This window comes from Streptomyces sp. NPDC031466, assembly GCF_055581265.1.
The window spans coordinates 343,942-459,284 of record NZ_JBVIJT010000001.1; the positions used below are offsets into that span (position 1 = coordinate 343,942).

85 protein-coding genes and 3 pseudogenes (2 of these 88 only partly in view) are annotated in these 115,343 nt (G+C 70.7%); 45 read left to right on the plus strand and 43 right to left on the minus strand.

Going from position 1 to position 115,343, the window contains the following annotated elements:
- From ACZ5GP_RS01200 to ACZ5GP_RS01235, 8 genes are all read left to right on the plus strand, one after another.
- A protein-coding gene (locus ACZ5GP_RS01200; RefSeq protein ID WP_468748765.1) for an AMP-binding protein crosses the window boundary here: on the plus strand, nucleotides 1-59 show its 3' end. Its footprint begins 2,659 nt before the window's first position; 59 of the gene's 2,718 nt are visible here — the last part of the coding sequence; its start codon lies beyond the left edge, outside the window; the stop codon is at nucleotides 57-59.
- Nucleotides 60-74: 15 nt separating this feature from the next.
- The gene (locus tag ACZ5GP_RS01205; RefSeq protein ID WP_468748766.1) at nucleotides 75-1,073 is read left to right on the plus strand and encodes a class I SAM-dependent methyltransferase; all 999 of its coding nucleotides are present in this window, start codon (nucleotides 75-77) and stop codon (nucleotides 1,071-1,073) included.
- Between the two features lies 1 nt (nucleotide 1,074).
- The gene (locus tag ACZ5GP_RS01210; protein ID WP_468748767.1) at nucleotides 1,075-2,685 is read left to right on the plus strand and encodes an MBL fold metallo-hydrolase; all 1,611 of its coding nucleotides are present in this window, start codon (nucleotides 1,075-1,077) and stop codon (nucleotides 2,683-2,685) included.
- The gene (locus ACZ5GP_RS01215; protein WP_468748768.1) at nucleotides 2,682-3,953 is read left to right on the plus strand and encodes an ATP-grasp domain-containing protein; all 1,272 of its coding nucleotides are present in this window, start codon (nucleotides 2,682-2,684) and stop codon (nucleotides 3,951-3,953) included. The genes ACZ5GP_RS01210 and ACZ5GP_RS01215 overlap by 4 nt, the downstream gene beginning before the upstream one ends.
- On the plus strand, nucleotides 3,953-4,804 hold the full coding sequence (locus ACZ5GP_RS01220) for a TauD/TfdA dioxygenase family protein (RefSeq protein ID WP_468748769.1): 852 nt from the start codon (nucleotides 3,953-3,955) through the stop codon (nucleotides 4,802-4,804). Before ACZ5GP_RS01215 ends, ACZ5GP_RS01220 begins: the two co-directional genes overlap by 1 nt.
- Entirely contained in the window at nucleotides 4,801-5,334 is a 534-nt protein-coding gene (gene cpt / locus ACZ5GP_RS01225; protein WP_468748770.1) for a chloramphenicol phosphotransferase CPT, read from the plus strand. The genes ACZ5GP_RS01220 and cpt overlap by 4 nt, the downstream gene beginning before the upstream one ends.
- A gap of 78 nt (nucleotides 5,335-5,412) precedes the next feature.
- Nucleotides 5,413-6,681 carry an MFS transporter gene (locus ACZ5GP_RS01230; RefSeq protein ID WP_468748771.1) on the plus strand — a complete coding sequence of 423 codons (1,269 nt, stop codon included), beginning with the start codon at nucleotides 5,413-5,415 and terminating at the stop codon, nucleotides 6,679-6,681.
- A 41-nt stretch (nucleotides 6,682-6,722) separates the two neighbouring features.
- Nucleotides 6,723-7,286, plus strand: coding sequence for a hypothetical protein (locus ACZ5GP_RS01235; RefSeq protein WP_358696731.1), 564 nt, complete (start codon nucleotides 6,723-6,725; stop codon nucleotides 7,284-7,286).
- A 50-nt stretch (nucleotides 7,287-7,336) separates the two neighbouring features.
- Here the strand turns inward: ACZ5GP_RS01235 and ACZ5GP_RS01240 are convergent, their stop codons facing one another.
- Nucleotides 7,337-8,254, minus strand: coding sequence for a 2-hydroxyacid dehydrogenase (locus ACZ5GP_RS01240; protein WP_468748772.1), 918 nt, complete (start codon nucleotides 8,252-8,254; stop codon nucleotides 7,337-7,339).
- Nucleotides 8,255-8,807: 553 nt separating this feature from the next.
- Here ACZ5GP_RS01240 and ACZ5GP_RS01245 point away from each other — a divergent pair.
- The 3 genes from ACZ5GP_RS01245 to ACZ5GP_RS01255 all read left to right on the plus strand — a co-directional run bounded on the left by ACZ5GP_RS01245 (nucleotide 8,808) and on the right by ACZ5GP_RS01255 (nucleotide 13,191).
- Entirely contained in the window at nucleotides 8,808-10,076 is a 1,269-nt protein-coding gene (locus tag ACZ5GP_RS01245) for an ATP-grasp domain-containing protein (RefSeq protein WP_468748773.1), read from the plus strand.
- A 92-nt stretch (nucleotides 10,077-10,168) separates the two neighbouring features.
- On the plus strand, nucleotides 10,169-11,512 hold the full coding sequence (locus ACZ5GP_RS01250) for an aminotransferase-like domain-containing protein (RefSeq protein ID WP_468748774.1): 1,344 nt from the start codon (nucleotides 10,169-10,171) through the stop codon (nucleotides 11,510-11,512).
- Nucleotides 11,513-11,625: 113 nt separating this feature from the next.
- On the plus strand, nucleotides 11,626-13,191 hold the full coding sequence (locus ACZ5GP_RS01255) for an APC family permease (protein ID WP_468748775.1): 1,566 nt from the start codon (nucleotides 11,626-11,628) through the stop codon (nucleotides 13,189-13,191).
- Nucleotides 13,192-13,202: 11 nt separating this feature from the next.
- Here the strand turns inward: ACZ5GP_RS01255 and ACZ5GP_RS01260 are convergent, their stop codons facing one another.
- The 3 genes from ACZ5GP_RS01260 to ACZ5GP_RS01270 form a co-directional block, all read right to left on the minus strand.
- Complete coding sequence (locus tag ACZ5GP_RS01260; RefSeq protein WP_468748776.1) at nucleotides 13,203-14,087, minus strand: oxygenase MpaB family protein; 885 nt, start codon at nucleotides 14,085-14,087, stop codon at nucleotides 13,203-13,205.
- A 187-nt stretch (nucleotides 14,088-14,274) separates the two neighbouring features.
- The gene (locus ACZ5GP_RS01265) at nucleotides 14,275-14,901 is read right to left on the minus strand and encodes an SAM-dependent methyltransferase (protein WP_468748777.1); all 627 of its coding nucleotides are present in this window, start codon (nucleotides 14,899-14,901) and stop codon (nucleotides 14,275-14,277) included.
- Nucleotides 14,902-14,997: 96 nt separating this feature from the next.
- On the minus strand, nucleotides 14,998-16,014 hold the full coding sequence (locus ACZ5GP_RS01270) for a helix-turn-helix domain-containing protein (protein ID WP_468748778.1): 1,017 nt from the start codon (nucleotides 16,012-16,014) through the stop codon (nucleotides 14,998-15,000).
- A gap of 782 nt (nucleotides 16,015-16,796) precedes the next feature.
- On the opposite strand from ACZ5GP_RS01270, the gene ACZ5GP_RS01275 reads away from it, so the two are divergent.
- The 12 genes from ACZ5GP_RS01275 (at nucleotide 16,797) to ACZ5GP_RS01330 (ending at nucleotide 40,754) form a co-directional block, all read left to right on the plus strand.
- On the plus strand, nucleotides 16,797-16,973 hold the full coding sequence (locus tag ACZ5GP_RS01275) for a hypothetical protein (protein ID WP_468748779.1): 177 nt from the start codon (nucleotides 16,797-16,799) through the stop codon (nucleotides 16,971-16,973).
- Nucleotides 16,974-17,052: 79 nt separating this feature from the next.
- Nucleotides 17,053-17,511, plus strand: coding sequence for a cobalamin B12-binding domain-containing protein (locus tag ACZ5GP_RS01280; protein ID WP_468748780.1), 459 nt, complete (start codon nucleotides 17,053-17,055; stop codon nucleotides 17,509-17,511).
- Nucleotides 17,508-18,815 (plus strand): methylaspartate mutase, encoded by a 1,308-nt coding sequence (locus ACZ5GP_RS01285; RefSeq protein ID WP_468748781.1) that lies wholly within the window; start codon nucleotides 17,508-17,510, stop codon nucleotides 18,813-18,815. Before ACZ5GP_RS01280 ends, ACZ5GP_RS01285 begins: the two co-directional genes overlap by 4 nt.
- Nucleotides 18,816-18,877: 62 nt before the next feature.
- Entirely contained in the window at nucleotides 18,878-19,879 is a 1,002-nt protein-coding gene (locus ACZ5GP_RS01290) for an asparagine synthetase A (RefSeq protein ID WP_468748782.1), read from the plus strand.
- The gene (locus ACZ5GP_RS01295) at nucleotides 19,876-21,162 is read left to right on the plus strand and encodes a glutamate synthase-related protein (RefSeq protein WP_468748783.1); all 1,287 of its coding nucleotides are present in this window, start codon (nucleotides 19,876-19,878) and stop codon (nucleotides 21,160-21,162) included. The genes ACZ5GP_RS01290 and ACZ5GP_RS01295 overlap by 4 nt, the downstream gene beginning before the upstream one ends.
- Nucleotides 21,162-22,412 carry an MFS transporter gene (locus ACZ5GP_RS01300; RefSeq protein ID WP_468748784.1) on the plus strand — a complete coding sequence of 417 codons (1,251 nt, stop codon included), beginning with the start codon at nucleotides 21,162-21,164 and terminating at the stop codon, nucleotides 22,410-22,412. The genes ACZ5GP_RS01295 and ACZ5GP_RS01300 overlap by 1 nt, the downstream gene beginning before the upstream one ends.
- Nucleotides 22,405-23,877 (plus strand): amidase family protein, encoded by a 1,473-nt coding sequence (locus ACZ5GP_RS01305; RefSeq protein WP_468748785.1) that lies wholly within the window; start codon nucleotides 22,405-22,407, stop codon nucleotides 23,875-23,877. Before ACZ5GP_RS01300 ends, ACZ5GP_RS01305 begins: the two co-directional genes overlap by 8 nt.
- Entirely contained in the window at nucleotides 23,874-24,080 is a 207-nt protein-coding gene (locus tag ACZ5GP_RS01310) for an MbtH family protein (protein WP_468748786.1), read from the plus strand. Before ACZ5GP_RS01305 ends, ACZ5GP_RS01310 begins: the two co-directional genes overlap by 4 nt.
- A 53-nt stretch (nucleotides 24,081-24,133) precedes the next feature.
- Nucleotides 24,134-35,347 (plus strand): amino acid adenylation domain-containing protein, encoded by an 11,214-nt coding sequence (locus ACZ5GP_RS01315; protein WP_468748787.1) that lies wholly within the window; start codon nucleotides 24,134-24,136, stop codon nucleotides 35,345-35,347.
- Entirely contained in the window at nucleotides 35,344-39,294 is a 3,951-nt protein-coding gene (locus ACZ5GP_RS01320; protein WP_468748788.1) for a non-ribosomal peptide synthetase, read from the plus strand. Before ACZ5GP_RS01315 ends, ACZ5GP_RS01320 begins: the two co-directional genes overlap by 4 nt.
- Complete coding sequence (locus ACZ5GP_RS01325) at nucleotides 39,291-39,641, plus strand: nuclear transport factor 2 family protein (protein WP_468748789.1); 351 nt, start codon at nucleotides 39,291-39,293, stop codon at nucleotides 39,639-39,641. Before ACZ5GP_RS01320 ends, ACZ5GP_RS01325 begins: the two co-directional genes overlap by 4 nt.
- A gap of 48 nt (nucleotides 39,642-39,689) precedes the next feature.
- On the plus strand, nucleotides 39,690-40,754 hold the full coding sequence (locus ACZ5GP_RS01330) for a branched-chain amino acid aminotransferase (protein ID WP_468748790.1): 1,065 nt from the start codon (nucleotides 39,690-39,692) through the stop codon (nucleotides 40,752-40,754).
- A gap of 230 nt (nucleotides 40,755-40,984) precedes the next feature.
- Here the strand turns inward: ACZ5GP_RS01330 and ACZ5GP_RS01335 are convergent, their stop codons facing one another.
- From ACZ5GP_RS01335 to ACZ5GP_RS01370, 8 genes are all read right to left on the minus strand, one after another.
- Nucleotides 40,985-42,550, minus strand: coding sequence for a phosphatidylinositol-specific phospholipase C domain-containing protein (locus tag ACZ5GP_RS01335; protein ID WP_468748791.1), 1,566 nt, complete (start codon nucleotides 42,548-42,550; stop codon nucleotides 40,985-40,987).
- Nucleotides 42,551-42,709: 159 nt separating this feature from the next.
- The gene (locus ACZ5GP_RS01340; RefSeq protein ID WP_468748792.1) at nucleotides 42,710-43,933 is read right to left on the minus strand and encodes a S8 family serine peptidase; all 1,224 of its coding nucleotides are present in this window, start codon (nucleotides 43,931-43,933) and stop codon (nucleotides 42,710-42,712) included.
- 16 nt (nucleotides 43,934-43,949) lie between these two features.
- Entirely contained in the window at nucleotides 43,950-44,801 is an 852-nt protein-coding gene (locus ACZ5GP_RS01345) for a radical SAM/SPASM domain-containing protein (protein WP_468748793.1), read from the minus strand.
- 54 nt (nucleotides 44,802-44,855) lie between these two features.
- On the minus strand, nucleotides 44,856-45,311 hold the full coding sequence (locus tag ACZ5GP_RS01350) for a hypothetical protein (RefSeq protein ID WP_468748794.1): 456 nt from the start codon (nucleotides 45,309-45,311) through the stop codon (nucleotides 44,856-44,858).
- On the minus strand, nucleotides 45,304-46,746 hold the full coding sequence (locus tag ACZ5GP_RS01355) for a radical SAM protein (RefSeq protein WP_468748795.1): 1,443 nt from the start codon (nucleotides 46,744-46,746) through the stop codon (nucleotides 45,304-45,306). Before ACZ5GP_RS01355 ends, ACZ5GP_RS01350 begins: the two co-directional genes overlap by 8 nt.
- A 10-nt stretch (nucleotides 46,747-46,756) precedes the next feature.
- Nucleotides 46,757-47,023 carry a hypothetical protein gene (locus tag ACZ5GP_RS01360; protein ID WP_468748796.1) on the minus strand — a complete coding sequence of 89 codons (267 nt, stop codon included), beginning with the start codon at nucleotides 47,021-47,023 and terminating at the stop codon, nucleotides 46,757-46,759.
- Nucleotides 47,013-47,768, minus strand: coding sequence for a hypothetical protein (locus tag ACZ5GP_RS01365; protein WP_468748797.1), 756 nt, complete (start codon nucleotides 47,766-47,768; stop codon nucleotides 47,013-47,015). The genes ACZ5GP_RS01360 and ACZ5GP_RS01365 overlap by 11 nt, the downstream gene beginning before the upstream one ends.
- Before the next feature lie 14 nt (nucleotides 47,769-47,782).
- Nucleotides 47,783-48,748 (minus strand): zinc-binding dehydrogenase, encoded by a 966-nt coding sequence (locus tag ACZ5GP_RS01370; protein WP_468748798.1) that lies wholly within the window; start codon nucleotides 48,746-48,748, stop codon nucleotides 47,783-47,785.
- Between the two features lie 413 nt (nucleotides 48,749-49,161).
- Between ACZ5GP_RS01370 and ACZ5GP_RS01375 the strand changes: the two genes are divergently transcribed.
- Nucleotides 49,162-49,977 (plus strand): Rossmann-fold NAD(P)-binding domain-containing protein, encoded by an 816-nt coding sequence (locus ACZ5GP_RS01375; protein ID WP_468748799.1) that lies wholly within the window; start codon nucleotides 49,162-49,164, stop codon nucleotides 49,975-49,977.
- A gap of 123 nt (nucleotides 49,978-50,100) precedes the next feature.
- Here ACZ5GP_RS01375 and ACZ5GP_RS01380 read toward each other — a convergent pair whose 3' ends face one another.
- The 4 genes from ACZ5GP_RS01380 to ACZ5GP_RS01395 all read right to left on the minus strand — a co-directional run bounded on the left by ACZ5GP_RS01380 (nucleotide 50,101) and on the right by ACZ5GP_RS01395 (nucleotide 54,777).
- Complete coding sequence (locus ACZ5GP_RS01380) at nucleotides 50,101-51,300, minus strand: acyl-CoA dehydrogenase family protein (RefSeq protein ID WP_468748800.1); 1,200 nt, start codon at nucleotides 51,298-51,300, stop codon at nucleotides 50,101-50,103.
- 105 nt (nucleotides 51,301-51,405) lie between these two features.
- Nucleotides 51,406-51,867: a four-helix bundle copper-binding protein gene (locus ACZ5GP_RS01385; RefSeq protein ID WP_468748801.1), complete on the minus strand. Its 462-nt coding sequence runs from the start codon at nucleotides 51,865-51,867 to the stop codon at nucleotides 51,406-51,408.
- A 239-nt stretch (nucleotides 51,868-52,106) separates the two neighbouring features.
- On the minus strand, nucleotides 52,107-53,570 hold the full coding sequence (locus ACZ5GP_RS01390; protein ID WP_468748802.1) for a PepSY-associated TM helix domain-containing protein: 1,464 nt from the start codon (nucleotides 53,568-53,570) through the stop codon (nucleotides 52,107-52,109).
- Nucleotides 53,571-53,688: 118 nt separating this feature from the next.
- The gene (locus ACZ5GP_RS01395; RefSeq protein WP_468748803.1) at nucleotides 53,689-54,777 is read right to left on the minus strand and encodes a cation diffusion facilitator family transporter; all 1,089 of its coding nucleotides are present in this window, start codon (nucleotides 54,775-54,777) and stop codon (nucleotides 53,689-53,691) included.
- Nucleotides 54,778-54,881: 104 nt separating this feature from the next.
- Between ACZ5GP_RS01395 and ACZ5GP_RS01400 the strand changes: the two genes are divergently transcribed.
- Nucleotides 54,882-55,343, plus strand: a complete 462-nt coding sequence (locus ACZ5GP_RS01400; RefSeq protein WP_468748804.1) for an ArsR/SmtB family transcription factor — start codon at nucleotides 54,882-54,884, stop codon at nucleotides 55,341-55,343.
- On the opposite strand, the gene pstS is transcribed toward ACZ5GP_RS01400, so the two are convergent.
- A complete protein-coding gene (pstS, locus tag ACZ5GP_RS01405; protein ID WP_468748805.1) occupies nucleotides 55,310-56,410 on the minus strand; it encodes a phosphate ABC transporter substrate-binding protein PstS in 1,101 nt (366 codons plus the stop codon). The two genes, ACZ5GP_RS01400 and pstS, sit on opposite strands and share 34 nt — an antisense overlap.
- Nucleotides 56,411-56,620: 210 nt before the next feature.
- On the opposite strand from pstS, the gene argG reads away from it, so the two are divergent.
- From argG to ACZ5GP_RS01420, 3 genes are all read left to right on the plus strand, one after another.
- Entirely contained in the window at nucleotides 56,621-58,069 is a 1,449-nt protein-coding gene (gene argG, locus ACZ5GP_RS01410) for an argininosuccinate synthase (protein ID WP_468748806.1), read from the plus strand.
- 152 nt (nucleotides 58,070-58,221) lie between these two features.
- Entirely contained in the window at nucleotides 58,222-59,211 is a 990-nt protein-coding gene (locus tag ACZ5GP_RS01415; protein WP_468748807.1) for a GlxA family transcriptional regulator, read from the plus strand.
- 109 nt (nucleotides 59,212-59,320) lie between these two features.
- Complete coding sequence (locus ACZ5GP_RS01420; RefSeq protein ID WP_468748808.1) at nucleotides 59,321-59,950, plus strand: isochorismatase family protein; 630 nt, start codon at nucleotides 59,321-59,323, stop codon at nucleotides 59,948-59,950.
- 81 nt (nucleotides 59,951-60,031) lie between these two features.
- Here ACZ5GP_RS01420 and ACZ5GP_RS01425 read toward each other — a convergent pair whose 3' ends face one another.
- Entirely contained in the window at nucleotides 60,032-61,252 is a 1,221-nt protein-coding gene (locus tag ACZ5GP_RS01425) for an acyl-CoA dehydrogenase family protein (RefSeq protein WP_468748809.1), read from the minus strand.
- Nucleotides 61,253-61,395: 143 nt separating this feature from the next.
- Between ACZ5GP_RS01425 and ACZ5GP_RS01430 the strand changes: the two genes are divergently transcribed.
- Together ACZ5GP_RS01430 and ACZ5GP_RS01435 are read left to right on the plus strand one after the other, a co-directional pair.
- On the plus strand, nucleotides 61,396-62,337 hold the full coding sequence (locus ACZ5GP_RS01430) for an alpha/beta fold hydrolase (protein WP_468748810.1): 942 nt from the start codon (nucleotides 61,396-61,398) through the stop codon (nucleotides 62,335-62,337).
- A 56-nt stretch (nucleotides 62,338-62,393) separates the two neighbouring features.
- On the plus strand, nucleotides 62,394-63,050 hold the full coding sequence (locus tag ACZ5GP_RS01435; RefSeq protein WP_468748811.1) for a TetR/AcrR family transcriptional regulator: 657 nt from the start codon (nucleotides 62,394-62,396) through the stop codon (nucleotides 63,048-63,050).
- Between the two features lie 85 nt (nucleotides 63,051-63,135).
- On the opposite strand, the gene ACZ5GP_RS01440 is transcribed toward ACZ5GP_RS01435, so the two are convergent.
- The 4 genes and pseudogenes from ACZ5GP_RS01440 to ACZ5GP_RS01455 all read right to left on the minus strand — a co-directional run bounded on the left by ACZ5GP_RS01440 (nucleotide 63,136) and on the right by ACZ5GP_RS01455 (nucleotide 66,990).
- Nucleotides 63,136-63,639, minus strand: a complete 504-nt coding sequence (locus tag ACZ5GP_RS01440; protein WP_468748812.1) for a nucleoside deaminase — start codon at nucleotides 63,637-63,639, stop codon at nucleotides 63,136-63,138.
- Nucleotides 63,640-63,834: 195 nt separating this feature from the next.
- A complete protein-coding gene (locus ACZ5GP_RS01445; protein ID WP_468748813.1) occupies nucleotides 63,835-64,803 on the minus strand; it encodes a LysR family transcriptional regulator in 969 nt (322 codons plus the stop codon).
- 69 nt (nucleotides 64,804-64,872) lie between these two features.
- A pseudogene (locus ACZ5GP_RS01450) lies at nucleotides 64,873-66,273 on the minus strand (alpha-amylase); the annotation flags it as partial.
- Between the two features lie 195 nt (nucleotides 66,274-66,468).
- Nucleotides 66,469-66,990: a CGNR zinc finger domain-containing protein gene (locus tag ACZ5GP_RS01455; protein ID WP_468748814.1), complete on the minus strand. Its 522-nt coding sequence runs from the start codon at nucleotides 66,988-66,990 to the stop codon at nucleotides 66,469-66,471.
- A gap of 25 nt (nucleotides 66,991-67,015) precedes the next feature.
- On the opposite strand from ACZ5GP_RS01455, the gene ACZ5GP_RS01460 reads away from it, so the two are divergent.
- From ACZ5GP_RS01460 to ACZ5GP_RS01470, 3 genes are all read left to right on the plus strand, one after another.
- Nucleotides 67,016-67,579, plus strand: a complete 564-nt coding sequence (locus ACZ5GP_RS01460; protein WP_468748815.1) for a GNAT family N-acetyltransferase — start codon at nucleotides 67,016-67,018, stop codon at nucleotides 67,577-67,579.
- 113 nt (nucleotides 67,580-67,692) lie between these two features.
- On the plus strand, nucleotides 67,693-68,835 hold the full coding sequence (locus ACZ5GP_RS01465; RefSeq protein WP_468748816.1) for a M20 family metallopeptidase: 1,143 nt from the start codon (nucleotides 67,693-67,695) through the stop codon (nucleotides 68,833-68,835).
- A gap of 292 nt (nucleotides 68,836-69,127) precedes the next feature.
- Nucleotides 69,128-70,417: a GDSL-type esterase/lipase family protein gene (locus tag ACZ5GP_RS01470; RefSeq protein ID WP_468748817.1), complete on the plus strand. Its 1,290-nt coding sequence runs from the start codon at nucleotides 69,128-69,130 to the stop codon at nucleotides 70,415-70,417.
- Here the strand turns inward: ACZ5GP_RS01470 and ACZ5GP_RS01475 are convergent.
- Nucleotides 70,401-71,411, minus strand: a complete 1,011-nt coding sequence (locus ACZ5GP_RS01475; RefSeq protein WP_468748818.1) for an RICIN domain-containing protein — start codon at nucleotides 71,409-71,411, stop codon at nucleotides 70,401-70,403. The two genes, ACZ5GP_RS01470 and ACZ5GP_RS01475, sit on opposite strands and share 17 nt — an antisense overlap.
- A gap of 253 nt (nucleotides 71,412-71,664) precedes the next feature.
- On the opposite strand from ACZ5GP_RS01475, the gene ACZ5GP_RS01480 reads away from it, so the two are divergent.
- Nucleotides 71,665-73,989: an FG-GAP repeat domain-containing protein gene (locus tag ACZ5GP_RS01480; RefSeq protein ID WP_468748819.1), complete on the plus strand. Its 2,325-nt coding sequence runs from the start codon at nucleotides 71,665-71,667 to the stop codon at nucleotides 73,987-73,989.
- A gap of 63 nt (nucleotides 73,990-74,052) precedes the next feature.
- Here ACZ5GP_RS01480 and ACZ5GP_RS01485 read toward each other — a convergent pair whose 3' ends face one another.
- Together ACZ5GP_RS01485 and ACZ5GP_RS01490 are read right to left on the minus strand one after the other, a co-directional pair.
- Entirely contained in the window at nucleotides 74,053-74,295 is a 243-nt protein-coding gene (locus ACZ5GP_RS01485; protein WP_358700786.1) for a chaplin, read from the minus strand.
- Between the two features lie 159 nt (nucleotides 74,296-74,454).
- Nucleotides 74,455-75,759 (minus strand): NAD(P)-binding domain-containing protein, encoded by a 1,305-nt coding sequence (locus ACZ5GP_RS01490; protein ID WP_468749066.1) that lies wholly within the window; start codon nucleotides 75,757-75,759, stop codon nucleotides 74,455-74,457.
- 189 nt (nucleotides 75,760-75,948) lie between these two features.
- Here ACZ5GP_RS01490 and ACZ5GP_RS01495 point away from each other — a divergent pair, with 189 nt between their 5' ends.
- The 3 genes from ACZ5GP_RS01495 to ACZ5GP_RS01505 all read left to right on the plus strand — a co-directional run bounded on the left by ACZ5GP_RS01495 (nucleotide 75,949) and on the right by ACZ5GP_RS01505 (nucleotide 78,163).
- Entirely contained in the window at nucleotides 75,949-76,308 is a 360-nt protein-coding gene (locus ACZ5GP_RS01495; protein ID WP_468748820.1) for an ArsR/SmtB family transcription factor, read from the plus strand.
- 57 nt (nucleotides 76,309-76,365) lie between these two features.
- Complete coding sequence (locus tag ACZ5GP_RS01500) at nucleotides 76,366-76,779, plus strand: arsenate reductase ArsC (RefSeq protein WP_468748821.1); 414 nt, start codon at nucleotides 76,366-76,368, stop codon at nucleotides 76,777-76,779.
- A 502-nt stretch (nucleotides 76,780-77,281) separates the two neighbouring features.
- Nucleotides 77,282-78,163, plus strand: a complete 882-nt coding sequence (locus ACZ5GP_RS01505) for a patatin-like phospholipase family protein (protein ID WP_468748822.1) — start codon at nucleotides 77,282-77,284, stop codon at nucleotides 78,161-78,163.
- A gap of 201 nt (nucleotides 78,164-78,364) precedes the next feature.
- On the opposite strand, the gene ACZ5GP_RS01510 is transcribed toward ACZ5GP_RS01505, so the two are convergent.
- From ACZ5GP_RS01510 to ACZ5GP_RS01540, 7 genes are all read right to left on the minus strand, one after another.
- A complete protein-coding gene (locus tag ACZ5GP_RS01510) occupies nucleotides 78,365-80,650 on the minus strand; it encodes a TIGR03617 family F420-dependent LLM class oxidoreductase (protein WP_468748823.1) in 2,286 nt (761 codons plus the stop codon).
- Nucleotides 80,647-87,285: a beta-ketoacyl synthase N-terminal-like domain-containing protein gene (locus tag ACZ5GP_RS01515; protein ID WP_468748824.1), complete on the minus strand. Its 6,639-nt coding sequence runs from the start codon at nucleotides 87,283-87,285 to the stop codon at nucleotides 80,647-80,649. The genes ACZ5GP_RS01510 and ACZ5GP_RS01515 overlap by 4 nt, the downstream gene beginning before the upstream one ends.
- Before the next feature lie 99 nt (nucleotides 87,286-87,384).
- A complete protein-coding gene (locus ACZ5GP_RS01520) occupies nucleotides 87,385-87,603 on the minus strand; it encodes a DUF5988 family protein (RefSeq protein ID WP_468748825.1) in 219 nt (72 codons plus the stop codon).
- A gap of 134 nt (nucleotides 87,604-87,737) precedes the next feature.
- Nucleotides 87,738-89,018, minus strand: coding sequence for a wax ester/triacylglycerol synthase domain-containing protein (locus ACZ5GP_RS01525; protein WP_468748826.1), 1,281 nt, complete (start codon nucleotides 89,016-89,018; stop codon nucleotides 87,738-87,740).
- Between the two features lie 825 nt (nucleotides 89,019-89,843).
- Nucleotides 89,844-91,070 carry a beta-ketoacyl-[acyl-carrier-protein] synthase family protein gene (locus ACZ5GP_RS01530; protein WP_468748827.1) on the minus strand — a complete coding sequence of 409 codons (1,227 nt, stop codon included), beginning with the start codon at nucleotides 91,068-91,070 and terminating at the stop codon, nucleotides 89,844-89,846.
- A gap of 67 nt (nucleotides 91,071-91,137) precedes the next feature.
- Nucleotides 91,138-91,374 (minus strand): acyl carrier protein, encoded by a 237-nt coding sequence (locus ACZ5GP_RS01535; RefSeq protein WP_468748828.1) that lies wholly within the window; start codon nucleotides 91,372-91,374, stop codon nucleotides 91,138-91,140.
- Between the two features lie 50 nt (nucleotides 91,375-91,424).
- Entirely contained in the window at nucleotides 91,425-92,561 is a 1,137-nt protein-coding gene (locus tag ACZ5GP_RS01540; RefSeq protein ID WP_468748829.1) for a beta-ketoacyl-ACP synthase III, read from the minus strand.
- Nucleotides 92,562-94,281: 1,720 nt separating this feature from the next.
- On the opposite strand from ACZ5GP_RS01540, the pseudogene ACZ5GP_RS01545 reads away from it, so the two are divergent.
- Nucleotides 94,282-94,520: pseudogene (locus ACZ5GP_RS01545) on the plus strand (IS630 family transposase); the annotation flags it as partial.
- A 153-nt stretch (nucleotides 94,521-94,673) separates the two neighbouring features.
- Here the strand turns inward: ACZ5GP_RS01545 and ACZ5GP_RS01550 are convergent.
- Complete coding sequence (locus ACZ5GP_RS01550; RefSeq protein ID WP_468748830.1) at nucleotides 94,674-95,849, minus strand: carboxylate-amine ligase; 1,176 nt, start codon at nucleotides 95,847-95,849, stop codon at nucleotides 94,674-94,676.
- A gap of 111 nt (nucleotides 95,850-95,960) precedes the next feature.
- The gene (locus ACZ5GP_RS01555) at nucleotides 95,961-97,199 is read right to left on the minus strand and encodes a metal-dependent hydrolase family protein (RefSeq protein WP_468748831.1); all 1,239 of its coding nucleotides are present in this window, start codon (nucleotides 97,197-97,199) and stop codon (nucleotides 95,961-95,963) included.
- A 306-nt stretch (nucleotides 97,200-97,505) separates the two neighbouring features.
- Between ACZ5GP_RS01555 and ACZ5GP_RS01560 the strand changes: the two genes are divergently transcribed.
- Nucleotides 97,506-97,841, plus strand: coding sequence for a chorismate mutase family protein (locus ACZ5GP_RS01560; RefSeq protein WP_468748832.1), 336 nt, complete (start codon nucleotides 97,506-97,508; stop codon nucleotides 97,839-97,841).
- 259 nt (nucleotides 97,842-98,100) lie between these two features.
- Complete coding sequence (locus tag ACZ5GP_RS01565; RefSeq protein ID WP_468748833.1) at nucleotides 98,101-99,690, plus strand: HAL/PAL/TAL family ammonia-lyase; 1,590 nt, start codon at nucleotides 98,101-98,103, stop codon at nucleotides 99,688-99,690.
- Nucleotides 99,691-100,521: 831 nt separating this feature from the next.
- Here ACZ5GP_RS01565 and ACZ5GP_RS01570 read toward each other — a convergent pair.
- The gene (locus ACZ5GP_RS01570; RefSeq protein ID WP_468748834.1) at nucleotides 100,522-100,779 is read right to left on the minus strand and encodes a hypothetical protein; all 258 of its coding nucleotides are present in this window, start codon (nucleotides 100,777-100,779) and stop codon (nucleotides 100,522-100,524) included.
- A 674-nt stretch (nucleotides 100,780-101,453) separates the two neighbouring features.
- Between ACZ5GP_RS01570 and ACZ5GP_RS01575 the strand changes: the two genes are divergently transcribed.
- The 5 genes from ACZ5GP_RS01575 (at nucleotide 101,454) to ACZ5GP_RS01595 (ending at nucleotide 106,752) form a co-directional block, all read left to right on the plus strand.
- Nucleotides 101,454-101,777, plus strand: a complete 324-nt coding sequence (locus ACZ5GP_RS01575) for a hypothetical protein (RefSeq protein WP_468748835.1) — start codon at nucleotides 101,454-101,456, stop codon at nucleotides 101,775-101,777.
- Nucleotides 101,778-102,214: 437 nt separating this feature from the next.
- Nucleotides 102,215-103,672, plus strand: a complete 1,458-nt coding sequence (locus tag ACZ5GP_RS01580; RefSeq protein ID WP_468748836.1) for an ABC1 kinase family protein — start codon at nucleotides 102,215-102,217, stop codon at nucleotides 103,670-103,672.
- A 170-nt stretch (nucleotides 103,673-103,842) separates the two neighbouring features.
- A complete protein-coding gene (locus tag ACZ5GP_RS01585) occupies nucleotides 103,843-104,016 on the plus strand; it encodes a hypothetical protein (RefSeq protein WP_468748837.1) in 174 nt (57 codons plus the stop codon).
- A 1,046-nt stretch (nucleotides 104,017-105,062) separates the two neighbouring features.
- Entirely contained in the window at nucleotides 105,063-106,151 is a 1,089-nt protein-coding gene (locus ACZ5GP_RS01590; protein ID WP_468748838.1) for a hypothetical protein, read from the plus strand.
- A gap of 418 nt (nucleotides 106,152-106,569) precedes the next feature.
- Nucleotides 106,570-106,752, plus strand: a complete 183-nt coding sequence (locus ACZ5GP_RS01595) for a hypothetical protein (protein ID WP_468748839.1) — start codon at nucleotides 106,570-106,572, stop codon at nucleotides 106,750-106,752.
- Nucleotides 106,753-107,065: 313 nt separating this feature from the next.
- On the opposite strand, the gene ACZ5GP_RS01600 is transcribed toward ACZ5GP_RS01595, so the two are convergent.
- The 8 genes and pseudogenes from ACZ5GP_RS01600 to ACZ5GP_RS01635 all read right to left on the minus strand — a co-directional run.
- Entirely contained in the window at nucleotides 107,066-107,365 is a 300-nt protein-coding gene (locus tag ACZ5GP_RS01600; protein WP_468749079.1) for a hypothetical protein, read from the minus strand.
- A gap of 289 nt (nucleotides 107,366-107,654) precedes the next feature.
- Nucleotides 107,655-107,828, minus strand: a pseudogene (locus ACZ5GP_RS01605) (transporter); the annotation flags it as partial.
- A 109-nt stretch (nucleotides 107,829-107,937) separates the two neighbouring features.
- A complete protein-coding gene (locus ACZ5GP_RS01610) occupies nucleotides 107,938-109,419 on the minus strand; it encodes an ABC1 kinase family protein (RefSeq protein WP_468748840.1) in 1,482 nt (493 codons plus the stop codon).
- A 170-nt stretch (nucleotides 109,420-109,589) separates the two neighbouring features.
- Nucleotides 109,590-109,838, minus strand: coding sequence for a hypothetical protein (locus ACZ5GP_RS01615; protein ID WP_361080500.1), 249 nt, complete (start codon nucleotides 109,836-109,838; stop codon nucleotides 109,590-109,592).
- Between the two features lie 11 nt (nucleotides 109,839-109,849).
- Entirely contained in the window at nucleotides 109,850-111,271 is a 1,422-nt protein-coding gene (locus ACZ5GP_RS01620; protein ID WP_468748841.1) for a hypothetical protein, read from the minus strand.
- Nucleotides 111,272-111,510: 239 nt separating this feature from the next.
- Entirely contained in the window at nucleotides 111,511-113,160 is a 1,650-nt protein-coding gene (locus ACZ5GP_RS01625; RefSeq protein WP_468748842.1) for a CocE/NonD family hydrolase, read from the minus strand.
- Nucleotides 113,161-113,194: 34 nt separating this feature from the next.
- Nucleotides 113,195-114,529: a wax ester/triacylglycerol synthase domain-containing protein gene (locus ACZ5GP_RS01630; protein WP_468748843.1), complete on the minus strand. Its 1,335-nt coding sequence runs from the start codon at nucleotides 114,527-114,529 to the stop codon at nucleotides 113,195-113,197.
- Nucleotides 114,530-114,600: 71 nt separating this feature from the next.
- Nucleotides 114,601-115,343, minus strand: the 3' portion of a protein-coding gene (locus ACZ5GP_RS01635; RefSeq protein WP_468748844.1) for an SDR family NAD(P)-dependent oxidoreductase. Its footprint extends 103 nt past the window's final position; the window shows 743 of its 846 coding nt (coding positions 104-846); the start codon falls outside the window, past its right edge; it ends in the stop codon at nucleotides 114,601-114,603.

The following is a 115,343-nucleotide window of genomic DNA, read 5'->3' on the forward strand; positions in this document are numbered from 1 at the left end:
CGGTGCACGGTACGTGCCGGCCGATCATCCGGGAACTCACCAAGACCTTGGAGATCTGACGCATGAGCCCTGATGTGGCTACCACCACCGCCCCCGAGCAGCGCTGGGACCCGGGTGCCCCCCTGGACACGGCGTTCGTCCAGGACGAGATCAGCATCCGTGAGGAACTGCGCCGCGGCGACTTCGCGCGCTGGCGGCGCCCCGGCGGCCACGAGTTGCGCGAACGGCTCACGGACCGCCCCGAGCGGCTGTTCCTCTTCCGTACCGGCGAGCGCTGGTACGCCGGCTGCAAGACGATCTCCGACTACGTGCTCGACCAGGGCATGCCGGGAGTGTTCTGCAGCCAGGTGTACTGGTACAACGTGGTCGGCACGGTGGCCAATGTGCGCACGTCCGACGCCGACGCCCGGATCGTGTTCGAGCCGCTGGACGAGGCCGGGCGCCGCGCCGCCTTCGACGCGATCACTCCGCTCACCGAGATCGTCCATCCCTTCGCCAAGCAGCGCGAGCCGGGCCGGGAGAAGACCAGCCCGCCCGACGGCTGGCTGGTCACCGAGGAACGCGCCGCCTTCCTCGGCCTCGGGGAGGAGCACATCCGCACCTACACGCGGGAGCGTTTCGCGCCGTGGCTCGACGCCGCGGCGGGCGAGGTCCTCGCGTACGACCCCGCGTGCTCCACGGGCCAGTTCCTCTCCGAGTTCGCCGCCCTGGACCCGGCCAGGATCCGCACGGTGGGCCAGGACCTGAGCCGGCAGATGGCCGACTTCGCCGCCTCCCGCCTGGAGAAGGTGGTCTGCGGCGACGCGGCGGACCCCGCCGTCGAACCGGGCACCGCCGACATCGTGTTCAGCCGGTTCCTCAACTCCGAGGTCGTCTCCACCGCCCAGGCCAGGGAAATCCTGCCCGGCCTGGTCCGCACGCTGCGGCCGGGCGGCATCATGGTGCTGCTCGGTCACAGCCCCGTCCTGCTGGACACCGTGGACCTGCTCGACTGCGGGCTGCGCGTCCAGCAGACCGTCGCACGCCACGACGACGCCCTCTTCCAGTACTACGTGTGCGAACGCGGAGCCTGATGTGACCCAGTCGCTGTCCCTCAAGAAGAACGTCATCGCGGAGCCGGCCGTCGCCGGGTGGTACGCGTGGTCGTACCTGATCCCTCCGCACACCCTGGCGAAGTACCTGAAGAACCACTACCGGAACATCGTCGAGTCCTACCTCGCCGATCCCGAGACCCACCGCACGGCACTGCGGCAGGCCCGCTTCCTCGGCGGTCCTTTCGTGCACGAGCGCGACGGCTCGTACGACCGGGTCCGGGAGTGGTACGACGCCGCGCGGGAACAGCACGCCCCGCTGCTCGAACTCGCGGACGCCATCGATGAGTTGGAGCAGAAGATCCTGCCCGGCCAGACCGGTGCGTCGATGGACCAGGTGTACGGGCAGCTGCCCGGGCCGCTGGCCGGCCGCGTGGAGCTGTTCTACGACCGGGACAACCGCACGCCCGACTACCGGTTCATCGAGCCGCTCCTGTACCGCTCCCCGTACTTCGACCCCTCTCTGCAGCAGGTCAGGTTCTCCGAGATCCACCAGGACGCGCGTGAGTTCGCGCTGACCACCCCGGTGCTCGAGTACACGAGCGAGCAGGTACTGGTCACCGTGCCGCTGGACTCCGAGCTGCTGGACACGGTCTTCCGCGGCGGCCTCACCCCGCAGGAGCTGGACCGGGTGACCGCGGACCTCGGCCTGGACGCGGAGCGCGCCGCGACCTTCCGGGGGTTCTTCGAGGAGAGCCCGGCCCCCGAGGCGGCCCCCGGGCCGGTGGACACCGGCGAGGACGTCATCGAATACGTCGGCCACGCCTGCGTGTTCGTCCGGCACCGGGGCACCACCTTCCTGGTCGACCCCGTGATCAGCTACAGCGGGTACTCGTGCGAGAGCGACGGCAGGTTCACCTTCGACGACCTGCCCGAGCGCGTCGACTACGTGATGATCACCCACAATCACCAGGACCACATGCTCCTGGAGACCCTGATCAAGATCCGCCACCGGGTCGGCAGGGTCGTCATCGCCAAGTCCGCCAACTCCAGCCTGGTGGACCCCGGCCTCAAGCAGACGCTGACCCGGCTCGGCTTCCGTGACGTGGTCGAACTCGACGACCTGGACGTGCTCGACACCCCCGGCGGCACCATCACGGCGGTGCCGTTCCTCGGGGAGCACGGTGACATCCGGATCCGTACCAAGTGCGGCTGGATGCTGGATCTGGACGGCACCCGGGTGCTGTTCGCCGCGGACTCCACCAACGTCTCCCCCGAGCTGTACCCGCAGGTGACGGCCGCGCTCGGCCAGGTGCACACGGTGTTCATCGGGATGGAGAGCGTGGGCGCGCCGGTCAGCTGGCTCTACGGTCCGCTCTTCCCGGAGAAGCTGGAGCGCCGCGTCGACGCGGGCCGGCGCCTGAAGGGCAGCAACTTCGAGCAGGCGGCCGCGATCGTCGACGCGCTCGGGGCCGACTCCGTCTACGTGTACGCGATGGGCCAGGAGCCCTGGCTCGGCGCGGTGATGTGCGTCGAGTACGACGAGAGGCATCCGGCGATGATCGACAGCGACAAGCTGGTCGCGTACGTGAAGGAGCGGGGCGGCACGTCGAAGCGGCTGTTCCTGCACGAGACGATGGCAGTGCGGCCGTGAGCGCCGGCAAGCGGCATGTCGTGCACATCGGGTTCCACGCCTCGGAGGCGCACACCGCGGACTTCGACGCCGACCGGGTGACCGTCGTGATGCCCCGGGCGAGCGCCGCGCGGCTGCCCGACACGCTGGCGTCGCGGTTCGCCCGGATCGCGGTCCTCGACCTGCCGGACTCGGACGACCTGGACACCTATGACCGGGCCGTGGACCGCATGCGCGAACTCGTCGCCGAACTCATCGCCGAGTTCGGCCCGCCCGCGGGGATCGTCGGCCTCTACGAGCACACCACGCTGCCCGCGGCCCGGTTGCGCGAGCACTTCGGGGTGCCGGGCACGAGCGTGGAGACCGCGCTGCGGTGCCGGGACAAGGTGCCGATGAAACAGGCCCTGTCCGGCACGGGTATCCGCGTCCCGCGGTTCCTCGCGGTGGGGCCGGACACCGGGCACGCGGAGCTGGCCGAGTTCGCCGGCCGGATGCCCGGCCGGATCGTGCTCAAGCCGCGGAGCCAGGGGGCGAGCATCGGTGTCCGGATCCTCGACGGGGCGGCGGAACTCCTCGCGCTCGCCGAGGCGGGCGACATCGAGGAGGGGTACGAGGTCGAGGAGTTCGTGGACGGCTCCATCTACCACATCGACGGTGTCGTCCGGGACGCGAAGACGCACTGGTTCTGCGCCTCGCGCTACCTCGACAGCTGCTTCGACTTCCAGCACGGCACCGCCCCGCTGGCGGCGGTGACCCCGGACGACCCCGAACTCGTGGACAGGATACGGCGGTTCACCGAGACGGTGCTGCGCGCCCTGGATCTCACGGACAGCACCTTCCACATGGAGCTGTTCCACACTCCCGAGGACGAGCTGGTCTTCCTGGAGATCGGCAACCGCTTCGGCGGCGCCGGCATCAGTTGGCACCAGCGCACCGTCTACGGCGTGGACCTCGCCAAGGAGGCGGCGCTGGCCTGCCTGGGCCGGCCCTCGGACCTGGCGACGCCCACGACCATGCTGGACCACCGGGAGGTGGGGGCCTCCGGCTGGCTGTACATGCCCGCCGTCGCCGGGGCCGTGCGGGTCGTCGCCGTCACCGGACTCGACGAACTCCCCTCCTCCGTGGTGGCCGTCGACACCCCGGCGGTCGGTGAGGTCCTCGACGCGGACGGCCGGATCTGGCCGACCGCCGGGGGGTTTTTGGTCAGTGGGGAGTCCACGGCCGCGGTGGAGCAGGACATCACCCGGATCATCCACACGTACACACTCGAAACGAAGGCAGGGGACTAGTGGCCCGCACGAAGCTCGGCACGCACATCGGAGTGGTCGTCGACGACTACCGCCTGGACCCGGCCGATCCCGGACTCCGCGACTTCGTCACCGAACTGCTGCTGCAGCACAAGGTGGTGTTCTTCAAGAGCCAGCACCTCGACCGCCACACCTTCATGAAGGTCGCGAAGCGGCTCGGCAGGACCGAGGTGCACCCGTTCATCTCCGAGGACGAGCCCGTGGTGCACGGCATCTCGCCGTTCCAGCCCTACCACGAGTACCCGGAGATCACCGGGATCTACCACGACGAGAAGCACACCGGGAACCTCAACGCCTGGCACAGCGACCTCAACTGGCGCGAGGTCCCGACCTTCGGCTCGATGCTGCGGGCCGTGCAGATCCCGCCGCGGGGCGGCGACACCTGCTGGGCGAACATGGCGGCGGCGTACGCCTCGCTCAGCGACGAGGTCAAGGAGCAGTTGGAGGGCCTGCGGATCGTGCACGACTGGATGCAGATCTACTTCCCCGCGTTCGACGGCAACGACGAGGCGCTGAGCCGCATGCGGGAGAAGTACCCCGCGCAGTCGCATCCCCTCGTGCTCACGCACCCTTTCACCGGCGAGAAGTCCCTCTTCTCCAACAAGGTCTCGGGGGTCCGCATCGAAGGTCTCGACGAGGCGGAGAGCAAGCGAATTCTGGATATGGTGCACCTCTTGGCATGGCGTCCGGAATTCCAGTGCCGTTTCTCGTGGGAGGAGGGTGACGTGGCGATCTGGGACAACCTGGCCAGCCAGCATTACGCGGTCTCCGACTACTGGCCGCACGCCCGCAAAATGGAACGCATCACTCTCGAAGGGGAGCCGATCAAGTGAGTACCCAAGTCATTGTCCTCAACGGTGGATCCAGCTCCGGCAAGAGCGGAATCACCCGCTGTCTGAAGGCGATCCTGCCCGACCCGTGGATCAACCTCGGCGTCGACGACCTCATCGACCGCCTGCCGCCGTCCCTGATCGAGTCCGGCTCCGGCGTGGAGTTCGGCCAGCAGGGCGAGGTCGTGCTGGGCGAGGGTTTCCGTGAGATGGAAGAGGCCTGGACGAAGGGCGTCGCCGCCATGGCGCGGGCCGGGGCCCGGATCATCATCGACGACGTGTTTCTCAGCGGAGCGGCCTCCCAGGACCGTCTGCGCGCCCACCTGGAGGGCCTGGAGGTGCTCTGGGTCGGTGTCCACTGCGACCCCGAGGTGGCGGCCGGCCGTGAGATCGCCCGTGGCGACCGGGTGATCGGCATGGCCGTCTCGCAGGCGGAGGCCGTGCACAAGGGCGTGACCTACGACGTCGAGGTGGACACCAGTCACACCGAGGCCCTGGCCTGCGCGCGGACCATCGCCGCGCGCGTGAACTGACATACCCCAGGTGAGCACGCCCCCGGCGAGCGGGCGTGCTCACCGCCGCGGTCCCGGACGGAGTGAAGGAGACGGAGCATGGACAGTGCCGAAGGCAACGGGGCGGGCGCGGCACCGGCCACGTCGCGCCCGCCGGGGCGGCCGCCCGCGCAGGAGACGTGGCACAAGTTCTGGCTGCTGACCTCCGCGGCGTCGATCTCCGAACTGGGCAACACCTTCCTGCACCTGGCGATGCCGTGGACCATCCTGGCCAGTACGGGTTCTCCCCTGATGGCCGCGCTCAGCCTCGGTGTGCAGTACCTGCCGTTCGTCGCCTCGCCCCTGCTGGGCACCCTGATCGACGGCTATGAGCGCCGTGCGGTCTTCATGGTCTCCGAGCTGGTGCAGGGCCTGCTCGTCGCGCTCACGCCGTTCCTGCTCATGGTGGACCAGGTCGAACTGGTCCTCGTGGTCCTCCTGGTCGCCGGATGCGGCACCGTGACCTCCAACCTGACCAGCGACTTCAGTCTGCTGCCCATGCTCGCGCCACAGGACCGGCTGACCGAGGCGTACAGCCGGTTCGGGGCCGCGACGGAACTGGCCCGCTGCGCCGGGCCCGCCGTCGCCGGTGTCATCCTCGCGGGGGTCGGGGGGTATTGGGCGCTGTGGATCGACGCCGCCACCTTCCTGGTCACCGCCGCCGTCGCGGCCGTGCTCCCGCGCGGGGAGAAACCGGTCGTCGAGCGCGGCTTCCTGCGCATGCAGAAGGAGGGCTTCCGCAGTTTCCGCAGGATACCGGGCGTACCACGGCTCACCGCGGTCCTCGCGGTGTACAACCTGGGCGCGGGCGCGGTGCCGACCGTTCTGCTGGTTCTCGCCGCCGACACCTGGGGCTGGTCCAGCGGCTGGGCGGGGGCGGTGCTGGCCGTCGGGGCCGCCGGCAGCGCGCTCGGGTCCTGGCTGGGCGGCCGGCTGTGGCGGGGGGCGCCCGCCGAGCGGCGTGTCCGGCTGTGGTTCCTGGTGTGCGCCGCCGCCTCCGCCGCGCTCCTCGTACCGTGGGAGGGCGTCGTGGTGCTGGGCTTCTGCGCCCTGATGGCGGGTGAGGGAGGCATGAACGTCACCACGAACGAGTACCGCTTCCGGGCGATACCCGAGGAGGTGTCGGGCCGGGTCAACGCGGTGATGCGGGCCTTCATCCTGGGCGGCGCGGCCCTGTCCTCCGTCCTGCTCGGCTGGTCGGTGACGCTGTCGGAACACGTGCTGCGGTTCGCCCCGGCCCTGATCACCTCGCTCCTGGCGGTCCTGCTGTGGCGGGCCTCGCGGAGCCTGCGCGCCGTCCGGCCGGCCGAACCGGAGAAGACGCTCTAGGGCGCGCCACCGTCACAACAGCACTCGCGAAAGGAATGCGCATGCTCTACATGTTCGCCTTCGACAAGGTCGGCGTCGTGGTCGGGGATCTGTACTTCGTCGACCCCGAGCCGCTCAAGGGCCAGGAGAGCCCCGAGCACGGGGTCCGGCTGGAGTTGCGGCTGGTCGAGCAGGGTGAGCTGGTGGACTCCGTCTACGCCGCCTACCCGGTCTCGGTGGGCCGGCCGGTGTGGCGCGCCGACTTCCTGGAGTCGGTCGACGGCAGGCCGGGAAGCTTCGACCGGACCCACCACCACCCGGTGTTCACCGGCTGGGATCCGGGTGAGCGGGTCTTCGTCCGGGAGCTGTCCGCGGACCCCATGGGCTGGCTCGGGGACCGGCTGGCGGACCTCGACGGCCTGCTGGAAGCGGCCCGGTTCCCCGCCGACACGGCCGGTCCGACGGATGCCGCTCAGCTGCGCGGGGCGGCGCCCGAGATCGTGGACGCGACCCGCAGGCTGCTCGAGCGGGTCCGGGCGGGCGAGCTGGGGAACCGGCCGGAGGGCGAGACGCCCGCCCCTCTCCCCGGGCAGCAGCAGGCTCTGGTCCGCTCCGGCTGGTTGTGAGCCGCGTGGGGGCCGGTCCGCGGGTCGCGGGGACCGGCCCCCGGGGGACGTCAGTAGCCTGCGGGGCCGATCACGTTGGCGAGCGGCTCGCCGGCCGCGTAGCGGACCAGCTGGGCCTTCGCCAGGGCCATGGCCCTGCCCGGCGGTGTCCCGTTGGACCCGGCGGTGTGCGGTGTCAGCAGCAGCCCGGGGGCGGACCACAGCGGGTGGCCGGCCGGCAGCGGCTCCGGGTCGGTCACGTCGAGCGCCGCCAGCAGTCGGCGGCCGCGCAGCTCGGTGACCAGCGCGTCGGTGTCGACCAGGCGGCCGCGACCGGCGTTCACCAGCAGGGTGCCGTCCCGCATCCGGTCCAGGAACGCGGCGTCCACCAGGCCGGTGGTGGCCGGGGTCAGCGGCAGCAGGAGGATCACGATGTCCGCCTCGGGCAGCAGTGCGGGCAGCTCGTCCACCGTGTGCACGCCCGGGCGCGCCCGCCGGGCCACCGCCGTGATGTCGGCGCCGAACGCGGCCAGGGCCGGGGCGAGCGCCGAGCCGAGGGAGCCGTACCCCACGAGCAGCACCCGCTTGCCCTCGAGCGTGTCCGTGTGGGTGTAGTCCCAGCGTTCCTCGCGGCGGGCCTGCTCGAAGCGGGGCAGCCGCAGCAGGTGGGCCAGGACGGCGCCGGTGACCCATTCGACGACCGCCCGGTCGTAGGCGCCACTGGCGTTGCACAGGACGACGCCTTCGGGCACGTGGGGCCGGATCCACTCCACGCCGGCGGACTCCAGCTGCACGAGCCGCAGCCGGGGCAGCTCGGCGAGCCGGGAGAGCCGGGCGTCGCCGACGCCGTAGGGCGGCACGACCACCTCCACCGTGTCCGCCGAGGCGGGGAGTTGGTCCTCCCCCGTCCACACATCGGCCCGAAATCCCTTCGGGAGCCCGCCCATGAGAGCCTCCGATTCCGGGGTCGGCAGCCATACGGTGATCACGACCGGCCTCCCCGAAGGGGTGCCGCCGCTATGTCCACCGGAAGCGGGCCGCGGGTTCCGGGAAAGGGGGACGGAGAATTCTCCGGATTGTTCCGTGCACGAAGATCCATGCGCCGCACATTAGCGTCCCCGGTGTGCACGCGGCCACGTCACGGGAGCGGACCGCGTCCGTGAATGTCCGTTTGCGCCCGGTGATTTCGGACTGCGGGGGAATTGCGATGGGCCGGGGTTTCCGGGCGATCCCGTAATCCGTTGACATCCGTTCAGAACACGGGCAAGAATCCGGCTGGCACAAAAATCGTCCGGGCGGTCGGCAGACATTCTCAGCGCATCCGCAGCACCATCCGCCCAGTTTCCGAAATCGGCCCCTTCCGTCCGGCCGGCCCCGGCAGCCGACTCCGTGAACGGCGCGGCTGTTCCTCCCCGGCACCTCCGGGCCCCGTTGGCCGCCGCGTCCGGCGGCTGTCGCACGGCATCCGGTCGCGCGCCGGGCCCGCGCACACGGCGCGTCCCGCGTTCACAGCTCGTCCCCGCACAGACCGAAGGAACCGTCATGACCGATCAGGCCGTTCAGACCCCGGACCCCGCCGCGCCCGAGGCGCCGGTCCTGTTGCTGGTGGGCAGCGGGTACCGCCCCTACCGCGAATACATCCTGGCCGCGGTCTCCCGGCACTACCGGCTGTGGCTGCTGGACTCGTCCGAGGCGACCTGGCAGCTGGCGTACTGCGCGGGCGCCACCCGGGTCGACACGCGGAACGCGGACGCGGTGCGCGAGGCGGCGCTGGCCGTCGTCGACAAGCTCCCGGTCGTGGGCGTCTTCACCTACGACGAGACGCAGGTCGTCTTCTGCGCACGGCTCGCGCAGGACCTCGGACTGCCGGGCAGCCCGCCCGAAGCCATCATCAACTGCCGTGACAAGGCCGCCACTCGCGCCGCACTCACCGGCGCCGGCGTGCCCCAGCCGGCCTCCTTCACCGTGACCACCGCCGAGGAGGCCCTGGACGCGGCCGAGAAGATCGGCTACCCGGTCATCGTCAAGGCACGGGCCATGGCGGCCAGTTTCGGTGTCGTCCGCGCCGACGGTCCCGCGGACATCGCCGCCGCCTTCGCCGCGGCCGACGGCGCCGACTTCATGAACCTGCCGCGCTACCCGGCGAACGTCCTGGTGGAGGAGTTCCTGACCGGCCCGGAGATCAGCGTCGACGCCGTCATCCACGACGGCGAGGTCCATCCGACCGTCATCGCCCGCAAGCGCCTCGGCCTCGAACCGTACTTCGAGGAGACCGGCCACGACGTCGACGCGGGCGATCCGCTCTTCCGCGACGAGGCACTCCTCGGCCAGCTCCGCGACATCCACCGCGCCCTGGGCTTCCAATACGGCGCCACCCACTCCGAGTTCAAGCTGACCCCCGCGGGTCCGCGCCTGGTGGAGGTCAACGCCCGGCTCGGCGGGGACCTCATCCCCTACCTGGGCCTGCTGGCGACGGGCGTCGACCCCACGGTCGCGGCGGCCCACGCGGCGGCCGGCCGCAGAAGCGACCTCACGCCCAAGCACCGCAAGGCGGCGGCCGTCCGGTTCCTGCTGCCCCAGGGGCACTGCCGGACCGAGGAGGTCGTCGTCCGGGAAGACCGGTTCGGGCCGACCATCCACGAGACGGGTATCACCGCCGAGCCCGGCGACGAACTCGACCTGCCGCCCGCCGCGTTCCTCACCCGCTACGCCCATGTCGTGGCCGTGGGGGACGACTTGGACCAGGTCCTTGCGGACCTGCGGGAGCCCGAGCGCCTCGTGGAGCTTCGCGCCGAAGTGCTGCCCGGCTGAACCCGGCGCACCGCCGATCCCTGATCCGCTGATCTGCCTCCCGGGTCCGCGGTGCCCGCGCCCCGGACCCGGCGACGAGAACAGGACTCCCCATGACCAGTGTTTCCGAGCGGCTCGGCAGCGCTCCGGTGCCGCCCGCGGTGCTCGGCGGTGTCCGGCTGGACGCCGCCGATCTGCACGCCTCGGTGAGCGACCCGTGCCTGACGTCGATGACGCTGCTCAACGACATCGCGGGCCGGCACCCGGACGCCGTCTCCTTCGCCGCGGGGCGCCCGTACGAGGGCTTCTACGAGGTCTCCGCGCTCGGCGACCACCTGGGCGCCTTCGAGCGGCACCTGGCGGACGATCTCGGCCTGAGCCCCGAGGCCGTGCGGCGCACCCTCTTCCAGTACGGGCGCACCAAGGGGTTCATCCACCACCTGATCGCACGCCATCTGGCGAACGACGAGCGGATGACGGTGGACCCCGAGTCCGTGCTGGTGACCACGGGCTGCCAGGAGGCGATGGTCCTGGTGCTGCGGGCGCTGCGCCGCGACCACCGTGACGTCGTCCTCACCGCGTACCCCTCGTACGTCGGCTTCCTCGGAGCGACCCGGCTCGTCGACATGCCGGTACGGCCGGTCGCGGAGGGGCCCGGCGGCATCGATCTGGACGACCTGGCCGAACAGATCCGCCGCGCCCGCGCCGAGGGGCTGCGCCCGCGCGCGTGCTACGTGGTGCCCGACTTCGCCAACCCCAGCGGTGTCAGCATGTCGCAGGCCGACCGCCGAAGGCTCCTGGAGCTGGCCGACCAGGAGGACTTCCTGGTCCTCGAGGACAACCCGTACTCGATGTTCCACGGGGGCGGGGGCCGGCTGCCCACCCTGAAGTCCCTGGACACCGGGCACCGTGTGGTCTACTTCGGGTCGTTCGCGAAGACGGCTTTCGCGGGGGCGCGCGTGGGGTACGTGGTCGCGGACCAGCCGATGACCGGCGGCGGTCTCTTCGCCGACGAGCTCGCGAAGCTCAAGAGCATGCTCACGCTCAACACCTCCACGGTCGCCCAGGCCGTCGTGGGCGGATTCCTGCTGCGCAACGGCTGCAGCGTGGAGCGGGCCACCGTGCGCGAGGCCCGGGTCTACCGCGACAACCTGCGGGCCGTGGTCAGCGGCTTGCGCGGGCACTTCGGCGACGACGGTCCGCTGCGCGCGTCCGGGGTCTCGTGGAACGTTCCGGCGGGCGGCATGTTCATCGTCGTCACCCTGCCCTTCCGTGCGGACGACGCGCTGCTGGAGTACTCCGCCGAGCGCTTCGGCGTGCTGTGGACACCCATGTACCACTTCTACGCGGGGGACGGCGGAGCGCATCAGATCCGGCTGTCCTTCAGCGTCCTCTCGCCCGAGCGGATCGACGTGGGGATCGGCCGGCTGGCCGCGCTCGTCGCCGACCGCGCCTGAATCCGACGCGCGCAACCACCCGATCGCCGCACTGTGGGGGAAGACATCGTGGAACCGAGAGCACACCGATCCGTCATGCCCGACGCCGTGAGCACGAGCCCGGGAGGGGCGGCATGACGGCCACCGCGACGGGCCCGGGAACCCGGCCGAAGCCGGGCCAGGACGGCAACCTGCGGCGCGAGCTCGGTTTCTGGAGTCTGACGGGGGTGGCTTTCGGCGGCATCATCGGCTCGGGCTGGCTCTTCGCCTCGTTCGCCGGGGCTCAGGCCGCGGGCCCCGCGGCCGTGGTCTCCTGGGTGATCGGCGGGGCCTCGTTGACACTGATCGCCCTGGTGCTCATCGAGTTGGGCGCCGGCACTCCGGAGGCCGGCGGCATGGTGCGGTGGCCGCGCCTGGCGAACGGACCGCTCGCGGGCACGCTCATCGGCTGGACGATGCTCCTCGCGGTCGCCAGCACGATGGCCGCACAGGCCTCCGCCATCGTGCAGTACGCCAACCGGTACCTGCCGGGGATGTACGAGGGCGACGCGCTGACCGTCAAGGGACGGCTCGCCGGAGCGTCGCTGCTGCTGCTCCTCGTGATCCTGAACTGGTTCGGGGTGAAACTCTTCGCCCGGCTGAACCTGCTGGTCACCGTGGTCAAGATATGCGTCCCGCTGCTCACGGTCGTGGCGCTGCTGGTGTCGAGCTTCCATCCCGGGAACGTCTCGGCGGGCGGCGGGTTCGCCCCGTACGGGTGGTCGGCCGCGCTGACCGCGATCGCGAGCGCGGGGATCGTCTACGCCATCGACGGCTTCGCCTCCCCCATCGAACTGTCCGCCGAGGCCAAGAACCCCCGGCGGGACATACCCCGGGCGGTGCTGACCGCCATCGGACTGTCGGTGCTGCTGCACATCGTCCTCCAGCTGACCTTCATCTTCGCCGTCCCGCCGGACGCCCTCGGCTCGGGCTGGCGCGGGCTGACCTTCGCCTCTCCCTTCGGCGAGCTGGCGCTGCTGCTCAACCTCAGCTGGCTGGCCGCGGTCATCTACGCCGACGCCGTGTTCTCGCCGGGCGGCTCGACGTATGTGACGGTGGCGGCGGGCAGCCGCGAGACCTACGCGGTGGCCAAGAACGAGGCACTGCCGCGGCGCTTCGCGGTCGTGTCGCAGCGGGTGGGCGTGCCGCGCAACGCCATGGCCCTGAACTACGTCCTGAGCGTCGTCGTCCTGCTGCCGTCCAGCGGGTGGCGCGACATCATCACCGTCGTCGGCGCGCTGGCCCTCCTGAGTTATTCGCTGTGTTCCGTGGCGGCGGGCACCTTCCGGGCCGCCGCCCCCGAGCGGCTGGCGGGCTGGGTCCGCGGCCTGGGCTGGATCGCACCGGCCGGTTTCGTCGTCGCCTCGGAGCTGGTGTACTGGTCCGCCTGGGAGAACCTGCGGATCGCGCTGCCCGAACTGCTGGCCGCGGTGCTGCTGTTCGCCGTCCTGCGCCGCCACCGGCTGAACCTCGGGGCCGAACTGCGCACCGGTGCCTGGCTCCTCGGCTACCTCGCGTGGCTGCTGCTGCTCTCGGCGCTCGGCAGCTTCGGCGGCACGGGCCTGATCCCGGCCCCCTGGGACACGGTGGCGGTGGCCCTGTGCGCCCTGAGCACCTACCGGTGGGGCGTGCGCTCGGGCACGGCGTACCTGCGGCGCTGAGAACGCCCTGGCTACTCCGGTAGGGCGTCCCGCCTGTGGAGTCGGCGCGGGGCCGGGCGGCTGCCGGGGCCCAGACGGGCCATGGCGCGCAGGATGTGCCGGGGCGGGAGTTGCCAGCGTACGCGGGCGGGGACGGCGCGCAGGACGGTGCCCGTACGGACGAGGCGGCGCGTCACCACGGGGGGCGAGGGGGCGGGTCTGCCGTACAGCTCGTGGGCGTAGGGCGGCAGGGAGGAGTACGCCAGCGCGGCCACGCGCCGCCACAGCAGGGCGCGTGCCGGGGCGAGCAGCGCGGGCGTCGGCGGGTTCCGCAGGAAGTCGTCGACGGCCCGGGCGTCGGGGCCCGCGGCCAGTTCGGGGCGCAGCTGGTCGAAGTAGGCGGCGAGTTCGGCCGTCGTGCCGGGTACGTCGGCGGGGTCGAGGCCCACCAGCCGGGCGCTCTGCCGGTGTTCGTGGACGTAGCGGTCGGCGAGGTCGTCCGGCATCCGGATTCCCGACCGGCGTGCGACGTGGAGGTAGGAGTCGATCTCCGCGCAGTGCACCCAGCGCAGCAGTTCGGGCTCGTCGACGCCGTACCGCTCCCCCGTTTCGGGGTCGGTGGCGGTGAGCATCGCGTGGATCTTGCGGACGCGGGCGCCTGCCTTCTCGGCGGCCTCGGTGGTGCCGTACGTGGTGGTGCCGACGAAGGCGGCGGTGCGCATCAGGCGGCCCCAGGCGTCCTTGCGGAAGTCACTGTTGTGCATGACGCCGCGCACCGCGCGGGGGTGCAGGGCCTGGAGGTAGAGGGCGCGGATCCCGGCGATCCACATCATGGGGTCGGAGTGGACCTGCCAGGTCACCGACGCGGGCCCGAAGAGGCCGGGGTCGGGGGCGGCCGCGGGTATGTGTGCGGGCATGGGGTCCGTCCTGACTCCCGGGTCTCGTCCTGGGTCTCCGTTCTGGGCCGTACACCTCAAGTGTGCCCGCCCGGAAGTAAACCGGGGAGGGGAACCGGGGAGGGGAACCGGGGAGGGGAACCGGGAGGGAAAGGGAGCGGCTCAGACAGACCACGCCGGTCAGACCACGCCGGTCAGGCCGCGCCGGTCAGGCCGCCCGGCGGATGAGCAGGATGTGGTCGGTGACCTCGGCGGTGCGGCCCTGGGGCCCGGTGGCGGTCCGGCGGGCCGCTTCGGCCCGTTCGACGGTCCACCCCGCCGGGTCCAGGCCGACGTCCTCGGCGACCTCCCGCGCGGTGGGGTAGCGGAGGCCGGGGTCCTGGTCCCATGACCAGGGGGCGGTCGAGCCGTGGTCGACGACCAGCAGCCGTCCGCCGGCCCGCAGCGCGTGCGCGGCCGTGCGCAGGACGGTCGCCCTGTCCAGTGCCAGCGGCGTCTGCAAGTAGTGGGCGCTGATGAGGTCGAACGCGCCCTGCGGGAACGTCTCCTGCAGGTCATGCCGTTCGGCGACGACCCGGTCCGCGAGGCCGTGGGCGTCGGCGAGGGCTTCGAGGCGCTGGACCGCCACGGCCGACACGTCGACGGCGGTGACGTGCCACCCCTGACGGGCGAGCCACACCGTGTCGCCGCCCCCGCCGCATCCGAGGTCGAGCGCGTCGCCGGGCGCCAGGTCCGCGGCCGTCTCGGTAAGTCGTGTGTTCGGCCGGGGCTCGGTGTCCGCCGGGCGGGCCGCGTGGACGCCGTCCCAGAACGTGACCGCATCGGTGGTGCTCATCGGGGCTCCTTCGGTAGGGGAACGGGCCCCAGCCTTGCCGCCGCACGACGATTCGGCACGGGAACTTGCCGGTTCGGCAAGGCGCGCGCGGCTCCGTCACTCGTCCCCGCTCAGCCAGCCCTTCGCGACCGCCCGCGCCCCGGCCTGGAAGCGACTGCGGGCCCCCAGCTCCTCCATCAGGTCGGCCGCGATGCGGCGTGCGGTGCGGGGCGACACACCCAGACGCTTGGCGACGGCCTCGTCGGTGAGACCCTGGGCCAGCATTTTGAGGACCTCGACCTCCTGCGGGGCCAGACCGTCCTCGTCCCGGTCGCGGGCGACGGCGCCGAGCGGGGCGGCCTTCTCCCACAAGGAGTCGAACAGGGCGCACAGGGCGGTGAGCGTGCCGTCGGCGCCGAGGACGAGGGCGCCCGCGGCGCTGTTCTCCCCGTCGGTGGGCACGATGGCCACCTCACGGTCCAGGATCATGAGGCGTACCGGGAGGGAGGGAGTGGTGCGCACCTCGCCGCCCAGCTCCGTGAGCCACTTGGCGTAGGCGACGGTGGCGGGGCTGTTGCGGACGCTGTCCAGGTACAGGGTGCGCATGCGCACGCCCTGGCTCAGAAGTTCCTCGTCCTGCGGCTTGGCCGCGTCCATGCTGGCGGCGCTCTGCGCACCACCGGTGGCGAAGGTCATCACCTCGGCCTTGACCTCCCGCACCAGCACCTGGATGCGGTCCCGGATCTCCTCGATCCCCTCCAGCTGTTCGACGTCGGCCACGCCCTTGCGGGGTCGGCTGGCGGCGAAGTCGGCGGCGAGGCGGGTGGCGGCGGCGCGCAGCCGCTCGACCTGCTGCTGTTCGGCGGCGAGTCGTTCCTGCTGTTCGGCGATGAGGACCTGGATGCCCAGCTCCGGGTCGACGGCGCGGAAGACGTGAGGTTCCTCCAGGCAGGGGCGGATCAGCGCCAGCTCGCTCAACCTGTCGAGTGAGTCGCCCAGTTGGGTGTCGGAGAGGCCGAGCAGGGCCTGGAGTTCGTCGAGGTCCGCCTGTGGCTGGGCCAGGAGGGTCTTGTAGACGTTCGCGCAGGTGTCGTCCAGGCCGAGCGCGTCGAGCACTCCTGTCCCCCGCGTCACTCCAACCCCCTGAGTCGAGCTGTTGGGCCTCATCACACCAGTGCTATCAAGCGAGAGGGGTCCAGGGGGAGATACCCGCCACCTCTGGCCAAAACTCGTCGGGGGTGCTGGCCGCTTCGGGACCTGGCATAGACCGGCCGCGACCCCGCCTTGTTGGCTCCGTGTCGCCTTGCGCAAGCTCGGAAGATGCAGCTTGTTCACGCACGGGTTCAGTTGGCGGTCGATCCCCCCGCGCCCGAGCGCCTCAGGGCGATCTTCCGGTCCCACGCACTCCGTCACGAAGGGATACAGCACGTCAGCATCCATCCGGACACGGACCGGAGCCTGACCGTCGGGGTCTTCGTGACCGCCGCTTCACTGGTCGGGGCGGAGGCCACGGCGCGCGCGTTCGTCATACGGGCCGTGGCGGGCGAGCACACGCTTCGGGGCGCCCGGGTCGTTTCGTGCGCGGCGGCCCTGGTACCCCAGTTCTACGACGAACTCTGGGACGCCGGGGACACCGGGGATGCCGGTGGACGGTCTATGCGAGGGCCGGATCAGGACAGCGGTCAGCCCTAGCGGCGCACCACGGCGGCACGCAAACCTGGTTTCACCGGCGCAAGGACGCCCCGCCACCGCGGGGAGGCAGCCGGATCGTCAGTGTCGATCGCGGAGCGCTCCGGCTCCGGCGCAGGACCTGAATTCGCCGCCGACCCCGCGCCCCCCATTCCGAGGCATTCCTGCATACCCAGTCCTTCACCGACGTTCCTGAACAGACAGTCCTTCACAAGAGGAGTGATCACATGTCCACCGGTGCCCGCTTCACCCAGTTCCTCGCGGTTCTCGTCCTGCTCGCCGTCGCGGCCCTCGGGGCCCTCTCGCTCGCCGGCGGTTCGGCGGGCACCACCGACGCGCACGGGGCAGCGGCGGCGGGGGCGGGCGGTGTCGCGCAGGTCCAGGACACCACGGGCTGGGACTAGCAGCCGGTGCACGCCGTCTCCCCCCGCCCCTCCCCCCTCGCCGGATCCGTTCCTTCCCGTGAGAGAGACCGCAAGAGAGATGAGCACCGCCTTGAACCAGAGAAAGCCGGGCGACATACGAGGGCTCCGCATCGTGGTCACCAGTCTCGCCTCCGACGCGCACACCTGGAATCTCGTCTATCTCCAGCTCCTGTTGGAGGAGTGGGGGCACGAGGTGGTCAACCTCGGTGCCTGCGTCCCCGATGAGCTGCTGCTCGACACCTGCTCCCGCCTCACCCCCGATCTGGTCGTGATCAGCAGCGTCAACGGCCACGGCTTCCACGAGGGCAAGCGGGTCATCGGAAAGCTGCGGGCCCGTGCGGAGCTGGCGCCCCTGTCGGTCGTCATCGGCGGCAAGCTCGGCATCGGCGGACCCGGTGGGCGCGAGCGCGCCTCGATACTCTCCGCGGCCGGTTTCGACGGCGTGTTCGAGGACGGCAGCGGGATGGGTGCGTTCCGCTCCTTCCTGGCCCGGCTGCCGCAGGGAGTGTCGTCATGACGGCGGGGTCCGGATCCGCCCTGTCCTTCGGGGACTTCGTCGCCCGGGCCGCCGCGGCGGGCCGGCTCGTCGTCCAGCCGCGCATGGGCATCGGTGACCCGGCGGGGATGCGCGCCGGTCTGCGCGCCGTGCGGGAGGCCGGGGTCCGCGCGGCCGGCACGATCACCCTGGACAGCTTCACCCGGGTCGGCGACCACGCCGCCGTCCACACGGCGCTGGCCGCGGGCGACCCCCTCAACGGCTACCCGATCGTGGCCTATCCGCCCGAGTTCACCCGCGAGGTCCTCAACGGACTGCACGACGACACCTTCCCGGTGCAGGTGCGGCACGGCTCGCCGCGGCCGCAGGACATCTTCGCCGCGCTCGGCGCGTGCGGCCTCCACGCCAGCGAGGGCGGCCCCCTCTCCTACTGCCTGCCCTACAGCCGTGTCCCCGTCGCCGACGCGGTGCGCCACTGGGCCGAGTCCTGCGAGCTCCTCGCGGGATCGCCCGGGACCGGCGTACGGCCGCACCTGGAGTCCTTCGGCGGGTGCATGATGGGCCAGCTCTGCCCGCCCAGCCTGCTCGTGGCGATCAGCGTGCTGGAGGCGATGTTCTTCCGCCGGCACGGCGTGGAGAGCGTCTCCCTGAGTTACGCGCAGCAGACGCACCCGGAGCAGGACGCCGAGGCGCTGGGCGCCCTGCGCCGACTGGCGGCCGAGCTGCTGGAGGGAGCCGACTGGCACGTCGTGCTCTACACCTACATGGGCGTCTTCCCGCGCACCGAGGGCGGAGCGGGTGAACTCCTCGCCCAGGCGGCCCGGTTGGCGGTGCGCACCGGCACGGAGCGGCTGATCGTTAAGACGGTCGCGGAGGCCCACCGCATCCCCACCGTCGAGGAGAACGTGGCCGCGCTGCGGGTCGCGGACGCGGCGGCCGAGGCCGAGCGCCCGCTCGTGCGGCCCGACCCGCCGGACACCGGCATCCTCGCGGAGGCCAGAGCGCTGATCGAGGCCGTCCTTGACCTCGACGCCGATCTGGACAGGGCCTTGGTGCGGGCGGTCCGGCGCGGCTACCTCGACGTGCCGTACTGCCTGCACCCCGACAACGCGGGCCGCACCCGCGCGACCGTCGACGCGACCGGCCGGCTTCGGTGGTCGCGCACCGGGTCCCTCCCGTTCGGCTCCCTCGTCGAGACGGACGACCGGCACGAGGCCGACGCCGCGCAGCTCCTGCGCTCCCTGTCCTACGTGGAGCAGAGCTTCGACGGCGCCGCCCTGGAGCGAGCCGTGAGCGCCGACGGCACGACACTCGGCGTCGGCTGAGCACCGCAGGGCCGACCCCGCCACCCCACGCCCTCCCCACTTCACGAAGGAGAGAGTCCGGCATGGACATCACCCAGCAAGAGACCACCTCGCCCGGCGACCCCCGTGCCCACCTGACGTCGCCGGTCACCAGGGCCGTGCTGAAGACGCAGCACACCATGCTGAACGCGGCCCGCGAGCACCTGTCCGGGCAGGAGTTCACCGAGCTGCTGCCGCCGGTGATAGGCCCGGTGACCGACCCCGGCGCCCGGGGCGCCAAGCAGGTCGACGTGGACTACTACGGTCACCGCTACAAACTGATGACCAGCGCCATCCTGTACAAGCAGGCGTCGCTGACCGCCTTCGACCGCATCTTCTGCGTGGCCCCGAACGTCCGCCTGGAGCCGTTGGAGACCAGTTCCACCAGTCGGCACCTCGCCGAGTTCCACCAGATCGACGTGGAGATCGCCGGCGCCTCCCGCGACGACGCGATGGCGGTCGCGGAGGGACTGGTCAAGCACATCGTGCGCCGGGTCGTGGAGCTGGCCCCGGACGAACTGGCCGTACTGGGCCGGGACACCGACGCGTTCACCGGGCTGCTGTCGCAGGCGCCCTTCGGCCGCCGCACCCACGCGTCCGCCGTCGCCGACCTGCACTCCATGGGCCACGACCAGAATCCGGACGCGGAGATCGACTGGGCCGGTGAGGCGCTGCTGTCGTCCAAGTCCGACCAGCCGTTCTTCGTGACCGACTACCCCAAGGGCTCACGCGGGTTCTACGACAAGGAGAACGCGGAACGGCCCGGTTTCCTGCGCAACTTCGACCTGCTGGCCGCCGAGGGCTACGGCGAGCTGTGCAGCGGCGGCGAGCGCGAGCACGACTACGGCACGATCATCGCCCGGATGCGGGAGACCGGCGAGAACCCGGCCAAGTACGCCTGGTACCTGAAGATGGTCCGCGAGGGCATCCCCGCCAGCGCCGGTTTCGGGATCGGCCTGGAGCGGCTGACCCGCTACATCGCCGGTCTGCACTCGGTGTGGCAGGCGAGCGCCTACCCCAAGGTCCCCGGGGTGATGGCCCCGTGAGTGTCCTGCGAGCCGATCACTTCCCCGACGCGGAGGTACGCGAACGCGCCCGCCGTGGCCCCGCGGCGGCCTTCCCCGACGTGCACGACTACGGCCACGCGCTGTTCGGCGCCGGGGAGGAGCGCGACCGGCCCCACGGCGACACCCTGGACGACGCCCGGCTCGTACCGCCGGTCTTCATGCCGCAGCGGCTGGAGAAGCTCATCGACCTGGGGCGCGAACCGCTGCACAACGACGTCGACCTGACCACCGAGATCGGCGGGTTCGCTGCCGCGCTGCCGCTGTATCTGTCGGCGTTCGGATCGACTCAGGTGGCCGGCGCCGGGCTCGGGCAGGCCGCCAGCCGACAGGCGGGCGAGCTGGGCATCCCCATGGTGATCGGCGAGAACGTCGCCCCGGTCAACGGCTCCGGGCAGCTCACCGGTGCCGAGGACGTGACCCTGCTCGGCCGGGTACGGGCCTACGCGGACGCCGTGCCGGACGGGCTCGGCGGGGTCGTCGTCCAGCAGAGCACCGAGGACGCCGACGCCGAGGTGTGGAACCTCCTCTACAGCGCGCCGGCCGCCCTGCCCCTGCTGGACAGCGGCAGGCTCGCGCTGGAGCTGAAGGTCGGCCAGGGCGCCAAACCGGGCCTCGGCGGGATGACCGTCGTCGACGACACCCGGGCCGCCGCACTGGCCGGGCAGTTCGCCGTGGAGCGGGTCTTCGACGAGGCGAGCGGACGGCAGTTGCGCTGCGCGAGCCCCGGCACGTTCACCGAGGAGGTGCTGCGCCAGCAGATCCGGCTGATGCGCAACAACTACCCCCGGGCCCGGGTGTGGGTGAAGCTGCCGCCCGGCCGGGACGTGGGCGAGGCCGCCAAGGTGGCCTGGGCCGCCGGCGCCGACTCCGTCACCGTCGACGGCGCCGAGGGGGGCTCCGGCTGGGCGCCCAAGGCCTTCCTGTCCGGCGTCGGACTGCCGCTCGCCGAGTGCCTGCGCCGCATCGGTGATCCGGCCGGCTGCCTGCTGGTGTCCGGGCGGATGTGGGAGGGGACGCGCGCGGTGAAGTCCCTCGCCCTCGGCGCCCGCGCGGTGGGCCTCGGCCGGGCGGCGCTGCTGGCCGTGGACGAGGACCCGCGGGCCGGTCTGCGGCGCCTGACCGAGTGCCTGGCCCTGGAGATGCGGCTGTTGATCAGCGCGCTCGGCAAGTACCGCCCGCGGGCCCTGGCCGCCGAGGACGTCTGGACGCCGTCGGCCGCGGCGGGCAGACCAGCGGCACCGCTCCCCGCGGAAGTGCGCTGATGCCCCCCGGCACCGCGGAGGCCGCCCCCGCGCACACCGGTCCCGTCTCCCCCCGCTACCTGTCGTTCGTCGGCGCCACCGGCCTGTCGAGCGTGGGCGACGCGGCGTGGACCATCGCCCTCGCGTCGACGGTGGTCGCGGCGACCAGCGCGGCGAGCGCGGGTACGGTGCTCGCGCTGGCCGGGGTGCCGCGGCTCGCCGCGCTGCTCGGCGCGGGCGCGGTGGCCGACCGGTACGGGCCGGCCCGGGTGATGGTGTGGTCGGACCTGGCCCGGGGCGCGCTGATGGCCGTCGCGGCGGTCGCCGTGGTGCTCACCGGCCCTTCGGTGCCGGTCCTGTTCGCCGTCGCCGCGGTGCTGGGGCTGCTCGGCGCGTTCTTCCTGCCCGCGAGCGGCGCCCTGCGCCCTCTGCTGTTGCCGCCGGAGCATCTGGTGCGGGGCAACGCCCTGTATCTGATCGGTCTGCGCGCCGGTCAGGCGGCGGGCGGGCCGGTCGGCGCGTGGCTGCTGGGCCTCGGCGGGATGGTGGCGGTGGCCGGCGCGAACGCGGCGAGCTTCCTGGTCTCGGCGGCGGCGGTGGCGCTCTGCCGGCCCCGCGAGGCGCGGCGGGACGTGGGCGGCGCCGATGACGAGCGGGACCGTACCCGGCTGATCACGCGCGTCGCCGAGGGGATGCGGTACGCCGCCCGGCACCGCCGTCTGCGCCTGCTGCTGTGCGTGGTCGGACTCGTGGAGCTGGCGGGCGCCGGGCCGATCAACGTGGGCCTGGTGCTGCTCGCCGACTCCCTGGACGCGGGGACGACGGGCGCGGGCGTACTGCTGTCCGCGTTCACGGTGGGTGCCGCGGCCGCGTTCCTGATGAGCCTCGCGCTGCCGGTCCGCCGGTGGGCCGCCGCCGTCCTGGTGGGGTGCGTGACCGGGCAGGCCCTGGTGCTCGTCGTCCTCGGGCAGGTCCACTCGGTGGGCGCGGCGGCCGCCGGGTACGGCCTGATGGGCGCGGCCACCGCGCAGGCGAGCCTGGTGCTGATGTCGCTCATCCAGCGCGCTTCGGCGACGGAGATGCGGGGCCGGGTGATGGCGTTGATGTCCCTGCTGTCGTTCACCGCCCCGCTGGTCGGCAACCTCGTCATGGGCGTGGCCGTCGACTCCTTCGGTTTCGCGGTGACGCTGGGCCTGCACGGACTCGTCGCGGCAGCGGCCGTCACCGTTTTCCTCGCTTCGCGCACACTGCGGGAGGCACGCCTTGACTGAGTTCACGTCGCCCGGGTTCGCGGGCCCGTGGCCCTCTCTGGCCGAGCTGGGCGAGCGGCTGCGGCGGCGCGACGTACGGGCCGTCGATCTGGTGGAGAGATGTCTGGAGCGGATCTCCGCCGTCGACGGCCGGCTCAACGCGGTGTTCGCCCTCGATCCGACCGCCCGTGCCCAGGCCGAGGCCGCCGACCGGCGCCTGGCCGCCGATGCTGCGCGGGCCGGCGCCGGGCGCCCCCTTGAAGGGGTGCCGGTCTTGGTGAAGGACAACATCGACACCCGGGACCTCGCCACGGCGGCCGGCTCGCCCCTGCTGACGCGGTGTCCTCCGGCGACGGACGCCGCCGTGGTGCAGCTGCTGCGGGCCGCGGGCGCCGTGCTGGTCGGCAAGACGAATCTGTCCGAGTGGGGCAACTTCCGTTCCGTGGACGGCGTCGAGGGATGGTCGGGGGCCGGCGGTCAGACGTTCAATCCGCACGCGCTCGACCACAGCCCCGCCGGGTCGTCCTCCGGTTCGGCCGTCGCGGTGGCCGCGGGCCTCGCACCCCTGGCCATCGGTACGGAGACCGACGGGTCGGTGGTGTGCCCCGCCTCCGTCACCGGTGTCGTCGGCGTGAAGCCCGAACCGGGGCTGCTCCCGGTGGACGGCATCGTGCCGATCTCACCGGCCCTGGACACGCCGGGTCTCCTCGCGGGCAGCTGCGCCGACGCGGCGGCCTGCCTGGCGGCGCTGACGGGCACCGTGCGGCCCGAACCCGTGGGCGTGGCCGGGCTGCGCCTCGGGGTCTGGCCCGGGCGGCGGATGGCCCCGGCCGCCCTGGCGGCCCTGGACCGGACCGTCACCGCGCTCACCGCGGCGGGCGCCGTCGTCGTACCCGTCGAACTTGCCCTCGACGCGCGCATGTTGGACGACGCCCTGGACGCCCTGGTGGCGGAGTTCCGGCCGGGCATCGAGCGGTACCTGGCCGCTCGGGCGGGCGCGCCGCCCACCCTGGCCGCGCTCGCCGAGGCCACCGCGGAGCTGGCGGCCCCGTTCGGCCAGGACCTGTTCGAACGCGCCCTCGCGGTGAGCGACGAGGACCGCGCCGAGGCCCCGGCCAAGCGCGCCCGCTCCCGGCAGTGGGCCCGCACGCTGCTGCGCGACGCGATGCGCCGGCACGGCGTGGCCGCCGTCGTCGCGCCGACCAGCGATCCGGCGTGGCCGGTGGACCACGTGGGCGGCGACCGGCGCACCCGCAACACCTCGACGCTGCCCGCCCTGGCCGGCCGGCCGCACATCTCCGTGCCCGCCGGTCTGTCCGGTGCGCTCCCCGTGGGCGTGTCCGTGTTCGGGCCGCCCCGTACCAGTGACGCCCTGGAGATCGCCGCCGCCGTCGAAACGGTCTGCGGCCCCCGCCCGATCCCCCGGCCCGGCACCCGCCCGGCCCCCCACGCATCAGCCGATGAACCAGAAGGAGCCCTGCGATGACCAACCCCTTCGACGCCACCGACACCGACTTCCTGGTGCTGGTGAACGACGAGAACCAGCACTCCCTGTGGCCTGCCGCCATCGACGTCCCCTCCGGGTGGGCCACGGTGCACGGTCCCGCCGACCGGGCCGCGTGCCTGACGTACGTCGAGACCCACTGGACGGACCTGCGGCCCGCGAGCCTCGCCGCGCTGCGCGGCTGAACGTCCGCGCGGCGGACACCACCGATACACGAGACGGGTAGGAGTGAGGTGCGGTGATCAGCGCACAGCAAGCCGGCGGGACACGCGTCCCGCACGAGGTCGGCGCGGCCGCCGACGTCGTGCACGAACTGTTCGAGCGCCGGGCCGCGGCCACCCCCGACGCGACCGCCCTGGTCTGCGGGGACGCCCGGGTCGGTTACCGGGACCTGGACGAGCGCGCCAACCGCCTCGCCCATCACCTGGTCGCCGGCGGTGTGCGCCCGGGGGACGTGGTCGGCGTGTGCCTGCCCCGGGGCGTGCCCCTGGTCGTCGCGGTGCTCGCCGTGCTCAAGGCGGGCGCCGCGTACACCATGCTGGACCCCCGCTTCCCGGCCAGGCGCCTGGTGTCGGTGTGCGAGGAGGCCGGTGTCGGGACGGTCGTCACGGAGCCGGGCGGAGTGTTCGCCGGGCCGCGCTGGTCGACGGCGGACCCGGCCGCCCCGCGGGTCGCCGCCCGTCCGCCCTCCCCGCCCCGTGTCGCCGTGTCCCCCGAGGACGTGGCGTGCGTGATGTTCACCTCCGGCTCGACCGGCAGGCCCAAGGGCGTGGTCACCGCGCACCGGGCGCTGACGGTGACGCTGTGCGGGCAGACGTACACGGACTTCGGCGCGGACCGCGTGTGGCTGCAGTGCTCCCCGGTCTCCTGGGATGCCTTCGCGCTGGAGCTGTTCGGACCGCTGCTGCACGGCGCGACCTGCGTGTTGCAGCCCGGCGACACCACGGACCCCTCCGCCATCACGGAGCTGATCGCGGAGCACGGCGTCACCACCGTGCACGTGTCGGCGAGCCTCCTCAACCACCTGATCGACACCTACCCGCACGCCTTCGACGGCGTGACGCACGTGATGACGGGCGGTGAGGCGGCCTCGCCCCGGCACGTCCGGGCGTTGCTGGAGCGCAGGCCCGGGCTGGAGCTGACCAACGGCTACTCCCCCGTCGAGAACACCGTCTTCACCCTGACCCACCGCATACGGCCGACCGACACCACCATTCCTGTCGGGCGGCCCCTGAACGCCAAGTCCGTGCGGATCCTCGGCCCCGACCTGCGGCCGGTCGCGGCAGGGGAGACCGGTGAGATCTACATGGCGGGCGCGGGTCTGGCCCACGGCTACCTCGGTCAGCCCGGGCTCACCGCGCAGCGGTTCGTGGCCGGGCCGGACGGCGGCCGCATGTACCGCACCGGTGACCTGGGGCGGCTGCGCGACGGCTCCGTGGAGTTCCTGGGCCGCGCCGACGACCAGATCAAGATACGCGGCTTCCGCGTCGAACCCGCCGAGATCCAGGCGGTTTTGACGGCCCATCACTTGGTGCGGCAGGCGGCCGTCACCGTCTGGCAAGCTCCTGCGGGCGACCGCCGCCTGGTGGCCTACGTCGTCGCGGACCGGCCGGTGGCGGCGGCGGACCTGCGCGCGCATACCGCCGACCTGCTGCCCGAGCACCTCGTGCCGTCCCTGTACGTCCAGCTGGACGCGCTGCCGCTGACCGCGAACGGCAAGCTCGACCGGGCCGCGCTGCCCGCGCCGGAGGTGGCCACGGGCGCGGGCGGCGCCGCCAGAACCGCGACCGAGAAGGTGCTGACCGGCCTGTTCGCCGAACTCCTCGGGGTCCAGTCGGTGGGTGTGGACGACGACTTCCTGGCGCTCGGCGGCCACTCGCTGCTGGTCGCGACGCTGATCGCCCGGGTCCGCTCGGCACTCGGCGTGCGCCTGCGCGTCACCGAGGTGTTCACCGCCCGCACCCCGCGGGAACTGGCGCGGTGCGTCGCCGACGCGGCCGCCGCCGGCCCCGCCCTGGTGGCCGGGCGCGAGCGGCCGAACCCGAGCCCGCTGTCCTTCGCCCAGGCGCGCTTGTGGTTCCTGGACCAGGTCGAGGGCGGCTCGACGTACACCATCCCGCTCACCGTGCGGCTGCGCGGACCGCTGGAGGCCGGGGTACTGCGGGCCGCGCTGGACGACGTGGTGGCGCGGCACGAGACGCTGCGGACGGTGTTCCCCGTCGTCGGGGACGAGCCGGTGCAGCAGGTCCTCGACCGCGCCGACGTGCCGTGGACGGCCGCTGACGTCACCGGGGACGCCCTCGACTCCCTGGTGCGCGAGCTGGCTTCGGAGCCGTTCGACCTCGCGCACGACATTCCGCTGCGCGCACACCTGCTGCGGCAGGCGGACGACGATCACCTCCTGCTGTTGGTGCTGCACCACATCGCCGGCGACGGCTGGTCGACGGCGCCGCTGCTGCGCGACCTCTCCCTGGCCTACAGCGCGCGGGTGCGCGGCACCGACCCGGCCAGGCCCGCGCCGCCGGTGCAGTACGCGGATTACGCCGTGTGGGCGCGCGAGGCACTCGGGTCGCCGGCGGACCCGGCGAGCGCTCTGGCCGGGCAGGCCGCGTACTGGCGGTCCGTCCTGGCGGATCTGCCGGCGGAGTCGACCCTGCCGACCGACCGCGCCCGGCCCGCGGTGCGCGGCCCGCACGGGGACACGGTGCCGTTCTCGGTGGACGCGCGGACGCACGAGCGCCTGCGGGCCCTGGCCCGGGACACCGGCACCACCCTGTTCATGGTGCTGCACGCGGCGGTGGCCGCCGTGCTGACCCGGCTCGGCGCGGGCACCGACATCTGCCTCGGCTCTCCCGTCGCCGGGCGGAGCGACGAGGCGCTGGACGACCTCGTCGGCTTCTTCGTCAACACCCTGGTGCTGCGCACGGACACCGGGGGCGACCCCGCCTTCACCGAGCTGCTGCGCCGGGTGCGCGACACCGACCTGGCCGCGTACGACCACCAGGACCTGCCGTTCGACCAGCTCGTCCAGGACCTCAACCCCGAACGTTCGCTGTCCCGGCACCCGCTCTTCCAGATCATGCTGGTCCTGCAGAACACCCCCGCGAACCCGGCGGAGTTCGCCGGTCTGCGGGCCGAGCACGAGGTCGTCGACCTGGATGTGGCGAAGTTCGACCTCACCCTGGACCTCGCCGAGTCGGCCGACGGCATCACCGGCACCCTCAAGTACGCCACCGAGCTGTTCGACCGCGCCACCATCGAGCGTGTCGCACGGTCGCTGGCCCGCGCCCTGGCCGTGTTCGCCGCAGCTCCGCACACCCCCATCGGCCGCGCGGAGCTGCTGACACCGGCCGAGCGGGAACTGCTCCTCGACCGGTGGAGCGGCCGCACCGACGGCATCAGCCGCACCCTGCACGAGGTCATCGCGGAACAGGCCGGGCGCACGCCCACGGCGACCGCGCTGCTGTCCGGCGACACACGACTCTCGTACGCCGAACTGGACGCGTCGGCGAACCAGTTGGCGCACCACCTCATAGACGAGGGCGTCCGGCCCGGCGATGTGGTCGGCGTACTGCTCGACCGCGACCGCGACCTCGTGGTGGCGGTCCTCGCCGTGCTCAAGACGGGCGCGGCGTACACCATGCTGGACCCCCGCTTCCCCCGGGCGAGACTCGAAGGCCTGGCCGAAGCGGGTGGGATCGCGCAGGTCCTCTCCACTGACGCCCTGGGCCTCCCCGGGATCGTGCGCGTCGACGAGGAGTCGATCGGGCGGCGGCCCACGACGGCGCCGGACGTGCGGGTGTCGGCGCGGGACGTCGCCTGCGTGATGTTCACCTCCGGCTCCACCGGCAGGCCCAAGGGGGTCGTGACCCCGCACGGCGCGTTGACGTCGACACTGCTGGGGCAGACGTACGCCGACTTCGGCGCCGACCAGGTGTGGCTCCAGTGCTCCCCGGTCTCCTGGGACGCCTTCGCCCTGGAGCTCTTCGGCCCGCTGCTGCACGGCGCCGCGTGCGTCCTGCACCCCGGGCACGACACCGACCCGGCCGTGATCGCCGGCCTCGTCACCCGGCACGCCGTCACCACCGTGCACTTCTCGGCCGGTCTGCTCAACCATCTGATCGACGAACACCCCGAGGCGTTCCACGGCGTCACGACCGTGATGACGGGCGGCGAGCCGGCGTCGGTGGCCCATGTGACGCGCCTGCTCACCCGGCACCCCGGTCTGCGCCTGGTCAACGGCTACTCACCGGTCGAGAACACCGTCTTCACGCTCACCCACCCGATCACGCCTGCGGACACCACCGGCCCGATCCCGGTCGGGCGGCCCGTCGCGGCCAAGGGCGTGTACATCCTCGACGAGCACCTCCAGCCGGTCCCGGCCGGCGTGCCGGGCGAGATCCACATGTCCGGTCTCGGGCTCGCCCACGGCTATCTGCGCGCGCCGCGGCTGACCGCCGAGCGGTTCGTGGCCTGCCCGTTCGAGCCAGGACGGCGCATGTACCGCACCGGTGACCTGGGCCGCTGGCGCGCCGACGGCACCGTGGAGTACCTGGGCCGCTCCGACGACCAGGTGAAGATCCGCGGCTTTCGCATCGAGCCCGGCGAAGTGCGCGCGGTGGTCGAGGCACACCCCGCCGTCCGGCAGAGCGCCGTGGTGGTCCGCGAGGACCGGCCCGGGGACAAGGCGCTCGTCGCGTATGTCGTCACGGACGGCGCGGCGGACGTGACCTCGCTGCGCCGGCACGTCGCCGAGCACCTGCCCGAGCATCTGCGGCCTGCCGCGTACGTGGTGCTCGACCGGCTGCCGCTGTCGCCCACCGGCAAGCTCGACCGCGGCGCCCTCCCGGCGCCCGAGCACGCGCCGGCCGCCGGCGAGCGGGCGCGCACCGCGCGCGAGGAGATCCTGTGCGGCCTGTTCGCGCAGGTGCTGGGGCTGCCCGGGGTCGGGCCCGAGGACGACTTCTTCGAGCTGGGCGGCCATTCGCTGCTCGCCGCGAAGCTGATCAACCGCGTCCGGGCGGCGCTGGGCCGCGAGGTCGGCGTCCGTGCGGTGTTCGCCCATCGGACGCCCGCCGCGCTCGACGCGGTGCTCGGCGCCGCCACCGGACGGGACCGGCCGGCGCTGGTCGCGGCCCCGCGGCCGGAGCGGGTGCCGCTCTCCCCCGCGCAGGCGCGGCTCTGGCTGCTGGACCAGGTCGAGGGCGGGTCGAGCACGTACAACGTGCAGTACGCGGTGGAGGTCACCGGGCCCGTGGACCGGGCCGCCCTGCGGGCCGCCGTCACCGACACGGTCCTGCGGCACGAGGCGCTGCGCACCGTGTACCCGGCCGTGGACGGGGTGCCCCACCAGCGCGTCCTGGCCGAGACCGAACTGGCCGGCGTCTTCGAGGCGTCGCAGATCGCGGCCCGCGACGTGGCGCAGGCCGTCACCGAGGCGGCCCGGCACGTGTTCGACCTGGCCGGACGGGCGCCGCTGCGCGTCACGCTGCTGAGCACCGGCGAGGAGCGGCACAACCTGCTCGTGACGCTGCATCACATCGCGGGCGACGGCTGGTCGCTGCGGCCGCTGTTCGACGACGTGGCACGCGCCTACGCCGCCCGCGTCGCCGGCGCGGCCCCCGACTGGCGCCCGTTGCCGGTGCAGTACGCCGACTACACGCTCTGGCAGCGCCGGCTCCTGGGCGATCCGGCCGACCCGGACTCCATGGCCCATCGGCACCTCGCGTATTGGCGCGATCAGTTGGCTGGGCTTCCGGAGCAGCTGGACCTGCCGGTGGACCGGCCGCGTCCGGCCCGCCCCAGCCACCGGGGCGAGTCCCTTCCGGTCCGGATCGACAGTGCGGTGCACACCGCGCTGTCGGCGCTGGCCCGGGCGCACGGCGTGACGTCGTTCATGGCGGTCCAGGCGGCGTTCGCGGCACTGCTCACCCGGCTCGGCGCCGGCTGCGACATCCCCTTCGGCACCCCGGTCGCGGGCCGCTCCGACGAGGCCCTCGGCGACCTGGTCGGCTTCTTCGTCAACACCCTGGTGCTGCGCACGGACACCGGCGGCGACCCCGCCTTCACCGAGCTGCTGCGCCGGGTGCGCGACACCGACCTGGCCGCGTACGACCACCAGGACCTGCCGTTCGACCAGCTCGTCCAGGACCTGAATCCGACCCGGGCCACCGACCGGCACCCCTTGTTCCAGGTCATGCTCGTCCTGCAGAACAACGCCTCGCCGGCCGCCGCCCTCGCGGGCACCGCGTGTGCTCCCGCCGAGGTGCCCAACCTGGCGGCCAAGTTCGACCTGACGCTGTCCCTGCACGAGAGCCCCAGCGGTCTGTCCGGCTATCTGGAGTTCGCCACCGACCTGTTCGACCGGGCGACGGCCGAGCTGATGGTGGCGCGGTTCACCCGCCTGCTGGGCGCCGTGGCCCGCGATCCCCGGCTGCCGATCAGCGCCCTCGACGTCATGGACGCGGAGGAACGCCTCGCGGTGACCGAGCGGTGGACCGGCTCGGCGCGCGCGTGCGACCCCCGTCCCGTGCACTCGGTCGTCGCCGAGCACGCCGTACACAGCCCTGGGGCGACGGCCCTGATCTGCGAGGGGCGGCGGGTCACGTATGCCGGACTGCTGGAGCGTGCCCACCAGTTGGCGCACCACCTGATCGGGCGCGGAGTGCGGCCGGGCGAGGTGGTCGGCGTACTCCTCGAACGCGACGAGGAACTGGTCGTCGCCGTCCTGGCCGCCCTGGCGGCCGGAGCCGGCTACACGATGCTCGACCCGCGGTTCCCCGCGGCGCGGCTCACCGACGCCCTGGAGCGGACGGCCGCCCCGCTGGTGGTGACCACCCGCGACCTGGCCGATCTGGTGCCGGCCACGGCGCCGGTCCTGCTGGACGCCGAGGCCGCGACGATCGCCGGCGCCCCCCGGCGGGCGCCCGACGTCCCGGTCGCCCCGGACGACGTGGCGTGCGTGATGTTCACGTCCGGTTCGACCGGCACGCCCAAGGGTGTGATCACCTCGCACCGGGCGCTGACGGCCACCCTGCTCGGCCAGGAGTTCACGGACTTCGGCGCGGACGCGGTGTGGCTCCAGTGCTCGCCGGTGTCCTGGGACGCCTTCGCCCTGGAACTGTTCGGGCCGCTGCTGCACGGCGCCGCGTGCGTCCTGCAACCGGGCCACTCCACCGACCCCCCTCTCATCGCCCGGCTGCTGACCGAGCACGGCGTCAGCACCGCGCACTTCTCGGCGAGCCTGCTCAACCACCTGGTCGACGAGCACCCGGTCGCGCTGGCCGGCGTGCGCCACCTCATGACCGGCGGCGAGGCGGCGTCCGTGCCGCACGTGCGCGCCCTGCTGGCGCGCCACCCGCGCCTGCGGCTGGTCAACGGCTACTCGCCGGTGGAGAACACCATCTTCACCCTGACCCACGACATCAGCGCCGACGACTCCCCCGTGCCCGTCGGCAGGCCGATCGCGGGCAAGCGGGCCTGGGTGCTCGGACCGGATCTGCGTCCGGTGCCCGTGGGGGTGCCGGGTGAGATCTACATGAGCGGGCCGGGCCTCGCCCACGGCTACGTGGGGCAGCCCGCGCTCACCGCCCAGCGGTTCGTGGCCGCGCCGGACGGCGGCCGCATGTACCGCACCGGCGACCTGGGGCGCTGGCGCGCCGACGGCGCCATCGAATATCTGGGGCGCACGGACGACCAGGTCAAGGTCCGCGGCTTCCGCGTCGAACCGGCCGCCGTGCAGAGCTATGTGACGGCCCATCCGCAGGTGCGGCGATGTGCGGTCGTCGTGCGGGACGAGCGGCTGGTCGCGTATGTGGTGCCCGAGGGTGAACTCGACCTGGCGCGGTTGCGCGCGTTCGTCGCCGAGCGGCAGCCGGAGCATCTGCGGCCCGCCGTGTATGTGCGCGTGGACGAGATCCCGCTGACGCCGAACGGGAAACTCGACGCCGCCGCGCTGCCCGCGCCGGGGTCGCCGGTGGGCGAGGAGGGTGCGGGGCGGGCCGCCCGCACGGTGCGCGAGCAGATCCTGTGCGCTCTGTTCGCCGAGGTGCTCGGCGTCGGCGAAGCCGGCCCGGACCAGGACTTCTTCGCCCTCGGCGGGCATTCCCTGCTCGGTGCCCGGCTCGTCAACCGGGTGCGTTCGGCGCTGGGCGCGGAGGTCGGGCTGCGGGAGCTGTTCGCCCGTCCGACACCGGCCGCGCTGGCCGCCGCCGTGGACACCGCCGCCGCGGCACGCCCGGCCCTGACGGCGGTGGAGCGCCCCGCCGAGCTGCCGCTGTCCGCGGCGCAGCACCGCCTGTGGTTCCTCGACCGGATGCACGGCGCGAACGCCGCGTACAACGTGAGCCACACCGTGGAGCTCGAAGGCGCTCTGGACCTGGCGGCACTGCGGTCGGCCCTCATGGATGTCGTGGTCCGGCACGAGGCGCTGCGCACGACGTTCCGCTCGGTCGACGGGGTACCCGTCTGCGTGGTCGCGCAGGCGGAGGAGGTGCGGTTCGAGGTGCCGTGCCGGGAGGTCGGCGGCCGGGAGGTCGAGGAGGAGGTTGCGCGGGCCGCACGGTACGCCTTCGACCTCGGTGTCGACCTCCCCGTCCGGGCGACGGTGCTGCGGACCGGCCCGCGCTCCCATGTACTCGTACTGACGTTGCATCACATCGCGGCGGACGGCTGGTCGATGCGGCCCCTGCTGGAGGATCTCGCGACGGCGTACACGGCCCGGTCGAACGGGGCCGCCCCGCAGTGGCCGCTCTTGTCGGTGCAGTACGCGGACTACAGCCTCTGGCACCAACGGTTGCTGGGCGACGGCGACGATCCGCATTCCCCGCTGTCCCGCCAACTGGCCTATTGGGAAAAGGCGCTGGCCGGGCTGCCGGACGAGGTGGCGCTGCCCGTCGACCGGCCGCGCCCGGCACAGCCCACGGGGCGCGCCGACACCGTCGACATCGCGATCGACGCCCCGACGCACGAGGCGCTGCTGGCTCTGGCGCGCACGCATGGCGTGACGCTGTTCATGGTGGTGCAGGCCGCGCTGGCGGCGCTGCTCACCCGGCTCGGCGCCGGCCCGGACGTCCCGGTCGGCACACCCGTGGCGGGGCGGACCGACGCCGCCCTGGACGACCTCGTGGGGTTCTTCGTCAATACGTTGGTGCTGCGTACGGACACCGGTGGCGACCCCACGTTCGGGGAGCTGCTGGCCCGGGTGCGCGAGAGCGACCTGGCGGCGTTCGACCACCAGGACGTGCCCTTCGAGCGGATCGTGGAGCACCTCAACCCGGGCCGCACGGCTCACCAGCACCCCTTCTTCCGGACCGTGTTGGCGCTCCAGAACAACGCCGCCGCCGACCTGCGGCTGCCGGGGCTGCGGACCGCTGTCGCCCCGGTGAGCACCGGGAGCGCCAAGTTCGACCTCGTGGTGTCACTCGACGAGCGCCTTGACGAGGGCGCCCGGCCCGCGGGCATCGGCGGCCGCGTGGAGTTCGCCACCGACCTGTTCGACCGGACGACGGCGCGGGCGCTCGTGGACCGCTTGGCCGGTGTGCTGCGGCAGGTCGCCGCCGACCCTCAGGTGCGGGTCGACGAGCTCGACGTCCTGACGCCTGACGAGCACGAGGTGCTGGTCGGGCGGTGGGCCACGGGCGGGGCGGGGGTGGAGGACCGCTGCGTGCACGCGGCCGTCGCCGGACAAGCCGCCGCCACCCCCGGGGCGACCGCCCTCGTGTTCGGGGAACAGCGGGTCACCTACGCGGAGTTGGAGAGTCGGGCGAGCCGGCTCGCGCACCGCCTGGCCGCGCGGGGCGTGGGGCCCGGCCGGTTCGCGGCCGTACTCCTGGACCGGGGCGTCGATCTGGTGGTGGGCGTCCTCGCGGTGCTCAAGACCGGGGCGGGCTACTCACTGCTCGACCCGCGATTCCCCGAGGAGCGGGTGACGGCGATCCTGGAGGCGGCCGACGCGGCGCTGGTCCTCACCGACACTGCCGGCGCCGCCCGCCTCGACACCCGCCGGCCCGTGCTCAACATCGGCACCGACCTCGACCCCGAGCCGGGCGCCCTGCCGGACGGTCCCTTGGACGTGGCCGTCGGCGCGGACGCCCCGGCGTGCCTGATGTTCACCTCCGGCTCCACGGGCCGGCCCAAGGGCGTCGTCGCCCCGCACCGGGCGATCACCGGCACGCTGCTGGGCCAGACGTACGTCGGCTTCGACGCCGCGCAGGTGTGGTTGCAGTGCGCGCCGATGCCGTGGGACGCGTTCGCGCTGGAGCTGTTCGCCCCGCTCCTGCACGGCGCGACCTGCGTCCTGCAGCCCGGACCGACGCCCGAGCCGGAGCAGATCGCCCGCCTGGTGCGGCGCCACGCGGTGACCACCGTGTTCCTGTCGACGAGCCTGTTCAACTTCCTCCTCGACGAGTACCCCGACCTCTTCGGCCGGCTGCGGCAGGTGATGACGGGCGGCGAGGCGGTCTCGCCGGACCACATGGCGCGGCTGCTGCGGGACCATCCGCACATCCGGCTCGTGCACGCGTACGGCCCGGTCGAGCACATGATCTTCACCAGCTGCCATGACGTGCGCGCCGACGACATGTCCTCGGGCACCGTGCCCATCGGCACCTCGCTCGCGGGCAAGCAGTCCTACGTCCTGGACGCCCGGCTGCGGCCGGTGCCGCCGAACGTGCCCGGCGAGCTGTACGTCGCCGGAGTCGGCTCGGCCCACGGCTATCTCGGCGAACCGGCCCTGACGGCGGAGCGGTTCGTGGCCTGCCCGTACGGGGCGCCGGGGACCCGCATGTACCGCACCGGCGACCTGGTGCGCCGAAGGGCCGACGGGGCGCTGGAGTTCGTGGGGCGCACCGACGACCAGGTGAAGGTCCGGGGCTTTCGCATCGAGCCGGGCGAGGTGCGGGCGGCGGTCACCGCGCATCCGGGGGTGCGCACGGGTGCCGTCGTCGTCCGGGAGGACAAGCCGGGTGACAAGCGGCTCGTCGCGTACGTCGTGCCCGAGCCGGGCAGCGGCCTGGACGACGCCTCGCTGCGCGAACACGCCCGGCGGCGCCTGCCCGAGCATCTGCGCCCCGGCGCGTACGTCCTGCTGGAGCGGCTGCCGCTCAATCCCAACGGCAAGCTCGACCGGGCGGCGCTCCCCGCGCCGGACCTGGGCGAGCGGCCCGGCGGCCGGGCTCCCCGGACGCGCGAGGAGACGGTGCTCTGTGAAATGTTCGCCGAGCTGCTCGGCCTGGACTCGGTCGGCGTGGACGAGGACTTCTTCGTCCTCGGCGGACATTCGCTGCTGGTCGGCAGGCTGATCAGCCGGGTGCGGGCGGCGCTCGACGCCGAGGTGTCCCTCAAGACGGTGTTCGAGGCGCGGACGGTGGCCGCTCTGGCCGGCCGGCTGGACCGGGCGGCCCCGGCGCGGCCCGCGCTGCGGCGGCGCCCCAGGCAGGAGGAGGTGCGATGACCATGTCCATCGAGACGGCCCCGCTGTCGTACAACCAGCAGCGGCTGTGGTTTCTCGGCCGGGCCGAGCCGGGGCCCGCGTACAACATCCCGGTCGTGCTGCGGCTGCGCGGCGAGCTGGACGTGCGCGCGTTGCGGGCGGCGCTGGGCGATGTGGCGGCCCGGCACGAGGTGCTGCGCACCGTCTACCCCGAGGTCGACGGCGCGCCCCGGCAGCGGATCATGCCGCCCGGCGCGCTCCCCCTGGAGGTCGTGGACACGGACGATCCGGCGGCCGCGCTCGATCAGGCGGCCCGGCACGTGTTCGACCTCCTGGGCGACCCGCCGGTGCGGGCGACCCTGTTCCGGTCGCCGGGCACCGACCTTCACGTACTGCTGCTGCTCGTGCACCACATCGCGGGGGACGGCTGGTCCATCGCTCCACTGACGCGTGACCTGGCGGCCGCGTATGCCGCCCGGGTGGCGGGCGGCGCCCCGGAGTTCCCCGAACTTCCGGTGCAGTACGCGGACTTCGCGTACTGGCAGCAGGACATGCTGGGCGAGGCGGACGACCCCGGCAGCCTGTTGTCCCGTCAGCTCGCTTACTGGCATGCGGCGTTGGCCGGGGCTCCGGAGGAGGTGGGGTTCCCGGCGGACCGGCCCCGGCCGGCGCTGCCGGACCGGCGCGGCGGCAGCGTGACGGTACGGATCGGGGCGGGGAGACACCGGGCGCTGCTCGATCTCGCGGCACGCTCGGAGACGACGCTGTTCATGGTCGTGCACGCGGCCGTCGCCGCGCTGCTGACCCGGCTGACCGGCGGGAGTGACCTGCCGCTGGGCACGGTCGTCGCCGGACGGTCGGACGAGGCACTGAACGACCTGGTCGGGTTCTTCGTGAACACGGTGGTGCTGCGCACCGACACCTGCGGTGATCCGTCGTTCACCGAGCTGCTCGACCGGGTGCGCGCCACCGATCTGGACGCGTTCGCCCACCAGGACGTGCCGTTCGAGCGGGTGGTGGAGGAGGTCAACCCGGCCCGGGTCTTCGGCCGGCACCCGCTGTTCCAGGTGATGCTGGTGCTCACCACCCAGGCCGGTGGGCCCGCCGCGTGGCCCGGGCTGCGCGTCGAGCCGGTGCACCAGGGCACGGGCACGGCCAAGTTCGACACGACGATCGGGGTGCGCGAGTCCCGCTCCGCCACCGGGGCACCCCTAGGCCTGGAGATCACCTGGGAGTACGCGGCGAGCCGCTACGAGCACGCTTCGGCGCGGCTGCTCGCGCACCGCCTGGAGCGGCTGCTGACGCAGGTCGCGGCGGATCCGTCGCCGAGGCTGAGCGAGCTGGCGGTCCTCGACGAGGCGGAACGGTCGCAGCTCACCTCGCCGGCCGCGGCCGACGGCGTGCAGGAGCGCTGCCTGCACGAACTGTTCGCCGAGCAGTGCGCCCGTACGCCGACGGCGACCGCCCTGGTGCACGAGGGCCGTCACGTCTCGTACGCGGAACTGGCGGACCACGCCCGCCGGGTGGCCGCCCAACTGCCCACCGGTCCCGGTGACGTGGTGGGCGTACATCTCGACCGGAGTCCCGAGATGGTGGCCGCGCTGCTCGGCACCTTGCGGACCGGCGCCTGCTACACGCTGCTGGACACCGCGTTCCCCGCGGAGCGGCTGCGCTCGGCGCTGGACCTCGCCGGTATCCGCACGGTGATCGGCTCGTCCTCCTCGGCGCGGGTCCTCGGCCGCGCCTGCCTCGACATCGCCGACGTCCCACCCGGCCACGAACGAGGGCCCTCGCCGGCCACGGAAGCATCTCCGGTCGCCGAAACGCCCTTGGTCACGGTGCGTCCCGAGGACCCGGCGGTGGTGATGTTCACCTCCGGCTCGACGGGTGTGCCCAAGGGCGTCATGGCCTCCCACCGCGCGGTCAGCGCGACCCTCACCGGCCAGACGTACGCCGGCTTCGGCCCCGGCGAGGTGTGGCTGCAGAGCGCGCCGGTGTCCTGGGACGCGTTCGGCACCCAGCTGTTCGGGCCCCTGCTGCACGGCGGTACGTCGGTCCTGCTGCCCGGCGCGCGGGTCGACCCCGCCGTCGTCGCCGAACTGGTCGTCGCGCACGGTGTGACCGTCTTCGACGCGTCGGCGAGCCTGTTCAACCACGTCCTCGACGAGCATCCGGAGGTCTTCGCGACCGTCCGGCACGCGCTGACCGGGGGCGAGCCGGCGTCCGCGCACCACTTGGCGCTGGCGCGGGCGAAGTTCCCGCACGTCCGGCTCGTCAACGGCTACGGGCCCGCCGAGAGCACCGGTTTCACCACGACCCACCTCCTCACGGACCCGCCGGACGCCCGGGTGCCGATCGGCCGCCCCCTGCCCGGCAAGCACGGCTACGTCCTCGACGGCCGCCTGCGGCTCGTGCCCCTGGGCGGCGTCGGCGAGCTGTATCTGACCGGGGCGGGCCTGGCCCTCGGCTATCTGGGCGCCCCGGGCGCCACCGCGGAGCGCTTCGTCGCCGACCCGTACGGGCCCCCGGGGACCCGCATGTACCGCACGGGCGACATCGTGCGGTGGCGGCCCGACCGCACCCTCGACTACCTGGGCCGCGCCGACGGCCAGGTCAAGGTGCGGGGCTTTCGCATCGAGCCGGCCGAGATCGAGGCCGCGCTCACCGCGCACCCCTCGGTCGCCAGGGCCGCGGTCGTCGTACGGGAGGACCGGCCGGGCGACAGGCGGCTCGTCGCGTACGCCGCGCCGGTCACCGGTGCCGCGCCGCGAGCGGCGGCGCTGCGCGAGCACCTCGCGGCGAGGCTGCCGGGGCACATGGTGCCGGCCGCCGTCGTCCTCCTGGACGCCCTGCCGTACACCGCCAACGGCAAGCTGGACCGGCGTGCCCTGCCCGCCCCCGCGTACACGCCGACCGGCGGCCGGGGGCCCGTCACGCCGACGGAGCGCGCCCTGTGCGAGCTGTTCGCCGAGGTCCTCGGCCTCGCCGCCCCGGCGGGCGTCGAGGACGGCTTCTTCGACCTCGGCGGACACTCGCTGCTCGCCACCCGCCTGACGGCACGTATCGAGGCGCGCCTCGGGGCACGGGTGGGCATCCAGACCCTGTTCGAGGCGCCGACGCCCGCCACCCTGGCCACGCGTCTCGGCTCCCGCGAGGCGGACGACGGCCTGGCCGTCCTGCTCCCACTGCGCGCCGAGGGTTCGAGACCACCGCTGTTCTGCGTCCATCCCGCGGCCGGCATCAGCTGGGTCTACTCGGGCCTGCTGCGCCATCTGCCGGACCGGCCCGTCCACGGCCTCCAGGCGCACGGCCTGGCCGAGCCCGGCGCCGCGCCGGACTCGATCGCCGCCATGGCCGACGACTACCTCGCCCGGATCCGCGGCGTCCAGCCCCGGGGGCCCTACCACCTGCTGGGCTGGTCGTTCGGCGCGGGCGTCGCCCACGCGATGGCGGTCGCGCTGCGGGCGGCCGGTGAGGAGGTCGCGCTCCTCGCGATGCTGGACGGCTATCCCGCCGACGGCACCGGCGCGTCCTTCAGCGCCGAGGACCCCCAGGTCCAAGGCGCCCTGCGGGAGTCGCTGGGGCTCGCCGACTTGACGCCGGCGGCGTTCCGCGAGCACCTCGGCGCCCCCGCGACCCTCGACGCCGTCTTCGCGCACCATCTGACGCTCGGCCACGCCGGTCCACCCGCCCACTACCCCGGGCGCGCCCTGTTCTTCCACGCCACCGCGGGCAAGACGCACGAGGCGCCCTCGCCCGACGCGTGGCTGCCGTACGTCGCCGCTCTGGAGGTCCACCCTCTCGACTGCCGGCACGCGGATCTGACCGCTCCCGGGCCGATCGCCCGGATCGCCGCCGTGCTCGACGCCCGCCTGCGCCACGACCGCCCTGACTGCTCCGCCCTCTCCGACCCTTCCGATAACTCCGACCACTGCGACCACTGCGACCACGTAGGAGATTCACGATGACCGCCGCTGTGCTGCACCGGTTCTACCGACTCGTCGACGCCGGAGACGTGTCCGGGCTCGTCGCGATGTTCACGCCGGACGCCACCTACCACCGCCCCGGCTATCCCCCGGTCCTCGGCCGGTCGGGCGTCGAGCACTTCTACACCCACGAGCGGGTCATCCGCGAAGGGCGCCACCAGCTCGACTCCGTGGTGGTGAACGGCGACGAGGTCGCCGTGAAGGGCTCGTTCGAGGGAGTGCTGCGCGACGGCACGCCGGCCAAGCACCGCTTCGCCGAGTTCTTCTCCCTCACGCCGGACCACCTGATCGACCGCCGGGAGACGTTCTTCTCCGCCCCGCTCGTCTGACCACCGCCACGCCCACCCCGAGCCACACTCACACGCAGGGAGATCACCATGACCTCGATCCTGGAGCAGCCCGCCGCACAGCCCGCCTCACCCGGCCACGGCGACGCCTTCACGCGGCACCTCTACACCATGCGGTACTCCCCCGAGCGCGGGTGGTACGACGGCTCGCTGCAGCCGATGGAGAACCTCTCGCTGCACCCGGCGACCATAGGTCTGCACTACGGCCAGGTGATCTTCGAGGGCATGAAGGCGTTCCGTCAGACGGACGGCTCGGTCGCGGTGTTCCGGCCGCTGGAGAACGCCCGCCGCTTCCGCCGTTCCGCGGCGCGCCTGGCCATGCCCGAGCTGCCCGAGCACCTGTACATGGCGGGCGTGGACCAGGTCGTCGCCGCCGACCAGGGCGAACTGTCCGACCACCCGGAGCACAGCCTGTATCTGCGGCCGCTGATGTTCGCCACCGACGTCAACCTCATGCTGCGGCCCTCGGAGGAGTACCAGTTCCTGGTCCTCGCGTTCGTGGCCGGCGGCTTCTTCGGCGACGAGGTGCGTCCCGTGTCGGTGCTGATCTGCCGTACGCAGAGCCGGGCGATGCCCGACGGCACGGGCGACGTCAAGTGCGCCGCGAACTACGCCCCGTCGTTCGTCGCCCAGCGCCAGGCGCAGGAGGCCGGCTGCCAGCAGGTGGTGTGGCTGGACTCCGTTGAGCGGCGCTGGGTGGAGGAGATGGGCGGCATGAACCTCTTCTTCGTCCGGGGCAACGGCCCCGACGCCGAGGTGTGCACCACCCCGCTGACCGGCACGCTGCTGCCGGGCGTCACCCGTGACTCGCTGCTGCGCCTGGCCGCGCGCCTCGGCCACCGGGTGAGCGAACGCCCCATCTCGGTCGACGAGTGGCGGGCCGGCTGCGCCAGTGGCGAGATCACCGAGGTGTTCGCCTGCGGGACGGCCGCGGTGCTCACCCCGGTCGGCACCGTCCGCGACGGCGAGGGCGGTGACTGGACCGTGGGGGACGGCGAGATGGGCCCGGTCACGCGGAAGCTCCGCCAGTCACTGGTCGACCTCCAGCACGGCCGGGCCGCCGACCCCGACGGCTGGCTGCACCGCGTGCGGTGACGACACGCCACCGCCCCGGGCCGATGCCACCGGCGCGACCAGGGTGCGGGCGGCTGCCCGTGCAGGACACGGCTGGAAGGAAACGGCCTAGTACCGCAACGGTGTCTACCGTGGCTGCCGCCGGCCCGGCGGGTGCTGCGGGGGCGGTGGCCGGTGCGGTTCAGGTAGACGCGAACAGGCCGCCCTCCGGGAAGGAAGGGCGGCCTGGAAGCGGGAAGCGTGCTGCGGGGTCACTTGCTCGGGCAGGTCTCCTGGGTCACCTTGCCACCCGACTTGTCGGCGGTGGCCGGGTCCATCGACAGGCACAGGCCCGTCCAGTTGTTGACGAACTTGTAGGCCTGCTGTTCACCGTTCGGGGTGGTGACCTTGACCGGGACGATGTTCCACATCTGGCTGCCGGAGAACCAGCGGGTCTCGCAGTCCCACCAGAACATCTGGGTGCCGGAGCCGGGCGGGGTGCCGTTGTTGTAGGGCACGGTCAGGCACTTGCCGTTGCTCGCCTTGATCCAGAAGTGGCCCTTGTTGTCGAACGAGGAGGGCTTCTCGGCCCCCCACTGGTGGCTGCTGGGCGGGCTCGACTGGCATTCGCGCTGGGTGACCAGACCGCCGGACTTGGAGTCTTCGAACTCGGGGCCCCGCACCATGCAACGGCCGTACAGCGTGTTCACGTAGGTCTTGTCGCCCTTGACCTGCCAGAGCATCCGGTTGCCGCTGCTGCGGGCATCGTCCTTGTTGTGGTCGATGATCGCGTTCACCAGGCCCCAGCCGGGAAAGTCCATCATGACGATGCCGACGCGGCCCTGCGTCTTGTTGAGGTACTTCATCAGGTGGTAGTTCACACCCGGGACCTCGGTGCTGACGCCGCTCTGGACCTTCGTGTAACCGCCGGCGTAGTAACGCGGCGACCCCCCGCTGGGGACCTTGCTCGCGGACGCGTACGTCACGTACATGTTGGAGGCGGCGGACATGGCCTCGTCGACGTTCTTCTTGACGTAGTTCCACTTCTCCGTGATGTCCGAAGCGCTGTAGTGGTCCTCGGTGCGGTCGTTGAAGCCCGCGAGCCCGTAGCCCGAGTCCTCGACGCTGTCGAAGCTGCCCAGGACCAGCTTGCCGCGGACCTCCCCGAGCTTGGGGATCGTCGCCGGGCCGTCGCCCGTGATCGAGGGCGCCCAGAACAGGTCGGAGTATTCCCTCTTCTTCGCGTAGAAGCCGAAGATGTCCCTGACGTTCTTCGCGGTCATCGTGTCCGGGTCGTGCTTGCACTCGAACAACGAGGCACCCGAGTAGGGGCACTCGGACTTCAGTCGCATCACGACCGTCTCGGTCGGATGCGTGTCGAGGAAGGACCGCGTCTTTTTCAGGACGTCGTCGAAGTTGGCGTTCTGGTAGAACGCGGCGTGGTGGATCGCGAAGTCCTGGCCGTGGTTGACGACGCGGACCCGGATGTCGAGGGCACGGATCCCGCGTTCGTACTGCGCCGCCAGCGTCTCCGCGCTGTCGCCGTAGTCCTCCTGCGTCTGCACGGCCGCCCCGCCGTGGAGGGAGAGCGTGTCATGGGTGCCGGGGATGGACATCGCCGACAGCCTGGTCTCGCTGGCGACGCCCGACATCCAATCGGCCCGGTCCGGCTGCCCGAGGTTGTCGAAGGCGTCCTTGTTGCTCGACCCGGCCGCCCCTGCGGCCGTGGGCGTCAGAAGGGCCGCGCCCAGCGCGACACTGACCGTCATCAAACCTGCCAGCGTGCGGGACCATCTGCGCGATCCCGCGCCGACGGCGCGGGGGGTGGGGCTGGGCATGGGACTCCTGTCCAGAGCGGGGCAATGTGCCCAGCTTCCACCCTGCCGCTCACGTTTCTCTCACGTTTCTCTTACGTCCGCCTCAGAGGTCCTGACAAAGACGTAACCAGGGCAAACGTCCCTCCATGACTCCGGCTACGAGTTGGAGTGCACCCCAAGTCACCCCATGGTCTGCCAGGTCTGGGCCGCTGTCACCGCGTGGAGGGCGTCTACTTTGCCGTGACCGAACCATGGGCTCCACCCGGTTTCGTCGAAGGAACCACGCCTGCACCGCGGGACAAGGGGGTGGTCCCAGGCGGCGTCGGGCGACGTCGGCGGGGGCAGGTCGTATCCCGTGTGGCTCAGGTCCTTCGAGGCCGAAGATTGCAGGATCCGGCAGACCTCCGAGGCGGAGAGGCCGGGATTTGCGCTCAAGACCAAAGCGGCTGCTCCGGCTACCAGAGCCGCCGCGCCCGACGTGCCCTTGAATCGGTTGGTCGGCTTCTCCGGGTCCCCCGTCGACGTGGTGAGACCCAAGCCGCTCAGGGCATCGCCACGGAAGGCGCGCGAATTGCTCGACGGCGCACAGAGATCGATTCCCGGACCGTAACAGGAGTAGTGACATCGCTGCGCCAGGCTGGAAATCGCGCTCACGTGCAAGACGCCGGGCAGAGATGCGAGAACGTTTCGAAACGTCTTGGAGAATTTGATGAGCGGCTCGGCCTGGGCACCGCCGCCGAACACGACTTCATAGGGCACGGCAATGTCGGCGTCGATGTCGATGGGACAGTTGGAATTTCCTGCAGCACAAACGAATACCAGCCCGCTGCCGCGCCGCCCGCCGCTCGAGGTCAACTCCTCGACTCGGTCGACGACGGATTTCGACAGCATGAAGTGCGGCAGTTTCGACCACGGAACCAACAGCACGTCCGCCCGTTCCGACACATAGTCGAGGATGCGGTGCATTGCGTACTCGGAAATGCGCGCGCGATTCGCTACGGTCTGCAGCCTGATCGGAAGCAGCCGGCAGCCGGGCGCGACCCCGAGCGGGTGACTGTGCCCGACCGCCCCCGAGATCAACGCGCACATCGACGTTCCGTGATGCGCGCCCGGCAGATACATCTTGGCGGCGGCGCTGCCCGGCATGCCCCTCGTCCGCAGTTCCCCGCCGTCGAAGTATCCCCACCCGGCGAACTTGCCCATCCCGCCGAAGGCGGGGTGGTCGAGGTTGCACCCGCTGTCGGTGGCGGCGACCACTATCCGGGGGTCGCCGAAGCCTGCCAACCTCGACCAGGCCTCGTCGCAGCGCATGGAGGAGCGTACATCCACCTCGACGTGCTCGAACCCGGTGTGCAGATGCCATTGCCGCGCGTAGTACGGGTTGTCGATACCGATATCTTGCACCGCGCCTCCACGACAATCACGAATTACCGACGCGATAGACGCCGGGAAGTCCGTACTCGCACCGGCGGCAGAGAACGGTCGAGTCCGGATCTGCGAGCATGGCCATGATGCGCTGGAAGCCAGGCCCTGCCACGATCTCCCGATAGGTCTGCGAGCCCAGATTGCCGAGCTTATGCTCCAGGCCGTAATCCATGCTGCAGAGCTGAACATCGCCGTTGGGCAGGAGAACGTTGGCAAAGATGCGGTCCTTGCGGCAAATCAGACTGGTGTGGCCGTTCCGCTCGGCGATCTCTGCGGCGCTGAACGCCGTGCCGACCGTCGTGGCGGACAGATCGACATTGCCCGCGCGGCTGTGGACGCGGCGGGTTGACGGCATTCTGCTGAGCTCGGCGGCGATCGCCGGATGCGGAATGCCGATGGTGTAGAACTGCAGGTTAGAAATCCCGCTCGACGTCAGCAGTGTCAGCAGCGAGAGATATTCCTCGGTCACTTCCTTTCGCATCTCACCGCCATTGTCGGGCAGATGCACCAGGAATCTCTTGAACGGGATGTCCGCAAGCGGCGTCACCTGGTCGTGCGTCATCCGGTCCGCCGTCGTGAAAACGGCTATCGGATGACCGCGCCGGTGCGCGATCCGAATCATGTCCACGCAGTCGCCTGCGTGGAAGGGTTCGCTGAAGCCGGAGAAGTGGATGTGCACGGACGACGGAACCGTCTCGATGTAGGCCGCGAACAACTCCCGCGTCATGGTGCGGACCGACGCTCCCGCAGCAGTTCTCCCGACCGCTGCCGCTTCGTGGTAGGCACCGGTGACCGTCGACTGCGGACAGTAGGAGCACTGCAGTCGACAGCCGATGTTGGTCGTCACCTCGAGGACACGTTCGGGGGGCATCCGATCTCCCGTCGCTGCGCCACCAGCCCGCTACTGTTCGGCCAGTCTTGCCAAGCGCCTCGCGACGTAAGCGTGTGCCAACACCTCGGCCTTCTCGACGGAGTACTTTTCGGCGATCCACTCGAGCGCACCTTCGAAGGTGAGCTCGCGCAACCCCATCAGCAACTCGAACGCCTTTTTCCCGGAGTGCATCACGTCATCACCTCGAATGATCGCGAAATCTCCACCGAGCACCTTGATCTCGACCCTGGTCTCGGAGTCGTAGTCGAAGGTGATGATGTCGCCGACCACCCGGCCCGGGTTCCCCGTCAAGTCGTAGACCAGCTCGGCCGCCGTCAGATACTCGTCCGTCGAGCCCCCGCCGCCGAAACTCCCGCCGCCGGACGGGCCGCAGCACAACAGCTGGTAGTCGCTGTCGTCCACGTAGACCTGACGGCTCAGATCGACCGGATCCGAGATGTACACCCGGTCCGCTTCCTCATCCATGTGCACCCCCTACTTTCTGCTCGATGGAGAACTTCAACAAGTCCCTGGTGAGATCGCACAACGGGCCGCTCTGTGAAATCCCTTGGCGGCTTACCCGTGCGGACAGACAGCCGCCCGCGCAGTTCCACCGCGCCATGCACGAGGTGCACTCGGAGAATGAATGAACGTCAATGGCCCGCAGGGCGTTCACTCGATCGATATCGAACTGGAAGCGACTGCCGTCGTATCGCCCGATGCGGAACAGATCGTATCCGTCATGCTCCTCCTTGCTGTAGCGGTGGCACCCGGAAACGATCCCTTCGGGTGTCACGGAAAACTCTGCGTTGCAGAACCGGGAGCTTCGCCTCAGCGTGTTCTGGAACATCTTGCAGGTGACGTCGATACCCAGCTCGCGGCCGAGTTTGTAGGCCGCCTTGAACGACTCGACGAACTCCTGCTGCAGCGGCTTGGCCATACCCTGCGTCACCGAACGCCCAATTTCGGACATCGGCTCGAAGCGCACGCTTGCGGCGCCGGTGTTGTCGTGGACGAACTGCACCATGTCGACCAATCGGGCCGCGCCCTGCGCGGATACCGTCGTCCGCAGGTGGAAGTCGACGCCCCGTTCCACCAACTCCCTGATGACCTTTACCAGCTTGCCGTGGGTACTTCGGCCATCGGCGTAGGACCGTTGCGCCTGCAGCTCGGGCAGGATGTCGAAGGACAGCGTCACGAACTGGATGTTGTCGCGAATCCATGCCACCCGGTCCGGCGTCAGCAGGGTGCCGTTGGTGATGAGCCGAATGCGATATCGAACGCCCATGGCCTGCGATGCCGACCGGATGTAGTCGGTCACGGACTGCAGGAGCTTCCATTCCATGGTGGGTTCGCCGCCGCCGATGTAGCGGATGAGCGCCAGGTTCTCATCTGTCTCGCTCGCGTTCTGGAGAACGAGATCGACTGCTGCCCGGGCGACCTCCTCGCTCATCGGCGGAGACTTCTGCGGCGACGCGCTGGCGTAGCAGTAGGTGCACCCGAGATTGCAGCTCTCGGTGAAGATGAGAGTGGCCTCGGTGGGGCGGAACTCCTGCAGCGGCCGCGTCGTCGGCTCCGGCGCCAGTTCGCCGCCGATGATTCCCATCTCGTCGAGTGCGGCAAGAACTCTCGCACTGACGTCGCCCTCCGGAAGCGCTTGTCCTGCGACAATTTTCTCGATGATCCGCCCGGTGCGGTCGTCGACGCGGAAGGCCCGGCCCTTCAGCGGGAGGTGAACTATGGCGCCTCCATCGGACGCATCGAAGATCGACACTTCGGTGTTGACCGCGCCTTGGCCGGCCGCTCGAGCAACTCCTTGAGCCACGCCGTGGACTGCGTCTGCGCCGCGCGTGGGCGGCGACATGGCAGGCCAAGGCAGGTCGACGCGCGGGCCGCCTCCGCTGCTGGTGTTCACGTCCATATTCCAGCTCCTAGTCGTCTTGATCGACACTGCTGTCGCGCTGGGCACGTATCCCCAAGCGCCTGGCGACGTAAGCGTGGGCCAACACCTCGGCCCTCTCGACGGAGTACTTATCGGCGATCCACTCGAGCGCACCTTCAAAGGTGAGTTCCCGCAACCTCCCGCCGCCGGACGGGCCGCAGCACAACAGCTGATGGTCGCTGTCGTCCACGGAGACCTGACGGCTCAGATCGACCGGATCCGAGATGTACACCCGGTCCGCACCCTCATCCGCCATGCAAATCCTTCCATCGTGCCAACTCTTTGATGCATTTCGACAGCTGCGGCGGGACAGGTCTGCCGAGCTCCCGGCTCGCCGTACGAGCCGCAGCGTGGCGCTTGCTCAGCAGACAGTGGAGATGGAAGTGGAACGGCTCGTCCAAGGCTTGGAAGTGCCAGTGCGGATGGCCGCGGAATGCGACGCCGCAGTGTCGGGTGACGTTGGCGTACCGCTGCGATGCGATCGGACAGAGTTCGAACCTCTTGGCCAGGTGACTGCGCCATATTCTGGTGTGCGGATCGAGGAGTCGCCTGCCACCGACGTCCCTTTCCAGGCGCGGCTCGTACCAGTAGCTCGTCTCGGAGGTCAGCGTGTAACACGAACAACTCACGACGTCGAATCTCTCGTCGAGTTGCGCGATTGCGGTGATGACATCGGGGTTGTAGTAGTCATCCGCATCGAACTGGAACACCCACTCCACGCCGAGATCTTCGAGCAGGTCCAAGGCGAAATTTCGGGCGGAGAGCTGATCGTAGCCGCCGTCGGCGAGGCTTCTGGAATAACCCTCGCCGAAATTCCGGTGAACCTCCCGAACGTTGGCGTAGCGAGCGGCGAGAGCGCCGTAGTCGGGCGGGCGGCGAAGTCCGGTGTGGACTACGAGGGCGACGCCGACCCCGTCGTGCTCCAGCAGATTCCGCATGGTGAGGCCGAGCAATGGATAATCCGCTTCCGAGACTACGCACCAGATCCCCACCAACGACATTCCGGGACCATCCTCTAGGCTATATTCCAGTCGATTACAGCGCCAATGCATTCACTCTTGTCCACGCGGAGCATCCGGTATGTCTGGGCCAGTTCACCGGGTGCGACGTAATGGGTGATGAGGCCCGTGATCTCGAGCGAGCCTTCCTGTATCAGACGCACCGGCAAGTCGAGCAGACTTTCCCATTCGGTAGGGTTGCCGGCACCTTGCACGGCACCGATTTCGTGTGCGCCGATCATTCGGATGTTTCGCCGGAACACACGGTCGTGGATATCGAGGCTCATCGCTCCCGTGCCTGCGCCGACCAGCACCAGGGCACCGCCGCTCGCCACGATCTCAAGCCCTTCGGCCAGGGCGGAGGCACTGCCACAGGCGAGCAGTACCGCGTCCGCCTCCTGCGGCCGAGGCTCGCCGGACTGTCGGATCTGCACGACTCGCAGACCCTCCGCCGCGCATCGGCGGTTTTTGTGGTGGTCTGCGGCCGTCACCGGGCGCGCTCCGGCTATGACTGCAAGGCGTGCGATCAACTGCCCCACTATTCCGAGCCCGATGACATGCGCAGAGACGCCGAGCCTGAGGCCTGCCCGCTTGACCGCGTGGATTCCGACGATCGCCTGGCGCGCGAGGAGCACGGCTTCATCGCTGAGATCGATTGGAATGACATAGACGCAGTCGCGCAAGACATTGCATCGCACATAAGCGCGATGGCTCTGCCTTACGAATACTCGACTGCCCGGCATCAACTCGGGGCGCACTGCTGTCACGGCATCGCCGACCTGCACAATTTCGCCGACTATCCCCGGCCCCGGCCGGATCGCATACTTTGTATCGAAGAATGCCGTTTCGGTGCCTGCGCTCACCATTGACAGCCGCGCACGAACGATGAGGTCGTAGGGCGACGGCGCGGGGAGCGTATCTCCTGATCTTATCGAGACTCTGCCATCGCCTTCGAAGACGACCTCGCGCTGCTGGTAGGTCACGGCTCAAGTCCCATCCGACAGAGTCGCAAACATGAACACCACCTGGCGATGATGGTTCCACAGGCGCCGAGTTCCAGCAAAAGATCACCGGCGCCGACGGATCCTGGCCGCCGTCCCGGACAGACGCCGACCAGGCAATTGGCGGAGCGAGTTGGGCGGACAGAACTTGGCCGGGTTCGATACGCTGGGCAGCGGTCATCCCGTGAAAACTCTTGTTGACTTGGTCGTCTTGGAGGCTCACGCGGTGACCGTCATCGTTCCGGAATCGACACACCGGACTTCAGTCAGGTGTCCAGCTCGTCCACCACACTATTGGACGCAACCCGACGAAATTGTCACGCGAGAGCTGACAGGGCGCGAGGTTCCTTGCGACAGTTCGTGGTGGCGCGACCTCGACTCCAGGAAGGCGTTCCATGTCCGGCAAGGCAACAGTGGGGGTTGTCGGTCTGGGGCATGTCGGCAGCATGACCGCAGACCTGCTCGCCCGCCACATGGATCTGGTGACCTACGACATCATCAGTGCGCGGCCGTACCCCGGGGCGGAACTGGCGAAGTGCGATTTCGTGGTCGTCTGCGTGAATACCCCCGCATCGGCCTGCGGGACGGTGGATCTCAGCCAGGTCGAGAGAGCGTTCGAGTCGCTCCCACCGCGCGTTCCGGTCATCCTGCGGTCCACTGTGCCCCCCGGGACGACGGACGCGCTCGCGAAACGGTATGGGCGCGAGGTGATCTTCTGGCCGGAGTACGTGGGCGAGACCAAGTTCGCCACGCCGACCTGGCGCGTGCTTGCCGAGACCCGGCCGTTCCAGCTCGTAGGAGCAGAGAAATCGAGCGTGACGACCTGCTGGCTGGACCTGATGGCCGAGACGTTCGGGCCGCTCGTGCGAGTCCATCGAGTCGACCCGGCGGAGGCGGAACTCGCCAAGTACATGGAAAACTCGTGGTTCGCGGTGAAAGTGACATTCGTGAACGAGTTTCGCCGCCTCGCCGAAGGTCTCGGGCTGGACTGGCGGAGCGTGCGAGAAGGGTGGCTGCTCGACCCCAGGGTCGAACGCGACCACTCGGACGCCTTCGTCTCCGAACCTGGCTACAGCGGCAAGTGCCTGCCCAAGGACGTCGCGGGCATCATCTGCCATGCGGCCGCCAACGGCATCGACCTTCCCTTGTTGACAAGCGCCAAGGCGATCAATGACGCGATCCACAATCGGTGTCGAGACGACGACGGGTAGCCTCGCTGCCTTGCGGCGGCCGTGAACTTGGCGCAGGGGTTGGTGAACATGAGAGGGACCCTTCGTGCGCGCAGTGCCGTCCACCCCGCTTTTATGCCGACTGAGAAGCCTCGTCACAGCGTCTCAGCGGCGCACGCGCGGCATTCCCAGGCCGATCCAGGAGATGATCTCGCGCTGGATCTCGTTGTTGCCGCCGCCGAACGTGAAGATCACGGCCGAGCGGTAGCCGCGTTCCAGTTCGCCGTGGAGCACCGAGCCCGCCGAGCCCTCCTTCAGGGCGCCCGCCGCGCCGACGACCTCCATGAGCCAGGCGTACGCGTCGCGGCGGGCCTCGGAGCCGTAGACCTTGACGGCCGAGGCGTCCTGCGGGGTCAGGGTGCCTTCCTGGACGGCGTTCACCATCTGCCAGTTCAGGAGCTTCATGGCGTCGAGCCTCGCGTGGGTGCGCGCCAGGCAGCGGCGGACCCAGCCGAGGTCGATGACGCGGCGGCCGTCGGCGAGTTCGGTGTCCATGGCCCAGCGCTGCACGTCGTGCAGGGCACGGATGGCCGTGGTGCCGTGGGCGGCGAGGGTGACGCGTTCGTGGTTGAGCTGGTTGGTGATCAGCCGCCAGCCCTTGTTCTCCTCGCCCACCCGGCGGGAGACGGGGACGCGGATGTTCTCGTAGTGGCTCGCGGTGGTGTCGTGCGAGGCGAGGGTGTTGATGAGGGTGCAGGAGTAGCCGGGGTCGCTCGTCGGGACGAGGAGCATGGTGATGCCCTTGTGGAGCGGGACGCCCTCCTCGGGGGCGGCGGTGCGGACGGCCAGCCACACCCAGTCGGCGGTGTCGCCGTTGGTCGTCCAGATCTTCTGGCCGTTGACCGTGTAGTGGCCGGTGGCCTCGTCACCCTCCCGCACCGCCTTCGTCCTGAGCGCGGCCAGGTCGGTGCCGGCGTCGGGCTCGCTGTAGCCGATGGCGAAGTCGAGTTCACCGGAGAGGATCCTCGGCAGGAAGTAGCTTTTCTGCTCCTGCGTGCCGTACCGCATGATCGTGGGGCCGACGGTGTTGAGGGCCATCAGCGGGAGGGGTACGCCGGCCTGGGCGGCCTCGTCGAAGAAGATGAACTGTTCCATGGGCGTGAGCCCGCGCCCGCCGTACTCCTTGGGCCAGCCGACCCCGAGCCAGCCGTCGGCGCCGAGGCGTCGGACGGTCTGCCGGTAGAACCGCTTCCGCGCGGCGGGATCGGCGTGGCGCGCGTAGACGTGGTCCGGCACCAGTTCGGCGAAGTACGCACGCAGCTCGGCGCGCAACTGCTGCTGCTCGGGCGTGTATTCGAGGTGCACGGCCCCTCCAGGCTCTCACTGGCTCGCTCGGCCTCGGACTTGACGGCGCACACAGTAGAACGCGTTTCAGAAATAGGGAATGCCGGTGACGGGGGCGGGCGGCACTCAGCCCAGGGCCGCGAGGAAGTCCTCGCAGGCCCGCGCGCAGCGTCGGCAGGCCTGTGCGCAAGCGGCCGAGGCGGGGCCCGGATCGCACAGTGCGGCGCACTGAAGGCACACGTCGCGGCACCACTCGACCTGGGCGCGGACCTGACGCTCGTCCCGGTCGGCCTGGTCCGTCTGTTCGCCGAGGAGGCGGGAGGTCGCGTCGCACACGTCGGCGCACGCGAGGTGGAGGCGGGCCGCGTCACTCGACCCCGCGGGACCCTGTCGGCGGGCGCACGCCCGTACACAGTCCTCGCAGGCCTCCACGCACGCGAAGCGGTCCTCCAGATAGCGGACGAGGTCCTGGTGGTCGCACCGCGGCGGTCCCCCGGCGGGCGCGCCGGGCCGGATGCGCGGGTCCGGCGCGGGGGCGAGGGGGGTGGCGGGGCGGGGCACGGCCGGTGAGGAGGGCGTGACGGTCACGGGATTGCTCCCTTCGGTCCCGCACGGGTAGCCGAACCGCCGTCGGCCAAACACATCGGGCGCCCGACTCCTCTGCGGCGCCCTGCCGGCCACGAAGGAGCCCCGCCGCGACGGGGGAGACACGGCGGGGCCCAATTGTTCGAGTGCCCGTTCCGGGGCGTGTCACACCCTTCTGCCCGAAACTCATCACGACGAGGCCGGATTCGCGCCGGCCGAGGGGTCCGGCCCACGGCGACGGCTCAGGCGTACGTGCGCCTCCCCCGCCGGTACGCGATCTCGCCCAGCACGATGTCCACGGCGAGAAACGTTACGAGCGGGATGCCGAGCAGCGGCACGAAGTAGCCGAGCACCGCGATCGCCGCCATCAAGGGGACCAGGACATACGGCGGTACGTCCTGCCAGGCACCGCGCGGCACCGGCCGGCCGAAGGACGAGGCGCGGCCGCGCTGCCACCACATGCGGTAGCCCCAGACGATGAGCAGGATCACGCAGAGCGCGAGCGCGGCGAGCGCGATCTGATTGGCGATGCCGAAGAGCGAGCCGGCGTGCGCGTCGATGCCCCAGCGCGACAGCTTGGCCAGCACGGGATAGTCGGCGAACCGCAGGGCGTCGGTGACTTCGCCGTTCGCCGGGTCCACGGCGACCGAGTCCTGTTTCTCGGGCCAGCTGCGCTGGATCTGCTTGACGACGTACGCCGTCGGCCCGGACGTGTCGCCGGCGGGCGGGACGATCTCCACCGGGTCCGAGAGTCCCAGGCCGCGCGCGGACTTCAGGACGGCGTCGAGACCGACGTCGACTCCCGCCCCGGCCTGCGCGGTCCCGGCCGCGCCCCCGTGCCCGGCGTGCTCCCCGGCGGCCTCCGCCGTCACCGAGGGGGTGCTCTGCCCGAGGGAGTCCCGCAGGTCGCTGATGCTCTGGCCCGCGTACGTCGACCACGTCAGGCCCGTCGCCGACAGGAAGAACAGGCCGGCCGCCGCCCAGACGCCCACCGAGCCGTGCAGCGACAGCGTGCGGCGCCGGCCCGTCGCGTTCCCCGACTTCCGCTGCCCCCGCGGCTTCCGTCGCGCCCTGCGGCGCCCGAACCACAGGACGAGGCCGCCGCCCGCGATCACCCACAGCCAGCTCGCGGCGAGTTCGCTGTAGAGCCGGCCCGGCTCGCCGAGGTGCAGATCGCGGTGGAGTCCGTCGATCCAGGTGCGCAGGGGAAGCGCCCCGGACGCGCCGTACTGTGCGAGGGCGCCGCGCACCTCGCCCGTGTAGGGGTTCACGAAGACCGCGAGCGTCTGGTCGGAGTCGACGCCTGGCACCCCGGAGAGCAGGACGCGCGTGGTGGCGCCGTCCTCGGGCGCGGGCCTGACCGCGCTGATCGTCCCCTCCGGGTGCGCCTGACGGGCCGCGGCCACCTGCCGGGTCAGGGACAGTTCGCTCTTGCCGGCCGGGACGGACACGCGCAGTTCATCGGCGTACAGGAGCTTCTCGGCCTGGTACGAGCCCGCGTACAACAGGCCCGTCGTGGCGGCGACCAGGAGGAAGGGCGCGATCAACAGCCCTGCGTAAAAGTGCAGGCGCAGCACCAGCGGACGCAGCGACGCCCAGCCGGATCGCCGGGCCGCGGGCCGGGCCTCCGTAACCTCGGGCGGGCTCGGAGGGTCGGCCGGCTGCGGCCCGTCGCCTTCGGCGAGGACGGTGGGTTCGGCGGGCATGAGGTGTTCTCCTGGATCGACGGGCCACGGCCCGATTGCGACCGGGCCGGTCCAGGAGTCGGCCGGCGGTCCGGCGAAGTTCCCGCGCCCCCGTGTGACGTGCGCCACTGCGGCGCGGTCAGGTGTGCGTGTGGTGGGCCAGGGCCAGATGCGGGTCGCGCTCACCGGTCGCCGGTGCCGGGTCCGCGTGCACGAGGGCGCCGGTCAGGCGGGGGACGGCGTGCAGCAGCGCGTGCTCGGCCTCGACCGCCACCTGGTGGGCCGCGCGCACGGTCAGTGTTCCGTCCACGACGACCGCCACTTCGGCGCGCAGCCGATGGCCGATCCACCGCATCCGCAGCTCGCCCACCTCGTGGACGCCGGCCACCTCCAGGAGCGCGCGTTCGGCCGTGTCGACGAGCGCCGGGTCCACGGCGTCCATCACGCGGCGGAAGACCTCGCGGGCGGCGTCCCGCAGGACGAGCAGGATCGCGGCCGTGATCAGGAGGCCGACGAGGGGGTCGGCGAGCCGCAGTCCCAGGGCCGCGCCGCCCGCCCCGAACAGCACGGCCAGTGAGGTGAATCCGTCCGTACGCGCGTGCAGTCCGTCCGCGATCAGGGCGGCGGAGCCGATCTCGCGGCCGACGCGGATGCGGTAGCGGGCCACGCCCTCGTTGCCGAGGAAGCCGATCACCGCGGCGAGGGCCACCACGGGAACATGGCTCATGTCGCGCGGGTTCAGGAGGCGTTCGACCGCCGACCACGCCGCGAACGCGGCCGAGGCGGCGATCGTGAGGACGATGACGAGGCCCGCCAGATCCTCGGCACGGCCGTATCCGTAGGTGAAGCGGCGGGTGGCCGCCCGTCGGCCCAGGACAAAGGCGATACCGAGGGGTACGGCGGTCAGGGCGTCGGCCGCGTTGTGCACGGTGTCCCCGAGGAGGGCGACGGAGCCGGACAGCACCACGACGGCGGCCTGCGCGCAGGCGGTCAGCCCCAGCACCAGCAGGGACACCCACAGCGCCCGGATGCCGCGCGCCGAACTCTCCAGCGCGGTGTCGACCTTGTCGGCGGAGTCGTGGGAGTGCGGGGTGCAGAGGTGCCGCAGGCGGTGGGCGACCCGGCGACGGCCATGCTCATGGCCGTGGGAGTGCGGGTGCGGGTGCGGGTGCGGGTGGTGATGCTGCGCGCGGTGGAGGCGGGGATGTTCGTGGTGCTCGTCGCTCACGTGGTGCCCCTTCCGGTGTGCGGGGCCATGCCGACCGGGCTCGGCCGCGACGGCCCGGCCCGGCCCGGGTGGCCCCCGGGCGTGCGGGCCCCCATTATGTGCGTATGAGCGCACGCATGCATCTCTCACCTGCGCATCCTGCGCACCAGCACACCCCGGGCCCCTCGCACCCCGCGCACCAGCAGGCCCCGGGGCCTGGGCGGCATGCGCACCCGCGCCCGCCGAGCGAGGAGCAATTCGCCCTCGCCGCCGATCTGTTGGCCCTTCTCGCCGACCGCACCCGCCTGGCGCTGCTCAGCCGGTTGAGCGACGGCGAGGCCGACGTGACCACGTTGACCGAGGCCTGCGGCGCCGCGCGGCCCGCCGTCAGCCAGCATCTGGCGAAGCTCCGCCTCGCCGGACTCGTCGGCTCGCGCAAGGAGGGCCGCCGGGTCGTCTACGCCCTCCACGACGGCCATCTGCGGCGGGTCGTCGACGAGGCACTGGATCTCGCCACGCGCCGGCGCCAAGACGGCCCGCCGACGGCGCCCGCTCAGGACAGCGTGCGGACCACCTCGCGGACCTGACCCGCGACGGAGCGGGGCAGCGGCGCGTAGTGCAGCCGGGACAGCGGCTTCTGGCCCGCCGCGCTCGCGGTGTAGCCGAGGAACGACCTGAGGGCGGGCAGGGTCTCCTTCCGGTTCCCCCTGTCGCACACGATCTCGTAGGTGACCTGGACGATCGGATAGGCGCCGGGCGTCGCGGTGCCGTAGCGGAACTTCAGCGTCATGTCCTTGCCCTCGCCCGCGACCCCGGCCGCCGCGATTCCGGCCGACGCCGTCGCGGGCGTCGGCTCGACGGGGGCGGGCGCGCCGGTGTCGATCCTGACGGTCTTGATGTCCCGGGCCCGCGCGAAGGACAGTTCGAAGTAGCCGATCGCGCCGAAGCCGGAGGTGACCTCGGAGGCGACGCCGCCCGACCCGCTCGCGGACGCGCCGGCCCCGCCCTGCCAGGCCTTGCCCACCGGGTACCGCCAGACGTCGGGGGCGGCGCCCGCGAGGTAGGCCTGGAAGTTCGCCGTGGTCCCCGAGTCGTCGGAGCGGTGGACGGGGCGGACCGGTAGCGAGGGGAGTTCGACGCCGGGGTTGAGGCGCTGGATCCGCGGATCGCCCCAGGAGGTGATACGCCGGTCGAAGATCTTGGCGAGCGTCGGGGCGTCCAGGACCAGGCGGTCGACGCCCGGGAGGTCGTAGCCGATCGCGATGGGCCCGCCGACCATGGGCAGGTCGATGGCGCGACCGCCCCGACAGGCGTCCTTGGACCGTTCGATCTCGTCGGCCTTCAAGGGGCTGTCGGAGCCGCCGAAGGCGGTGGCGCCGCGCAGGAACTGGGCGCTGCCCGCTCCCGAGCCGATCGGGTTGTAGGCGAGCCGTACCCCGGGACAGGCGCGTTGGTACTCCGTGATCCAGTGCTTCATCGCGCTCTGCTGGGCGCTCGAACCGGTCCCCGGGACCTTCCCCGCCCGTGCGCACTCGATCCCGGCGACGGCCGCGGGAGCGGCGGACGCATGAGCGGCGGCGTCACCCTCCCCCGGCCCCATGAGGCCGCACCCCGCGAGGCCGCATCCCGCGAAGGCCAGTGCCAGCGTGACCACCAGCGGTCCGGTAAAGAGCGTTCTACCGCCTCGATACGTACGTCTCGGACGTGGGCGTCGCAACGTGGCCCCCTCGGCTCGACCGCGATCGGGACTCAGATGGTCGCCGGTCGAGGACGTCGGCGGGTGACGTCGGGGCGAACATCGGGCGACGCCCGGGTGCACCAGGGGACGTTTGCATGGCCATGCGTTCTGATGCATACTCTTGCCATGTCCAAGGTCCTCACCTCCCTCCCCATCGGCGAGCGTGTCGGCATCGCCTTCTCCGGCGGCCTCGACACCTCCGTAGCCGTCGCCTGGATGCGCGACAAGGGCGCCGTCCCGTGCACGTACACCGCCGACATCGGCCAGTACGACGAGCCCGACATCGCCTCCGTGCCCGGCCGAGCCTCCGCGTACGGCGCCGAGATCACCCGACTCGTCGACTGCCGTGCCGCGCTGGTCGAGGAAGGCCTTGCGGCGCTGGCCTGCGGCGCTTTCCACATCAAGTCCGGCGGGCGCCCCTACTTCAACACCACGCCCCTGGGGCGCGCCGTGACCGGCACGCTCCTGGTGCGGGCCATGCTGGAAGACGGCGTGCAGATCTGGGGCGACGGCTCCACGTTCAAGGGCAACGACATCGAGCGGTTCTACCGCTACGGCCTGCTCGCCAACCCGCACCTGCGGATCTACAAGCCCTGGCTGGACGCGGACTTCGTGACGGAGCTCGGCGGCCGCAAGGAGATGTCCGAGTGGCTGGTCGCGCACGGCCTGCCCTACCGGGACTCCACGGAGAAGGCGTACTCCACGGACGCCAACATCTGGGGCGCCACGCACGAGGCGAAGACCCTGGAGCACCTCGACACCGGCGTCGAGACCGTCGACCCGATCATGGGCGTGCGGTTCTGGGACCCGTCGGTGGAGATCGGCACCGAGGACGTCACGGTCGCCTTCGACCAGGGCCGCCCGGTCGCCATCAACGGCAAGGAGTTCGCCACCCCGGTCGACCTGGTCATGGAGGCCAACGCGATCGGCGGCCGCCACGGGCTCGGCATGTCCGACCAGATCGAGAACCGGATCATCGAGGCCAAGAGCCGGGGCATCTACGAGGCGCCCGGCATGGCGCTCCTCCACATCGTCTACGAGCGGCTCGTCAACGCGATCCACAACGAGGACACGATCGCGGCCTACCACAACGAGGGCAGGCGCCTCGGCCGTCTCCTCTACGAGGGCCGCTGGCTCGACCCGCAGGCGCTGATGGTGCGCGAGTCGTTGCAGCGGTGGGTCGGCGCGGCGATCACCGGTGAGGTGACCCTGCGGCTGCGGCGCGGCGAGGACTACTCGGTCCTCGACACGCGGGGACCGACGCTCAGCTACCACCCGGACAAGCTCTCGATGGAGCGGACCGAGGACTCGGCGTTCGGCCCGGTGGACCGGATCGGCCAGCTCACCATGCGCAACCTCGACATCGCGGACTCGCGCTCCCGTCTCGAGCAGTACGTCGGTCTCGGCCTGGTCGGCACCGCCCACCCGACGCCGATCGGTGCCGCGCAGGCGGCCTCGACGGGCCTGATCGGGGCCATGGACGCGGGCGGTGCCCAGGCGATCGCCTCGCGGGGCGAGACGACGGACGAGGAGACGATGCTGGACCGTGCCGCGATGGAGGCCGGCACCGACTGAGCACACTCCGAGCACTCCCGACCTGCGGGCCCGGCGGATTCCTTCCGCCGGGCCCGCAGGCGTGTGCCCCCGGACACCGCCGCGCACCGCGTGTCCGGATGTGACAGGGAATCGTCATTGCGGCCCTCGGCGGCGGCCGTGAGGATGGTCGCATGCCCCTCTCGCACCGCGTCGTCATCGCGGTCTTCCCCGACGTCGATCTCCTCGACGTGACCGGTCCCGCCGAGGTCTTCGCGCTGGCCAACCGGGTGACACGCGGCCGCGCCGGTTACGAGGTCCAACTGGCGGGGCCGGTCGTCGGCGCGGTCCGCACCTCGGCGGGCGTGCGGCTGCTCACCGACGTGTCCTTCGACCGGACCGATGGCCGGGTGGACACCCTGCTGGTGCCCGGCGCGGTGGACATGACCGAGGACGGCCCGATCGCCCGCATCGACGCTCAGGTCGTGCGGTGGCTGGAGGAGACCGCGCCCGCGGCCCGCAGGGTGGCGTCGGTGTGTGTCGGCGCTCATCTGCTGGCCGCGGCCGGGCTCCTCGACGGGAAGACCGCGACCACGCACTGGTCGACCGCCGCCCAGCTCGCCGCCGACCATCCCGCCGTCACGGTCGACCCGGACCCCATCTTCGTCCGCGCGGACCGCGGGCGGCTGTGGACCGGTGCCGGGATCAGCGCCTGCCTGGATCTGGCGCTGGCCCTGGTGGCCGAGGATCAGGGCGAGGACGTCGCCCTGGCGGTGGCCCGGCAACTGGTGATGTACCTCAGGCGCCAGGGCGGGCAGAGCCAGTTCTCGGTGCCGCTCAGCCGGCCCGTCTCCGACCGGCGCGACATCGACGAGCTGCGGCTGTGGATCACCGAGCACCTCTGCGAGGACCTGTCCGCGGCGGCGCTCGCGGCCCGGATGTGTCTCAGCGAGCGGCACTTCGCGCGGGTGTTCAAGCAGGAGACGGGCACGAGCCCGGCCGACTACGTCGAGGCGGCCCGGGTGGAGACGGCCCGCCGACTCCTGGAGAGCACCGACTGCCCCCTGGAGAAGGTCGCCTCCGCCGCCGGGCTCGGCTCGGTCGAGACCCTGCACCGCGCCTTCCGACGGCAGCTCGCCAGTACACCGGCCGCCTACCGCCGCCGCTTCCGCATCACCACCTGATCCTTCTCCGTCCCGTCGGAGCCCCGCCGATGCCCTCGGCGGCGCCCGGCACTCTCCGGCACGCGGTCGGCCATGGGCCCCGCCCTGCCCTTTTCCCGAAAGGCACCTCATGAGCACCCACCCGCACTCCGCTTCCACCACCCTGCGCGACGTGATCGGCCTGGACGGCCGACTGCCCCGGCTGAGCCAGTCCGCGCTGGTCCTGATCGACTTCCAGAACACCTACCGCACGGGCGTCATGGCCCTGGAGGGCGCCGAAGCGGCCCTCGCGGCGGGCGCCAGGCTGCTGGAGCGGGCCCGCGCGGCGGGCGTCCCGGTCGTCCATGTCGTCAACGACGGCGGTGAGGGCACCCCGTACGACATCCGCGCCCACATCGGCGCCATCAGCGACGAGGTCGCTCCGGTGGCGGGTGAGCCGGTCGTGGTCAAGGAGTTCCCCGACTCCTTCCATGCCACCGAGCTGGAGAAGACGCTCACCGGCCTCGGCTTCGCCCCGGGCGCCGGCGGGGAGCTGGTCCTTGCCGGGTTCATGACGCACATGTGCGTCAACTACACGGCGCAGGGCGCCTTCAAGCTGGGGTACCGGCCCACTGTCGTCGCGGAGGCGACCGCCACCCGTGCACTCGCCGCCCCGGACGGCACGGTCCTGACGGCCGACGCGCTCCAGAGGGCCACCTTGACGACCCTCACCGATCTGTTCGCCACCGTCGTCCCGACCGTCGACGCCCTCCCCGCCTGACCTGACGCGCGTGCCGGGGCCGCCGGGCCGATGTGCCGTCAGGCGCCCGGGGGACGGCGGCCCCGCCGTCCCGGCACACGCTCACGGGGCGTTCCGCTCGGTCTCGCGGCGGCGCAGCTCCCGCAGCGCGATGGTGCGCTTGTGCACCTCGTCGGGGCCGTCGGCCAGGCGCAGGGTGCGCAGATGGGCGTACATGCTCGCGAGCGGGAAGTCGTCGCTGACGCCGGCGCCGCCGTGGACCTGGATCGCCCGGTCGACGACCTTGAGGGCCACCGCGGGCGCGGCGACCTTGATGGCGGCGATCTCCGTGCGGGCCTGTTTGTTGCCGACGGTGTCCATGAGGTGCGCGGCCTTGAGCGTGAGCAGCCGCGCCATGTCGATCTCGACGCGGGACTCGGCGATCCAGTCCTGGATGTTGGCCCGGTCGGCCAGGGGCACGCCGAACGTCGTACGGGACCGGGCGCGGTCGATCATCAGGTCGAGGGCGCGTTCGGCCATGCCGATGGAGCGCATGCAGTGGTGGATGCGGCCGGGGCCGAGCCGGGCCTGGCTGATCATGAAGCCGTCGCCCTCGCCGGCCAGCAGGGCGGTGCGCGGGACGCGTACGTCCTCGAAGAGCACCTCGGCGTGGCCCTCGCGGTCCTGGTAGCCGAAGACGGGCAGGCCGCGCAGGACCGTGACGCCCGGGGTGTCGAGGGGGACGACCATCATGCTCTGCTGCCGGTGGCTCGGCCCCTGCGGGTCGGTCTTGCCCATCACGATGAGCACCCGGCAGTTCTTGTGCAGGGCGTTGGACGTCCACCACTTGCGGCCGTTGAGGACGTAGTCGTCGCCGTCGCGCACCATCCGCATCTCGATGTTGCGGGCGTCGGAGCTGGCGACGGCGGGTTCGGTCATCGCGAACGCGGAGGCGATCTCCCCGGCGAGGAGCGGCTTCAGCCACTTCTCCTTGTGCTCGTCGGTGCCGAAGAGGGTGAGGACCTCCATGTTGCCGGTGTCCGGGGCGTTGCAATTGGTGGCCTCGGGGGCGAGGTGCGCGCTGCGGCCCATGATCTCGGCGAGCGGCGCGTACTCCAGGTTGGTCAGGCCGGGACCCCACTGGGGGTGGGGGTGGAAGAGGTTCCACAGGCCGCGCTTCTTGGCCTCGGCCTTGAGGTCCTCGAGCACCGGCGGTTGGTGGTGGGGGTCGCCGGACTCGGCCAGCTGCCTCTCGTACACCGCCTCGGCGGGGTAGATGTGCTCGTCCATGAAGGCGAGCAGCTCCTCCCGGTACTCCTCGGCCCTGTCGGTCACGTCGAACACGGGTCCTCCCACGGTCGTCTCGCCTCGGCGCCGTCACCGTATTTGAATCCGTATTCAGGTTCAAGAGTCATCTCCCGGCCCTCGGCGGTATGTTTGAATCCAACGTCAAGTTCGATACGCCCCGACCACAGGAGTGCTGCCTGATGACGACGCATGTGCCGGTCAGCGAGTGGGAGCGCGTCGCGACGCGCCGGGTCGCCACGGGCGGCATCACGCTGCGGGTCTTCGACCACGGCGAGGCGCGGCCGGGCAGGCCGCCGGTGGTGCTGTGCCACGGCTTCCCGGAGCTGGCGTTCTCCTGGCGGCACCAGGTGTTCGCGCTGGCGGAGGCGGGGCACCGGGTCCTAGTGCCCGACATGCGCGGCTACGGCGGCAGTTCGCGCCCCGCCGACGTCGACGCGTACGACATTCTGACGCTCTGCTCGGACCTGGCCGCGCTCCTCGACGACGTGGGCGCGGACGACGCGGTGTTCGTGGGGCACGACTGGGGCGCGAACGTGGTGTGGAACATGGCCCTGGCGCATCCCGAGCGGGTGCGGGCGGTGACCGGGATGAGTGTGCCGGTGACGCCGCGGGCCCCCGCCCCGCCCCTGCCGATCCTGCGCTCGCGGCTCGGGGACGACTTCTACATGGTGTGGTTCCAGGAGCCGGGCGTCGCGGACCGGGCGCTGAGCCGCAATGTGCGCAGGACCCTCGTCACGAGGGAGATCTACTCCGCCGAGTGGGCGGCCAGGCCCGATGAGCAGTTGCCTCCCCCGTCGTGGCTCGGCGAGGAGGAACTCGCCTACTACGTCGACACGTTCGAGGAGACCGGTTTCACCGGCGGCCTCAACTACTACCGCAACCTGGACCGCAACTGGGCGCTCACCGAGCACCTGGACGGCCGCGTGATCGAGCAGCCCTCGTTGTTCGTCACCGGGTCCAAGGATCCCGTCGCCCGCTTCATGCCCGCCGGAGGCCTCGACCGGATGCTCACCGACCTGCGCGGGCACGTCGTGCTCGACGGCGCGGGCCACTGGATTCAGCAGGAGCGGCCCGCCGAGGTGAACGCCGCTCTCCTGGAATTCCTCGCCACGGTCGGCTGATGGCATCCGCTGCGCCGGTTACGCACAGGTTCGCAAACGACAGTGAAGGGATCGCAGTGGCTGCCCAGGCCCCGGCCGCGGACGGCGGCCAGAAGCAACCGATCACGCCCCGCAGCGCACGCGGTGTCAGGACCCGCAACGCGTTGATCGCCGCGGCCCGCGAGGTCTTCGAACGCGACGGGTACCTGGACGCCCGGATCACGGACATCACCAAGGCGGCACAGGTCGCCTCCGGGTCGTTCTACACGTACTTCAACAGCAAGGAAGAGATCTTCCAGGCGCTCGTCGAGCAGGTGCAGGAGGAGATGCTGCACCCGCAGCTGCGCGAGCGCACCGGCATCACCGACACCCGCGATCTCATCGACGCCGCCAACCGCGAGTACTTGCGGGCATACAAGAAGAACGCGCGCCTGATGGCGCTGTTCGAGCAAGTGGCGCAGGTGGACGAGCAGTTCATGGCGCTGCGCATCGAGCGCGGCAACGCCTTCGTGCGACGCAACGCCAAGCTGATCCGCACCCTCCAGGAGAACGGCGAGGCCGACCGGAGCCTCGACCCGCTGGTGACCGCGCACGCCCTGTCGGTGATGGTGAGCCGCATGGCGTACACGGTGTTCGTGCTGGGCCAGCGCATCCCGTACGAGCGGCTGGTCACGACGCTGAACAAGATCTGGGAGAACGGACTGCGGCTCACGGAGCCCGAACCGCGGCCCTGACGCCCGCGTGGTCACCGACCGATCCTGCGCCCGGACGGTGGGCGAGGGCGCCCCGGTGGGCGGCGGCGGTCATGGGGCGCTTGCGTCAGTAGTCGACGCGGTCGGACTTGGCCAGCCAGGCGTCGAAGGGCGCCGTACGGTTCGCCACGTCCAGCCGCTCGACCGGCATCGGCCACATCGAGCCGGGCTTCTTCTCGAACAGGTCGTAGAACTTCCGGTCGTCGAACCCGGCCACCGCGGCGTCGTCCCGGTCGGCGGCGAAGACGATCCGGTCGACCCGCGCCCACAGCGCCGACGACAGGCACATCGGGCACGGCTCGCACGAGGTGACCAGGACGCAGCCCTCCAGCGCGAAGGTGTCCAGCTTCTTGCAGGCGGCGCGCATCGCGCTCACCTCGGCGTGCGCCGTCGGGTCCAGGGAGGCGGTCACCTGGTTGTTTCCCGTGGCGACGACCTCGCCGCCCTTGGCGACCAGGGCGCCGAACGGCCCACCGCCGTTCCTGACACTGTCCGTGGCGAGCTTGATCGCCTCGTCCATCCAGGCCTTCTCGATCTCCCGAACGTCCACTTCCTGGGCATACGCGGTCATGGTGACTCCCTTTTTCGGTGGGGGTGCGGGCGCTACGCGCCGGGGGCGCCTGGTCCATCGCAACTTGTTGAGCAGTACACAGCCCGGTGGCCGAAATCAGCTAGGCGTGGAAGACCTGAAAGGGCCTGCCGACGTCTCGTAGGTTTCTCCGAAAACTGCCCGGGACCTGCGACAACGGCAACGAGACGCTCCCCCTCAGTCGCAGTCCTGTGAGGACGCCAGCAGGTGGTCGCGGACCAGGGCGACGTGCGGGTTGTCCGAGGAGCCGGGGCGCTGCACAAGGAAGCCCGTGTTGATCGGCGGGTCCTCCGGATCGTTCAGCAGGACGAGGTCCCCCGAGGCCAGCTCGTCGCGGCACAGATAGCGGGGCAGGACGCTGAAGCCGGCGCCGCCGAGCACGGCCGCCTTGACCGCGCGCAGGTCGGGCATGGTGACGGCGGGCTCGCAGACCAGGCGCTTGTCGAAGACGTGCCGCCAGTAGCGGCGGACGATGGGCACGTCCTCCGCGTACGCGATCAGGGGCACCCCGCGCAGGGCCGCCGGGCCCTGGCCGGCGATCGCCTCGGCGCCCCCGGTCCGCTCCGCCCAGGCACCCGTCGTGACCAGCACGAACTCTTCGTCGGCCAGGGGTACGGCGGTCAGGGTCCGGCCGCGGGGGCGGGTCGTGGCGACCACGAGGTCATGGCGGCCCGCGCGCAACTCGTCCAGGAGGTCGTCGGTGAGCCCCGTGGTGATCCGCAGCCGCACCCCCTTCTCCACGAGGGGGGCGAGGCCGGGCAGCACGCAGTGGGAGAGGAATTCGGCCGGTCCCGCGAGATGGACGGGCTCCGCCGAGCCGTCGACGCCGTGGCCCGCGACCTCCGCGAGGGCGTCCAGGGGCTCGACGATACGGGCCGCCAGTTCGTCGGCGAACGGGGCGGGGGCGGCGCCGCGGGGCAGCCGCTGGAAGAGCTCCCGGTCGAGCTGCCGTTCGAGGGAGCGGATCTGGGCGGTGACCGTGGGCTGGGACAGACCGAGGAGGCGGGCGGCGGCGGTGAAGGACCCGGAGCGGTAGACGGCGAGGAACGTCCGCAACTGGTTGAGGTCCAGCGCCCCCACCCCCGCCTGCGGTCCCGCCGCCTCGCTCCCGGCCCCTCCCTTGCCCGTGGCCTGTGTCTTTCCCATACGGCCGAGCCTAGGCCCGCCGGACGGCTCAGGTCGCGCCGGGGGCGACAAGGCGGGTGTGGGTCAGGAGCCGCATGTTCGTGCGCCCGTGTGCAGGGCGAGCGCCGTGTTGGGGGCGAGCGTGGCGGTGAACCGGCCGGCGGAGTCGACCGTGACGCGCCTGTCGGCCTGGACGTCGCAGTAGTCGCCGGCGGCCAGCGAGGTCTGGAAGGTGCGGTTCAGCGAGGCGCCCTCGTGGTTGATCGCGACGTACGCCTTGTCGCCGCGGCCGAAGGCGATCTGGTTGCCGCCGTTGTCCCACCAGTGGGTGACGGTCTGGCCGCGCGCGGTGTTGCGGAAGGCCACCATGCCCGCTATCTCGCGCCACGCGTGCTGGCACTTCCAGCCGTCGGAGTAGCAGGCCCGCACGGTACCGCCGTTGGGCGGCCCGGCGTCGCGGTCGGAGAACTCGTAGCCGGAGTGGACATCGGGCGAGCCGTAGGGCCAGGCGAGCATGAAGACGTTGGCCAGGGTGTAGTTGGCGCCGTCCTTGTAGCTGAGGGTGTCGCCGCCGCGCTCGGTGTCGTGGTTGTCGACGAAGACGGCGGCCTTGTCGGAGGGCAGGTACCCCCAGCCCTCGCCGTAGTTTTTCAGGTAGGCGAGTTTCTCGGCGTTGAAGACGCGCTTGAGGTCGCGGGCGTACCGGAACTCCTGGACGTCACCGTTGCCCAGGTATTCGCCCGGAGAGACCGCCTCACCGGCGCCGTAGATGGTCTCCTGCTTCCAGTACACGCCCGGATCGCTCAGCCGCGACTTGATGTCGGCGAGGTCCCCGGCCGGCATGTGCTTGGCCGCGTCGACGCGGAATCCGTCGACACCGAGGGAGAGCAGGTCGTTGAGGTAGGCGGCGATCCGGCCGCGTACGTAGCCCTCGCCGGTGTCCAGGTCGGCCAGGTCCACGAGTTCGCAGTTCTGTACGTTGCCGCGGTCGCCGTAGTCGGTGACGCGCGAGCGGCAGTCGTCCATGTCCGCGCCCGAGTAGGTGCCGGGGTAGTCGTACTTCGTGTAGGAGGAGCCGCCCGTGCCGGTGCCCGAGCCGGCCGCCATGTGGTTGATCACGGCGTCCGCGACCACCTTGACGCCGGCGCCGTGGCAGGTGTCGACCATGTTCTTGAAGGCCGCCCGGTCACCGAGCCGCCCGGCGATCTTGTAGCTGACCGGTTGGTACGAGGTCCACCACTGGCCGCCCTGGACGTGCTCCTGGGGCGGTGAGACCTGGACGAATCCGTAACCGTCGGGACCGAGCCGGTTCTTGCACGCCTCGGCGACCGAGTCGAAGCGCCACTCGAAGAGCACGGCGGTGACGTCCTTGCCGCCGGGCGGGGTCGCCCCGGCCTCGGGGGGCGCTGCGAGGAGGCCCCCGAGGACCCCGGCCGCGAGGGCGAGGGTGACGGCGACAGGTCTGCGGGTCGGGTGCGTCGGGCCGTTCATGGGGGCCTCCAGTGGGGGGCGGGGACGGGCGGGAGTGGGGGGCACGGGGGCGTGGCTGAATCACCGGCAGGATCTTGCAGGTTGAATCTGCAAGAACTTGCGATCGGGACCGTAAGCGCCCTGGCAGGCCCGGTCAACCCTTCGCGCACGCCCCGCCGCACCGGGGAGGCCACCCCGGAGCGGCCAGGCGCCGCGTCAGGCCCTGGCCCGGGCGCGGTGACGGCGTACCGCGTCGCGGTTGGCGCACGGATGGGAGCAGTAGCGCTGCCGTCCGGTACGGGACGTGTCGGCGAAGATCGTGGTGCACTCGCCGACCTCGCACCGCCGCAGCCGGTGCATTCCGCGCCCGGCCAGATGCAGGGCGGTGCCGACGGACAGCAGGGAGAACAGCAGGGCTCCGAGGGGGAGTTGGTCGTCGCGGTAGTGCAGGTGCCAGCCGCCGCCCGCGTGATCGGTCAGCCGGGGATGGGCACAGGACGCGGCGAGCATCCGGTTGACCGACTGCGCCCGCTCCTGCTCGTCGGTGGCGTCGACGACTTCCTCCCACGCGTCCAGGGCGGCCCCGAGGACGACCAAGTCCTGCGCCGTGGCGGGGACTTCCAGGGCCAGTCCGGCAGCGCGGCAGCGCTCCGTCAGGTCCGCGGCGTCGACCGGCCGCCGGTTGGCCAGGTCCGCCGCCAGGTTCACGGCATCCGCGCCGTAAGGGTTGAGGTGCATAAGGCCATTACATCAGGGTGATCACATGAGCCACCCCGAGAAACACCCCACGTCCCCTCGGCCCGCGACGCCCGCTCCCGCTCCCGCTCCCGCTCCCGCACAGCCGATCAGTAGTCCCGGCCCTGTGGTGCGGCGGGCCGCCAAAGAGGATCTGCCGGAACTCGTGCGCCTGCGTGCGTCGTTGTTCGAGAACCTCGGCGGGGACTACTTCAACCCCGCCTCGGCGGGTGACGACTGGCGTCACCACCTCGCCGAGGTACTCAATGACCAGCTCACCGCCGACTCCGCGCGGATCCTCGTCGTGGACGGCGACGAAGGCCTCGCCGCCTGCGGCATCGGCACCGTCGAGCAGTGGTTTCCCGGCCCGCACAACATCAACGGCCGTGTCGGTCACGTCATCGGCGTGATCACCGACCCGGCGCACCGGCGCCGTGGCCACAGCCGCGCGATCATGCGGGCCCTGCTGGACTGGTTCCGCGGGCGGGAGGCCTCCCGCGTGGACCTGTACGCCTCCCCCGAGGGCGAACCGCTCTACCGCGCCCTGGGCTTCGTCGACCATCCCGACCCCGCGCTGTACTGGCGTCCGTGACGTTCCCTCGGGGCACTCCCCGGGCCCTCGCTTAGCATCACAGAGACGTTCACAGGGAGGAGTCGGGAGTGGCTAGGGATGCGCACAGCGATAGGCGCGACAACGGGGCGGCGATGGGAGGGGCTGCGGCGGAAGGAGCGGCGGACCAGCTCACGGCGATGGTCGCGGACCTGCGGGATCTCGTGGTGTGCGAGTCCTTCTCCGCCGACCTGGAGGCGCTGGCGCGCAGCGCCGATGTCGTGGCGGCGCAGGGCACCCGGCACCTCGGTGTCCCGCCCGAACGCCTCGTCGTCGACGGGGTGACGCATCTGCGGTGGGTGTTCGGCACACCCCGGGTGCTGCTGCTCGGCCATCACGACACCGTGTGGCCGATGGGGTCCCTGGAGACCCATCCCTGGTCGCTGGAGGACGGCATCGCGCGCGGGCCCGGCGTCTTCGACATGAAGACCGGTCTGGTGCAGATGTTCCACGCGCTCGGCTCGCTGCCCTCCCTGGAGGGGGTGTGCGTCCTGGTCACCGGCGACGAGGAGACCGGCTCGGACACCTCGCGGCCGCTCATCGAGGAGATGGCACGGCAGTGCGCGGCCACCTTCGTACTGGAGGCCGCGGGCGACGGCGGCGCACTGAAGACGGCGCGCAAGGGCACCTCCGCCTACGAGTTGGTGGTCCACGGCAAGGCGGCGCACTCCGGGCTCGAACCGGAGAAGGGCGTCAACGCGGCGATCGGGGCCGCCCAGCTCATCCTCGCCATGGAGGCCCTGGCCCGGCAGGCCGACGGCGACGCCCAGGAAGGCTGGCGGACCACGGCGACGCCGACGATGGCCTGGGCCGGGACGGCGACCAACACCGTGCCCGCCGAGGCGACGGTCTGTGTGGACGTCCGCGTTCCGAGCCTCGGCGCGCAGGAGCGGGTGGACACGGCGATGCGGGCGCTGGAGATCACCGTGCCGGGAGCACGTCTGGAGGTGCGGGGCGGCCCCAACAGGCCTCCTCTGGAGGAATCCTTGTCCGCCGACCTCTTCGAGCGGGCGTGCGCGGTCGCCCGGCGCCTGGGCCTCCCCCCGCTGCGGTCGGTCGCGGTCGGCGGAGCGTCCGACGGCAACTTCACGGGCGGGATCGGCTGTCCGACGCTGGACGGACTGGGCGCGGTGGGCGGCGGGGCGCACGCCGATCACGAGCATGTGGTCGTCGCCGAGATGGTCCCCCGGGCGCGACTGCTGGCCGCCCTCGTCGAGGAGGTCGTCCGGGACGCGTAGAGGTTGCGGGGCACGTAGACGTTGCGGGGCGCAAAGCAGGGCGCAAGTGTGCGGGCGGCGCAGCTGTGCCGGGCCGCGCCGATGTGCTGGGAGGCGGAGGCGTGCCGAGGAGCGGTGGCGGACACCCCGTACTCGGCACGAGCACCCGGCATGCCGTGCCCGGCACCGCGCGCCCAGCGCCCCATACCCAGCACCGCACACCGCACACCGCACACCGCACACCGCACACCGCACACCGCACACCGCACCAAAAGCGTGTGCCTTCCACGTATCCGCTTGACAGGCTGAGACCATGAACTCTCCGCACGACCCCGTTCCCGCCCCCGGCCCCGCCTCCGACCCCGGCTCCCGCACCACTCCCCCGGAACCGGAGTGGATCACGACACCGATCACCACGTCCCTCGCCGCCGATCTCCTGCGCGGCGCGCTCGACGTGGAGGGCACCGAGCACGGCGTGCTGCCGCACCGGCTGCCCGCCCGGGCCCGTGCGCAGTGCGCCGACGGGCAGTTGGCCATGGCCGAGTCCCAGCCCTCCGGCGTACGGCTGGTGTTCCGCACGCAGGCGACCGCCGTAGAACTCGACACGCTCCGCACCAAGATGGCCTACCGGGGCGCACCGCCCCGTCCGGACGGCGTGTACGACCTGCTGGTCGACGGCTCCCTCACCGGTCAGGCCAGTACGACGGGCGGCAACGTCCTGACGCTGGACATGACCACCGGTGCGGCGGAGACCGAGCCCGGGCCGGTCGGCACGGTCCGTTTCCAGGGGCTGCCGGACCGGGTCAAGGACGTCGAGATCTGGCTGCCGTACAACGAGGTCACCCGGCTGGTCGCCCTGCGTACCGACGCCCCCGTCGAGGCGGCCCCGCCGAGCGGCCGCGAAGTGTGGCTGCACCACGGCAGTTCGATCAGCCACGGCTCCACCGCGGCGAGCCCCACCACGACCTGGCCCGCGCTGGCCGCCTCCCTCGGCGGCGTGGAGCTGATCAATGTCGGCCTGGCCGGCAGCGCCCTGCTCGACCCGTTCACCGCACGCGCCCTGCGCGACACTCCCGCCGACCTGATCAGCGTCAAGATCGGCATCAACCTCGTCAATCTGGACCTGATGCGCCTGCGGGCCTTCGGGCCGGCGGTCCACGGCTTCCTCGACACGATCCGCGAGGGGCACCCCACCGCTCCGCTGCTGGTCGTGTCGCCGCTGCTGTGCCCGATCCACGAGGACACGCCCGGACCGGGCGCGCCGGACCTCAGCGGGCTCAGCGAGGGGCGGTTCCAGTTCCGGGCGATGGGCGACCCCGCGGAGGTGCCCGGCGGGAAGCTGACGCTGACCGTCATCCGGGACGAACTGGCGCGCATCGTGAAGCAGCGCGCCGGCGACGACCCGAACCTCCACTACCTCGACGGCCGTGAGCTGTACGGCCGGGCGGACTTCGAGGAGCTGCCGCTGCCCGACCAGCTCCATCCCGACGCCGCGACCCATCGCCGCATCGGCGAACGTTTCGCGTCCCTGGCCTTCGGCCCGGGCGGCCCGCTCACCCGGGCGACCACCGGTCGGCCGTCAGGTGTTACTCGGAGTCGATGAAGAACACCTGGTCGGTGCGGTCGGTGCAGGCCTCCTGCTTGGCCGCGGCGCCCTCCGCCGTGGACCTGTCCGTGATGCCCACGCAGAACTTCCGGTCGGGGGTGAAGAGCGTGTAGATCCGGAAGGTGTTGGGGACGGGCGTCTCGACCGCCTCGATGTAGAACGAGTTGGCCCCCGCGCAGTCGCTCGTCGTCTCCAGCAGGTCGGGCACCGAACTGAAGGGGAACACCATGAGGCAGCGGATGCCCGCCTGGGTGTTGTGCCACTGGAGCTTGTAGAGGCCGTTGCCCTGCGACGCCAGGTATGTGCGCGGGGTCGTGGCCTTCGCGCAGGGGCGCTGCACGGCGACCGGGACGCTCAGGAGCCCGGCGCGCCCCTCGGTCAGGCACTGGCCGGGCGCGCTGGCGGGGCGGATCTTGATCCAGCCCTCCTGGAGGCCCCGGAACGTCCCCTGCGTGAATTTCGCGCCCGGTTGGTTCTCGCAGGTCCACTGGCGCAGTGGCGTGCCGTCGGTGGTGGCGGAGGCGGTGACCTCGAGGCACTTGCGCGGGCTCGCCGTCGCCGACTGGATCAGCGCGGAGTCCCCGAGGTCCTCGAAGAAGAAGCTGGTGCCGGGCCGGCCGTCGCAGTCCGTCTGCACGACGGCGGCTCCGTTGTCGGCGCTGGAGTTCTCCACCGCCATGCACTTGCCGCTGAGGGCGCTGATGATGTGCACGGCCCCGCTGTGCGCCGAGGATTCCTGCAAGGACCACAGCGCTCCCTCCCGGCCGGCACAGCGCCGCTGCTTGACGCGCTCGCCGGCCGTCTGGGTGGCGACTTCCAGGCACATGCCGGTGTGGGTCGCGGCGATGTTGAGTTGCTGGCCGGCGGCGGTGCTCGCGGCCCGGGCCACTTGGCCGGCGCCCGGCAGCAGGGCCGAGGCCAGTGCCAGGACGAGGACGAGGAGCAGGGTCGGGGTGAGCGCGTACGGGCGGGCTGAACGGGAGCTCAGCATGGACTTCTCCATCCCTGGGGGATCGAGCCCGCCCGGCGGACCGAGCGCCCCGGCTCGGCTCGCACGATGCGGGCGTGGCGGCGCCAGATGCTGCCCGTCACCGCTGACGCCCGCCTGACACGGCCGCCCCCGGGCGGCGGCCCCCAGCACGGCGGAAACCCACCCGGGTGCGACGATCTTGGCTGATATACGCTGCGGCTACTCTCCCGGCAGTGAGCCGGGACAGGTGTCGAGCCCGGGGGGGCCTTCTCACATGACCAAGCAGTCCGGCATGCCCGCACAGACCGGCATGCCCGCACACGCCGAAATGCAGGCACAGGCCGATATGCACATGCAGACCGATGCGCAGGCACGGCCTCGCGTCACCGCACCGTCCCGCGGCATCAGGCAGTCCCACGCCACCATGCGGACCCGCACGCTCCGGGGAAGCGCGCTCGTGTCCGTGCTCGCACTCGGTGTCCTCGCGCCGTACGCGCAGGCGGCCACGCCCGCGGCGGTTCCCTCGGTCGCCCCGGTCGGCCTCGGTCCGTGGACCGCGCCCGAGGAACTGCCCGGCGTCACCGGCGTCGTCGACCTGAAGTCGACCCGTGACGGGACCCTCGCGGGGCTCTTCACTCAGGACGGCCGGACCGTGCTGTCGGTGCGGCCCGCGGGCAGCACCACCTGGCAGCCGGCCACGCCCGCCCCGGGCCGCAGCCTCCAGCGCACCGACGACGGTGCCGTCTCCCTGCTGTGGTGGACCGACCCCGCGGACGGCGGGGCCGCCACGCTGAAGATGTCGCGGCTCGCACCGGACGGCACCGCTTTCACGCCCGCCGAGGACGTCACGACCGGCACGGTCGCGCGCGCCGGGGACCGCACGCGTACCCAGGGCGCCACGCTGGCCTCCAACGCGCGGGGCCACCAGGCCGTCGCGTGGATGGACGAGGAGCGTCGCCTGACCGTGGTCGAGCGGTCGGGCCCGGACGGCGCCTGGTCCGCCCCCACGACCCTGGACCGGCTGCCGGACCCGATCGTGGGCGACGACCACGTGTACGCCTACGCGCTGTGGGACATGCGGGTCGCCGTCGACCCGGCGGGCACGGTCGGGGTGATCTGGGGCGGCAACAGTTTCTACGAGGGCGACGGCGTCGACCCGGATCCGTCCGCCCACAAGTGGCACTACAGGTACCTGGAGAAGCCCGCGGGCGCCGATGCCGCCTGGGCGCCGCCGCGTGAGCTGCCGCAGCTGGGCGAGAAGCCCCGGCTGGTCACGCTGGCCGCCCATCCGCAGGGCGGGTTCCAACTGCTCTCGCACGGCGGTTACGCCCGCAAGGCGGCCGGTGCGGCACAGTGGGGCGAGGCCGTGCAGACGGGCGTCGGGGCACGGCCGGCCGCGCCCGCCGACCTCCTGACAGCCCCGAACGGTGACATCACCGCTGTCGGCATGCGGGGGCCGGGCGAGCCCGCCGTCGCCACCCGGCTCTCTTCCGGCGGCGGTTGGGGCGCGGCGCGCAAGCTCGCCTCGAACGTCGACGGGGACTCGCTGGGCGCGGTCGCCGGCGCGGGCGGCGCGGTCGTGGTCACGTACACGCAGAAGCGCTTCGAACTGGGGCGTGTCCTGCGCGAGGACTTCGTCGCGCAGACCGTGGAGGGCGGCGATCTGTCCAAGCCGCGCACGCTCGGCGCGCAGACCAAGGACACCGTGAGCGCGGGCCGGGCCGCCGTCGACGGCAAGGGGCGGCCGGTGGCCGTGTGGACGCGGTCGCCCGGTGCGGGCGGCGCGGCCACGGCGTACACGGCGACGACGGGCACGCGTGCCGCGCCCAAGTGGCACGACTACGCCGACGACGCGCGCGGGGACGTCGTCGGCCTGTCGTTCAGCGATTCGATGAAGTTGTACACCGGGGACACCACCAACCCCACCGACACCTTCTACGCGTCGCCGTGGAACGAGAAGACGCGGGTGGTGCCGTTCGGCGACTTCGACGGTGACCGCTGCAATGACCTGATCGTCCGGCTGCCCGACGGCGAGACCCGGCTGTACACCCCGGCGTGCGGCGGCGGCCTGCCGGCGCCCGACTCCGCGTACAAGCGCCTCGCCCGTGACTGGACCCGCTACGACACGCTGTTCGCGAGCGGCGACCAGACGGGTGACGGCCGCCCGGACCTGCTGGCCCGCGACAAGGCCACCGGCGATGTGTATCTGTACGCGGCCGACGGCTCGGGGGCCTTCGAGCCGCGGGTGAGGATCCGCGCGGCCTGGACCGGCTACTCGCGGGTGATCGGCGCCGGGGACCTCAACGGCGACGGTCTCGGGGACGTACTCGCCCTCGACAAGTCCGGCGAACTGTGGCGCTACGACGGCCTGCGCACCGGCAGGCTCAAGGACCGCGTCCAGGTGTTCAAGGACTGGGGCGCCTCCTACAAGGACGTCATCGGCGCGGGTGACGTGAACGGCGACGGCCGGCAGGACCTGCTCGCGCGGGACACCTCGCACCGTCTGTGGCTCAACGCGGGCAAGGGCGCCGGCTCCTTCGCCGGGCGGGTCCCGTTCGGCGCGGCGGAGTACTGGAAGAGCTGGGCCTCGCTCGCCTGACCGGCGCGACGCAGCGGCCCGGCCGGGGAGATCCCGGTCGGGCCGCTGTGCTGAAGGCGTTCGTCAGTTGGTCTTGCAGTGGTTGCCGGTGGCCGGGTTGAGGAGCCCGATGACGTCGACGGTGTTGCCGCAGAGGTTGACGCCGAGGTCGATCGGCAGCTGAACGGCGTTGCCGGAGAGAAGGCCGGGGCTGTTGGCGACGTGGGCGTCGGCGGAGGGGCCGTCGTCGGCGAGCGCCTGGCTCGTACCGCCGAGCACGGTGCCGACGGCGAGCAGGGCGGCGACGCTGAGAGTACGGACACGCATGGAGTGATCTCCTCCGTGTAGGAAATGCGATCTCTCTCCAGCAGATAGCGCGAGGGCCGTTCGCGCGAACGCTTGCCTCCATTCGGGTGACCCCGGGCCTCTCCACGGCGTGGCGCGCACCCGGCCCCGGGCCCGCCTGCCACGGGCCTCGGAAGGGGCTCAGCGCGCTCCGCAGCAGCCGTCGGCGGACTCGTCGGCGTCCGCCGGTTCGTCGAAGAGGCCCGCGCCGCCACAGACGCCGGTCTCGGGGAGGGTCAGCTCGCTGCGCCCGGCGGCCTCCTGGTCCCCGGCGAGGGCGGCCGCGACGGAACGGACCTGCTCGTATCCCGTCATGGCGAGGAAGGTCGGGGCGCGGCCGTAGCTCTTCATGCCGACCAGGTGGACGTCCTTCTCGGGGTGGGAGAGCTCCCGCACGCCGTGCGGGCGGACGCTGCCGCAGGAGTGCTGGTTGGGGTCGATCAGCGGGGCGAGCGTGACGGGCGCCTGGAGCCGCTCGTCGAGAGCGAGGCGCAGCTCGCCGAGGAAGGACAGGTCGGGGCGGAAACCGGTCAGGACGATGATCTCGTCGACCGGGTCGAGGCGGCGGCCGTCCTCGGCCACCAGCACCAGCCGGTCGCCGCTCCTGTCGACGGCGTCGGTGCGGAAGCCGGTGACGGCGTCGGCGTGGCCGTCGTCCACGGCCGCCTTCGCCGCCAGGCCCAGGGCGCCGCGCGCCGGCAGCTCGTCCGCCGCGCCGCCGCCGAAGGTCGCGCCGCCGATGCCCCGCCGCAGCACCCACACGGCGTGCGTGCCGGGCGCTTCCCGGGCGAGGTCGGCCAGCTGGGCCAGGGCGGTGAACGCGGAGGCCCCGGCACCGATCACCGCGGTGCGCCGGCCCGCGTACCGCGCCCGTACGGCAGGGTCCCGCAGGTCGGGAACGCGGTACGAGACGCGGTCCCGCGCGGCGTGCTCACCGAGGGCGGGGAGGCCGTCGGCGCCGATCGGGCCCGGGGTGGCCCAGGTGCCGGAGGCGTCCATGACCGCGCGGGCGAGGACGCGCCGCTCGGCGCCGCCGGCGTCGCGGACGTGCACGGTGAAGGGCCGCCGCTCGCGGTCGACGTCGACCACGCGGTCGCGACCCTGGCGGGAGACACCGGTCACCGCCGCCTGGAAGCGGACACGGTCGCCCAGTACGTCGGCCAGCGGCTGGAGGTACGCGCGCACCCAGTCCCCGCCGGTCGGACAGGCCGCCGCGTCCGGCCTCACCCAGCCGGTGGGGGCCAGGAGCTTCTCGGCGGCGGGGTCGACGAGCTCGGCCCACGGTGAGAAGAGGCGTACGTGCGACCACTCGCGCACGGCGCTTCCGGCGGCGGCGCCCGCCTCCAGGACGAGAGGCCGAAGGCCCCGCCCGACGAGGTGGGCGGCCGCGGCGAGGCCGACGGGGCCGGCGCCGATCACCACGGTGGGCAGCTCGGCGGTGGACATGCGGTGGTCCGGCGCGTTCACGGTGACTCCCTCTGATTCGACATCCGTCGATGAGTTGTGCGGCCAGCGTGCTCTCCATATCGACGTACGTCAACATAGACACTCACCGAAACAGAGACGTGGCGTGCACGGGGGCGGGCGCACCGTCGGGGCGAGGCTCCTTGATTCGACATGTGTCAACATAGACAGATGCCGAATGCCAAGGTGCTGCCCCTCGTGGACACGGACGTCGAGCCCTGCTGCCCGCCCCTGACGGAGCGCCCCCTCACGGCCGAGGAGGCCGCCCGGACGGCCGCGATGTTCAAGGCGCTCGGCGACCCGGTGCGGCTTCGGCTGTTCTCCCTGATCGCCTCGCACGAGGGTGGGGAGGCGTGCGTGTGCGACATCTCCGACGTGGGCGTCTCCCAGCCGACCGTGTCCCACCACCTCAAGAGGCTCAAGGAGGCCGGCCTGCTCGCCTCCGAGCGGCGCGGCACCTGGGTGTACTACCGCGTCGAGCCGTCCGTGCTCGCGGCGCTGGGGCACGTCCTCGGGCGCGTCGCCGCCTGACGCCACGCCCGCACACGAGCTGACGCCACGCCCGCACACGAGCCGAGAGAGCCCCCGGTGCCCGAGAAGCCTTCCGTCCTGTTCGTCTGCGTCCACAACGCCGGCCGGTCCCAGATGGCCGCCGCCTGGCTGACCCACCTGGCGGGCGACCGCGTGGTGGTCCGCTCCGCCGGGTCCGACCCCGGCGGAGCGGTGAATCCCGCCGCGGTCGCCGCCATGCGCGAGGTGGGCATCGACATCTCCGCCGAGCGCCCGAAACTGCTCACCGTCGACGCCGTCGAGGAGTCGGACGTGTGCGTGACGATGGGCTGTGGGGACACCTGCCCGGTCTTTCCCGGCAAGCGCTATCTCGACTGGCGCCTCGACGACCCCGCCGGTCGGGGTGTCGAGGCCGTCCGTCCGATCCGCGACGAGATCAGGGCCCTGGTGGAGGACCTGCTCGCGGAGATCGCTCCCGGGAGGACGGCGTGACAAGGGCGGGGCGCGGCTCGGCCGGGGAGGAGCCCTAGTACGCCAACATCACCGCCAACCTCCTGCGCGACGCCGGCGTCCCCGTGGCCATCACCGACCGGTCGCATATGCCAGAGCGCCGCTGATGGAGGTGCGGGGGCAGCGTGTCACCGGCCCGCGGCCTCACTGCAAGAGAGGGGTGGAGAGATGTACTCGGGAGCGTTGGAATGCAGATGCACCACCCCCGTGTAATCCCTATGCGACCCCCACCAGGGGTTGTCTTCCGATGCGACGGCGGGTGCCCTGGAACATAGGCGACTTGCTCTGCGGATAGCAGGGCGAAGGGCACTCACTCTCTCCCACGCGCCTTCGATCGCACCATCACGCCCTCAGTGTCGCGGCCGTTTCTGTCATGCCTCCCCCTCCCCCGCGGATCGCCCGGTCTCAGTCAATGGATCTCCGGCAAGCAACGCTGCGGCTATCGAGGAAGCACGGCATGCCGGCTCGCGTAGGAGCCCAGCACATGACCGAAGCCCCGTCCTGCTCCACTCCTGCCACTCGCGCCCTGGTCCTCGGAGGAGGCGCCCTGGGCGGCGGCGCCTGGGAAGCCGGCATGCTCCTCGGGTTGGCGGAGGCCGGAATCGATCTTTCCCAGGCAGACCTCGTGATCGGAACCTCAGCCGGCGCCATCATCGGCGCAGAAGTCGCTTCGGGACGCACAGCCCAACAGATCTACGATCGCCAGACCCGTGCGCCCGCACCGGATCTAGGGCCACACACTACGCGTGCCGTTCTGTTCAACCTTCTCGTTGCCCTCTTGGGCCCCCGCAAGCCGGGCCCTGCTGCCCGCTGCACCACCCGACTCGCACGGCTTCTCCCTGCCCGCAGTGCGGACCAGGCGTTCCAAGCCATCGGCGCCTCCCTCCACATACAGCAATGGCCGAAACGCACCCTGCATATCTGCACCGTCGACAGCGCGAACGGCAACCTCATCGTCCTGGACCGCAGTACCCCTATCAGTCTGCTGCGCGCCGCCACCGCCAGTTGCTCCGTCCCGGGCCTGTTTCCACCGATTCCCCTCGACATGCGTCTGTGCATCGACGGTGGGATGCACTCCCCCGCCAATGCCCACCAGGCAGCCGGCTACGAACGCGTCGTCATTCTGGCCCCTGTCCCGCGGCTCTACTGGCGCAGGCCCACCACGAAAGATCAGGCCGCATACCTCGCTGAAAAGGGCGCGCACGTCGTGTTGATCTCACCCGATCGGGCGTCACGCCGAGCCATCGGCATCAACCCTCTCAGTGCGCGCAACCGTATGTCAGCCGGCCGAGCAGGCCGTGCCCAAGCAGCAGCCTGGGCCGCTCGAACAGCCACTGTCTGGAACCTGGAGCGTGAGCCGGGCTGAGAACTCACGACGAAGCGACCTGCTCGGCCTGGCTGTTTGCGTACTCCGGCCAGGGTGCTGTCTTCCTGCCGCTCCTGCTCGTACGGAGTTCCACGCCGCACGCGTGGGCGAACCCGTGGATGCTGACGGCGGTCGCGCCGGTTCGCGGCTGTGCCGACACCGGCGACCGCGGGCCGTCCATGAGGTGCGGTGCAACAGTGGTCAGTGGCTGGAAAGTTGCGGATCGGCGGCTGACAGCCCCAGGGTCTGAGGGCACCACAAGTCCCCGTCCCCGCTGTGCGGCGCCGGAAGCAAGAGCCGGTCCGCGCTTCCGCCGTAGCGGGCGCGCAGCAGGGCGCCCAGTTGTGAGGGGTCCTCAGCGACGGTGGCGAACACTTGGAGCGTGTCGTCGTCGACAAGGTCGGCCATGCGACGGTAGCGGGAGGGGCCGGTGTCCGCGGCGATCCGCACGATGGCGTCCGAGACCGCCCCCAGTTGGTACAGGTCGAAGACGGGGCGGTAGGCGCGGGTGCCGCAGAAGAACGCGATGAGAGTCCGGGCTCGTTCTGCTGTCATCTGCCGTTCCGCCGCGTCACGTCCGGTCACGAGCAGCGGGGGGCACACCACCTCGATGTCGGTACGGTCACGTCCGGCCTTCTCCAGGCCACGTTCGAGGGCGGGCAGGAGGACGCGGGTGAAAAGCAGGGGGGGTGCGTAGGGCGGTGCGATGAGTCCGTCCGCGAATTGCCCCGCCAGCTCGGCCATGCGGGGCCCGGTCGCGGTCAGGAAGACGCGTGGCGGCCCGTGGGGACAGGGCGGTGGGGTGAAGAAGGGGCTGTCGAGGACGTGCTTGTAGTGCCGTCCCCGGAACTTCAGGGGCTCGCCTGTGTTCCAGCTGCTCCAGATGTGCCGAAGCGCCTGGATGAACTCACGCATGCGGGACAGACGCTGGTCGGCGGGCATGGAATAGCGGTAGAGCAGGTTCGCCTTGAGTTGCGGCGCGATGCCCAGGATCAGCCGGCCCTGGGAGAGGTGCTGGAGGTCGTGCGCCGCGTGGGCCAGGGTCATGGGGTTACGGGTGAGGGCGACCACGGCCGCGGTCCCCAGAGGGAGGGTCGTGTGGTCGGCCGTCCGGGCGAGGGCGAGCAGCGGGTTGTGCTGTTGTTCCTGGACCCAGAAGCCGCCGTACCCGGCCGTCTGGCACGCCGTGGCCGCGGCCACGGGATCGGGGGCGTGGCCGTTGTGCGCGAAATGGACCGGGGCAGCTAGGCCGTCGATCCGTACGGGTGGGGGCTCGGTGGAGGGTGGCGTCGCGATCCGGTTCACTGTCCGTGCCGGATGGGCGTGGTGTCCGCGTTCGACGGAAGAGGCGCCCCTCGGCGTCGGCAGCGAGAACGCCGCGATCAGCCGGTCAAAGTACTGGGGTGTCCAGGAGGCCGGTGTGACCCCGGCGTCGGTGAGTGCCTGCCAGGTGACGTCGCAGCGCACACGGGGGGCCGCGGCGCGCACCGTACAGGGCAGCATGGGTTGGCTGACGTCGCGCATGGCTGCCATGGGGCGGACGCATGGGTCGTGCACGTGGTCCTCGACCAGTTTCCACCATGCCTCCACTGACACGCTCTCCAGGCAGTGGCCCGCTCGGCGCAGTGCCTCGAAGAGGTCGTGCATGCGCAGGGGCTCGGGTTCGATGACGTGGAAGACACCTGCGCCAGGGTCCGGCCGGGGGATCAGCCGCGCGATGCAGCGGGCGACGGCGTCGACGCACTGGCCGGGTACCCACAGCTCCCCCGTCGGTGCGGCGCCGAGCGCCGCGGCGGCTGTGAGGAGAGGGGCCAGGGGGTCGGTCGATGTCGTCCGCCCGGTTTCGGAGTGCCCGGTGATGACACCGGGACGGTAGACGGTGACCGGTAGCCCGTCGGTGGTGGCCGCGGTGCGCAGTGCGGCCTCGGCCTCTCTCTTGGTGCGAGGATAGCCCTGAGGCCCGCTGGTGGCCGGAGAAAGAGGCGTCCGCTCGTCCACTGTGTCCCAGCCGGCGGTTCGTGCGTGGAGGAGGGTGGCGAGAGTGGAGACGTGGTGCAGGCGCGAGGGACGGCCGGTGAGTTCGGCGCGGCGCCGGGCCAGGGCGATGACGTGGTGGACCGCTCCCAGGTTGGCGGGTGCGAGGTCGTCGTAGTCGGCGGCCAGGTTGACGGTGGCCGCGGTGTGCAGGATGGTGTCGACCGTCTCGGCCAGGGCGTCGAACTCCGGTTCCGAGCAGCCGAACGCGGGGGTGCTCAGGTCTCCCGCAATGGCGTGCAGGCGGGGGTCTTCGAGGGCGTGGGGCATGCCCAGTTCGTTCAGGCGCTGTTGCAGGCGGCGCCGGGCACCGTCGGTGTCGTCCGCTCTGACCAGGCAGTACACGCTCGCGGTTGTGGTGTGCAGCAGCTCGCGGCACAGATAGCCGCCGAGGCTCCCGGTCGCGCCGGTCAGGAGAACTGCGTTGACGGCGGGGGCCGGTGCCGTGTTCATGAGGTATTGGCTCCCGTGCTGGAGGCCAGTTCGGCGGCGAGGCTGCGCAGGCTCTGGGCCTTGATCATGCGCGAGACCGTCACGTCGTGTCCGTGTTCACGGCGCAGGCGGGTGGTGACTTCGGCTGCCAGGAGCGAGTCGATGCCGAGCCGGTTGACGGGACGGGTGGTATCGACGTCGTCGACGGACGACTCCAGGACTCGCGCGACTTCGGCGGCCAGCCACGATTCCAGAGCGGTGGAGGACGCCGTCGCCGGCTGGGGTGTTTCGGCCGACGGAGCCCGAGCCGTCTCTGTCTGTGACTGCCGCTCCGCTGGGGCGGGAGCGGTCGGCCTGGGAGCAGGAACAGTTCGTCGTTGCGCCGCGGGCTCCGACTGCGGTGATTCTCCGGCGATTCTTGGTCCGGGCATGTTCCGGGCGGGGCGAGGAAGTTGCGGTGAGGGAGTGGAACGCTCGGACGCGGGTGTCACTGCGGGCACCTTGCCGCAGGTGGCGAGAAGTTCCCGCAGAATGGGGGCACCGGCGTCCTGCGGCGCGGCCTTCGCGTAGGCGGGCCAGTCCGCCGGCATGCAGCAGACGGGCCCTTCGGCCGCGAGGACGGCGGGGAACAGTTCGGCGGCGTCGGCGGGGCGCAGTGGGTGGATTCCGTCGGGGCAGACGCTGCGGTCACCGCGTTCGCTGAGCCGGTGAGCCATACCCGTCTGATCCCAGTAGCCCCACTGCACGACGGTGGCGGGCAGTCCGGCCGCGCGCCGGTGTGCCGCGAGCGCGTCCAGGAAGGCGTTGGCCGCGGCGTAGGCAGCCAGTTGACCGCCCAGGCGCAGCCCGCTCAGCAGGGAGACCGCGGAGGAGAACAGGAGCAGGAAGTCCAGATCGTTTCCGGGGAAGAGGCGGTGCAAGGTCCAGCCCCCGGCGACCTTGGGGTGCATCGTCTGTTCGATTTCAGCCTCGGTCATGTCGATGAGCGGGGTGGGTTCCAGTGCCAGGGCGCTGTGGACCACACCGGCCACCGCGGGAAGCTGTCGGCGCTCGCGTTCATCCAGCAGTTCGCGCATGGCGCTCTCGTCGGCCACGTCCACGGCCGCGTAGGTCACTTGGCACTCCGGGTGGGCAGAGAGCCGGGCCAGCCTCTGGGCGCGCTCGTCACCGTGGGGGTCGGCGGTGACGTGGCTACGGCCGGTGAGCAGCAAGTGCCGTGCGCCCTGGTCGAGGAGCCAGTCGGTGAAGAGGCCGCCGACGCCGCTGAGACCGCCGATGACGAGGTAGGTGGCTTCCGGGCGCACTCCAACCTGAGTCGGTCCGCTCCGGACGGGGCCCGGGCTGGGGGGAAAGGCCAGGGCGAGTTTGCCGGTGTGGCCTGCCCGTGCCATCAGGCTCATGGCGTCGGCCGCCTTCTCCGCGGCGAAGACCTGGGTACGGGGTGGTGCGAGTTCACCGCGTGCGAGCAGGCCGGTGACGGTACGGAGCGTGGCGCCCAGGGTTACCGGGTCGTGGCGGTGCAAGGCGGCCAGGTCCATGGGGTGGAAGGAGCGGCCGGGCTGGAGGAGGTGCAGGGGCAATGCCTCTCCCTCGTGCAGTTCGTTGCGTGCCGTTTCCACGTACCGGCCGAAGGGGGAGAGCAGGGCGAAGTTCGCCTCTCGTGCCTCGGACCCTTTCAGGGTGTTGAGGATGACGTCCACCGGTGCCTCACCGGGTTCGGCCAACTGCTGGGCGAAGTTGGCCGAGCGGGAGTCGGCGACCCGGGCCGCCCCCATCTGCAGAAGGAGGTTTCGTTTGGATTCGGTGCCGGCCGTGGCGTAGACGGTGGCTCCGCGCCGGCGGGCGATGTCCAGTGCGGCCATGCCCATACCGCCCGTCGCGGAGTGGATCAGGACGGTCTCGCCGGGCTGGAGCTGTGCCATTTCGATCAGTCCGCGGTAGGCGGAGACGTGGGCGACGGGCACGCAGGCGGCCTGGGCGGGGGTCAGCTCGTGCGGCCGGTGGGCGGCGCAGGCAGCGGGCGTGAGGGTGTAGGAGGCGGGTGGGGTGAACATGTAGGTCAGGACGTCGTCGCCGACCGAGAATTCCGTGACGTCCGCACCTACCCCGACCACTGTTCCCGTGCACTCGCATGCGGTGAGGCCGTCTTCTTCTCCGGCGAGCAGCCCTACTGCCCGGAGAACGTCTCGGTAGTTCAGGCCGGTGTGGGAGACCTGTACGGCGATTTCCCCCGGGCCTGGTTGCGGGCAGTTGGAGAGGGGGGCGAGATGGATGCCTCCGATGCCTCCGGTGGTCTGCAGGCGGACAGCGTCCGGTCGGGGCCCGTCTTGCCCGGCGGGTACAAGACGCGGCGCGTAGGCGCGTTCGCCACGCAATGCCAGCCTGTCCTCTTGTCCGGACGCCGACAGCAGGCGGACCAGGAGGTGTGCTTCGGCGGACGGTTCTGCTGTTTCGTCGAGGTCGAGCAGGACGGTGGCGCACTTCGGCATTTCCAGGCGGAGGGTCTGGGAGAAGGCCCAGAGGCCGGCCTGCCACGGGGCGGGTACCCGGTCACTGTCCACAACGGCGTGTGCCCCGCGGGTGAGGACGCAGAGGTTCGGTGTGGTGGTCAGTCCTGCCTTGTCCAAAGCGCGGGCCAGGGGCAGGAGTCCGGAGCACAGGTCGGCGGTGGTCCATTGGACTTCGCGGGTCGAGGCGTCGGCCCGGGTGGCGCCGCCCAGGGCGCCGAAGTGCAGGATGTGCGTCAGGGGTGCTTCCTTGGACGCCTCTACCAGGACGTCGACCAGGTTGTCCTGCGCGGTGAGGTCTGCGCGGAATTCGCCGGGGGCGACCTGGTGGAACCGGTTCCCGGGCCGTAGGAAGTGGACTGTGCAGCCGGTGGGGTGCAGTGCTCGACGCACTGCCGCTTCCAGGGGGCCGCCGGATCCCACCAGCAGCCAGTTGCCTTGGCGGGAGACGTCAGGCGGGTCGAGCGGGCGCCAGCGCAGCTGGAGCATGCCCGCCGCAGCCGAGGTCGTGGGCAGCCGGGGCGTGGAGGCGGTGTGCGCCTGATCGACCGGTGGTTCCGAGGTGGTCGCGGGATGCAGCCTGCGGCCCCGTACCCCGTGGGCCTGGGCCAGCACCTTGCCGTCTGCGTCCATCACCGTCAGGGCGGCGGACAGCTCGCCGTCCACCGGTGACGCCAGCTGCCGGGCGTGGACCCACAGTTCATCCACCTCCAGGTCAGCATGCAGGTGCAGGCTGTCCACGCCCAGCAGGACGAAGCCGCGTCCGGCCCCCGTGGTGTCCTGCGTCGTCGTGAGGGCGGCCTGAAGGCAGCCGTCGAGGACGCCGGGGTGGACACGGAATCCGCCCCGCACCGTGGGCCGCAGTCGCACCAGGCTTTCCTGCCGCCCGTGGAAGATCTCCGCCATGCAGTGGAACGGGCCCTGCCAGTCGTTTCCTCCCAGTGCCTGGGTGCGGTAGAAGCGTTCACCGGCCTGCCATGCGCTGCAGCGCTGTCGGAGCACGTCGAGGGACGCCTCTGGCAACGGCGCGGCCGGCTCGGCGTTCGTACGCCTCATTGTGGCGTGCACGCGCCACGGGCCGTCGGGCCCTGAGCGGGTCGCCACTTCGATACGGCTGCCGTCATCGCCCTGCGCCTCGACTCGGCATTGCAGGTCCCAGGGGCCGTTGTCGTCGAGCAGCAGCAGTTCCCGCAGAACCACGTCGCCCAGGCCGCTGCCGGGGTCCGTCTCGTGGACCGCTGCCAGGGCCAGTTCGATGTAGAAGGTGGCCGGCGCCACGGGGCGGTCGCCGACGCGGTGGCCCAGAAGAAAGCCGTGGCGCACGTGATCGAGACGCCCGCTCCAGCGCCGGCGCCCCTGCGGAGCGGATTCCCGTTCCTCCAGCACGGGATGGCGGCTGGTGACGGGGAGAGCCGTGGGGGGTGCCCCCGTAGGTGCCGGTGTCATGGAAGCCTCCATAGGGTCCTCGCCTATCGCGGGCCAGGGGAAGTCGGCAGACTGGTGCCAGTAGCGATCGCGCTGCCACGGGTAGTGGGGCAGGTCCACACGGAGCGTGGGTTTGCCCAGCACCCGACTCCAGTCGGGGTCGCAGCCCGCGGTATAGAGCATCCCCAACGAACGGTGCAGGGTGGCCAGTTCGTCGTGGTCGCGGCGCAGCGACGGCAGGCTCCGGGCGCCCTCGCTGGTCAGTGCCGCGGTCAGGACGGGATGCGGCGACACCTGGAGGAAGAGGGTGGGCCGGCCGTCGTCCAGCACCGAACGTACCGCTGGTTCCAGGCGGACCGGTTCGCGCAGATTCCGCCACCAGTACTCCGCGTCCAGCCGCTCACCGGGCAGGGGTGCCGCGGTGACGGTCGACAGCAGGGGCACCCCGGTCGGCTGCGGCCGCAGTGCGGCCAGTTGTTCCAGCAGTGGTTTTTCCACGGGGTCGACACTCGGGCTGTGGGCGGCGTACGCGACGGGGATCGGCAGACAGGAGATCCCGCGCTCTTCGCAGGATTCGACGATGCGGTCGATGTCCTGCGGTGTGCCCGCCAGAACACTGGACGTGCGGCTTTCCTGGACGGCCAGTTCCGCACGCACCCCGAGGCTGCGCAGGAGTTCGGGAACCCTGTGGTGCACAAGCTCGATCCAGCACAGCGCGCCCGGCAGAGCGAGGTCGTCGATGAGCCGCGCCCTGAGGCAGCTGACCCGGCCCGCTTCCTCCAAGGTGAGCGCGCCGGCGACCTGTGCGGCCGCGATCTCGCCCTGGCTGTGTCCCATGACCAGGTCCGGCTCGATCCCCCAGGAGCGCCACAGGGCAGCGAGGGAAACCCCCATCGCCCACAGGGCGGGCTGTATCCGCGAGGTGCGGCGCAGCCAGCCGTCGTCGCCGGTCGTCAGCGCCTCGTGCAGCGACCAGCCGCCATGGCGGCGGATCACCGCGTCGCACCGTTGCAGCGTCTCGGTGAACATGCCGTCCGTGGCGAGAAGGGTCTTTCCCATGCCCGCCCATTGCGCCCCCTGGCCGGGGAAGACAAACGCCAGCCGCGGCTTGGACCAGCAACCCTCCCCCGAGACGGACACTCCGGGGCTCTCCTCGCCATCGAGATGCCGGCGCAGCACCTCGCTCATGTCCTTGGAGGTGCAGCCCGTGGCCGCCAGCCGGTACTCGTAGTGATCGCGGCAGTCCGCCGCGGCTGCGCAGACCTCTGCCAGGGGCGGGGCGTCGGGGGCGGACAGCAGTTCCTCGTAGGAGCGTGTGAGGGAGGCCAGCGCGGAGGGGGAGCGGGCGGACAGCGCCAGTACCGCCGAAGCGCCATGGGCCCTGCGGCCAGGGGCTGCAGTGGGCGGGGGCGGGGGCGTCGACAGTACGAGGTGCGCACCGGTACCGGAGGCTCCGAAGGAGGTGACCCCGGCCAGCAGGCGGGCGTTACCCTCCTTCAGTTCCACCGGGTGGCGGGGCATCTCGAACGGCACGTTGCCCCAGTCGACGTCGGGGCGGGGCTGGGCGAAGTGCGGGTTGCCGGGGACGGTGCGCTGTTCCAGGCACAGCACAGTCTTGATCAGGCCGACCACTCCGGCGGCGCCCTCGGTGTGGCCCACGCTCGTCTTCGCCGTGCCGAGCAGGCACCGGGGCCGTCCGTTCTCCCGTGGCCCGAGTACGCGGGCCAAGGCGCTCAGCTCCACAGGATCGCCAGCGGCCGTACCGGGGCCGTGCGCCTCCACGTACCTCACGTCGCGCGGGTCGACACCCGCTGCCCGGTAGGCGGTTCGTAGGATGTCCTCCTGGCTGGCGGTGGTGGGGGCGATCATGCCCTGACCGGTGAAGCCGCTGTTGCCCACGGCTCCGCCCAGGATCACCGCGCGCACGCGGTCACCGTCGGCGAGTGCCTGATGAAGCGGTTTGAGCAATACCATGCCGGCCGCTTCCCCCTGCACATAGCCGTCGGCCGATGCGTCGCCGAACTTGCACCGCCCGTCCGCTCCCAGTGCTCCGGCCTGGGCCAGGGAAAGCGACGAGTAGGGTGCGAGCAGGACGTGACAGCCGCCGGCCAGCGCCAGATCGCACTCGCCCAGGCGCAGTGACTGGCATGCGGTGTGGATCGACACCAGGCTCGAGGAGCACGCGGTGTCGACGGTCAGGGCAGGGCCGCGCAGGTTCATGGCGTAGGCGACCCGGCCGTGCAGCGCGCTATGGGTACCGCCTTGCAGGGCATGTACGTCCAGGCCTTGGAGGTCGCCGATCTGACGCAGCCAGTAGTCGCTGCTGAAGGCACCGATGAAGACCCCGGTGCGGACCTCGGCGAGTCGGCGCACCGGGGTCGAGGCGTCCTCGGCAGCCTCATGGGAGAGTTCCAGCAGCAGCCTCTGCTGAGGGTCGATGCGCCGTGCTTCACGTGGGGAGATCTCGAAGAAGGAAGCGTCGAATCGGTCCAGGCCCTCGAGGAAGCCTCCGCGCGTGGTGGGCAGGCGTCCCGCGGTCTGCCGCCCTGCGGCATGCAGCTCGTGCAGCCAGGCCCGATCGCCGGGCGCTTGGGTGATTCCGTCGCGGCCCTGGCACAACAGTTCCCAGAACGCCGGCAGGTCCGGAGCCTGCGGGAATCGGCCGCTCATGCCGACGATGGCGACGGGCTGGTTCAGGGTCGGGTTCTCGGCGGCACTCTCCATGGTTCCGTTTCGCCTTTCGGGACTGAGGTTCCGCGCGCGGTGCGGGGATGAAACACCTGAGGGACGGCGGGCGGGCGGCGCGACGAGGAGATTCGGGTTCTATTCGGCGACGCAGGTGCGGTAGGACCACTGGTAGTGCCTGACACAGCCGTGGCCGTCGTCGGGTCCGTCGGTGCCGGTGTAGAGGAAGTGCTCGTAGCCGGCTCGGAAGGGCACGCGGATGTGGTCGTCCAGATCCTCTGGGGCAACGCTGCGTATGCGCTGCTCGGGCAGGATTTCGGCGGGTCCGCCAAGCAAGCGGACGCGAACGTTTTGCATGGGTTGCTGCCTCCATGTGCTGTTGTCTGCGGTTGCTGGTGGTTCACGGGGCACGAGCGAGCCGTCCGTTCCGGGCCCGGCATGGTCCGTTCCGGGCCCGGCATGGGCTTTCGGGGCAACGGCGGGCGCTTGGCTCAGCCTGTTGCTTGCGAGGGCGTGCACCGCTGGGGTTCAGGTACTGCGGGGAACCGGGCGGAGATCTCTGCGAATGCCCGCTGGATGTGATCAGTCAGTGCGCCGGTGTCGCTGATGAGATCGGGGTCGCAGTTCAGCGTGACATGGCATGTTTCGCGGTACGTGACCATGGAGACAAGAGCCCCCGTGCCGAGTAGCGGCCCGATCCCGTAGATCGCCTTGACAGGGCGGCCTGCGATCGTGAAGGGGCTCAGTCCTGCAGGCACGTTGGTGACCATGAAGTCATGTCGGTTCACGACGTGGCTGAGGGCTGCCAACAGCAGGCGGGTGGGCAGTGCCGGGGCGACTTTGGCGATGAGGTGTGCCGCGTCGGCCGGTCGCGCTCCTCCGGAGGCCTTGACCGCCTCTCTGATGGACTGGACGGCGGCCTTGACGTCGCACCCTTGTCCGGCAGGCAGAGCGAGGCTGGCGAAGGTGAAGTTGTTGCCGGCGTGGGGTGCCGGCAGGTGGGCGCGGCCTACAAGGTGGATGGCCGAGAGTCGCGCCGCCCGACTGTTCTGCGTTTCCGCCCGGTATTGGGAGATGCCGCGGGTGAGAGCGTACAGAAGCACATCGTTGACTGTTCCGCCGGTCTCCCGAGCGACGCGTTTCATCTCGGCCAGCGGGAGAGTGAAGAAGGTGTACTGCCGTGCCGCGCTTGCGGTGTAGGAAGTTCGGCCTTGTCGGGAGGGCAGGAGCGAGTCTGCTCCCAGCCGGTACCACAAGCGCATACGGGCGCGTCGGTCCGCGCGGGCGCCCCTCCGACGACCATCCGACTTCTGTTGCCGAGGGGCGCCGACTGGAGGCCGCCGATTCCTCAGGAGATACATGAGGCGCAGTCCGTCCGCGAGGCTATGAGCGATTTTCAGGAGATAGACGCTCCCCCCGTCCGAGGCGCCTTCGATGAGGTAGGCCTGCCACGGTGCGGCGTCCGGTGGTAGGGACGTGTTCGCCAAGCCATGAAGCAGGTGCTCGAACTCCTCCCCCTCCGTCCCGCCCGGAAGTGAGACGCGCAATGCGTGCCGACTCAGCGTGAAGTGAGGATCGCGTTGCCAGGCGGGCCTCCTGCCGGTGCCAGCCGGACGATGGGTGAAGCGCGGGCACAGGGTGATCAGGTCTTGATGCCATGCAACGAACTGTTCGTGCTCCACGGCGCCTTCGAGATGGACAAGGACAACGATCGTGGCCTGGTGGGGGGACTGACTCTGGATCCGCCACAGGACTTGGTCCAATGGGGACATGGGGCTTTCCCTTTGGACGCAGTCGGACCCTGTGGTGAGCATGCGGCCTCCTTGGCAAAGCGCGCGCCGTCTCCTGTCCCGCGCATCCGGCTCCGTTCCGGAAAGGAGAACAAGCCTGTACGGGGGCTTGGCCTAATGAACCAGGCCCGGGGGCTTCGGGGGAACCTTGATTGGCGGACAGTGCGTGAACGCGTCGAACGCGCCGACTCCTGCGCTGCCTCGGATGGTGAGGCACTCCAGCGCGCGGGAGCATTTGGCCGGGCCCACGCCACTCCTGCGTGCTGCGCGCGCCCCTCACTACACGAGTTGCTTTCCCGTGCAACGGCGGGTGTTCCGAACACGAGCGGCTCCACCAGCCCGGCTTCGGCCCCGAAAGCCCCCGAAAAGGGAAGGTTAGTGTGAAAGGCGCTCAGCAAGAGCGTGAAGCCCGAGAAGAACAACCACGAGACGCCCATGATCGACGGCAAACACGGCGGCAGGGCCCGCCCGGGAGACCCGCTGACCAGCACGCAAAGATCGCCGTGAACAACGTCTCCTCAGGAGTGTTCTGAGTTCCGCCGGCCCTGCGGCCGCACCTTCGGCGGTGGGATGAGGGGTTTCGCCATCTCTCACAGCCCGTCCGGAGCGATCCAACTCCACGTGCCCTGGCCCACGTTGGGCTGCACTACTCAGCTGCACCACATAGGACCCCGCCTTTCCAGTAAATTCCCACGTCTCCGCCGGGGCTCGACCATCTGAAGATCATGGACACCATCCCGGGAAGTGAGTCCGATACGTACGTCCTGCAGTCCCACGCGCTGGGAGTCGGCTTATGGCCCTTTCGTTTCATCCCGTGGGCCGCAGCGCGAGGACGCAGTTGTGGCCGCCGAAGCCGAAGGAGTTGCTCAGGGCGAGACGGATGTCCTGTACCCGTTCCGCGGTGCGCACGGTGTCCAGGAACAGAGCGGGGTCCTGCGTGTCCAGATTGGTGCACACCGGAATGACCTGGTGAGCGATGGACAGAGCCGTGAAGGCGGCTTCGACGGCTCCCGCTCCCCCTAACATGTGTCCCAGGACACCCTTGTTGGCTGTCACCGAAGGACGCTGCTCGAAGAGGTCATCCAGAACTTTTCCCTCGACGGCGTCATTGAGCTTCGTGCCGGTACCGTGCGCGTTTACGTGGTCGACCTCCCCCCGGTTGGCGCCGGCATCTGCCAGGGCGGCCCCGATGGCCTGCCGTGCCCCCGTTCCCTCGGGGTGGGGGGCGACGGGATGGTGGGCGTCGGAGGATGATCCGTAGCCGACGATATGCGCGTAACCGGGATGCCGTCGTCGGCGTGCGTAGTCGGCACGTTCGAGGACGAGGACGCCGGCGCCCTCCGCGATGACGAAGCCGCTGCGGTCCTTGTCGAACGGGCGTGACGCGCCCGCCGGGTCGGCCGTCCGCCGGGACAGAGCCCGCAGCCGGGTGAAGGCGCTGACCACCATAGGGGTCACTGCAGCCTCGGCTCCCCCCACGACGGCGATGTCGCAGGCCCGCGAACGCAGGAGTGACACCGCGATACCGATGGCGGTGGCGCCGGAGGCGCAGGCGGTGCTGGTGTGCAGGCTGGGGCCACGAGCGTTCAGGAGACGCGACAGTTGCCCCGCCAGCATGTTGGGCAGGAACTTCGGCAGGAAGGCGGCGGTTACGCCGCGGACTCCGGTCGTCACGAAACGCTCACACTGCTCTTCCCACGTTCTGGCTCCACCAGTGGCGGAGCCGAGCACTACGGCAACGCGCTCGGACGGCCAGGCCGTCGTGTCGTGCCCCGCGTCTTGGACCGCCTCACGAGCGGCGACCAGTGCGAACTGGGTGCAGCGGTCCAGGTTGCGCTCTTCGGCCGTGGCGGCAGCCAGTGCGGTGTCGAAGCGTGGGACGCGGCAGGCGATATCGACGGCCAGCCCGGCGAGCTCCGGGTCCGAGGCGGCCACCGATCTGCCTGCGCGCAGGTTGCGCCAGGAGGCGGCGGTTCCCACACCTGCTGGTGTCACCAGCCCGATGCCCGTCACAGCGATGGGGTCGAGGGTCATTGACTTCTGCTCCTCAAGGAGTGCCGACGCGGCACAGGGGCTGCGGTCCCGGACGCGTTCTTCTCGGTCAGGCAGCCTCCTGCTTGGCACTCAGCAGATCCGCCATGTCTTTCAACGTGGCTGCCTCGCCGATCTCGTCGTCGTCGATCGGGGCGGCACAATGTTCCTGCATGATGTCGAGAAGTTCGACGGTTGCCAGTGAGTCCATGTCAAGGTCCGTGAGTGTCTTGTCGGGCGTGATGTTCTCGACTGGAACGTCGAACTTCTCGCTGAGCGTCCTGACGAGGAAGTCATACGTGGTCATGGATACCTCTCTTCTTCTGTTAGAGGGCTGCTCTGGTTCAGACGGGTCTATCAGGGCCGGCTGCCGGCACGGGCGGGCAACCGGTGCACGGCGGGAGCTGATGGCCAGGTCAGTGTCGCCGAACCCCAGGTCAGCCCACCGCCAAAGGCGGACAGCAAGGTTCTTGACCCGGCCGCGACCTGTCTTCGTGACGCGATGTCGGCCAGGGCCAGCGGGATGGAGGCGGCGGCTGTGTTCCCGACGTGTGCAATGTTGCCGAAGCAATTGGACGAGACGATCCCGATACGCTCTGCCACGGCGTCCAAGATGCGCTGGTTGGCCTGATGCCCGACGAACGCCTCGACATCATCGGCGGCCCAGCATGACCGCGCCATCACGCGCTGCGAGGATTCGACGAGGTGACGGATAGCCAGGCTGTACACCTTCTTTCCCTGCATCTTGAAATACTGCTTCTGACCAGGATCCGTGGGATCCCACGGCCTGCGGGATCCACCGTCAGGAATACAGATGAGCTCCCCGCCCGAGCCGTCACTACCGAGGTCGGTGGCCAACAGCGCCCCGGCTTCACCAGGATCTCCGTCGCGGATCACGACCGCTCCAGCACCGTCGCCGAAGATGACAGCCGTATCCCGATCCCCCGGGTCGATGATCCGCGAATACGTTTCCGCCCCGACAAGCAGGATCCGTCGGCAAGAACCGGATCGGATGAGGGATGAGGCCAGGGCCAGTCCATAGACGAACCCCGAGCACACGGCCGACACATCGAGTGCGGGAATCTCTCCCAGTCCCAGCCGCCACGCCACCTCAGGCGCAGTGGCCGGGCAGCGGCGATCGGGAGTCGTGGTCGCCAGGAGTACAAGATCCGCCTGGAGGACACCGGAAGACTCCAACGCCGCCAGCCCGGCACCCACGGCGAGATCCGACGTGCTGATGTCGGCCTCTGCCCGTCGGCGGAACGAGATTCCCGTGCGACTGGATATCCAATCGGGCGAAGTGTCCAGACTGCGCGACAGGAACTCGTTGCTGATCTCTCGGGGCGGAAGGCAGCCGCCCCAACCGGTTATGACGGCAACAGATTTCATTTCATCCACCTTCGGATTCCTGATTCCGAGGCAGGCAGCCGATGGCAGCGCGACTGCACTCTTGATGTCCGGTGTGAACCTTGCCATGCGCAGTTCAGCCGGCACTGACACACCCCGCGGGAGGAAACCATCGCCGCGAGGGCTCCTGCGCCATTCGCCGGCCTCGCTCTGACTGCCGGACAGGACGGCGACAGCAAGGCCGCCCTGCACGCCACCCGAGAACCAGCGGGAACCCGCGGGCGGACCGCGTTGTTGCCCGCGCGGGATGCCGACAGGCGGACGCGTCCTACGAGGTAGATGGCTGAGAGTCGCGCCGCCGGGCTGTTCTGCCTCTCTGCCCGGTGCTGGGTGGTGCCCCGGGCAGGGGTACAGGGGAGCACACCATTGCCTGTTGCACCGGCCTTCCGGGCGACCCGTTTCATGCCGGCGAGCGGAGGAGAGAAGAACGCGTAGTGCCGTGCCGTACTCGCGGTGCGCGAAGTCCGGCTCAGCTGTGACGGCAGGAACGCGGCTGCACCCACCCGGCACCACAGGCGCATACGGACAAAGCGGTCCGCAAGGATGTTCCGCCGGTGGCGAGCCGCCTCCCGCTGCCGCGAGTCACCGACGGAGGGCCGCCGCCCCGTCAGCAGACGCACCGCACACAGTCCGTCCGCGAGGGTGCGGGCGATCCTCAGGAGAAGACGCACTGCTGCAATTCCTCCTCCCATGCCTCGAACAGGACTGATATAGGGGGCAGCTCTGGCAGCTCTAATCAATCAGGTACAGAGCGCCAGGAGTACCTTCACGGCCGGGCAGTGCGTGAACGCGTTGAACGCGCAGCACACGGCTCCCGCACAGCGAGTGATCACACGTCGGCGGAATCCGGAGACCCGGCGTGCAGTGCGGACCGTTCACGGATCCGTGGTCGTTTCCATTCCGGGCATGGATCCGCTCAATCAAGCCGGGGCCGCCTGATGGCCACGGCGCACGGTTGTCCGGTGCGTACTGGCTCGAGTCCCCAGTACGCGGGTAGAACGACGACTGCGTGTGGTGTCGTCAGTTGCTGGGACTTGATGTCCGCGCTCAGCCTGCCAGCCCGAGTGAAGCACCGAAGAGACAGAGAAGCGCTCCTCTGCGCGCGCTGCACCTCGTACGACCTGTGATGGTCGCGCTCGCCGTCGTCACCATTGCCGCGGAGACTCTGCCAGTCGCGCTTGCCTGAAATCACGGGCGAAGTCCCTGAGTTGTCAAGGGGCCTGTCCACCTGAACTGCGTGCGGGCGAGCCGCCTGCTCAGCAAGGTAATCGCGTTTCGGAGCGTTGGATGAGACGTTCGTAGTCCCGCGGCGTGCCGGCAGGCATGCATCATCCAGGCATGCTCGTTCCGCGACCCAGCGGCGGGGCACCAAGATGAATCCGGAGGCGTCCTTGGGACGGCTGCATGCAGCACAGGTCCTGTCCCGAGGCGGCGATTGGTCGAAGGCGATGAACACCACCGCGGCTCCGCCGCGTTCGCGGGCCTGCGCGAGCGCAGCAGCTCGGTGAAGGCCGGACAGCCGTCCCTGTAGGCGCAGACCCCCGCGTCCAGGGCGCTGCCCACAGGCAGGGTGCCAGGTACCGGGCGAGATGGGGAAGCCCTGCTCGAGGTGGCGGCCACTGCGGGACTGCAGCACCACCCGGCCGGCCTCGGCACTCCAGGGCACGAAGGCCAGGGGCCATGCGACACCCCTAGTGGGGAAGTGTCGACCGGCTCGCGACGCCCGACAGGGTCCCGGTCACAGGATGCGCCAGCGTGTTGGCGACACCCTCTTGCGGCGGTTGACGCCGCACGAGGCGTAGGTCGCCGGGTGGGTCAAGGAGGTGTGGCTCTGCGCGGAAGGATCGCGGCGGCCCGGGGAGCCTGGCTCGTCTTCGAGACGAAGCCGGATTCTTCATGATGCCGAAAGACCTGGGCACAGCGCGGCCGGACCCCGGTGGTGAGGGTCCGCGGCCGTTCCCGCAGACGGGTGTCCATCGCCGCAACGACCACTGGGAACTCGGCCATTGGTCCCGACTCATCTACCGGCCACACCGGGGACAACGGCCGGCGACTACCGTGACCTGCTGATCGCCGCGCAGGGCAGGACACCTCAACGTACCGAGGAGGGCGGTCGAGACGATCACCGGTGAGGATGGCCAGGAGGTGGCGGTGAAGCCCGGGCATGGGTTGCCGACAACCGCCAACACGTCAACGCACTCACCCCCGGCCGACGGGCGGATCTTGGTGCGCTTGAGATGAGGTGGGCTGGTACCTCGGTTGGGTGAGCAGGTCGAGCAGGCCGGCCGGTCCGTCGGCGTGGTGGGTGAGGCGTTGTCGGATGGCGCCGGTTCCGCCGTTCTGGCTCTGGTGGGCGAGGTCGCGCAGGTGGTCGAGGTCCCCTGTTTCGATGGCGGCGTCCTTGATGTGGGTGAAGAGCTGGTGCAGGCGCCGGGGTGCATGAGTCCGCTCGCCGGTGATGGGGTCGAGTGCGGGGCCGTCCAGTCCGTGGCGGGCCGCGGTCCACAGGGCTGCGGCGGCGGAGGTCTCGGACAGGTCGGGTGCGGGGCGGCCCTCGGCGATGTGGTGCAGGGCGGTGCGCACCAGCGCGCGGGTGAGGCCTGCTTGGAGGACGGCTTCGTCGGCGGTGCGGCAGACGTCGGCCACTCGGACTTCGACGGTGGGCAGGTGGTTGGACAGGCGTGCCAGCCAGTGGGCGTCGCTGGAGAGAGCGAGCAGGCCACCGCGGTGCAGTTCGGCCAGAGTGCGGTCGTAGTGGTCGGCGTCCTTGAACCGTGGGGGTACCCGGACGGCGGGCCAGCGGGACAGGCTGATGGTGCGCCAGCTGGCGTAGCCGGTGTCTTGGCCGTGGAGGAAGGGGGAGTTCGCGGACAGGGCCAGGAGGGTGGGCAGCCAGGGGCGGAGGTGGTTGAGGACGGCGGCGCCGGTGTCGCGGTCGGCGACGCCGATGTGTACGTGGCAGGAGCAGATCTCTTGGTCGGTGACGAGGGCGCCGTAGAGGGCGTGCATCGTGTCGTAATGCTGGGTGTCGGTGACCGGCGAGCGAGGGGCTGTCGGTGGCAGGGGTGGGCTTGCGGTGGCCAGCAGGCGGGCGCCGGTGTGGGCGGCACTTGTGGCGAGGCGGATGCGGGCGGTGGCGAGGTGGTGGTGCAGCTCGGTCAGTGTGGTGCAGACGCCGGTCGCGGATTCGACCATGGTTTGCAGGAGTTCGGTCCGGGGCCCGGCGCCGGGAGTGCTGGGGCCGTAGTTGTGGCCCACCCGTGCGACGACTTGGGGGCCGTGGGGCGCGGCGGCGCCGGTTTCGGGGTGGGCGAGGAGGAATTCCTCCTCCACCCCCATCGTCGTGCCGTCAGCTGGGGTGTCGGTGGAGGGCACTGCGTCTCCTCGTTTCGAGGCTGCGGAAACGGCTGGGGGGCGTGTCGGCCACACGTCGCCGTCGGCCGGGGGCGTGTGGCCCGGGCCGGGGCAGGCGGAAGGCCGGGGCGGTCAAGGGGATGTGGGGCGGCGGTGGACGGCACCGCGGTGAAGGACGAAGGCGATGCGCCCGGTGGCGTGGATGTCGGTGAAGGGGTCACCGTCGAGGGCGATGAGGTCGGCTGCCGTACCGGGGGCGATACGGCCGATGTCGTCGCGGCCGAGCAGGGCTGCTGCTTCCCCCGTCGCTGCACGGAGGGCGCGTAGCGGGGTGATCCCGGCGTCGACCATGGCGGGGAACTCTCGCCAGGTGTCCTCGTAGGGCACGACGCCGGCGTCGGTGCCGAACGCGATGCGTACCTGGCTGGCGCCGGGGTGACCGGCCCGCTCCCGCAGATCGGCGGTGTGCTTGCGGATCTTGTCGCGCAGTTCGGGTTCCTTGTCCTGCCAGTAGTCGTCGTTGTCGAGTTGCTCGGTGAGCAGGGCGGCGACGTAGCGGGTGGGGACCAGCCAGACCCCTCGCTCCGCGAGGAGGTCGAACGTCTCAGGGGTGGCCAGGTTGGCGTGCTCGACGGAACGCACTCCGGCTCGCACCGCGCGGCGGATGCCCCGGTCGGTCATGGCGTGCACGGCGCAAGGGCGCTGCATGTCTTCGGCACAGGCCACGAGAGCGTCCATCTCGGTCTGGGTGTAGGTGATCTGGGTGGGGTCGTCGCGGTCGGAGCTGAAGCCGCCGGTGGCGGAGAACTTCACCCAGTCCGCGCCGAGCCGTACCTCGACCCGTACCGCGCGGGTGATCTCCAGGGGGCCGTCGGCCAGGGTGCCGACCTCCACGCCGAAGCCGGCGGCCAGTTCACCGGACTTGTCCCCGTGGCCGCCGCGGCTGGACAGCATGTGCGGTGCGACGATCATGCGCGGTCCCGCCACGATGCCGTCCTGGACGGCTTGGCGCAGGTCGACGGTGACCGAATGGTCGGTGCAGCCGAGGTCTCGCACGGTGGTGAAACCGTGGTCCAGCAGGGTCCGGAGGGCGGGCAGCGCGCCGAGGGCCTGGCGACTGGGAGTGGTATGACTCAGGGCCGGATCCACGACGTGGACGTGGCAGTCGATGAACCCGGGCAGCAGCATGCGCGCCCCCAACTCGACCACCTCGCCCGCCGGTGCGTCCGCCAGGCGGCCGTCGCCCCTCGGCCCGACGTACGTGATGCTCCCGTCGCGCACGTGCACTTCGACAGGGCCTCCCGGCGTGGCGGAGACGCCGTCCCAGTGACGGCTCGCGCGCACCACGAGCGTTTCGACCTGCCCGTTCATCAGGGATGGTCCTCCCTTCGCACTGCCCGACCTCGTGGAATCTCAGATCTGCCGCGAGGGAATCGCCGACAGACAAAGTTATGGCAGGTTTTGCCATAACTGCACCTTTTCGAACCTGTGAGCGGCTTCGACTCGGTCCTCACACCGAAAAGAACAGAAAGATGGATAACCCCGTGGATATACGGTGTGCATCCGATCGATTACGCCAAGTGGCGGAAGGTGAGGGGAGGTGCGACGGTAGAGCCTTGCCTCGGCCTCCATCAAGTCGGCCGCCGGGAGTTCCACGCCTGACCGGGAGGACCCGCAATGCCTTCACCCACGGACACGACGGTCGTCGACGTCTCCCGAGGCAGGGAGCGGATCGACGCGCTGGACGCCCGGCTGATCGACCTGGTGCGGGAGCGAGCCCTGGTCTCGGCCGCGATCCGGTCCCACCGGGTTTCCGGCGGCGGTGTCCGCCTGGAGCTGGGCCGGGAGGCGCAGGTCATCGCCCCGTACGACCAAGCACTGGGTGAGGTGGGCAGGGAGCCGGCCTGCCGGGTCCCGCGCGCGAGCCGCGGTGGCGGCGGCCGGCTCGTCTCCACGGGGACCCGGCCGCACGGCCACCTGGGCCCGCCGAAACGTTCGCCGAGGCCGCGCTGAACGAGCGCCTCACCCGCACCTTCGACGTCCGCTTCCTGGGCTCCCGCCGCGCATCCGCACCCCCGCGATCCGCCCCCGCCACCGACTGACTCCCTACGGGCCTCACGAGCACGACGCTCCTGCCCCCCCTGGCGACCCACCGCGACCAGCCACCACGGCCCCTACTCGACGCACGGCCCCGGCCGTACGTGACGCGCACACCCTCTCACCGTCCTGCGGGCCTCGCGCCCGCTCCACCCTCTACCGGCGGGACACCACCATGAACGACACCAACGCCACGCAGAATCCGCCCCTCCTGGTGGACGGTCACAGCCTCACCCTCGACGACGTCGCCTCTGTGGCAACACGGGGAGCAGCCTCCAGGAAGCGGCTGTCGGTGCCGGATGCCGCCGTGGAGCGCATGGGCGCCTCCTTGAAGCTGAAGCACGAACTCATCGATGAGGGCGCGGCCATCTATGGGGTCACCTCCGGGTTCGGGGACAGCAGCGGGGAGCGCATCGACCCGGCGCAGTCCGAAGATCTCCAGCGTCACCTCGTACGTTTCCTGGGCGCCGGCGTCGGGCCCACCGCTCCCGAGGACGTCACCCGCGCCACCATGCTGATCCGGGCCAACTGCCTGGCCCGCGGTCACTCCGCCGTACGCCCCGAACTCGTCCAGCTCCTCGTCGACTGCCTGAGCGCCGACATCCTGCCGCTCATCCCGGAGCGCGGGTCCGTCGGCGCCAGCGGCGACCTGGTCCCCCTCTCCTACCTCGCCCGCCTCCTGACCGGAGACGGCGAGGTGAGCCACGCGGACCGTCGCACCACGGCCGAGGAGGCCCTGCGGCAGGCAGGCCTCAGTCCGCTCGTCCTGGAGGCCAAGGAAGGGCTGGCGCTGCTCAACGGCACCTCCTTCATGTCCGGCTTCGCCGTCCTCGCTGTTCACCGCGCTGAGCAGATCGCCTTCGCCGCCGACCTGTGCACCGCCCTGACCAGCCAGCTACACCACGGGGAACCGGCCCACTTCGAGGACTTCCTCTTCGCGCAGAAGCCGCATGCCGGCACGCGCGCCGCCGCTGAGCGCATCCGCGGCCTCCTCGACGGTTCCCGTGCCCACGAGGCCGCCGAGGACGACGATGACGTCTCCCTGCAGGACCCGTACTCCATCCGCTGCGCCCCGCACGTCACCGGTGTCCTGGCCGACAGCCTCACCTGGGTCCGGGAGTGGCTGACCACGGAGATCAACTCCTCCAACGACAACCCCCTCTTCAACACCGAGCGCCGGGCGGCGGAGAACGGCGGCAACTTCTACGGCGGGCACGTCGGCCTCGCGATGGACGCGCTGAAGACGGCCGTCGCCAGTGTCGGCGACCTCCTGGACCGACAGCTGGAACTGGTCGTCGACGAGAAGTTCAACGGACTGACCCCCAACCTCGCCCCCCGCCCCGGCGGCGACGACGATCCCGAAGCCGGCCTGAACCACGGCTTCAAGGGCATGCAGATCACCGCCTCCGCCCTGGTCGCCGAAGCCCTGCAGAACACCATGCCCGCCACCTCGTTCTCCCGCTCCACCGAGGCCCACAACCAGGACAAGGTCAGCATGGGCACCATCGCCGCCCGCGACGCCCACACCGTCACCGGCCTCGTCCTGCACGTGACCGCGATCCACCTGCTCGCCCTGTGCCAGGCCGCCGACCTGCGCGGCCCCCACCTCCTCAGCCCCGCCACCCGGGCCGCCCACGACCTGATCCGCAGCCACTCGCCCTACCTCGACACCGACCGACCCCTCGCCCAGGACATCGAGACCGTCACTCAACTCATCGCCGACGGAACGCTGCACACCACCCTCACGCAACAGCATCAGGTCTGATCCCGACGCGTTCCCTGACACTGAACCTGGCGGGCACGGCGTAGCTCGGGCCCTGGGCAGGTCTTCCACCGGGCCTGGAGGCCCCGATCCGGCGCGGGAGGACGATGAAGCCCTTCGTACCGGGGTGCGGCGAACGACTTCGAGGTCGATGCCGAAGCGGGCGGCATGGCCGACGAGGTACTCGCAGTAGCCGCGGCCGGCCGTCCCTTTGCGGATGCTGACGTCGTCGGTTGCGAGCCGGTTGAGGAGGCGTCCGCCGACAACGGAGTCCTGGACGCCGGCGGCCGTGACCAGCACCGCCAGCATCAGGCCGGTGGTGTCGACGAGGATGCTCCGCTTGTGGCCGATGACCTTCTTCCCTGCCTCAGCGCCCTGTTCACGAGCCGGGGGATGGTGGTCGAGGACTTCCCGCTTTGTGCGTCGCTCACGAAGCCGGGCCGCTCTGTGGTGCGTCCCTCTTCCTCGCGGACCCGACGCCGCAGCAGTGCGTTGAGATGCTCGAAGATGCCGGTGCGAGCCACGCAGGGGATCGCGTCGAGCAGGTCACGCAGGTTGTGCAGGGGCCGGGGTGCCGATGTTGCGGCCGTGGCGGCCTTGTCGGTCCGCCACCATCCCCCGCGGCACCGGCAACACCGAGACGAGCCGTCGAAACGTGGCATGAGCGATTTCCAGGAGATAGAAGCACTCCCGGTCTGTGGTGCCCTCGATGGGATAGGCCTGCCACGGTGCGGCGTCCGCGGATAGAGATGAGGTCGTCGGACCGTGGAGCAGTAGTTGGGAATCCTCCCCCCTGCGCCCCGCCCGGGACCGAGAGACGCATGGCGTGCCGACTCAGTGTGAAGTGAGGATCCAGTTGCCAGGCGGGCTGCCCGCGCGTGCCGGTAGCGCGATAGGTGAGGCGCGGGGGCACAGGTCGAGCAGATCTTGATGCCACGCAACGAACTGATCCTGCTCCACGGCGCCTTCGAGCTGAACGCGGGCAGCAATAGCAGCCTGGTGGCAGGATTGTTTTTGGATGCGCCACAGGACCTGGTCCAGTGCTGACATGGGGTTGTCCCGTCGGGCGAAGTCGGTCCCTTTGCTGGGCATGCCGCCTCCTTGGCAAGTGCGATCCGTCGCTTGTTCCGCACAGGCACTTCGTCCTGGGACACGAAAGCCCATGTAGGGGCCTGCTCAAATCAACCAGGTGCCGGGCGTTCCGGGTACCTTCACGTCCCGGGCAGCGCGTGAACGCGTTGAACGTTCAGCCCACGGATTACCGCACCGCCGGTGAGCCGGGTCGACAGAACACGGAGACCATGAACGCGTTGCGGAACATGCATTTCGTAGTGACTTATGAACCCCTTCCCTCCGACTCCGGAGCACTGCCCGTACCAGCAGCATGCGAACGAAGGCAAGACCCAGACGCAAGCTCGAAGCGTGTCGTTCTAGCGGCCCGGATATAGGGGGGTCATAACGGCGTACGCGGGCGCCTCTGAACGCCGCCTCACTTACTTGCGTGCTTCGTGCGCCCCCTCGCCTGGGGTTGATTTCCGGTGCAGCGGCGAGTGCTCTGGAACGCAGACGGCCGCAGGCTCAACCGGGGGCTCCCTCTCAAGGGGCAGCAGTCCATTCGTTGCAGAACCATCGATCGCTCACCAACGACATTCACCAGGCTGCCCGGCGCCCCCGCGGCGTTGCACGGCCTCCAGTTGCCTTGCGGCCGTCTCGTTCTGTCACATGGCACACGCCGGTGACCGGTCCTACCCGAAGGAAGGCATGTCATGGCCCAGCGCACCCATCCCCGCACCGGGGTCACCAAGTTCGCAGGAAATATCATCGACGAGGCCAAAGATTTGGCCGACGACGTCCTGGATCGGGCAAGGGACCTCGAGTATGACCTGCGCAAGGCACTGAGCAAGAGCGTGAAGCCAGAGAAGGACCACCGCGCAACGCCCATAACCGACAACGGTGAACTGCGTCGACTGCAGCGTGAGTTGAGCGAACTGCAGACGAAGCTCTCCCTTCTCACCTCCACCGTGGAGCAGCAGGACCAGACGGATTCCAGCAGTTCGGCACGTTCCAAGCAGTCCTCCACCGGTCGCTGAGGGCTCGGGGGACCTTGGATGACACGATTGCCGGCCGCAGCAGGCACGCCGGAGTGAATGCTGTACCTCCAGTGCGATGGCGTTCTCTACGATGCTGCTGAAAGGCGCCGTGTGCGGCTGGACGCGGGCGCCTTCACCCGTGGACAGGTTCTCTTCCTGATCCGGTCGCCAAACGCTTCAATCGGCCCTCTCCGAGCCGGGCCCCACTGGTAGCTCCAACCGGGGATGACCCATCCCGCTGCCCCGGTCGGCAGGCAGGGCCCCGAACGTCCTGCCTGCCCAAAAGAGCACCTTCACTTCTCCGCTTTCCTGCCTTACCCCCTCATTCTGCTGGGCTGCCGCATGCGTCTCGCAGCCTGCCTCTGCCTTCGTAGGAGCAGTCCATGAGCCATGGTCAACAACGCGCTCGGCAGGTCGCAGGGACCCTCACTCGCCTCGTGGGGCGTGAGATCAGCCGCACAATCCGGGCCACTCGCCTCGAAGCCGAGGGTGTGGCGGCCGGCCGGTCCTCGGCCGTGCGTCAGACGATGGAGAACCTGGGCCCCTTCTACATCAAAGTAGGGCAGATACTCTCCACCAGGTCGGATTTTATGCCGCCCGCGATGCTCGAGGAATTCCAGAAACTCCACGACAGGGTTACGGTCAGCCCGTTCATAAACTTCGAGGGGGTTCTGGCCGCGGAGCTTGGACCGCACTGGCCGTCGACGTTCCGCGACATCGACACCAGCGCTCCTCTGGGAGCCGCGTCACTGGCACAGGTTTACCATGCCGTTCTGGCCGATGGCACGCCCGTGGCAGTTAAAATCCAGCGGCCAGGTGTCCGGAGCGTCGTCCAGGCGGACATGGCTCTGTTAGGGAGAATCGCCCGGTTCGCCGGTCGCCTCGCCCCGCGCTTCAGGGCGGTGATCGATGTCGACGCCATGCTCAAAGTGATCTTCGACGCGATGCGACCCGAACTCGACTTCGTCCTCGAAGCCCGGAACATGGAGATGGCCCGCAAGGTCGCCGAGGATTTCAAGCATGTCGCTGTCCCCGAGGTTCTGTCTGCGACTCCTCGCGTCCTCATCCAAACCCTTGCACCGGGCTGTTCCATACGTGAGGCGAATCCAGCCGACTTCAGCACGCAAGAGCGCATCGACATCGGCACTGACCTTCTCGCCTTCATGTACCGGGGCTACTTCATCGAACGCTTCTTCCACGCCGACCCCCACCCAGGCAATGTCTTCGTCCACCCGGGAAGTCCCGCCCACCTCATCGACTGGGGCATGGTCGGCCGCATCGACCGCCCCTTGAGCCAAAACATCGTGCGCGTTCTGCTCTGCCTTGCACAAAACGATGGAGCCGGTGTGACCCGGGCCTGGGTCGAGATGGGCCACCCCACCCCCTGGTCACGCATACCGGACTTCGGCGACGACATGGCGGCATTGGTCCCACAAGTCGCAACTCGCTCCCTGGAGGAACTCAACTTCGGCCTCACCCTCGGGACCGTGTTGGAGTGCTCCACCCGGCGCGGCATCAAGACGAGCCCCATGGTATCCATCCTGGGAAAATCCTTCGCCAACATCGAAGGCTCCATCCGCCACTTGTGCCCCGAGCTCTCCGTCATCGATGTCTTCGAGGAACAACTCCGTGCCATCGTCTTCAACATCGCTGCGGAATTCCTTTCCGAAACACAGGCAGCACGCACCCTGCTGGAAGCGATCACCGGCAGCGCCCAAGTTCCCGCACAGGCACGCAGCATCGTACGCGACCTCGCCGACCGGGACCTCAGCCTCAACATCAATCAAGGCGTGGTCAAAGAGGACAGCCTGAACGCGCTGCTCGGCACCATGAAGCGCGATGTTGTGCTGACGGCCGGCGCGCTGGTGTTATGGCGCCGCCTGCGGGGACGTTGACGCGCCACACGGTCATACCTCCAGGCGTCGCCGCAGGCAGGGGTGCGCCCTGACCGGCCCAGGTAACGCAGGCCAAAGGCCGTACTGGAACGGGCTGCGTACCATGCACGGCCAGCTGAGCTCGAGCTACCCATCGGGCATGCACCTCACGTGAGCCGGAGGGGACGCATATGTTCTATCGCCCGCACGGGCTGGTGTTCTGGCTGGCCCTGACGACCTTGCTGTTCATCATCGCCATAGCGCCGGTGGAGTTCGGCCACACCATCATCGCCATTCTTCACGCCATAAAACAGTTCTTCACCGGTCTGCAAACTTTGCTTCAGACACTCGCGTCAAGTCCCTGACCCATGGTGCTGGACTGGTGCTGGACCATGCACGCCCCATTCATTTGACAGAAAGAAGGTCTGGTGAGAAACGTGCGGACCCTGCTGTTGTTCTGCGCAGTGATCGCGGCGGCCCTCTTCAGCGTCTCGTGCGCCATTCCGTCGGCGCCACCGCCACCCGCCCCAGAGCACGGACACATTCCGCCTCCAGCTCAAGCCCCGTCATCCGGCCCGCGGTCGGCAGTACCACCCTTCGTGGTCCTGATTCCCCTACCGGTCCAATCCGCCCCATCAGGCAAGGCGCCATCCAGGCCCGGGCCCACAGCCGCGTCACCAGCGGAGAGCACCACCTCATCAGGCCCGCCACAGGAAACCGAAGAGCCAACTTCACCGGGGCCTACGAGCTCCCCGCCGCCCCCGACCTCGTCGCCGGGAAGTGAGCCGCCGTCCAATCCAGGCACTACGGAACCGTCCTGCCCCACACGGTCCACGACCAGCCCGCCACCCTCGGTCGACCATCACTGTTCCGTGCCGCCGTCTGCCCTTCCCGGTGCTCCGCCGAATGATCTCGGTGACCCCAGCAACAAATGGACTCCGACCAAGCCCTGACCATCCGGGGCAGATTTTCCGCCATCGTCAAAACAACCCGCTGCCTGCCCCGCAACAGCCCCACCCTGCACTGCGGGCTGCACGCGCCCACCCGCCAGACACCGTGAAGTTCCCCGGCCCCGTACGAACGCCGCCCCCCTTGCGGAGGAGCCATGGCACGCTGCGAGCCCAACCCTCACTTAACCGCCCTACTGGCCGAGGCCCACTGGAGCGCCGCCGAACTGGCACGGGCCGTCAACGCCCTGGGCTCAGCACAGGGCCTGCACCTACGCTATGACCGTACCGCCGTCGCCCATTGGCTGACCGGGTCCCGGCCCCGCCCACCCGTCCCTGATCTGGTGGCATCTGCGCTCAGCCGGCGCTGCAACCGCCTCTTCACCGCTCAAGACACCGGCCTGGAACAGCCAGCGCAGGCTCAAAGCCCCGAAATAGACCTGTCCTGCGAAGAGGGGCACGCCATGCAGCGTCTTTCCGTCCTGTGCCAGGCGGAGGCTGACCCCACTCGCCGGGCCTTCGTCGTCGGCTGTCTCTACAACCTCAGCACTGCCTCCGGTTCCTTTGCCTGGTCTCCGGCCCACGTCTCCCCCGCGCCGCTGACCACCGGCCGTCCTCCCACACCCGCCGACATGCAGATCCAGCAGGAGATGGTCCGTCTTTTCGCGGACCTCATCGAACGCTATGGGGGTGCTCACGCCCGCACTGCCCTGCGCGCCTACCTCGCCGACAACGCCGGCCACTTGTTCAGCGCAGCTGCCCCGCCCCCGCTCCGCCGCCAGTTGTACGCCGCCGCTGCCCAACTCACCCATCTTCTCGCCCGTATGACGATGGACGCGGGATCTCCAGGGCTGGCACAGCGGTACTACATCACCTCGCTCGAACTCGCCCGCGAAGCCAGTGACCGTAACCTCTACGCCATCACCCTGCGCACCATGAGCCTCCAAGCACACACCCTGGGGCACCCCCAGCAAGCCCGCCGCATCGCCGAAGCCGCCGTAGCCGCCGCCGGCTCCCACCCTCCGCCAGCCACCCATGCCTTCCTCCTCAGCCAGCGCGCCCTCACCCACGCCTGCCAGCACCACCATCGCGCCGCTCTGACCGACCTCGCCGCCGCCGAGAAACAACTCGCCCGCGCCAGCAGTCAGTCTGACCCCTTCAGCCACTACCCGCAGGCCGGCCTCGACTATCAGCGCGCCCAAATACTGCTCGCCCTCGGCGACAACGTCGAAGCCACCCACGCCCTGCGCAGCGCCGTACAAACCCGCAGCACCACCCAGCGCCGCACCAGCGCGCTCACCCACGCCAGACTCGCCGAAACCCTACTGCGCACCGGACAACTCGAAGCCTCCCTCCCCCACTGGCGCGCGTTCCTCGACCGCTACGCCTACCTCCACTCCGCGCCCGTCGCCCAAGCTCTCACCGACCTACGCGGCGCTCTTCTCCCCCACCAGCACCATGCCGCCGTCGCCGCCCTCCTGCACAAGGCCCGTACTCTCACCCACACAACCAAACTCGACCTGAGCAGCCAACCGCCCTACCGTCATCCCTGACGTGACCGCGGGCCAGGCCGCTGCATCCGTCTGGTCCAACCGGCCCAGCAGGCCCGATGCGGGCTTGCCGTTTTCACTGAACGAGGGTCATGAGGTGGCCACCACGCCCTCGCCGACGACGGTGACCACGAGACCGTCCCGTGTGAGCGGGCCCGGGCCGTCTTCCCCGACGCGCTCGTGCAGGGTTGGCGGTGGCGCGTCGAGAGCTGCAGTGATGCCGTCCGGGTTCGCGATTGCGGGTCGCTGGGCTTGGCAGTGGTCTGCAGGCGTGAGAGCAATCCAGTGACGGCTTGGATCGCGGTGACTTCGAGCTGCGGGGTCGGACTGTGCGACGTGCACTGGGGGTTGGCCAAGTGGGGCCGGTTGTCGTGCAGGACAAGGGGCTCGCGGCTCTGGTCCCCGGCCGCGCGAGGCGTTCATGTTCGAGGAGGTCCGCGGGCTCCTGTGGTGGTACGTCGAGGAGATCCGCGGCCTCTGCCGCGACGACCCGGAACACCCTCTGGCGCCGCGGTTCCCCTCCGAGCGGCTGCCGGTGGAGCTCGCCGTGGCGATCACCCCGGGGACCTTCCGCCGGAACCTCGAAGCGGCCTCGCTGCTGTAACTGCCGGGCTGGGTGGACGAGTCATACCCGCATCTGCCGCGGCATGCGTGTGCCACCCACAACCGTGGGCGCGGGATGACGCTGTGGGAGCCACAGCGGCTTCTTGAGACATAGCTGGACGACTACGACGGCGCATTACCTGACGACGGCTCAGGCGGCTCCTGAGCACACGGAGCGCTGGGGGCAGTCGGCCACGCGGGCCGGGCGGCGTCTGGTCGCGGGGTCGATGTCGCCGCTGCGCTGGGCCGCTCGCACACACTCGGCCACCGCCGTCGCGACCGCGGAGAAGCAGGCTGTGACCAGGCGCTCCACCTCAGGGTCGGAGGCGCCGCGCTCCAGGGCCATCTTGGCGGTCCGGTCCGGCGAGCGCCTCCGGCGCGAACTGCCCCAGCCGGGCGGAGTACCCGGCCATCGCCTGCAGCAGCACGCCGTGTTTGCCGTCGAACGCGGCATAGAGGCTGGCGCGGCCGAGGCCGGTGGTGGCGCTTATGTCGTCGACGCTCCAGGCGCGAGGGAAGGCAATCCATGCCTTTGACTCCTCCACGCCGACCAGCGTTGCGACGCCTCGCAGGCCGGTAAGGCCCGTTCTCATGCTGGCCTCGTTCTCGATCATGCGTCCGGGCGCAGGGCACTTCCCGCGCCTCGAACAGCCCGAGACGGTCTTCGACCACCTGGGCCTTCTGAGCAGCGGCCCCTCCTCCGACCACCCAGAACTCGGAGGGTTGACCGAACCATGACTGATAAGGGCGGTGCCACGCGCTCACGGCGGATGGCGACTGGCTCACGAGTCCGTTTCTCTGCGGTTGCAGCATCGAAGGGCTGTCGCGTTCGGGTGCTTGCAACCGGTTCAGGCTCGGCCCGTCTCGAAACGGCTGACCTTGCCGCCGGTGACGGTGAAGCTCCACCGGGTGCGCCTTCTCGTCGAGACCCAGCGAGTCGATCCGCCCGCCATCGGCACAGTCGATGACGTACTCGCTCGCCAGGAAGGTGACACCCAGCATCGTCTCCATGTGCGCCGCAACGAGGTCCTGCACATCCGCCTCGACCACAGCCAGACGCGGCACGACCTCGGCCACGCCCCTACCCACTTGGCAAGGCCCCACGACCGCCCTACCACTCGTTCGCGGGACGACCCGCGTCCACGGGGGTTACTGGCCCTGCTCGTGAGCCTGACCGGCATGGCCTTCAGGTGCGGCGGTGTGATCTCCAGGCCAGGTAGGCCAAGCCCGCGAAGGCCAGCCGTCGGTAGCGTTCGTCTTTGGCGGCGGACAGGGAGGCTCCGGAGGGCCGTTCGGACAGATTGAGGGTGAAGTCCCGGTTGGCCAGGTCCTTCAGCAGCCCGCGGGTCTCGGCCGGGGACGATCCTGACGCGATGAGGAGCTCCATCACGGAGCTCGCCAGCTGCCCCTGGGAGGTGGCCTCTCGAACGAAGTGGGAGAGCAGGGGGCGCAGGTGGTCGGTGAAGACCTCGGTGACGGACAGTTCCGGTGCCAGGTATCGGACCGAGCCGTCGATGTTCGCGAACGATTTACCGAGGATGGAAACGAGTGGGCTGCTCTGAATGCCTCGTCGAGTGCTGTGTTTCAGGACGCTGGTCAGCGTGGTGCCGAAGTTGAGTTCCTCCAGTGAGGCGGTGGCGATCTTCGGGACGAGGATCGCGATGTCGGACGTGAAGCCGGCGAGGTCCGACCACGGTGTCGGTTTGCTCATGTCGATCCAGGCCCGCGCCGCCGCCTGTCCGTCGTTCTGCGAGAGGCTCAGCAGGATGAGGACGAGGGACATGCTCATCCTGCGGTCGATGCGTCCGACCATCCCCCAGTCGATGATGGAGGCCCGTTCACCGGGGTGGACCAAGATATTGCCCGGGTGCGGGTCGGCGTGGAAGAACCGTTCCTGGAAATAGCCGCGGTACATGAACCCCAAGAGGTCCCGGCCGATGGCGATCCGGTCGTCCTCCTTGAAGTCGCTGGGATCAGCGTCGCGGATGTTCCGGCCCGCCGCGAGTGTCTGCACCAGGATGCGCCGTGTCGCATGGATTACGTCCGGGACGGCGAGGGTGCTGAACGCCTGGACCGTACGCCGTGCGGTGTCCATGTTCTGGGCTTCGAGCCGGAAGTCGAGTTCGGGCCTCATGGCGTCAAAGATCACTGTCAGCATCGTCTCGACATCGACGGTGGCGTTGAAGCGGGGAGCACGGTGGGCGACGATGCGCGCCGCACGTCTGAGCATCTTCATGTCGGCGTCCATGATGGTTTGGATGCCGGGGCGTTGGACCTTGACGACCACAGCCGTGCCGTCGCGTAGCCGTGCTTCGTAGACCTGTGCCAAGGAGGCCGAGCCGAGGGGCCGCGCGGTCTCGATGGAGGAGAATCGGCATCGCCATGCGGCGCCCAACTCCTCCTTCAGGACGGGCTCCATCACAGCGAAGGGAACCGCCGAGGCTTGGTCGTGGAGTGTCTCCAGCTCGGCTATCACCGTCGGGTTCACGAAGTCGGGCCGGGTGGAGAGGATCTGTCCGACCTTGATGTACAACGGTCCGAGGGATTCGAACGCCTCCCGGATGGCGACGGCCCGGCGCTCTTGAGGGCTCGTAGCAAAACCGTCGCGGCCGCGACCGGTCATCTCTCCTGTGAGCAAGGATGTCGCCGTGCGGGCCAGCAGCCGCATTCGGGCGGCGGTCATCGTATGTGCCCGTGAGGCGCTCGCCGGGTACATCTGCGCAGAGTCGTCCTCGTCGGCCCCATGGCGGTTGTCTCCTTGCAGGAGCAGGGGGTGCTCCGGGCGGGCGCCCGGAGCACCCTAGGTGGACGTGCCTTCGTCACGCCTGACGGAGGCCGCTAGGAATGGCTGCGCCGTGCAGCGGAAGCCGTCTCCGCCTGAATGTCGGAGTCGGCGGTCGACCGCTTGGATGACTTGGACGATTGGTTGTCTGCCGTGGTGTCCCGGTTCTCGACGACCCGTGTCAGTCCCTTGCGGAAATCGTGCTCCGCGTCGGACAGGCGGTCGAGGATCCCGTCGGTCAGGTCCCGCGTACTGTCGACCACTTCGTCGACGAACTTGGTGATTCCGGTGCGTTTCGAGGTCATTGCTCTTCCTCTCATTGGGAGGCGTACCGCATCGTGCGGTACGGGTTCTGCTCGTCGGCCGTCTGTCTGCCGACGTGGTCCGTGTAATCCAGGAGCCTCCTGACGGAGGGGGTTTTGCTGAATGGACGCAGCATGCGTTTGAGATCGAGGAGGGCTTGCCGGGCCCGCGCCGACCGCAGGTGCGGGGCGATGTCCAGCAGATCGCGGTAGCTGACGCAAGCTTCTTCGACGTGCCCCGTCTGCAGCAGCAGGCGGGTCAGGGCCGCTTGGGTGAGGGCGCGGGCTCGGTGGGAGTGCATGGACCTGTGGGCGAGCGATGTTCGGAAGGCGGTGACAGCGGCGGCGCGTTCACCAAGAGCCGCGAGTGCTTTGCCGCGCTGGAAGCACCATGCCGCGGGTGTGTATGTATGGAAGTCGGCCGGGGTGGGGCCCGGCGTAACCGTGTTCGCCGCGTCGCGTCGGTACCAGGTCTCGGCCTGCTGCAGGGCGGTGCGTGCGGCGGAGCGGTGTCCGGCCAGCGCCCGGGCGACCGCCTGCTGGGAGATGACGTAGGCATGCACGCCCGCGGGGGCCTCGTCCGGCAGCAGGTTCCGGGCGTGTTCGGCGAGTGTGAGGGACTGTCGCAGGTGGCGCAGGGCGGCGGCCTGACTGCTCATGGCGCGCAGAACGGTGGCTTGGGTCGTCGGGTCACCGGCTGTTCCGGCCAGGTCGTAGGCGAGGCGGAAGTAGCGCTGGGCGAGGCCGTCGTGGGCGTCGTCGCTGTGCATTCGGGCCAGCAGGTAGAGCAGACGGGAAGCGTCTGTGATGAGGGAGGAGTGTGCTTCGAGGTCCGGCAGAGCGGCGCGGAGCCAGACGGTGACGTCACCGCTGAGGTAAGCGGCGAGCGCGGTTCTGGCGTGGGTACCGCCAATCTCCAGCGCCATGGAGAAAAAGGGGATCGCTGTGCTCAGGACCAGGGCCACCGGAGCGGCGGGGCGGACCGGCCGGATGCCGTCCCCGCAGGGCGTGCAGGCCGTGACCATCTGGTCCGGGGTGGATGCTTCGGTCGCCTGGTAGACCGACCAGTGCAGGCGGGGCCCTTGGAGGGGGTCGGAGTCAGCCTTGCACAAGTGGGTGAGGCGGGTGAGGGCATCGTGGGGCTGATCGGGGAGGACGGCCGGGGGCGCGTGCTGTGCATCGGTGGCCCAGCCCAGTTCAAGAGGAGTCAAGGGCCTGCCCAGTCGGCGGCCGAGCGCCTCGGCGGCGAGGGTACGAACCCGTGGACGCGGCACGGTGCCGCTGAGCCAGTGCGCAACGGAGGTGCGGTCGTAGCGCACCTGCAGGCCGTTCTCGGCGGCCACCGAGTTGACCGCCCGGGCGAACTGCTGGCCCGTCCAGTCGGCTTCGGCGAGCAGGACGCGTAGTCGCTGGTTGACTGGCTTCTTTCCGGTCACGGTCCCTCCACGACGACATACGTGCGGGTATGACAACGACAGCGTGTCTGAGCGTGCCGGAGGCCGACGTGTACGGATCGCGGGAAGGTAGCCCTTGCGCCGCAGGACCGAGCGTCGCAAGAGCGGATGGTTTCGCCAAGGGTGCGATCGCGTCACCGGCCGGGGCTCGTTCCGCAGATACATTGGCGGCCCTCCCTCGATCCGCGGCGCGACGTGGGCCGGTGCGCCTGGCCGGGGGTTCACGGGGCGGAGGTTCGGTATGCGGCGGCGTGGCTGAGGACGGGCAGAACGAGGCAGGACGGCCGCTCGCGATCATGGAAGACCTCCTGGCGCACCCTGTCGAGCGTTGTGGCACGGGCGAGGTGGGCCCGTGCCCTGCCGGCGCGCGCGAAACGGGGGTACGCGCCGCTGGAGATCTGCACGCGCAGCCGATGACCTCGCCGGAAGAGGCTGGCGGTGGGACTGAGCTGCAGCCGCGCCGGGGCGGCGGAGGTGGCCAAGTCACGCTGTACGTGGGTGAAGGTGTCGCACACGTTCCAGGAACGGCCGTCGGGGCCGAGGTCGCAGAGGCGGACGAAGAGATCGCTTGCGGGGTGGTCCGCGCCGACCCACAGCTGCACCGTCACCTCACCGATCACTTCGATGTCCTCGGCCAGCGGCCCGCTGGTGAAGGTGAGGACATCGGCCCGTTTTTCCAGGGACCGGTTGTCCCGGCGCCCGGCACCGGGAAGGAACAGCGCGCCGCCCACTGCGGGTGTGGGTCTGGCGGGGTCGTAGGAGTAGCTGCTGGACTGCTCACGGTGCGAGGATGGTTCGCAGGACAGCCGACCGTTCTCCCGGAGGTACCAGGGGCGCGGCGAAGTTCCGCGGGGTGGCCACTGGTCGAAGTCCTGCCAGCCTCCGCCTCCGAGCACGTACAGGCGCACCGGCAGGCGGGCGGGGGGCGGTTCGTGCCGGCAGTGGGCGCCGGCCCAGGTGAGGGTTTCGCGTATGCCCGCGGCCAGCGCGCCGGCCCCGAGGTGGGTCCAGGGGCCCACGGTCAGCCGCGGGCGCCGCCCGGCCGCCGACAGCCTCGCATAGTCGCGGAGTTGGTCACCGACGAAGAGGTCGTACCAGCCCGCCACCAAACTGACCGGCGCCGTCGTCGCGCCGACCCGGTCGCTGAAGTCCCACCCCTCCCAGAATGGATCGCTGCCGTCGTGCTGGACGAGAAGCTGGTACAAGGGCAGGGTGCGGCCCCTCAAGCGTCGGTCGGCCTGTTCGACGGGCAGCGCTCCCAGGTCCTTGTGCAGGCGGTCGGCAGCGAAGCGCAGCATGCCCCAGGCGGCTCCGTGGCGCTGCAGGCGGTCGATGAGCAGGCACCAGCGCAGAGCAGCGTCGAAGGCGAACATGCCGTCGCCGCGCAGCGAGAAGGGCAGCCGGGAGGAGGTCATCTGCGGCACCAGTGCCCGCACCTCGGGAGGTAACGCTTCCGCCACGGTCCACTGCACGTAGCCGAGATAGCTCGGCCCGGTCAGCGCGAGGCAGCCGTCGAACCAGTCCTGGCGCGTGATCCACTCCACGACGGCGAGCAGGTCCTCCCGGTCGCTGGCCGGTGAACCGAAATGCGGCTCCCCCGCCTTGAGAGTGCTGGCGAGGCTGGTGAGCAGGACTTGGAAGCCCCGTTCGGCATAGGGGCGGGCCAGCAGCGACGCGAGGAGTGGTCCGCGCCCATAGGGGGTGCCCACCAGCAGGGTCGGCAGGGGCCGCCGGGACGCGCGGGGCGCCCAATGATCGGCCTCCAAGGTGCGGCCACGGGTGACAGGAATGGACACCCCCCGGGTAAGGCTGACAGCGCGCGTGTGGGGGGCGGGCAGGGACAGGGCCTGTTGCAGCAAGTGGCTGGACACGGGCCCGGTGATACGCCGTAGCACGGCTGCCCGCTCAGCCACGGCAGGCGACTTTCTCCAGGCCGTGGCGCAGGCAGTCGCCCAGCCGTTCCACGTCGCCGACGACCGCCGGATCGATATTGATGGTGACATGACAGGCATCGCGATAGGAGACTGTGGTCGCGGTGAACGCCGCCCCCAGGCTCGGAGCGATCCCGTACACCTGCTCGGCCGAGACGCCGGCGATCCGCAGGGTGCTGCGAGAGCCGGGAATGTTGCTGATGATGAAGTCGTGGGAGGCGGTGAAACGGCGGAAGGAAACTTGGAGGAGACGGGCGGGCAGGAACGGGGCCATCCGGGCGACGCCGCCCATCCAGTCCAGTGCGTCCCGGCGGTACACGCGCCGCACGGCGGAGCGGGCCGCGCGGACCCGAGCCGCGAGGTCCGGAGCAGGGGCGGGGACGTCGAAGCGCACGATGAACCAGTGGTTGCCCACGGGGCTGGGGTTGTGGCGGGTGAGCGGAGCTCTGCCGTAGGGCGAAAACACCCGCACACGGGAGCGTCCCAGATCGCTGTGTGTGTAATACCGATGGATTCCTTCGGCCAATCCGGCGACGAGAGCATCCTGAACCGTGCCGTCGCCGGCCCGGGCGGCGGCGCGTACCCCTTCCATCGGCAGATCCAGGGTGAGGTAGCGGCGCGCCACGCCGTCACCGGTGCCGACCGGCCAGGGGGGCAGGTCCCGCATGTCCTGGGCGACCAGCAGGGCGAAGCGGACCGCGTCCCGCGCGCGGCGCATCCGGGAGGCGGCGCGGGTCTTTGGGGCAGTGGACCCGGTGGTGGCCGACTCCCCCGGGGGCCCGTCCAGGGGGCCCGTCTGCTCTGGGGGCACGGCCTGGTCGGCGGACTGCCGGAGAAAGAGGTCGCGCAGGCGCAGCCCGTCGGCTATCGCGTGGGAGATCTTGAGAACGTAGGCGGACCTGCCGCCTTCCAGCGCGTCGATGAGGTAGCACTCCCACAGAGGGCGGCCGGGAATGAACGGCGTCTGGGCGAGCCCCTCGACCAGTTGGAGGAGTTCGGCATGGGTGCCCTTGCCGGATGTGCTCAACCGTCGGATGTGTCGGGCGGGGTCGAACGACGGGTCGGGTTCCCAGCGGAGTGTTCCGAGCGGACCGCCGCGCTGAACCACGCGGGCGGCCATCCGTGGCAACCGACGAGCGGCTTCCTTGTGCCATTCGAGGAGGCTGTGCTGGTCGGGCTCTCCGTCGAGCACGAAGAGCAGCACGATGACGGGACGGACGTCGGTGTCCATCTCCAGCCTCCACGCCAACCGGTCCTTGGCACTCATCCGGTCCGTGGTGGCAGGTGCGGTGCGGCTCCGAGCGGTCATCGGTCAACTCCTGTCGGGGGAAAGGGCGGAGGCCGTCGCGCAGCAAGTGCGCGATACGGATATGCGATGCGTCAGGCGGCCGGAGCGGGTCCGGTGGGGATGTTGGCGAGACCGCCGTGTGGGACCGACAGGCCGCCGTCGATGACGAGAGCGTGCCCGGTGATGAAGGAAGCCGCCGACGAGGAGAGGAATACGGCCGGCCCGGCCACTTCCTCCGGCTCCGCCCAGCGAGCCATGGGAACGTGCTGCAGCAGCAGGCCCGACAACATCTCGTTGCCGTGCACGCTGGCCGTCATATCGGTGCGCACCCACCCGGGGCAGAGCACATTGACGCGGATGTTCTGCGCGGCCCACCCGGTTGCCAGTGAACGCGCCAGGGACACCTGGGCGGATTTCGTCACCCCGTAGGCCTCCATGGTCGGCACACCGATGAGGCCCGCCACGGATGACACCAGGAGGACGCTGGGCCGTTCCGACTCCAGCAGATGGGGGTGGGCGGCACGGCACAGGGCGACGGTGGCGCTGAGGTTCACCGCCAGGACGGGTTCCCACTCCTCGACGGTGGACAGGGCGAGCGGTTTGAAGACCGGATTGCCCTGCGGGTCCAATGGCAGGACGCCCGCGCTGTGGACCAGTACGTCGAGGCCGCCCAGGAACTCAACCGCCTCGTCCACCAGTCGCGGTGCCACGGCGGGGTCGGCCAGGTCGCCTGCTATCTGGTGGGTTTTGAGGCTATCCGGCATCTTTTCCCGGATCTGTTCTGCGGTACGCCGACTGGCTTCCCGGCTGCGTGCTGCGAGCACCACCTGAGCCC

Excerpts from the sequence above, each read along its gene's own strand:
- ACZ5GP_RS01230 (WP_468748771.1), top strand. The coding sequence starts at position 5,413 with ATGGACAGTGCCGAAGGCAACGGGGCGGGCGCGGCACCGGCCACGTCG.
- ACZ5GP_RS01235 (WP_358696731.1), top strand. The coding sequence starts at position 6,723 with ATGCTCTACATGTTCGCCTTCGACAAGGTCGGCGTCGTGGTCGGGGAT.
- ACZ5GP_RS01245 (WP_468748773.1), top strand. The coding sequence starts at position 8,808 with ATGACCGATCAGGCCGTTCAGACCCCGGACCCCGCCGCGCCCGAGGCG.
- ACZ5GP_RS01250 (WP_468748774.1), top strand. The coding sequence starts at position 10,169 with ATGACCAGTGTTTCCGAGCGGCTCGGCAGCGCTCCGGTGCCGCCCGCG.
- ACZ5GP_RS01255 (WP_468748775.1), top strand. The coding sequence starts at position 11,626 with ATGACGGCCACCGCGACGGGCCCGGGAACCCGGCCGAAGCCGGGCCAG.
- ACZ5GP_RS01260 (WP_468748776.1), bottom strand. The coding sequence starts at position 14,087 with ATGCCCGCACACATACCCGCGGCCGCCCCCGACCCCGGCCTCTTCGGG.
- ACZ5GP_RS01265 (WP_468748777.1), bottom strand. The coding sequence starts at position 14,901 with ATGAGCACCACCGATGCGGTCACGTTCTGGGACGGCGTCCACGCGGCC.
- ACZ5GP_RS01275 (WP_468748779.1), top strand. The coding sequence starts at position 16,797 with ATGTCCACCGGTGCCCGCTTCACCCAGTTCCTCGCGGTTCTCGTCCTG.
- ACZ5GP_RS01280 (WP_468748780.1), top strand. The coding sequence starts at position 17,053 with ATGAGCACCGCCTTGAACCAGAGAAAGCCGGGCGACATACGAGGGCTC.
- ACZ5GP_RS01285 (WP_468748781.1), top strand. The coding sequence starts at position 17,508 with ATGACGGCGGGGTCCGGATCCGCCCTGTCCTTCGGGGACTTCGTCGCC.
- ACZ5GP_RS01290 (WP_468748782.1), top strand. The coding sequence starts at position 18,878 with ATGGACATCACCCAGCAAGAGACCACCTCGCCCGGCGACCCCCGTGCC.
- ACZ5GP_RS01300 (WP_468748784.1), top strand. The coding sequence starts at position 21,162 with ATGCCCCCCGGCACCGCGGAGGCCGCCCCCGCGCACACCGGTCCCGTC.
- ACZ5GP_RS01310 (WP_468748786.1), top strand. The coding sequence starts at position 23,874 with ATGACCAACCCCTTCGACGCCACCGACACCGACTTCCTGGTGCTGGTG.
- ACZ5GP_RS01320 (WP_468748788.1), top strand. The coding sequence starts at position 35,344 with ATGACCATGTCCATCGAGACGGCCCCGCTGTCGTACAACCAGCAGCGG.
- ACZ5GP_RS01325 (WP_468748789.1), top strand. The coding sequence starts at position 39,291 with ATGACCGCCGCTGTGCTGCACCGGTTCTACCGACTCGTCGACGCCGGA.
- ACZ5GP_RS01330 (WP_468748790.1), top strand. The coding sequence starts at position 39,690 with ATGACCTCGATCCTGGAGCAGCCCGCCGCACAGCCCGCCTCACCCGGC.
- ACZ5GP_RS01335 (WP_468748791.1), bottom strand. The coding sequence starts at position 42,550 with ATGCCCAGCCCCACCCCCCGCGCCGTCGGCGCGGGATCGCGCAGATGG.
- ACZ5GP_RS01350 (WP_468748794.1), bottom strand. The coding sequence starts at position 45,311 with ATGGATGAGGAAGCGGACCGGGTGTACATCTCGGATCCGGTCGATCTG.
- ACZ5GP_RS01355 (WP_468748795.1), bottom strand. The coding sequence starts at position 46,746 with ATGGACGTGAACACCAGCAGCGGAGGCGGCCCGCGCGTCGACCTGCCT.
- ACZ5GP_RS01360 (WP_468748796.1), bottom strand. The coding sequence starts at position 47,023 with ATGGCGGATGAGGGTGCGGACCGGGTGTACATCTCGGATCCGGTCGAT.
- ACZ5GP_RS01365 (WP_468748797.1), bottom strand. The coding sequence starts at position 47,768 with ATGTCGTTGGTGGGGATCTGGTGCGTAGTCTCGGAAGCGGATTATCCA.
- ACZ5GP_RS01375 (WP_468748799.1), top strand. The coding sequence starts at position 49,162 with ATGTCCGGCAAGGCAACAGTGGGGGTTGTCGGTCTGGGGCATGTCGGC.
- ACZ5GP_RS01390 (WP_468748802.1), bottom strand. The coding sequence starts at position 53,570 with ATGCCCGCCGAACCCACCGTCCTCGCCGAAGGCGACGGGCCGCAGCCG.
- ACZ5GP_RS01400 (WP_468748804.1), top strand. The coding sequence starts at position 54,882 with ATGAGCGCACGCATGCATCTCTCACCTGCGCATCCTGCGCACCAGCAC.
- argG (WP_468748806.1), top strand. The coding sequence starts at position 56,621 with ATGTCCAAGGTCCTCACCTCCCTCCCCATCGGCGAGCGTGTCGGCATC.
- ACZ5GP_RS01415 (WP_468748807.1), top strand. The coding sequence starts at position 58,222 with ATGCCCCTCTCGCACCGCGTCGTCATCGCGGTCTTCCCCGACGTCGAT.
- ACZ5GP_RS01420 (WP_468748808.1), top strand. The coding sequence starts at position 59,321 with ATGAGCACCCACCCGCACTCCGCTTCCACCACCCTGCGCGACGTGATC.
- ACZ5GP_RS01430 (WP_468748810.1), top strand. The coding sequence starts at position 61,396 with ATGACGACGCATGTGCCGGTCAGCGAGTGGGAGCGCGTCGCGACGCGC.
- ACZ5GP_RS01440 (WP_468748812.1), bottom strand. The coding sequence starts at position 63,639 with ATGACCGCGTATGCCCAGGAAGTGGACGTTCGGGAGATCGAGAAGGCC.
- ACZ5GP_RS01445 (WP_468748813.1), bottom strand. The coding sequence starts at position 64,803 with ATGGGAAAGACACAGGCCACGGGCAAGGGAGGGGCCGGGAGCGAGGCG.
- ACZ5GP_RS01455 (WP_468748814.1), bottom strand. The coding sequence starts at position 66,990 with ATGCACCTCAACCCTTACGGCGCGGATGCCGTGAACCTGGCGGCGGAC.
- ACZ5GP_RS01460 (WP_468748815.1), top strand. The coding sequence starts at position 67,016 with ATGAGCCACCCCGAGAAACACCCCACGTCCCCTCGGCCCGCGACGCCC.
- ACZ5GP_RS01465 (WP_468748816.1), top strand. The coding sequence starts at position 67,693 with ATGGGAGGGGCTGCGGCGGAAGGAGCGGCGGACCAGCTCACGGCGATG.
- ACZ5GP_RS01470 (WP_468748817.1), top strand. The coding sequence starts at position 69,128 with ATGAACTCTCCGCACGACCCCGTTCCCGCCCCCGGCCCCGCCTCCGAC.
- ACZ5GP_RS01475 (WP_468748818.1), bottom strand. The coding sequence starts at position 71,411 with ATGCTGAGCTCCCGTTCAGCCCGCCCGTACGCGCTCACCCCGACCCTG.
- ACZ5GP_RS01480 (WP_468748819.1), top strand. The coding sequence starts at position 71,665 with ATGACCAAGCAGTCCGGCATGCCCGCACAGACCGGCATGCCCGCACAC.
- ACZ5GP_RS01485 (WP_358700786.1), bottom strand. The coding sequence starts at position 74,295 with ATGCGTGTCCGTACTCTCAGCGTCGCCGCCCTGCTCGCCGTCGGCACC.
- ACZ5GP_RS01490 (WP_468749066.1), bottom strand. The coding sequence starts at position 75,759 with ATGTCCACCGCCGAGCTGCCCACCGTGGTGATCGGCGCCGGCCCCGTC.
- ACZ5GP_RS01495 (WP_468748820.1), top strand. The coding sequence starts at position 75,949 with ATGCCGAATGCCAAGGTGCTGCCCCTCGTGGACACGGACGTCGAGCCC.
- ACZ5GP_RS01505 (WP_468748822.1), top strand. The coding sequence starts at position 77,282 with ATGACCGAAGCCCCGTCCTGCTCCACTCCTGCCACTCGCGCCCTGGTC.
- ACZ5GP_RS01510 (WP_468748823.1), bottom strand. The coding sequence starts at position 80,650 with ATGAACACGGCACCGGCCCCCGCCGTCAACGCAGTTCTCCTGACCGGC.
- ACZ5GP_RS01515 (WP_468748824.1), bottom strand. The coding sequence starts at position 87,285 with ATGGAGAGTGCCGCCGAGAACCCGACCCTGAACCAGCCCGTCGCCATC.
- ACZ5GP_RS01520 (WP_468748825.1), bottom strand. The coding sequence starts at position 87,603 with ATGCAAAACGTTCGCGTCCGCTTGCTTGGCGGACCCGCCGAAATCCTG.
- ACZ5GP_RS01525 (WP_468748826.1), bottom strand. The coding sequence starts at position 89,018 with ATGTCCCCATTGGACCAAGTCCTGTGGCGGATCCAGAGTCAGTCCCCC.
- ACZ5GP_RS01530 (WP_468748827.1), bottom strand. The coding sequence starts at position 91,070 with ATGACCCTCGACCCCATCGCTGTGACGGGCATCGGGCTGGTGACACCA.
- ACZ5GP_RS01535 (WP_468748828.1), bottom strand. The coding sequence starts at position 91,374 with ATGACCACGTATGACTTCCTCGTCAGGACGCTCAGCGAGAAGTTCGAC.
- ACZ5GP_RS01555 (WP_468748831.1), bottom strand. The coding sequence starts at position 97,199 with ATGAACGGGCAGGTCGAAACGCTCGTGGTGCGCGCGAGCCGTCACTGG.
- ACZ5GP_RS01560 (WP_468748832.1), top strand. The coding sequence starts at position 97,506 with ATGCCTTCACCCACGGACACGACGGTCGTCGACGTCTCCCGAGGCAGG.
- ACZ5GP_RS01565 (WP_468748833.1), top strand. The coding sequence starts at position 98,101 with ATGAACGACACCAACGCCACGCAGAATCCGCCCCTCCTGGTGGACGGT.
- ACZ5GP_RS01570 (WP_468748834.1), bottom strand. The coding sequence starts at position 100,779 with ATGCCCAGCAAAGGGACCGACTTCGCCCGACGGGACAACCCCATGTCA.
- ACZ5GP_RS01575 (WP_468748835.1), top strand. The coding sequence starts at position 101,454 with ATGGCCCAGCGCACCCATCCCCGCACCGGGGTCACCAAGTTCGCAGGA.
- ACZ5GP_RS01585 (WP_468748837.1), top strand. The coding sequence starts at position 103,843 with ATGTTCTATCGCCCGCACGGGCTGGTGTTCTGGCTGGCCCTGACGACC.
- ACZ5GP_RS01590 (WP_468748838.1), top strand. The coding sequence starts at position 105,063 with ATGCAGCGTCTTTCCGTCCTGTGCCAGGCGGAGGCTGACCCCACTCGC.
- ACZ5GP_RS01595 (WP_468748839.1), top strand. The coding sequence starts at position 106,570 with ATGTTCGAGGAGGTCCGCGGGCTCCTGTGGTGGTACGTCGAGGAGATC.
- ACZ5GP_RS01600 (WP_468749079.1), bottom strand. The coding sequence starts at position 107,365 with ATGATCGAGAACGAGGCCAGCATGAGAACGGGCCTTACCGGCCTGCGA.
- ACZ5GP_RS01610 (WP_468748840.1), bottom strand. The coding sequence starts at position 109,419 with ATGCGGCTGCTGGCCCGCACGGCGACATCCTTGCTCACAGGAGAGATG.
- ACZ5GP_RS01615 (WP_361080500.1), bottom strand. The coding sequence starts at position 109,838 with ATGACCTCGAAACGCACCGGAATCACCAAGTTCGTCGACGAAGTGGTC.
- ACZ5GP_RS01630 (WP_468748843.1), bottom strand. The coding sequence starts at position 114,529 with ATGACCGCTCGGAGCCGCACCGCACCTGCCACCACGGACCGGATGAGT.